The 114,249-nt window shown below is 68.5% G+C and carries 70 protein-coding genes and 2 pseudogenes; 41 read left to right on the plus strand and 31 right to left on the minus strand.

All coding sequences use genetic code 11. From position 1 onward, the window contains the following. Together RJ1_RS18625 and RJ1_RS18630 are read left to right on the plus strand one after the other, a co-directional pair. Positions 1 to 18,135 (plus strand): non-ribosomal peptide synthase/polyketide synthase (locus RJ1_RS18625; protein ID WP_073362403.1); only part of this gene is annotated, 18,135 nt, incomplete at its 5' end. Between the two features lie 194 nt (positions 18,136 to 18,329). Beyond that, entirely contained in the window at positions 18,330 to 45,005 is a 26,676-nt protein-coding gene (locus RJ1_RS18630; RefSeq protein WP_073362406.1) for a non-ribosomal peptide synthase/polyketide synthase, read from the plus strand. Between the two features lie 6 nt (positions 45,006 to 45,011). Here the strand turns inward: RJ1_RS18630 and RJ1_RS18635 are convergent, their stop codons facing one another. Then, positions 45,012 to 45,707 (minus strand): 3'-5' exonuclease, encoded by a 696-nt coding sequence (locus RJ1_RS18635; RefSeq protein ID WP_073362409.1) that lies wholly within the window; start codon positions 45,705 to 45,707, stop codon positions 45,012 to 45,014. Positions 45,708 to 46,013: 306 nt separating this feature from the next. Between RJ1_RS18635 and RJ1_RS18640 the strand changes: the two genes are divergently transcribed. Continuing rightward, a complete protein-coding gene (locus tag RJ1_RS18640) occupies positions 46,014 to 47,144 on the plus strand; it encodes a magnesium and cobalt transport protein CorA (protein ID WP_073362412.1) in 1,131 nt (376 codons plus the stop codon). A 45-nt stretch (positions 47,145 to 47,189) separates the two neighbouring features. Here RJ1_RS18640 and lppU read toward each other — a convergent pair whose 3' ends face one another. Next, on the minus strand, positions 47,190 to 47,786 hold the full coding sequence (gene lppU, locus RJ1_RS18645) for an LppU family putative lipoprotein (protein WP_073362559.1): 597 nt from the start codon (positions 47,784 to 47,786) through the stop codon (positions 47,190 to 47,192). A 148-nt stretch (positions 47,787 to 47,934) separates the two neighbouring features. Between lppU and RJ1_RS18650 the strand changes: the two genes are divergently transcribed. The 11 genes from RJ1_RS18650 to RJ1_RS18700 all read left to right on the plus strand — a co-directional run bounded on the left by RJ1_RS18650 (position 47,935) and on the right by RJ1_RS18700 (position 59,318). Then, on the plus strand, positions 47,935 to 48,978 hold the full coding sequence (locus tag RJ1_RS18650) for an ATP-dependent DNA ligase (RefSeq protein WP_073362414.1): 1,044 nt from the start codon (positions 47,935 to 47,937) through the stop codon (positions 48,976 to 48,978). After that, a complete protein-coding gene (locus tag RJ1_RS18655; RefSeq protein ID WP_073362416.1) occupies positions 48,979 to 50,007 on the plus strand; it encodes a DNA polymerase domain-containing protein in 1,029 nt (342 codons plus the stop codon). Between the two features lie 53 nt (positions 50,008 to 50,060). After that, a complete protein-coding gene (locus RJ1_RS18660; RefSeq protein ID WP_073362419.1) occupies positions 50,061 to 50,576 on the plus strand; it encodes a DUF6764 family protein in 516 nt (171 codons plus the stop codon). A gap of 93 nt (positions 50,577 to 50,669) precedes the next feature. Beyond that, a complete protein-coding gene (locus RJ1_RS18665) occupies positions 50,670 to 51,878 on the plus strand; it encodes a serine hydrolase domain-containing protein (RefSeq protein ID WP_073362422.1) in 1,209 nt (402 codons plus the stop codon). A 17-nt stretch (positions 51,879 to 51,895) separates the two neighbouring features. Then, on the plus strand, positions 51,896 to 52,117 hold the full coding sequence (locus RJ1_RS18670; RefSeq protein ID WP_073362425.1) for a dodecin: 222 nt from the start codon (positions 51,896 to 51,898) through the stop codon (positions 52,115 to 52,117). A gap of 83 nt (positions 52,118 to 52,200) precedes the next feature. Continuing rightward, positions 52,201 to 53,880, plus strand: coding sequence for an FAD-dependent oxidoreductase (locus tag RJ1_RS18675; protein WP_073362428.1), 1,680 nt, complete (start codon positions 52,201 to 52,203; stop codon positions 53,878 to 53,880). Positions 53,881 to 54,049: 169 nt separating this feature from the next. After that, positions 54,050 to 54,970 carry a L,D-transpeptidase gene (locus tag RJ1_RS18680; RefSeq protein ID WP_073362430.1) on the plus strand — a complete coding sequence of 307 codons (921 nt, stop codon included), beginning with the start codon at positions 54,050 to 54,052 and terminating at the stop codon, positions 54,968 to 54,970. Positions 54,971 to 55,115: 145 nt separating this feature from the next. Continuing rightward, complete coding sequence (locus tag RJ1_RS18685; RefSeq protein WP_205415415.1) at positions 55,116 to 56,000, plus strand: carbohydrate ABC transporter permease; 885 nt, start codon at positions 55,116 to 55,118, stop codon at positions 55,998 to 56,000. Beyond that, positions 55,997 to 56,899, plus strand: a complete 903-nt coding sequence (locus tag RJ1_RS18690; protein WP_073362436.1) for a carbohydrate ABC transporter permease — start codon at positions 55,997 to 55,999, stop codon at positions 56,897 to 56,899. Before RJ1_RS18685 ends, RJ1_RS18690 begins: the two co-directional genes overlap by 4 nt. A 17-nt stretch (positions 56,900 to 56,916) precedes the next feature. Then, positions 56,917 to 58,236 carry an ABC transporter substrate-binding protein gene (locus RJ1_RS18695; RefSeq protein WP_073362438.1) on the plus strand — a complete coding sequence of 440 codons (1,320 nt, stop codon included), beginning with the start codon at positions 56,917 to 56,919 and terminating at the stop codon, positions 58,234 to 58,236. 17 nt (positions 58,237 to 58,253) lie between these two features. Continuing rightward, entirely contained in the window at positions 58,254 to 59,318 is a 1,065-nt protein-coding gene (locus RJ1_RS18700) for an ABC transporter ATP-binding protein (RefSeq protein ID WP_073362441.1), read from the plus strand. Here the strand turns inward: RJ1_RS18700 and RJ1_RS18705 are convergent, their stop codons facing one another. The 3 genes from RJ1_RS18705 to RJ1_RS18715 all read right to left on the minus strand — a co-directional run bounded on the left by RJ1_RS18705 (position 59,319) and on the right by RJ1_RS18715 (position 63,193). Beyond that, positions 59,319 to 61,268: a M13 family metallopeptidase gene (locus tag RJ1_RS18705; protein ID WP_073362561.1), complete on the minus strand. Its 1,950-nt coding sequence runs from the start codon at positions 61,266 to 61,268 to the stop codon at positions 59,319 to 59,321. Positions 61,269 to 61,344: 76 nt separating this feature from the next. Further along, positions 61,345 to 62,337, minus strand: coding sequence for an intradiol ring-cleavage dioxygenase (locus RJ1_RS47235; RefSeq protein WP_073362444.1), 993 nt, complete (start codon positions 62,335 to 62,337; stop codon positions 61,345 to 61,347). Between the two features lie 91 nt (positions 62,338 to 62,428). Beyond that, positions 62,429 to 63,193, minus strand: coding sequence for a pirin family protein (locus RJ1_RS18715; RefSeq protein ID WP_073362446.1), 765 nt, complete (start codon positions 63,191 to 63,193; stop codon positions 62,429 to 62,431). Positions 63,194 to 63,536: 343 nt separating this feature from the next. Here RJ1_RS18715 and RJ1_RS18720 point away from each other — a divergent pair, with 343 nt between their 5' ends. After that, positions 63,537 to 63,716, plus strand: coding sequence for a hypothetical protein (locus tag RJ1_RS18720; protein WP_073362564.1), 180 nt, complete (start codon positions 63,537 to 63,539; stop codon positions 63,714 to 63,716). A gap of 63 nt (positions 63,717 to 63,779) precedes the next feature. On the opposite strand, the gene couM is transcribed toward RJ1_RS18720, so the two are convergent. Genes couM through couN form a run of 3 tightly spaced genes read right to left on the minus strand, consistent with a single transcriptional unit; the run spans position 63,780 to position 66,085 of the window. Then, positions 63,780 to 64,253, minus strand: coding sequence for a p-hydroxycinnamoyl-CoA hydratase (gene couM, locus RJ1_RS18725; protein WP_073362448.1), 474 nt, complete (start codon positions 64,251 to 64,253; stop codon positions 63,780 to 63,782). 33 nt (positions 64,254 to 64,286) lie between these two features. After that, a complete protein-coding gene (couO, locus tag RJ1_RS18730) occupies positions 64,287 to 65,177 on the minus strand; it encodes a 4-hydroxyphenyl-beta-ketoacyl-CoA hydrolase (protein ID WP_073362451.1) in 891 nt (296 codons plus the stop codon). After that, positions 65,174 to 66,085 carry a 4-hydroxyphenyl-beta-hydroxyacyl-CoA dehydrogenase gene (couN, locus tag RJ1_RS18735; protein WP_073362453.1) on the minus strand — a complete coding sequence of 304 codons (912 nt, stop codon included), beginning with the start codon at positions 66,083 to 66,085 and terminating at the stop codon, positions 65,174 to 65,176. Before couN ends, couO begins: the two co-directional genes overlap by 4 nt. 114 nt (positions 66,086 to 66,199) lie before the next feature. On the opposite strand from couN, the gene couR reads away from it, so the two are divergent. From couR to RJ1_RS18760, 5 genes are all read left to right on the plus strand, one after another. After that, the gene (couR, locus tag RJ1_RS18740; protein ID WP_073362456.1) at positions 66,200 to 66,640 is read left to right on the plus strand and encodes a MarR family transcriptional repressor CouR; all 441 of its coding nucleotides are present in this window, start codon (positions 66,200 to 66,202) and stop codon (positions 66,638 to 66,640) included. Positions 66,641 to 66,644: 4 nt separating this feature from the next. Continuing rightward, on the plus strand, positions 66,645 to 67,121 hold the full coding sequence (locus RJ1_RS18745) for a DUF3237 domain-containing protein (RefSeq protein ID WP_073362459.1): 477 nt from the start codon (positions 66,645 to 66,647) through the stop codon (positions 67,119 to 67,121). A gap of 6 nt (positions 67,122 to 67,127) precedes the next feature. Continuing rightward, positions 67,128 to 68,036, plus strand: coding sequence for a LysR family transcriptional regulator (locus RJ1_RS18750; protein ID WP_073362462.1), 909 nt, complete (start codon positions 67,128 to 67,130; stop codon positions 68,034 to 68,036). Between the two features lie 173 nt (positions 68,037 to 68,209). Continuing rightward, positions 68,210 to 69,535: an MFS transporter gene (locus tag RJ1_RS18755; RefSeq protein ID WP_073362464.1), complete on the plus strand. Its 1,326-nt coding sequence runs from the start codon at positions 68,210 to 68,212 to the stop codon at positions 69,533 to 69,535. Beyond that, positions 69,532 to 71,301, plus strand: a complete 1,770-nt coding sequence (locus tag RJ1_RS18760) for a CocE/NonD family hydrolase (protein WP_073362566.1) — start codon at positions 69,532 to 69,534, stop codon at positions 71,299 to 71,301. The genes RJ1_RS18755 and RJ1_RS18760 overlap by 4 nt, the downstream gene beginning before the upstream one ends. Positions 71,302 to 71,344: 43 nt before the next feature. Here the strand turns inward: RJ1_RS18760 and RJ1_RS18765 are convergent, their stop codons facing one another. The 7 genes from RJ1_RS18765 to RJ1_RS18790 form a co-directional block, all read right to left on the minus strand. Beyond that, a complete protein-coding gene (locus RJ1_RS18765) occupies positions 71,345 to 71,929 on the minus strand; it encodes a DJ-1/PfpI family protein (RefSeq protein WP_073362465.1) in 585 nt (194 codons plus the stop codon). Between the two features lie 31 nt (positions 71,930 to 71,960). Next, on the minus strand, positions 71,961 to 73,499 hold the full coding sequence (gene couL / locus RJ1_RS18770) for a p-hydroxycinnamoyl-CoA synthetase (RefSeq protein ID WP_073362468.1): 1,539 nt from the start codon (positions 73,497 to 73,499) through the stop codon (positions 71,961 to 71,963). 54 nt (positions 73,500 to 73,553) lie between these two features. Continuing rightward, positions 73,554 to 74,882, minus strand: a complete 1,329-nt coding sequence (gene couT / locus RJ1_RS18775) for a p-hydroxycinnamate MFS transporter (protein ID WP_073362470.1) — start codon at positions 74,880 to 74,882, stop codon at positions 73,554 to 73,556. A 139-nt stretch (positions 74,883 to 75,021) separates the two neighbouring features. Next, positions 75,022 to 76,188 carry a dihydro-p-hydroxycinnamoy-CoA dehydrogenase gene (gene couH / locus RJ1_RS18780; RefSeq protein ID WP_073362472.1) on the minus strand — a complete coding sequence of 389 codons (1,167 nt, stop codon included), beginning with the start codon at positions 76,186 to 76,188 and terminating at the stop codon, positions 75,022 to 75,024. Positions 76,189 to 76,329: 141 nt separating this feature from the next. Continuing rightward, positions 76,330 to 76,485, minus strand: coding sequence for a DUF6131 family protein (locus RJ1_RS46785; protein ID WP_005263616.1), 156 nt, complete (start codon positions 76,483 to 76,485; stop codon positions 76,330 to 76,332). Between the two features lie 33 nt (positions 76,486 to 76,518). Beyond that, a complete protein-coding gene (locus tag RJ1_RS18785) occupies positions 76,519 to 76,725 on the minus strand; it encodes a hypothetical protein (RefSeq protein ID WP_073362474.1) in 207 nt (68 codons plus the stop codon). Between the two features lie 57 nt (positions 76,726 to 76,782). Further along, positions 76,783 to 77,298, minus strand: a complete 516-nt coding sequence (locus tag RJ1_RS18790; protein WP_073362476.1) for a hypothetical protein — start codon at positions 77,296 to 77,298, stop codon at positions 76,783 to 76,785. A gap of 165 nt (positions 77,299 to 77,463) precedes the next feature. Here RJ1_RS18790 and RJ1_RS18795 point away from each other — a divergent pair, with 165 nt between their 5' ends. Together RJ1_RS18795 and RJ1_RS18800 are read left to right on the plus strand one after the other, a co-directional pair. After that, complete coding sequence (locus tag RJ1_RS18795) at positions 77,464 to 78,093, plus strand: alpha/beta hydrolase family protein (protein WP_378380433.1); 630 nt, start codon at positions 77,464 to 77,466, stop codon at positions 78,091 to 78,093. Between the two features lie 41 nt (positions 78,094 to 78,134). Further along, on the plus strand, positions 78,135 to 79,031 hold the full coding sequence (locus tag RJ1_RS18800; protein ID WP_073362481.1) for an alpha/beta fold hydrolase: 897 nt from the start codon (positions 78,135 to 78,137) through the stop codon (positions 79,029 to 79,031). A gap of 1 nt (position 79,032) precedes the next feature. On the opposite strand, the gene RJ1_RS18805 is transcribed toward RJ1_RS18800, so the two are convergent. Then, positions 79,033 to 79,620, minus strand: coding sequence for a phosphoribosylanthranilate isomerase (locus RJ1_RS18805; protein ID WP_073362484.1), 588 nt, complete (start codon positions 79,618 to 79,620; stop codon positions 79,033 to 79,035). Between the two features lie 66 nt (positions 79,621 to 79,686). On the opposite strand from RJ1_RS18805, the gene RJ1_RS18810 reads away from it, so the two are divergent. The 4 genes from RJ1_RS18810 to RJ1_RS18825 all read left to right on the plus strand — a co-directional run bounded on the left by RJ1_RS18810 (position 79,687) and on the right by RJ1_RS18825 (position 83,509). Continuing rightward, positions 79,687 to 80,991, plus strand: coding sequence for an alpha/beta hydrolase (locus tag RJ1_RS18810; protein ID WP_073362486.1), 1,305 nt, complete (start codon positions 79,687 to 79,689; stop codon positions 80,989 to 80,991). A 27-nt stretch (positions 80,992 to 81,018) separates the two neighbouring features. Then, positions 81,019 to 81,744: an ABC transporter substrate-binding protein gene (locus RJ1_RS18815; protein ID WP_073362489.1), complete on the plus strand. Its 726-nt coding sequence runs from the start codon at positions 81,019 to 81,021 to the stop codon at positions 81,742 to 81,744. Between the two features lie 79 nt (positions 81,745 to 81,823). Further along, entirely contained in the window at positions 81,824 to 83,062 is a 1,239-nt protein-coding gene (locus RJ1_RS18820) for an acyl-CoA dehydrogenase family protein (RefSeq protein ID WP_073362491.1), read from the plus strand. Between the two features lie 69 nt (positions 83,063 to 83,131). Further along, entirely contained in the window at positions 83,132 to 83,509 is a 378-nt protein-coding gene (locus tag RJ1_RS18825) for a VOC family protein (protein WP_073362493.1), read from the plus strand. A 3-nt stretch (positions 83,510 to 83,512) separates the two neighbouring features. On the opposite strand, the gene RJ1_RS18830 is transcribed toward RJ1_RS18825, so the two are convergent. The 3 genes from RJ1_RS18830 to RJ1_RS18840 are packed head-to-tail and all read right to left on the minus strand — an operon-like array spanning position 83,513 to position 85,761. Beyond that, positions 83,513 to 84,316 (minus strand): alpha/beta fold hydrolase, encoded by an 804-nt coding sequence (locus tag RJ1_RS18830; RefSeq protein ID WP_073362568.1) that lies wholly within the window; start codon positions 84,314 to 84,316, stop codon positions 83,513 to 83,515. Between the two features lie 3 nt (positions 84,317 to 84,319). Next, positions 84,320 to 85,333 carry an aldo/keto reductase gene (locus RJ1_RS18835; protein ID WP_073362495.1) on the minus strand — a complete coding sequence of 338 codons (1,014 nt, stop codon included), beginning with the start codon at positions 85,331 to 85,333 and terminating at the stop codon, positions 84,320 to 84,322. Beyond that, positions 85,330 to 85,761, minus strand: coding sequence for a MerR family transcriptional regulator (locus RJ1_RS18840; RefSeq protein WP_073362497.1), 432 nt, complete (start codon positions 85,759 to 85,761; stop codon positions 85,330 to 85,332). The genes RJ1_RS18835 and RJ1_RS18840 overlap by 4 nt, the downstream gene beginning before the upstream one ends. A gap of 235 nt (positions 85,762 to 85,996) precedes the next feature. Here RJ1_RS18840 and RJ1_RS18845 point away from each other — a divergent pair, with 235 nt between their 5' ends. Then, a complete protein-coding gene (locus tag RJ1_RS18845) occupies positions 85,997 to 86,230 on the plus strand; it encodes a hypothetical protein (protein ID WP_143048933.1) in 234 nt (77 codons plus the stop codon). A 32-nt stretch (positions 86,231 to 86,262) separates the two neighbouring features. Here RJ1_RS18845 and RJ1_RS18850 read toward each other — a convergent pair whose 3' ends face one another. The 3 genes from RJ1_RS18850 to RJ1_RS18860 are packed head-to-tail and all read right to left on the minus strand — an operon-like array spanning position 86,263 to position 90,239. Continuing rightward, positions 86,263 to 87,690 (minus strand): amidase, encoded by a 1,428-nt coding sequence (locus RJ1_RS18850; RefSeq protein ID WP_073362503.1) that lies wholly within the window; start codon positions 87,688 to 87,690, stop codon positions 86,263 to 86,265. Positions 87,691 to 87,742: 52 nt separating this feature from the next. Beyond that, complete coding sequence (locus RJ1_RS18855) at positions 87,743 to 88,999, minus strand: amidohydrolase (protein WP_073362506.1); 1,257 nt, start codon at positions 88,997 to 88,999, stop codon at positions 87,743 to 87,745. Further along, a complete protein-coding gene (locus tag RJ1_RS18860) occupies positions 88,977 to 90,239 on the minus strand; it encodes an MFS transporter (RefSeq protein ID WP_073362508.1) in 1,263 nt (420 codons plus the stop codon). The genes RJ1_RS18855 and RJ1_RS18860 overlap by 23 nt, the downstream gene beginning before the upstream one ends. Positions 90,240 to 90,294: 55 nt before the next feature. Here RJ1_RS18860 and RJ1_RS18865 point away from each other — a divergent pair, with 55 nt between their 5' ends. Together RJ1_RS18865 and RJ1_RS18870 are read left to right on the plus strand one after the other, a co-directional pair. After that, entirely contained in the window at positions 90,295 to 91,368 is a 1,074-nt protein-coding gene (locus RJ1_RS18865; RefSeq protein WP_162850364.1) for an Lrp/AsnC family transcriptional regulator, read from the plus strand. Positions 91,369 to 91,501: 133 nt separating this feature from the next. Further along, positions 91,502 to 91,981, plus strand: coding sequence for a nucleoside deaminase (locus RJ1_RS18870; RefSeq protein WP_073362511.1), 480 nt, complete (start codon positions 91,502 to 91,504; stop codon positions 91,979 to 91,981). A 41-nt stretch (positions 91,982 to 92,022) separates the two neighbouring features. Here RJ1_RS18870 and RJ1_RS18875 read toward each other — a convergent pair whose 3' ends face one another. Both RJ1_RS18875 and abmR read right to left on the minus strand, forming a co-directional pair. Further along, the gene (locus tag RJ1_RS18875) at positions 92,023 to 93,621 is read right to left on the minus strand and encodes an ABC-F family ATP-binding cassette domain-containing protein (RefSeq protein WP_073362513.1); all 1,599 of its coding nucleotides are present in this window, start codon (positions 93,619 to 93,621) and stop codon (positions 92,023 to 92,025) included. Between the two features lie 141 nt (positions 93,622 to 93,762). After that, on the minus strand, positions 93,763 to 94,329 hold the full coding sequence (gene abmR, locus RJ1_RS18880; protein WP_073362573.1) for an ATP-binding transcription factor AbmR: 567 nt from the start codon (positions 94,327 to 94,329) through the stop codon (positions 93,763 to 93,765). Positions 94,330 to 94,423: 94 nt separating this feature from the next. On the opposite strand from abmR, the gene RJ1_RS18885 reads away from it, so the two are divergent. The 3 genes from RJ1_RS18885 (at position 94,424) to RJ1_RS18895 (ending at position 98,830) form a co-directional block, all read left to right on the plus strand. Next, complete coding sequence (locus tag RJ1_RS18885) at positions 94,424 to 96,232, plus strand: penicillin-binding transpeptidase domain-containing protein (RefSeq protein WP_073362516.1); 1,809 nt, start codon at positions 94,424 to 94,426, stop codon at positions 96,230 to 96,232. 96 nt (positions 96,233 to 96,328) lie between these two features. After that, on the plus strand, positions 96,329 to 98,008 hold the full coding sequence (locus tag RJ1_RS18890; protein WP_073362519.1) for an NTF2-like N-terminal transpeptidase domain-containing protein: 1,680 nt from the start codon (positions 96,329 to 96,331) through the stop codon (positions 98,006 to 98,008). A gap of 84 nt (positions 98,009 to 98,092) precedes the next feature. Then, the gene (locus RJ1_RS18895) at positions 98,093 to 98,830 is read left to right on the plus strand and encodes a sulfite exporter TauE/SafE family protein (protein ID WP_073362522.1); all 738 of its coding nucleotides are present in this window, start codon (positions 98,093 to 98,095) and stop codon (positions 98,828 to 98,830) included. A 67-nt stretch (positions 98,831 to 98,897) separates the two neighbouring features. Here RJ1_RS18895 and RJ1_RS18900 read toward each other — a convergent pair whose 3' ends face one another. Then, on the minus strand, positions 98,898 to 100,370 hold the full coding sequence (locus tag RJ1_RS18900; RefSeq protein ID WP_073362524.1) for a peptide MFS transporter: 1,473 nt from the start codon (positions 100,368 to 100,370) through the stop codon (positions 98,898 to 98,900). Between the two features lie 59 nt (positions 100,371 to 100,429). Then, positions 100,430 to 100,807, minus strand: coding sequence for a DUF3054 domain-containing protein (locus tag RJ1_RS18905; RefSeq protein ID WP_073362527.1), 378 nt, complete (start codon positions 100,805 to 100,807; stop codon positions 100,430 to 100,432). Positions 100,808 to 100,912: 105 nt separating this feature from the next. Here RJ1_RS18905 and RJ1_RS18910 point away from each other — a divergent pair, with 105 nt between their 5' ends. Together RJ1_RS18910 and RJ1_RS18915 are read left to right on the plus strand one after the other, a co-directional pair. Then, a complete protein-coding gene (locus RJ1_RS18910) occupies positions 100,913 to 101,530 on the plus strand; it encodes a TetR/AcrR family transcriptional regulator (protein WP_143048934.1) in 618 nt (205 codons plus the stop codon). 169 nt (positions 101,531 to 101,699) lie between these two features. Further along, a pseudogene (locus tag RJ1_RS18915) lies at positions 101,700 to 102,425 on the plus strand (lysylphosphatidylglycerol synthase transmembrane domain-containing protein); the annotation flags it as partial. 153 nt (positions 102,426 to 102,578) lie between these two features. On the opposite strand, the gene RJ1_RS18920 reads toward RJ1_RS18915, so the two are convergent. Together RJ1_RS18920 and RJ1_RS18925 are read right to left on the minus strand one after the other, a co-directional pair. Further along, the gene (locus tag RJ1_RS18920) at positions 102,579 to 103,133 is read right to left on the minus strand and encodes a YceI family protein (RefSeq protein ID WP_073362530.1); all 555 of its coding nucleotides are present in this window, start codon (positions 103,131 to 103,133) and stop codon (positions 102,579 to 102,581) included. Between the two features lie 57 nt (positions 103,134 to 103,190). After that, positions 103,191 to 103,862, minus strand: a complete 672-nt coding sequence (locus RJ1_RS18925) for a TetR/AcrR family transcriptional regulator (protein WP_240319916.1) — start codon at positions 103,860 to 103,862, stop codon at positions 103,191 to 103,193. 84 nt (positions 103,863 to 103,946) lie between these two features. Between RJ1_RS18925 and RJ1_RS18930 the strand changes: the two genes are divergently transcribed. Continuing rightward, complete coding sequence (locus RJ1_RS18930; RefSeq protein ID WP_073362532.1) at positions 103,947 to 104,780, plus strand: alpha/beta fold hydrolase; 834 nt, start codon at positions 103,947 to 103,949, stop codon at positions 104,778 to 104,780. A gap of 21 nt (positions 104,781 to 104,801) precedes the next feature. Here RJ1_RS18930 and RJ1_RS18935 read toward each other — a convergent pair whose 3' ends face one another. After that, on the minus strand, positions 104,802 to 106,508 hold the full coding sequence (locus tag RJ1_RS18935; protein ID WP_073362535.1) for a 2-isopropylmalate synthase: 1,707 nt from the start codon (positions 106,506 to 106,508) through the stop codon (positions 104,802 to 104,804). A 165-nt stretch (positions 106,509 to 106,673) separates the two neighbouring features. Between RJ1_RS18935 and RJ1_RS18940 the strand changes: the two genes are divergently transcribed. After that, entirely contained in the window at positions 106,674 to 107,357 is a 684-nt protein-coding gene (locus RJ1_RS18940) for a FadR/GntR family transcriptional regulator (protein ID WP_073362537.1), read from the plus strand. A 40-nt stretch (positions 107,358 to 107,397) separates the two neighbouring features. Here the strand turns inward: RJ1_RS18940 and RJ1_RS18945 are convergent, their stop codons facing one another. Next, the gene (locus tag RJ1_RS18945) at positions 107,398 to 108,525 is read right to left on the minus strand and encodes a lysylphosphatidylglycerol synthase transmembrane domain-containing protein (RefSeq protein WP_073362539.1); all 1,128 of its coding nucleotides are present in this window, start codon (positions 108,523 to 108,525) and stop codon (positions 107,398 to 107,400) included. A gap of 28 nt (positions 108,526 to 108,553) precedes the next feature. Continuing rightward, positions 108,554 to 110,011 (minus strand): adenylate/guanylate cyclase domain-containing protein, encoded by a 1,458-nt coding sequence (locus RJ1_RS18950; protein ID WP_073362546.1) that lies wholly within the window; start codon positions 110,009 to 110,011, stop codon positions 108,554 to 108,556. A gap of 187 nt (positions 110,012 to 110,198) precedes the next feature. Here RJ1_RS18950 and RJ1_RS18955 point away from each other — a divergent pair, with 187 nt between their 5' ends. The 5 genes and pseudogenes from RJ1_RS18955 to RJ1_RS18975 form a co-directional block, all read left to right on the plus strand. Beyond that, positions 110,199 to 111,413, plus strand: coding sequence for an AI-2E family transporter (locus RJ1_RS18955; protein ID WP_073362548.1), 1,215 nt, complete (start codon positions 110,199 to 110,201; stop codon positions 111,411 to 111,413). Next, the gene (gene macS / locus RJ1_RS18960; RefSeq protein WP_073362550.1) at positions 111,397 to 112,599 is read left to right on the plus strand and encodes a MacS family sensor histidine kinase; all 1,203 of its coding nucleotides are present in this window, start codon (positions 111,397 to 111,399) and stop codon (positions 112,597 to 112,599) included. The genes RJ1_RS18955 and macS overlap by 17 nt, the downstream gene beginning before the upstream one ends. Then, positions 112,592 to 113,260: a response regulator gene (locus tag RJ1_RS18965; RefSeq protein WP_073362553.1), complete on the plus strand. Its 669-nt coding sequence runs from the start codon at positions 112,592 to 112,594 to the stop codon at positions 113,258 to 113,260. Before macS ends, RJ1_RS18965 begins: the two co-directional genes overlap by 8 nt. A gap of 78 nt (positions 113,261 to 113,338) precedes the next feature. After that, positions 113,339 to 113,989, plus strand: a complete 651-nt coding sequence (locus tag RJ1_RS18970) for a DUF1707 SHOCT-like domain-containing protein (protein ID WP_073362556.1) — start codon at positions 113,339 to 113,341, stop codon at positions 113,987 to 113,989. A gap of 66 nt (positions 113,990 to 114,055) precedes the next feature. Continuing rightward, a pseudogene (locus tag RJ1_RS18975) lies at positions 114,056 to 114,249 on the plus strand (DUF2339 domain-containing protein); the annotation flags it as partial.

The raw sequence follows: 114,249 nt of genomic DNA on the forward strand, positions 1-114,249 counted from the left end.
GCACGCACGCTGCCGCACTTGCTGGCGGCGGCCGCCGCGGCGGACCCGGAAGCGGCGGCGCTGTCCTTCGAGGGCCGCCAGGTGTCCTACCGGGACCTCGACGAGTGGTCGAACCGGCTCGCCCGGCTGCTGATCGACCACGGCGCCGGACCGGAACACGTGGTGGCGCTGTGTTTGTCGCGGTCGATCGAGTCCGTGCTGGCCGTGTGGTCGGTCGCCAAGACCGGGGCCGCGTTCCTGCCGGTCGACCCCGGCCATCCCGCCGAGCGCATCGAGTACATGCTCACCGACTCGGGCGCCGTCACCGGCATCACCACGGCCGCGCTGCGACCCGGCCTGCCGGCGTCGATCCCGTGGCTGGTGCCGGGCGACCCCGCGACCCAGGCCGAACTGTCGTTGTTCCCGGCGTCGGCGGTGACCGACACCGACCGCACGTCGGCGCTGCACGTCGACCACCCGGCGTACGTGATCTACACGTCGGGATCCACGGGCAGACCGAAGGGCGTGGTGACCACCCACCGCGGTCTGTCGAATTTCGCTGCGACGGAACAGGACACGTTCGGTACGACAGCAGAATCCCGGACCCTGCACTTCGCGTCGCCGAGCTTCGACGCGTCCGTGCTCGAGCTGATGCTCGCGGTCGGTCCGGGCGCGACGATGGTGATCGCGTCCCCGTCCGTGTACGGCGGCGACGAACTGGCGGAGTTGCTGAGGCGCGAACGGGTCACGCACTGCTTCGTCACACCTGCGGCCCTCGCGTCGGTCGATCCCGCCGGCCTCGAGAGCGTCGAGTGCGTCGTGACCGGCGGTGAGTCCTGCCCGCCCGAACTGGTGGCCCGCTGGGCACCGGGCCGAAGGATGTTCGACGCGTACGGGCCGACGGAGGCGACGGTGGTGTCGAGCATCAGCACCGCGCTGGCGCCGGGCGAACCCGTCACGATCGGCGCTCCGACGCTCGGCTTCACCGAAGCGGTGCTGGACGCGCGGCTGTATCCCGTGCCGGCCGGCGTCGCGGGGGAGCTGTACCTCGCCGGTCCTGCGCTCGCGCGCGGGTATCACGGGCGGCACGCCCTCACCGCGGAACGCTTCGTGGCCAATCCCTTCGGGCCACCGGGAAGCCGGATGTACCGGACCGGCGACCTGGTGCGCTGGACGGCGGACGGGCAACTGGAGTACCTCGGGCGCACCGATTTCCAGGTGAAGATCCGCGGGTTCCGGATCGAACTCGGCGAGGTGGAATCCGCACTCCTCGCGCACGAGGACGTGGCGGCGGCGGTCGCGGACGTGCGCCGGGACGGCCACGCGGGTCATCGGCTGATCGGGTACGTGGTGCCCGAACCCGGCGCGGACGTGGATCCGGCAGCGCTGCTGGAGTTCGCGGGTGAGCGGCTCGCGTCGTACATGGTGCCCGCCGCCGTGGTGGTCATCGCCGCGCTCCCGGTGACGGTTCACGGCAAACTCGACCGGAAGGCGCTGCCGGAACCGGACTTCGGTGTCGCCGTCATCGACAGCCGGCCGCCCCGCACCGAGACGGAGACGCTGCTCGCCGACCTGTTCCGGGACGTGCTGGGACTCGAATTCGTGGGGGTGGACGATTCGTTCTTCGCGTTGGGCGGCGACAGCATCATGTCGATCCAGTTGGTGGCTCGCGCGAAGGCCGCCGGTCTGCTCCTGTCGCCGCGAGACGTGTTCGAGCGCAGGACCGTGGCCGGTCTCGCCGAGGTGGCCCACTACGAGCGCGCGGATGCCGTGGTGCTGGAGGAACTGCCCGGCGGTGGCGTCGGCCCGGTCCCGCTGACACCGGTCGTCGCGTGGATGCTGGGGCGCTCCGGCGGCCGGCTGGGCCGGTTCTCCCAGGCGGTGCTGGTGACCGCGCCGCCCCGGTTGCGCCGTGACGATCTCGTCGCGGCCGTCGACGCGGTGCTGGACCGCCACGACATGCTCCGCGCGCGACTCGACGTCGACGGGGACGGGCAGTGGCGGATGACGGTGCTGCCCACCAGGTCGGTGTCGGCCGACGCGCTGATCCATCACGTGCCCGTGCCGTCGTTCGACGCCGGCGATTTCGATGCCGTCGCCGCAGCCGAACTGAACGCGGCGGCCGACCGTCTGGATCCGGTGTCGGCCAGCATGCTGCAGGTGCTCTGGTTCGACGGCCCGGGCGGGCAGGGACGTCTGCTGCTGGTCGCGCATCATCTCGTCGTCGACGGCGTGTCCTGGCGGATCCTGATTGCGGACCTGGCGTCGGCGCACGCCCGGGTCGCCGAGGGGCTGCTCGCCGCGCTGCCGGCCGTCGGAACGTCGATGCGACGGTGGGCGAACGGACTCACCGACACCGTGCGGGACCGGCTCGCCGAGGGTGAACGGTGGCGGTCGATCCTGGACGGCCCCGATCCACTCCTCGGCTCCCGGCCGCTGGATCCGGCGGTCGACGTCGACGCCACCACGGGGCGTGTCACCGTCGACGTGCCGGCGGACGTCACCGAGGCACTGCTCACCACCCTGCCCGCGGCGTTCCACGGCGCCGTCGGCGACGGCCTCCTCACCGCGCTCACGCTGGCGTCGATCCGGTGGCGGCGGCAACGCGGAGTGGAGACGGCCGGAGCGCTGATCAACCTCGAGGGCCACGGCCGCGAAGACCACGTCGTTCCCGGCGCCGACCTGTCCCGCACCGTCGGCTGGTTCACCACCCTGTTCCCGGTTCGCCTCGACCTCACGGGCATCGACGTCGACGCCGCCCTCGCCGGGGCAGCCCCGGCCGGCGCCGCGATCAAGGCGATCAAGGAACAACTCCTCGCGATCCCCGATCACGGCATCGGCTACGGCATGCTGCGGTACCTGGACCCGGGCACGTCGGCAGCACTGAGCCGATTCCGGCCGCCGCAGATCAGTTTCAACTACCTCGGCCGGGTGGCGACGAGCGCGGGCGACGTGCCCTGGCTGCCCGTCGAGGGACGCACGGACCTCGGCGGCACCCAGAACCACGACATGCCCGCAGCCTGGGTCGTGGACGTCAACGCCGCGACCACGGTCCGCGGCGGCGAACCGGTGCTGACGGCGACGTGGTCGTACCCGACCGGAGTGCTGGCGGCCGAGGACGTGGACGAGCTTGCCGCACTGTGGGTTCGGGGACTCACATCGCTGGCCGAGCACGCGCGCAGGCCGGACGCGGGCGGGCTGACACCGTCCGATCTCGACCTGGTGTCCGTCGGGCAGGCAGACATCGACCGGCTCGAGCACGCCTATCCGGACCTCGCCGACATCTGGTCGCTGTCACCACTGCAGGCGGGTCTGCTGTTCCACGCGCAACTGTCCGAACACCGGCTCGACGCGTATCAGGTGCAGTTGGTCCTCGACCTCCGCGGCAGCGTCGACTCGGCGAGGCTGCAACGCGCTGCACAGGGTTTGCTCGACCGGCACGCGAATCTCCGCGTGGCCTTCGCCGACACGGGCGGCGGCCCGGTGCAGGTGGTCGTGGATGCGGTGACCGCACCGTGGACCGACGTCGATCTCACCCACTTCGACGAGACCCGGGTCGCCACCGAACTGGCCGCGCTCATGGCCGCCGACCGGGCGGTTCCGTTCGACATGTCCGAGGCTCCGCTGCTCCGGTTCTCGTTGCTGCGCACCGCACCCGACCGGTACCGGCTGGTCCTCACTCACCACCACATCCTCCTCGACGGTTGGTCGACGCCGCTGGTGATCAAGGATCTGCTGATCCTCTACGCCACCGGTGGCGACCCCGCGGCCCTGCCCCGCGTCCCGTCTTACCGCGACTACCTGCAGTGGATCGGCGGGCAGGACCACGAGCGGTCCACGGCCGCCTGGGTAGCCGCCCTGGCGGGCGCGGACGAGCCGACGTTCGTGGCACCCGCGACACGCGGTGAGCACAGCTTCGCCGAACCCGAGGACGTGCGCCTCGACGTGAGCGAGGAGAAGACCCGCGCGCTGGAGGCGCTCGCCCGCGAGCGGGGGCTCACGACGAACACCCTCGTGCAGGTGGCGTGGGGGCTGGTGCTGACCACGCTCGGCACCCGCGAGGACGTGACGTTCGGGGCCACCGTGTCCGGGCGCCCACCGGGCGTCACCGGGATCGAGTCCATGGTCGGGCTGTTCATCAACACGGTGCCCGTCCGGCTGCGCCTGCGCCGCGACGAGACGCTCGCGGAACTGCTGCAGCGCTTCCAGGCCGAACAGTCGGCCCTGCTCGACCACCACTACGTGGGCCTCACTGAGATCCAGCACGCAGTCGGGGAGGGCGCCGCATTCGACACGCTGACCGTGTTCGAGTCGTATCCGGTGGACCGCATGGGGCTGTCCGAGGACACCGACATCGACGGCATGCGCGTCGCCGGGATCGACGGGATCGATTCCACCCACTATCCGTTCACCCTGATGGCGCACGTCGACACCGGACTGCACCTACGACTGCGGTATCAGCCGACCGTCTTCGACAGCGATTTCGCGGAGTCGGTGACGGCCCGGGTCGCGCGCGTGCTGCAGATCCTGCTGTCGGACATCGACACCCCCGTCGCACACCTCACGCTGCTGTCGGAGGCCGAACTCCAGGAATTCACCGCGGTCCCCGGCGCCCCCGCCGGGCCACCGAGAACGCTGCCCGAGATCCTCACCGCGGCGGCCGGTGACCGGCCGGACGCGCCCGCGATCGTCTTCGACGGGCGGGAGACGAGCTACCGCGACCTCGACGCGCGGTCGAACGCGCTGGCCCGCGTGCTCATCGAACAGGGTGCCGGACCGGAGACGTTCGTCGCGCTCGGACTCCCGCGATCTGCGGAATCGGTGCTCGCCGTGTGGGCGGTCGCGAAGGCGGGTGCGGCGTTCGTGCCCGTCGACCCGAACTATCCCCCCGACCGCATCGAGCACATGCTGGCCGATTCCGGTGCGGCACTGGGCGTGACGACCTCGGCTCACCGGAACCGGTTGCCCGGTACGGTGCCGTGGCTGGTGCTGGACGAACCGTCCTTCGCCGGCACCTGGTCCGCCGCCCGCGTCACCGACGTCGACCGCCGGTCGGTGCTCGACGTCGACCACGCCGCCTACGCGATCTACACGTCAGGGTCCACCGGCCGGCCGAAGGGCGTCGTCGTGACCCATCGCGGGCTGGCGAACCTACTCACCGAGCAGACGGAGCACTACACCGTGTTGCCCGAATCTCGGTGTCTCCACATCTGTTCCCCCAGTTTCGACGTGGCGATCCTCGAACTCGTCCAGTCGTGTGCGGCCGGTGCGGCACTCGTGATCGCGCCGCCCGACGTCTACGGCGGCGCGGAACTCGCGGAATTGCTGCGGCGCGAACGCGTCACCCACGCCTGCATCACCCCGGCCGTGCTCGCCACCGTCGAATCCGACGGGATCGAGCATCTCGAGGCGCTCGTCGTGGCCGGCGACGCCGTCGGCGACGAACTGGTGGCCACGTGGGGTACCGATCGGGGAATGTTCAACGGCTACGGTCCCACCGAGGCCACGATCCTCACCACGTTCAGCCGGCCGCTGACCCCGGGTGAGCCGGTCACGATCGGCGGCCCCGTCCGCGGCGTCGCGCTGTCCGTCCTCGACTCGCGGTTGCAGCCGGTTCCGGCCGGGGTGCCCGGCGAACTGTACATTGCGGGACCGGCACTGGCCCGCGGCTACCACCGGCGGCCGGCGCTCACCGCGGAACGGTTCGTCGCCAACCCCTACGGCGGCGGCCGCATGTACCGCACGGGGGACGTCGTGCGGTGGCGCCGCGACCACACGCTCGAGTACCTCGGGCGCAGCGACTTCCAGGTGAAGATCCGCGGTCAGCGCGTCGAACTCGGGGAGATCGATTCGGTTCTCACCACCCACCCGCATCTCGACTTCGCCGCTACCCTCGGCAGGCCGGGACCGCTGGGGGACACGGCGCTCGTGTCCTACGTCCTGCCGCACGACGGCGAGGAGGTGGCGGCGCCCGACATCCTCGCGTTCGCGGGCCGGATCCTGCCGAAGTACATGGTGCCCGCCGCTGTGGTGGTGCTCGACGAGATCCCCCTGACACCCGTCGGCAAGCTGGACCGGAAGGCGCTGCCCGCACCGGAATTCGTCTCGGCGACGATCGGCTACCGGGCGCCCACCACACCTGTCGAGGAGGCCGTCGCACAAGTGTTCGCGGACGTGCTCGGGGCCCCGCGGGTCGGCGCGGACGACAGCTTCTTCGAGCTCGGAGGAGACTCGCTCAGTGCCACCCGGGCGGTCGCGCGCATCAACTCCGCCCTCGACGCCGGGATCGGCGTGGCCGCACTGTTCGACGCACCGGTGGTCGCCGATCTGGCGGTGCGGATCGACTCGGCGTCGCCGGCGTACACCCGGCCGGCGGCGCTCGCGGTGCGACCGCGTCCCGACCGGATACCGCTGTCGCTGGCGCAGCAACGCATGTGGTTCGTGAACCAGTTCGACACGTCCTCGCCCGCCTACAACATTCCGATCGCCCTGCGACTGACCGGCGCCCTCGACCACGACGCGTTGCTCGGGGCGGTCGGCGACGTGGTGGAGCGGCACGAATCGCTGCGCACCGTGTTCCCCGGCTCGGCCGACGGACCGCACCAGGTGATCGTCGACCCCGGGCGGGCCACCCCGAGCCTCGACCCGGTGGCGGTGTCCGGCGGCCGCGACCTGCGGGACGCCCTCGCGGCCCTCGTCGACACCGGCTTCGACGTGAGCGACGAGATACCCTTCCGCGCGGCCCTGTTCGAGCTGGACGCCGAGCAGCACGTCCTGGCCATCGTGGTGCACCACATCGCCGCCGACGGGTTCTCGATGAGGCCGCTCGCCCGCGACGTCATGCTGGCCTACACCGCCCGCACCGTCGGGGAGACACCCGGCTGGACACCGCTGCCGGTGCAGTACGCCGACTACAGCGTCTGGCAGCGCGACGTTCTCGGCGCGGAGGACGAACCGGATTCGGTGATGTCGCGGCAACTCGGGTACTGGACCGACGCTTTGTCCGGTGTGCCCGAGGTACTGCAGATCCCGGTCGACCGGCCGCGGCCCGCCCAGCGTTCGTACCGTGGGTCCGTCGTCGAATTCGACGTGCCCGCGCGACTGCACCGGTCGCTGAGTGCGATCGCCGCCCGGCACAATGCCACCCTGTTCATGGCCGTCCACGCGGCGTTCGCGGTGCTGCTGTCCCGGCTGTCGGGCACCGACGACATCACGATGGGCACTCCGGTCGCGGGCCGGGGTCAGGCCGTGCTCGACGACGTGGTGGGCATGTTCGTCAACACGCTCGTCCTGCGGACGGTCGTCGACCCGGGGGCGTCGTTCGGTGACGTGCTGACGTCGGTCCGGGCGGCGGACCTCGGTGCGTTCGAGCACGCGGACATCCCGTTCGAGCGGCTGGTCGACCACCTCGCCCCCGAACGATCCACGTCGCACGCCCCGCTGTTCCAGGTGCTCATCGAGTTCCGGAACGCGGAAGGCACCCACCTCGAGCTGCCCGGACTCACCGTCGACTCGCTCGACGTGGACCTCGGGGTCGCGAAGTTCGACCTGGAACTCGGCCTGGCCGAACAGATCGACGAGCACGGTGCGCCCGCCGGACTCGCCGCCGGACTACGGTTCGCGACGGACGTGTTCGATCGCGACACCGTGATCCGGTTCGGGGAGCGTTTTCTGCGGTTGCTCGAATCGATCGCGGCGACCGCGGATCTGCCGGTGGGCGACATCGAGATACTGGACCCGGTGGAGCGGGCGCTGGTGCTGCCGCCGCGCGCCGGGTCCGCCGCACCGGACGCGACGCTTCCGGAACTCTTCGAGCGGGCCGCGGAGCTGTCCCGCGGCGCGACGGCCGTCGTGTGCGAAGGTGAGTCGCTCACGTACGAGGAGCTGGACACGCGGTCGAATCGCCTGGCACGGTTGCTGATCGACCGGGGTGCGGGCCCCGAGACCCTGGTGGCCGTGGCCGCCGCGCGATCCGTGGATCTGGTGGTGGCACTCCTCGCGGTGGTGAAGTCGGGGGCCGGGTACGTGCCCGTCGACGTCACGTATCCGGCGGAGCGGCTCGCGTACGTCTTCGCCGACGCGTGGCCCGTGTGCGTGCTGACCACCGGGGACGAGGCCGGGACGGTCGAGGCGAGCGGGGTCCCGGTCCTCCTCGTCGACAGCTCGGACACGGCCGCCGAACTGGACCGTACGTCGCCGCTGCCGGTGACCGACGGAGACCGGACGGGGCCGCTCCACCCGGACGCGGTGGCGTACGTCATCTACACCTCCGGGTCGACCGGCAGGCCGAAAGGCGTTCAGGTGTCGCACCGCAACGTCGCCGCCCTGTTCGCGAACACACAGCCGCTGTTCCGATTCGACTCCTCCGACGTGTGGACCATGTTCCATTCGGCGGCGTTCGACTTCTCCGTCTGGGAGTTGTGGGGTGCGCTGCTCCACGGCGGCCGGCTGGTGGTGGTCGACTACTTCACGACCCGCTCACCCGACGCCTTCCTGAACCTGCTGAAGGACGAGAAGGTCACCGTCCTGAACCAGACCCCCACCGCCTTCTACCAGTTGGCGGAGGCGGACCGGGTGGCCGGCGGCGCCGACCTCGCCCTCCGCGTCGTGGTGTTCGGCGGCGAGGCGCTCGACCTGGGTCAGCTCACCCGCTGGTATGCGCGGCACGCAGATGCCGCCCCGGTGCTGGTCAACATGTACGGCATCACGGAGACCACCGTGCACGTCAGTCACCTGCCGCTGGACGAGAAACTCGCGGCCCGCGCGTCCGCGTCGGTGATCGGCCGGGGACTGCCGGGGCTGCGCGTGTACGTCCTCGACCCCCGCCTGCATCCGGTGCCGCCCGGGGTGGTCGGCGAACTCTATGTGTCGGGGGCGCAGGTGTCGCGCGGCTATCTCGGTCGGTACGCGCTCACCGCGACCCGGTTCGTGGCCGACCCGCACACACCCGGCTCCCGGATGTACCGGTCCGGCGACCTCGGCCGGTGGAACACGAACGGACAACTGGAATATCTGGGCCGCAACGACTTCCAGGTGCAGGTGAAGGGATTCCGTATCGAGCTCGGCGAGGTGGAGTCGGCGTTGCTCGCCTGCGACGGCGTGGCGCAGTCGGTGGTACTGTCGCGGCGGGAGCGTCTGGTGGGCTACGTGGTGCCCGAGGCGGGCCGGGTGCTGGACCCGGCCGGGCTCGTCGACGCTGTCGCCGGCCGGCTGGCGGCGCACATGGTGCCCGCGGCCGTGGTGATCCTCGATGCCCTGCCGCTCACCGTGAACGGCAAACTCGACCGTCGCGCGCTCCCCGAACCGGACTTCGGACAGCGGGTGTCGCTGGGCCGCGCCCCGGCGACCGAGACGGAGCGGATCCTCGCCGGCCTGTTCGCCGAGGTGCTCGGTCTCGAATCGGTGGGCGTCGACGATTCGTTCTTCGCGGTGGGCGGCGACTCCATCATGTCCATTCAGCTCGTCACCCGGGCGAAGGCGTCGGGGGTCGTGATCACCCCGCGGGACGTGTTCGAGCGCAAGACCGTTGCCGCACTCGCGGAGGTCGCGACCACGGGGGAGGAGACCGTCGCGCTCGCGGAGCTTCCGGGTGGCGGCGTCGGCGAAATCCCCCTGACCCCGATCGTGCGCTGGATGCTGGGCCGGGAAGGCGACTTCCGGCGGTACTCCCAGGCCGCGCTGTTCAGCACCCCCGCCGAACTCGACGAGGGCACACTGACCGCGGCGATGCAGGCGGTGCTGGACCGGCACGACGTCCTGCGCGCCCGGCTGTACCCGAGCGACCGGGCGGAGCACGGCTGGACCATGGCGGCCGCACCGCCCGGCTGGGTGCGGGCGACCTCCATGGTGCGTGCGGTGCCACTCGACGCCGAGGCCTCGTTCACCGACGCCGCGGCCCGGGAACTGGACGCCGCCGCAGGCCGGCTCGACCCGGAGTCGGGGGTGATGGTGCAGGCGGTGTGGTTCGAGAGCAGCGCGACCCCGGCCGCCCGCGGACGGTTGCTGATCGTCGCCCATCACGTGGTGGTCGACGGGGTGTCGTGGCGCATTCTCATCCCCGATCTCGCCCTCGCCTGCGCCCAGGTGCTGTCGGGTGACACGCCGACCCTGCCCGCCACGGGAACGTCGATGCGCCGGTGGGCGCACGCACTCACCGACGTGGCGCAGGAATCGTCCCGCACAGCCGAACTCGGCCTGTGGCGGCGGATGCTCGACACCCCCGACCCGCCCCTCGGGTCGCGACCGCTCACCGCATCCGACATCGAGATCTCCGCCACCGACGTCCAGCTTCCCAACGCCGTCACCGAGGCGCTGCTGACGTCGCTCCCGCGGGCGTTCCACGGGAATGTGGGCGACGGGTTGCTGACGGCGCTGGCGTTGGCGCTGGTCCGCTGGCGCCGCGGCCGGGGAATCGAATCCTCCGGCGCTCTCGTGAACCTCGAGGGACACGGTCGTGAGGAACAGGTGGTCCCCGGCGCCGATCTGTCCCGCACGGTCGGCTGGTTCACCACGATCTTCCCGGTCGGCCTCGACCTGGGCGGCGTGGACGTCGAAGACGCGTTCGCCGCGGGCCCCGCCGCGGGTGCCGCGATCAAGGGGGTGAAGGAGCGGTTGCGCGCGATCCCCGACCACGGCATCGGGTTCGGGCTCCTCCGGTACCTCGACGACCGCACGGCTCCGGAACTGTCGGCCCGGGCGAACCCGCAGGTGAGTTTCAACTACCTCGGCAGGCTGGGTGCGGGTGCCGCCCCGGACGGCGACTGGACGCCGCTCTCCGACACCGGACTGGCCGCCGCCGCGCACTCGGGGCTGCCCGCGGCGGCCGTCGTCGACGTGAACGCCAGGACCACCGACACCGCCGCCGGTCCGGCACTCACCGCGACGTGGTCGTTCCCGGTCGGGGTGATCGCCGCGGAGGACGTCGACGAACTCGCGCGACTGTGGGCGAGGGCGCTCGAGGCCCTCGCCGAGCACGCCCGGTCGGGCGGCGGCGGTTTCACACCCTCCGACCTGAACCTGGTCCCCCTCGGCCAGAGCGCGATCGACGACCTCGAGCGCCGCTACCCGGCCATGGCCGACGTCTGGCCGCTGTCGCCGCTGCAGGCCGGCATGCTGTTCCACGCCGAACTGGCCGACGAGTCGGTGGACGCCTACCTCGTCCAGCTGATCCTCGAACTCGGCGGCGACGTCGACGCGGCCCGGCTGCACCGGGCCGCCGGCGCCCTCGTCGAGCGGCATCCCAACCTGCGCAGTGCGTTCCTCCACGACACCGACGGCGGCGCCGTGCAGGTCGTCTCGGACCGGGTCGACGTTCCCTGGCGGGAGATCGACCTCGGCGGATCGGACGACGACGCGGCGGCGGCGGCGATCGAGCGACTGCTGGCCGCCGACCGGACCACTCCCTTCGACATGGCCACCGCGCCGCTGATCCGCTTCCTCCTGATCCGGACCGCCGGGGGTCGCTGCCGGCTGGTGTCGACCAACCATCACATCCTCCTCGACGGCTGGTCGATGCCCCTGCTGATCCGCGAACTGCTCACGCTGTACGCCACGGACGGCGACCCGTCACCGCTGCCGCGTGTGCGGGACTACCGCGACTACCTGACGTGGCTGAGGGGACGCGACACCGACGTGTCGGCGCGAGCATGGGCGGACGCCCTGGCCGGGGTGGAGGAACCGACGCTGCTGGTGCCCGCCGACCGGGCGCGGCAGCTGTCCACCGTCTCGCGGGAGTGGGTGTTCGACCTCGACGAGGACCGGACCGGCCGGCTGCGCGAATTCGCGCGCACGCGCGGGCTCACGCTCAACACCATCCTGCAGACGGCGTGGGGCGTCGTGCTCGGGATGCTCACCGGCCGCGACGACGTCGTGTTCGGCGCCACCGTATCCGGGCGTCCGCCCGAGCTTTCCGGCATCGAGACGATGGTCGGGCTGTTCATCAACACCGTGCCGGTGCGGATCACGCTGCGCCCGGACGAGACGCTGGGTGCGTTGCTCGAGAGGGTGCAGGCGGAGCAGGCGGCGATGCTCGATTACCACTACACCGGGCTCGCGCAGATCCAGGACGCCGCGGGACCCGGCGTCGGGTTCGACACCCTCACGGTGTTCGAGTCGTATCCGGTGGATCGCGCCGGGCTGTCCGAAGACACCGACATCGCAGGGCTGCGCGTGACCGGGGTGGATGCCCGCGACGCCGCCCACTACCCGCTGAGCCTCGTCGCGTCCGCGGAGGCGAGCCTGCACCTGAAGTTCGAGTACGTGCCCGACCTGTTCGCGCCCGGCGCGATCGAGGACATCGCCGTGCGGGTGGTCCGGGTGCTCGGTGCCTGCACGAACCCCGAAGTGCCGCTGGCCCGGCTGTCGCTGCTCACCGAACGCGAACAGGAGGAGCTGGTGCCGGTCCGCGGCGGCGCGGGCGGCTCCACCCGTACACTCGCCCGGATCTTCACGGACGCCGCCGCAGTCGACCCGGATGCGGTCGCCCTGTCGTCCGGCGACGTCGAGGTGTCCTACCGGGAGCTGGATGAGCGATCGAACCGCCTGGCGCGGGTCCTGATCGCGCGGGGCGCCGGTCCGGAAATCTCGGTGGCCGTGGGTGTCCCACGGTCGATCGACTCGATGCTGTGCATCTGGGCGGTGGCGAAGACCGGGGCCGCGTTCGTGCCCGTCGACCCGAACTATCCCGACGAGCGCATCATCCACATGCTCACCGACTCGGGCTGCGCCCTCGGACTCACGACCGCCGGCCACCGGGACCGACTGCCCGAGACCACGACCTGGCTGGTGCTCGACGACCCCGCGTTCGCCGCCGACTGCGCGACCGGGTCCGCGGCACCGGTCGACGACGGCGACCGCACGGCACCGGTCACACTCGACACCGCCGCCTACCTCGTCTACACCTCCGGATCCACCGGCACCCCGAAGGGCGTGACCGTCACCCACCGCGGCCTCGACAACTTCGCTCGCGACCAACTCGCCCGCTTCGGAGCGGGCGCGGAGTCCCGGACGCTGCACTTCTCGACGCCGAGTTTCGACGGATCGCTGTTCGAGTACCTGCAGGCGTTCGGTGCCGCGGCGACGATGGTGATCGTGCCGCCCACCGTGTTCGGTGGTGACGAACTCGCCCAGCTGATCCGCGACCGGCGTGTCACGCACGCGTTCGTCACCACCGCCGCGCTGGCATCCCTCGACCCCACAGGACTGGATCACTTCACCGACGTCGCCGTCGGCGGGGAGGCCTGCCCACCCGAACTCGTGGCCCGCTGGGCGCCGGGGCGCCGGCTGTACAACGCCTACGGTCCGACCGAGACCACGATCATGTCCAACATCAGCGACCCGATGACTGCCGGGGAGCGGATCACCATCGGCGGACCCATCCGCGGCGTCACCGAACTGGTGCTCGATTCCCGGTTGCAGCCGGTTCCGGTGGGAGTTCCGGGCGAGTTGTACCTCGCCGGAGCGGGTCTGGCCCGCGGCTACCACCGCCGTCCTTCACTCACCGCCGAACGGTTCGTGGCGAACCCGGCCCAGTCGGGCGACCGGATGTACCGGACCGGCGACGTCGTGCGCTGGACCGCCGAACACACCGTCGAGTACCTGCGACGCAGCGACTTCCAGGTGAAGGTCCGCGGGTTCCGCATCGAACTCGGCGAGATCGACGCGACCCTTACCGCGGACCCCGACGTGCGGTTCGCGGTCACGGTCGCCTACCGCGGTCCGGCCGGAGACACCCTCCTCGCGTCCTACGTCGTGCCCGCGCCCGGGCGTGCCCTCGACACCGGTCGGATCACCCGTCGTCTCGCCGACCGGCTGCCCGCCCACATGGTTCCGTCGTCGATCACCGTGCTGGCGGAGATCCCGCTCACCGCCGTCGGGAAATTCGACCGCACAGCGCTGCCTGCGCCCGAATTCGCCGTCGGCCCCGGGGAATACCGGGCACCCGCCGATCCGGTGGAGGAGACGGTGGCCGAGGTCTTCGCGGAGGTGCTCGGACTCGACCGCGTGAGTGCGGACGCGAGCTTCTTCGACCTCGGCGGCAATTCGCTGAGCGCCACCCGCGCGGTGGCCCGCCTGCGCGCCGCACTCGGCACCGACGTCGGCGTGCGGGCGTTGTTCGAGGCGCCCACGGTCGCGGCGTTCGCCGCGCGCATCGAGCACGCGGGAGCGGGCACATCGGGTCGTCCCGCCCTGACCGCCGGGAAACGCCCCGACCGGATCCCGCTGTCCTACGCCCAGCAGCGGATGTGGTTCATCAACCAGTTCGACACGAGTTCGCCCGCCTACAACATCCCGATGATCGTCCGGCTCACCGGGCACCTGGATGTCGATGCGCTGACGTCCGCGGTCGCCGACGTGGTGTCGAGGCACGAGTCGTTGCGTACCCGGTTCCCGCTCCGCGACGGCGAACCCGTCCAGGAGGTCCTCGAACCCGACCCGCCGGCGCTCGCGCCGATCCCGATCGCGGACGAACACCAACTCCGGGACGAGTTGACTCGCCTCGTGTCGGCCGGCTTCGACGTCACCGCCGAGGTGCCGCTGCGCATCGCCCTGTACTCCCTCGACCTGTACTCCCTCGAGGTCGATACCCACGTGCTGGCCGTGGTCGTGCACCACATCTCGGCCGACGGCTTCTCGATGGCGCCGCTGGTGCGGGATGTGATGATCGCGTACGAATCCCGCGTCCACGGCCGTGCCCCCGGGTGGACCCCGCTGCCCGTCCAGTACGCCGACTACGCGCTGTGGCAGCGTCGGTTGCTGGGTTCGGAGGACGACCCCGGGTCGCTGCTCTCGCGTCAACTGTCGTACTGGCAGTCGGCGTTGTCCGGGCTGCCCGAACTCCTCGAACTGCCCACCGACCATCGGCGTCCCGCCCAGCAGTCGTTCCACGGCGACCGGGTGCGCTTCGCGATCGACGCGGGCCTGCACGAGCGGATCCGGACCGCGGCACGTGAGCACGGGTCCACCGAGTTCATGGTCGTGCACGCGGCGCTCGCCGTCCTGCTCGGCCGGCTGGGCAGCACCGACGACGTGGCGATCGGCACCCCGATCGCCGGCCGCGGCGAGGCGGCGCTCGACGACCTCGTCGGCATGTTCGTCGGCACCCTCGCGCTGCGGACCCCGATCGAGGCGGGACAGCCGTTCCGCGACCTGCTCGCGCGGGTCCGCGACGTCGATCTCGGGGCGTTCGCGCACGCCGACCTACCCTTCGAACGCGTGGTGGACGCCGTCGGCCCGGTGCGGTCGACCGCGCACTCGCCCCTCTTCCAGGTGTCCCTCGAATTCCAGAACACCGAGAACCCCGCCCTGCGACTGCCCGGGCTGACCGTCCAGGGACTCGATCCGGCCCTCGACGTCGTGAAGGTGGACCTCGAGGTCATCCTCGACGAGCGATTCGACGCGGACGGCGCACCTCCGGGATGGAATTGCGCGGGCATGGTGGGCGCGATCGACTACGCGACCGACCTGTTCGAGGCCGGCACGGTGCAGGGCTTCGCGGACCGCTTCGTCCGGATCCTCGAGATTGTGACCGCCGACCCCGACGTCGTGATCGGCGACGTCGAGATCCTCGGCACCGACGAAGTCGCGGCGCTGACTCCCGCGCGCGGAGCCGCCGACGCGCCGAACCTCCTGCTGCCCGCACTGTTGGCGGCAGCGGCATCGCGCCCGGACGCCGAGGCGGTGTCGTACGATGGCCGCGCGGTCACCTACCGCGAACTGGACGAGGCCTCGAACCGGCTGGCGCGCAGGCTGATCGATGCCGGTGCGGGACCCGGGACGTTCGTGGCGCTGAGCTTGCCGCGGTCGATCGAATCGGTGCTGTCGGTCTGGGCCGTCACGAGAAGCGGTGCGGCGTTCCTGCCCGTAGATCCCGGCTACCCGGAAGAGCGGATCGAGCACATGCTCACCGATTCCGGAGCGGTGTCCGGCGTGACCGTCCGCGCGCACCGCGACCGGCTGCCAGACACCGTCACCTGGATCGTGCTCGACGACGCCGAGGACGAGGAACTGATCCGGGTGCAGTCGGCGGCCCCCGTCACCGACGCGGACCGGACCGTGCCGCTGCACGACACGCACCCCGCGTATCTCATCTACACGTCCGGATCCACCGGCACACCCAAGGGCGTGGCCGTCACGCACCGCGGCCTGGCGAACCTCGCCGCCGAGGAACGCGACCGCCTCGCGGTCACCCCCGACTCCCGGGTCCTGCACTTCGCGTCGCCGAGCTTCGACGCGTCCGTGTTCGAACTCGTCATGGCGTTGTGCGCGGGCGCGACGCTGGTGATCGCGCCGCCCACGATCTACGGCGGCACCGAGCTGGCCGCGCTGTTGAGCGAGGAGCGGGTGTCCCACGGGTTCGTCACCCCGACGGCCCTGGCGTCGATGGACCCCCTCGGGTTCGAGTCGCTGCGGACGCTGGTCGTGGCCGGTGAAGCGTGTCCACCCGAACTCGTCGCCCGGTGGGCACCCGGCCGCCGGATGTTCAACGCGTACGGGCCCACGGAGACCACGATCATGTCGAACATCAGCGAGGCGCTGGTACCGGGCGAACCGGTCACGCTGGGCGCACCCACCCGCGGCGTGTCCGAGGTCGTGCTGGATTCCCGGCTGCGCCCGGTGCCCGTCGGGGTCGTCGGCGAGCTGTACGTGTCGGGACGCGCCCTCGCCGCCGGATACCACCGCCGGCCCGGCCTGACGGCGTCGCGTTTCGTGGCCGCGCCCTGGGGCTCGCCCTGTGAACGGATGTACCGCACCGGAGACGTGGTGCGCTGGCGCCGCGACGGCACTCTCGAATACGTCGGGCGCAGCGACTTCCAGGTGAAGATCCGCGGGTTCCGGATCGAACCCGGCGAGATCGACGCCGCACTCACCGATCACCCCGACGTCGGGTTCGCCGTCACGATCGCCCGTGCCGGGCCGGTGGGGGAACCGTTGCTCGTCTCCTACGTCCGCCCGGTCGGCGGCGCGCACGTCGACACCGCGGAGCTCACCCGTCTCATCGGTGAGCGGCTGCCCGCCCACATGGTGCCCGCCGCGATCGTCGTGCTCGAGCAGATTCCGCTGACACCGGTCGGCAAGCTGGATCGCGCCGCACTGCCCGCCCCCGCGTTCCTGTCCGGCACCGGGTTCCGGCTGCCCGCGAACGCCCTGGAGGAAGCGATCGTCGACGTGTTCGCCGACATCCTCGGTCTCGATCGGGTGGGCGCGGACGACAACTTCTTCGAGATGAGCGGCAACTCCCTGCTCGCCACCAAGGTGGTGGCCGCTCTCCAGGAGAGACTCGACCGGAAGATTCCCCTGCAATGGATGTTCCTGGACCCCACACCGTCCGGGCTCGCCCGCAGAATCGTGCTGCCGTCGGCCGAGGGGGGAGTCCAGGAGGCTCTCGCCGTCGTGATCCCGCTGCGCACGGAGGGCACCGGGCGACCGCTGTTCTGCGTGCACCCCGGAATCGGGTTGTCCTGGGGGTATGCGGGCCTCGTCCGGTACCTGCCCGCCGACCGCCGCGCATACGGTCTGCAGTTGCCCACGATCAGCGGCGACGGCGAATACCAGTCGATCGAACAACTCGCCCACCGCTACGTCGAGGAGATGAAGGCGATCCAGCCGGAGGGGCCGTACGACCTGCTGGGCTGGTCGCTCGGTGGGGTCATCGCCCACGCGATGGCCGTCGAACTGCAGAGGTCGGGTGACGACGTCGCCACACTCGCGCTCATGGACAGCTACCCCGACGACGGCTCGGATCAGCTGTTCGGGAAGCTCGACATGCACGACCTGCTGCGTGGACTCGGCCTGGTCGTCGAGACGGACGGCGAGCTCACCTACGAGGAGGCTGCGCGGCTGCTCGACGAGTCGTGGGGCAGCGAATCCGGGCTCCGCGGCGACGACCTCGAGCGGATCAACGCCGGTTATGAGAACTCACGAGACCTGGTCCACCGGTTCGTGCCGCAGGTCTACGACGGCGACCTGCTCATCTTCCCTGCCGTCGGCGCGGACGACACCGACACGAGGCCGCGGTCGGCGCAGGAGTGGCGGCGGCTCGTCCGCGGCCGCATCGACGAGCACCCGGTGGACTGCGGGCACAACGACATGATCGAGCCTCGGTCCCTCGCCGCCATCGGGCCGGTGCTCGCGAGGTACCTCGACACTCGAATGTGAACCCGGGGTCGCGGCGGGCGAATACCCGAAAACGGGGCCGCCCGCTGTGCAACGATGAACTCTGTGTGCCCTGATGATGGCAAACGAATGATCACGGGGGCGGGGAGAAGAGTCCGCCTCTCGCATTTGCGAGTGCCGATTCGGACGCGGACACACCTTCGCCGGTCGGGGACACCCTATGGGGAGGAACCGCCGTGAAGCCCGTCGACACGCGGAAACCGGCTACACCGACCAACGATGCGGCGCCATTCCCGCTGTCCGCGGCCCAGCGAGCGACGTGGTTCGCGCAGCAACTCGACCCCGCGGTGCCGATCTCGGTAGCGCATTACGTCGAGTTGCACGGCGACCTCGACGTCGACCTGCTGCGACGGGAGACCGTCGCGACCGGTCGCGAGTTCCAGTCGCCCTACCTCCGGGTCGTCGAGGTCGACGGCCGGCCGATGCAGTACGTGGACGAGTCGATCGACATTCCGGTCACCTTCGTCGACCTTCGTGATGCGGACGACCCGATCGCCGCTGCGCACGACTGGATGGACCGGGACTACCGGACGCCACTCGATCTCGGTGCGGACCGACTGGTCGAGACCTCCGTGCTGTGCGTGGGCGAAGCACATTACCTGTGGTACAGCCGCATTCATCACGTCGCGCTCGACGGGTACGGCGCCATGACGCTGATCAACCGGATCGCGCACCGGTATTCGGCCTCCGTGGCCGGTCGCGAACCGGATCGGAGCCGGGCGGCAAGCCTGCGGGAGCTGTACGACGTCGACACCCGCTATCGCTCCTCCGATCGGTTCGCCGCGGATCGGGAGTACTGGGCGGCGCGGATCGAGGCCGCGGAGGGATCGACTCTGGCCGAGAAGACCGCGCCCGCCGTCGCCAGGAGCACGCTCGAGAGCGCCTCACTGTCCGAGGCGGCGCTCACCGGTCTTCAGAATTCCGACAGTAAGGCCACCGCCACCGCGGCCGCCACGATCATCGCCGCCTTCGCCTGCTACCTCTCGCGCGCCACGGCGAAAGACACTGTTCTCGTCCAGGTTCCGATGTCCGGTCGGACGACGTCACTGCTTCGCAATTCCGGGGGGATGACGGTCAACGTCGCGCCGCTGTCGATCTCGGTCGACGAGGGCGGCACGGTCGCGGAACTCGTGTCGCGGGTTCAGCGCGAACTGATGGGAGCGTTGCGGCATCAACGGTGCAGTCTCGACGACATCCGTCGCGACCTGCGCCCGAGCCGAGGCGCCGGGCTCGATGGGCCCATGGTCAACGTCATGCTGTTCCACCAGGAGGTTCAACTGGGCTCCCTGACCGGTGACTACCACATCGTCACGTCCGGTCCGGTGGACGATCTCCTGGTCAACGTGTACCCGAGCGGCAGTCCCGCGGGACTCTTCGTCGACTTCCGGGCGAATCCGAACCGGTACGAGGATGCGGTGCTCCGCCGGCACCACCAGGAATTCGTCGAACTCCTGCAGGAATTCATCGCAGCAGACCCACAGGCCGGGCTCGCCACCCTTCACCCGTCGACCGCACGGAAGGGGCAGCGACTCCGACGCGAGGCGCGGCAGATCGCATACTGGAAGGCACGACTCGCGGGTCTTCCCGAACTGCTGACCCTGCCGTCCGATCGGGCTCGACCCGCCGTGCGATCCCTGAGGGCGGACCGTGTCGACGTCCCGATCGGTGCCGACACCCATCGCGGAGTGGTCGCGCTGGCACGGGAACACGGCACGACCCCCTTCCACGTCCTGCACGCGGCCCTGACCGTTCTGCTGAGCCGGCTCGCCGGCACTTCGGATGTGCCGATCGGAACGCCGGCCGCGGTGGACGAGGGCCGGAACACCGTGGTGCTGCGGAGCCGCGTCCAACCGGGCATGTCCTTCACGGACCTGGTCGGACGCGTCCGGGAGGCCCACGACGAGGCATTCGAGCACCGCGAGGTGCCGTTCGAGCGAGTGGTGCGGGCCCTCGAGGTCGGTGAGTCCCCCGCCTACGCGCCGATCGTCCAGGTGCTGTTCGAACACCGCGGTGGGGCGGAGCCGTCCGGGATCGGCCGCTTCGACCTCCAGGTGACGGCGGAGGAGAACTTCGACGCCGACGACGTCCCGTCCGGCATCACGGCGACCCTCGAGTTCGCCGCCGATCTGTTCGACCACCACACGGTCCTGACGCTCGGCGAACGGTTCCGTCGAATCCTGGAGACGGCCACGATCGACCCGGGGATCGTGATCGGCGACATCGACATCCTGTCCGCACGCGAACGGGCCACCCTCGTTCCGGTCCGGGGCGTGCCGGGCAGCGCGGGGCGCACCCTGCCCGAATTGTTCGCAGCAGCAGTCGTAGTCGACCCGGACGGTGTCGCACTCTCGTACCGCGGTGTCGACGTGACGTACCGCGAGTTGGACGAGCGCTCGAACCAGTTGGCCCGCGTCCTGGCCGCACGAGGAATCGGACCGGAAGACACTGTGGCCCTGGGCCTGACGCGCTCGATCGAATCGGTGCTGTCGATGCTGGCCGTCGCGAAGGCGGGCGCAGCCTTCCTGCCGGTGGATCCGAGTTATCCGGCCGAGCGCATCGAGCACATGCTGGGCGATTCGGGATCCGTCGTGGGGGTCACGGTGTCCGACAGTCGTTCCCGGCTGCCGGACTCCGTTCCCTGGCTGGTGCTCGACGACGAGGAATTCCGCACTCTCTGTGCGGCTCAGACGGCGTCCGCCATGACCGATGCCGACCGGGCACGGCCACTCCACCTGGAGAATCCGGCCTACCTGATCTATACGTCCGGTTCGACGGGCCGGCCCAAAGGAGTCGTGGTCACCCACAGCGGCCTGGACGACTTCGCGGCCGAGCAGCACTCACGTTCCGGGGCGACGCAGGCGTCCCGGATCCTGCACTTCTCCACCCCGAGTTTCGATGCGTCCGTGTCCGAGTATCTGCACGTGTTCGCCGCCGCGGCAACCATGGTGATCGTTCCGTCCACGGTCTACGGTGGTGCCGAGTTGTTCGCGCTTCTGGAGGCGGAGCGGGTCACTCACGGGTTCGTCACCACTGCCGCGCTCGGGTCGGTGGAGCCGACAGGGCTTTCCGCCTTCCGGGACGTGGTGTGCGGCGGCGAGGCGTGCCCGCCGGAACTGGTGACCCGGTGGGCGCCCGGCCGCAGGCTGCGCAACGCGTACGGGCCGACCGAGGCCACGGTCATGTCGAACATCAGTGAACCGATGTCATCGGCGGGAGCGATCACGGTGGGGGGTCCGCTCCGCGGATTCCACGAGGTCGTCCTCGATGCGCGGTTGACACCGGTGCCGGTCGGGGTGGCCGGGGAGCTGTACATCTCGGGTGACGCCCTGGCGCGCGGGTATCACGGAAAGCCGGGGTTGACGGCGGAACGGTTCGTGGCCGATCCCTTCGGCGGTCCGGGCGAACGGATGTATCGCACCGGGGACCTGGTGCGGTGGCGCGCCGACCGCACACTCGAGTATGTGGGCCGCAGCGATTTTCAGGTGAAGGTGCGCGGTTTCCGCATCGAGCCCGGGGAGATCGACACCGTCCTCCAGTCCCATCCACACGTGCGGACCGCGGTGACGATCCCGCGGGCGGCGCCGTCGGGAGACACGCTGCTCGTGTCGTACGTCCTGCCCGCCGCCGGCCGGCGGCTCGCGACCGCCGAAGTGTTGCGCCACGTGGGCGGGCAGCTGCCGCCGCACATGGTGCCCTCCGCGATCGTGGTCCTGGACGAGATGCCGATGACCCCGGCGGGGAAGATCGATCGGCGGGCGTTACCTGCGCCCGAATTCCTCTCGACGGCAGACGAGTTCCGTGCCCCGTCGAATCCGGTGCAGCGCGCGGTGGCGCGGGTGTATGCCGATGTTCTGGGGGTGGAGCGAATCGGTCTCGGCGACAGCTTCTTCGACCTCGGCGGGAACTCGCTGGCTGCGACCAGGGTGGTCGCGCGTGTCAATGCCGCGCTCGGCGTCGCTCTCACGGTGCGCACCCTGTTCGAGGTGCCGACGGTGGAGGCGCTGGCGGAGTGGGTCGCGCGCGCCGACGCCAGGGGAGCCGACCGCCCGAATCTCGTGGCGCAGGAGCGCCCGGAACGAATTCCGCTGTCGCTCGCGCAGCAGCGGCTGTGGTTCATCAACCAGTTCGACACCTCCTCGCCGGCCTACAACATTCCGATGGTCGTCCGCCTGTCCGGGACGCTCGACATCGAGGCGCTCCGGGCGGCGGTGGGGGACGTCCTCGAACGACACGAATCGCTGCGCACCGTGTACCCGGCATCGACCGACGGACCGCATCAGGTGATCGTGCCGCCGGAACAGGTGATTCCGGACCTGGCGCCGAGGACAGTCGGGGGCGAGGAGGCGTTGCACGCGCAGATCACCGCGCTGACCGCCCGGGGCTTCGACGTGAGCGCAGAGGTGCCTCTGCGTGGTGCCGTGCTGCGGACCGGCCCCGACGAGCACGTTCTCATGCTGGTGGTGCACCACATTTCGGCGGACGGGGCGTCGCTGGCACCGCTCGCCCACGACCTGACGGTGGCGTATGCGGCGCGGGTACGGGCACAGGCACCGGACTGGCTGCCACTGCCGGTGCAGTACGCCGACTACAGCCTGTGGCAGCGGGCAGTCCTCGGCAGTGACCGGGATCCCGCCAGCATCATGTCGGCGCAGTTGGTGTTCTGGAAGACGGCGTTGTCCGGGCTCCCCGACGTGATGGACCTTCCCCTGGATCAGCCGAGACCTGCCGAGCGATCACTGCGGGGCGGGACGGTCCCGTTCTCCGTGCCTGCGGACGTCCATCGGGACCTTCTCCTGCTCGCGCGTCGCCACGACGCGACGATGTTCATGGTGATGCACGCCGCGCTGGCCGTGTTGGCGGCCAGGTTGAGCGCGTCCACGGACATCGCGATCGGAACGCCGATCGCCGGGCGCGGTGAGGAGGCCCTCGACGATCTGGTGGGGATGCTCGTCAACACGCTGGTACTGCGGACCACCGTGGAGCCCGCCGCGACGTTCGCCCAGGTGCTGTCCCGCGCGCGGGAGGCAGACCTCGCCGCGTTCGGTCATACGGAAGTGCCCTTCGAGAGCGTCGTGGACGCCGTCGCACCGAGTCGTTCGAGCGCGTACTCCCCGTTGTTCCAGGTCATGTTGGAGTTCCAGAACACAGTTCCGGCCCAGGTGGAGTTGCCGGGTCTGACCGTCGAGACCGTCGAGGTCGACACCGCTGTCTGCAAATTCGATCTGCAAGTGACGCTGGCGGAACACTACGACGAGTCGGGGACCGCAGCCGGCATCTCGGGCGGGTTCACCTTCGCGTCGGATGTGTTCGACCGGGCGACGGTGGTGGGGTTCGGCCAGCGGTTCGTCCGGATTCTGGAGGCGGTTGCGGGGGAGGTGGGGTCTGCGGTCGGGGATGTGGAGGTGTTGGGTCCGGGTGAGCGGTCGTTGGTGGTCGAGGCGTGGAATGCGACGGGGCGTGGGGTGCCGCGGGCGACGTTGGTGGAGTTGTTCGATGCGCAGGTGGTGCGTACTCCGGATGCGCCGGCGGTGGTGTTCGAGGGTGTGGTGTTGTCGTATGGGGAGTTCGATGTTCGGGTGAATCGGTTGGCGCGGTTTCTGATCGGTGCGGGGGTGGGTCCGGAGTCGTTGGTGGGTGTCGCGGTGCGGCGTTCTCTGGATTTGTTGGTGGGGATGTATGCGGTGGTGAAGGCGGGTGGGGCGTATGTGCCGATCGACCCGGATCAGCCTGCCGAGCGGGTGGGGTATGTGGTGGCGACGGCGGATCCGGTGTTGGTTCTGACCACGTCGGGGGATCGGGTGGCACTGCCCGCGGACGTGGCGGTCGTCGAACTCGACGGGCTCGATGTGTCGGGGTTCTCGGGGGAGTCGGTGCGGGATGGGGAGCGGTTGGGGCGGCTGCGTGTGGAGAATTCGGCGTATGTGATGTTCACGTCCGGTTCGACGGGGCGGCCGAAGGGGGTTGCGGTGCCGCATGTGGGCATCGTGAATCGGTTGGTGTGGATGCAGGGGGAGTATGGGCTCGGCTCCGTTGATGTGGTGTTGCAGAAGACGCCGGTGGCGTTCGATGTGTCGGTGTGGGAGTTGTTCTGGCCGTTGCAGGTGGGTGCGCGGTTGGTGATTGCGCGGCCGGACGGGCACCGCGACCCGAGGTATCTGGCAGACACCATCGTCGAGTACGCGGTGACGGCAGTGCATTTCGTGCCGTCGATGCTGGCGGTGTTCACCGCCGAGCCGGCGGCGGCGGAGTGCACGAGCCTGCGGTGGGTGTTCGCCTCGGGCGAGGCGTTACCCGCGCCGACGGCGGCGAGGATGCGGGCGCTGGTGCCCGGTGCCCGGGTGCACAACCTGTACGGCCCGACCGAGGCGTCGGTGGACGTGACCTTCCACGAGGTCACCGATGCGGACGTGACGAGTGTGCCGATCGGTGCGCCGGTGTGGAATACGCAGGCGTTGGTGCTGGACGCGCGGTTGCGGCCGGTGCCGGTGGGGGTGGCGGGGGAGTTGTACCTCGGCGGTGTGCAGTTGGCCCGGGGTTATCAGGGCCGGCCGGATCTGACGGCGGAGCGGTTCGTGGCGAATCCGTTCGGTGCCGGGCGTTTGTATCGGACCGGGGATCGGGTGCGGTGGTTGCCGGGTGGGCAGCTGGAGTATCTGGGGCGTACCGATTTTCAGGTGAAGCTGCGGGGTCAGCGGATCGAGTTGGGGGAGATCGAGGCGGTGCTGTCGCGCCGTGAGGACATCGCGCAGGCGGTGGTGGTGCTGCGCGGTGACGGGGCCACGGGTGACTATCTTGCCGCGTATGCGGTGCCGGTGGGCGGTGCGGTGGTCGACGAGCGGGCGGTGCTCGCCACTGCGGCGGCGTCGCTTCCCGGTTTCATGGTGCCGGCCACGGTGACGGTGCTGCGGGAACTGCCGGTGAACGCGAACGGCAAACTCGACCGAAAAGCACTGCCCGAGCCAGACTTCGGAGCGGCTGCAGTCGGATTCGTTGCACCCCGCACTCCGATCGAACAGATCGTCGCCGCCGTGTGCGCCGACCTGCTCGGGCTCCCACGGGTGGGCGCCGCCGACAACTTCTTCGCCCTCGGCGGCAACTCCCTGATCGCCACCCGGTTGGTGGCACGGATCAATGCTGCGGTCGGCGACCGGATCGGTCTGCGCGACGTGTTCGACGCCCCCACGGTGGCGGGCCTGGCAGCGCGAGCCGAGTCACAGGAAGGGCGGGAATCGCGTCCGCCGCTGAAGCCGCGGGAAGGCACCGCGGAAGTCCCGGTGTCGCCAGCCCAGCAGCGGATGTGGTTCGTCAACCAGTTCGACACCTCGTCGTCCGCCTACAACGTGGCGTTCGTGTTGCGGCTCGAGGGACGGCTCGACGTGCGTGCGCTCCAGGCGGCAGTGGCCGACGTCATCGAACGACACGAGGCCGTGCGCACTGTCTTCCCGCTCACCGAGGACGGACCGCGCCAGGTGATCCTGCCTGCGACGCGCGCGGTGCCGGACCTCCATCCGATCGACGTGTCGGGGGAAGCCGAACTCCGAGAACGTTCTCTGCGTGTGCTGTCCGAAGGTTTCGACGTGACGGAGCAGGTCCCGTTGCGCGCGAAGCTGTTCACTCTCGACGAGGACGTGCACGTGCTCGCGGTGGTGGTGCATCACATCGCGGCCGACGGTTTCTCGATGGCGCCGCTGGCCAGGGACGTCATGACCGCGTATGGGTCGAGGGCGAACGGGAACGCACCGGACTGGGCACCCCTCCCGGTGCAGTACGGCGACTACGCGCTGTGGCAGCGGGAGTGGCTGGGCTCGGAATCCGACGACGAGTCGACCGTGTCGAGGCAGCTGGCCTACTGGACCGTCACGCTGTCGGACCTGCCCGACGTGCTGGAACTCCCCGCCGACCGTTCCCGCCCCGCGGTCCGAACTCTTCGCGGCGGCCGCGTCGACTTCGTGATCGACCCGGAGATTCATGCCGGTGTGGTGAGGATGGCCCGGCAACACAATTCGACGGTGTTCATGACCGTGCACGCCGCGCTGGCGATCATGCTGGCACGACTGAGCGGCTCCGACGACATCGCCGTCGGAACGCCGATCGCCGGTCGCGGTGAGCGCGAACTCGACGACGTGGTGGGCATGTTCGTGAACACCCTCGTCCTGCGGACCCGCGTCGACGGCGGCGCCACGTTCTCGGAATTCCTCGGCAGCGTTCGGGAAGCCGACCTGGGCGCCTTCACCCACGCGGAAGTCCCGTTCGAACGGGTGGTGGAGGTCCTGAGTCCGTCCCGGTCGACGGCGCATTCACCGCTCTTCCAGGTGATGCTGGAGTTCCAGGACATCGAGCGCCCCACGCTGGAACTGCCGGATCTGCGGGTTCGGCGCGTCGACGTGGACATCGACACGACCAACTTCGACCTGCAGTTGACGGTGTCCGAGAACACGGACGTCGACGGCAACCCGGCGGGAATCACCGCGGCACTCGGCTACGCGACCGACCTCTTCGACGAGGAGACCGCCGCCGGGTTCGCGACACGACTCCAGCGCATCCTCGCGGCGGTCACCGCCGACCCCGGCGCGAGCGTGGGAGACATCGACCTGCTCGGCGCCCGGGAGCGCGCCGAACTGGTGCCGGTGCCGGGTGGGGCCGCGGTCGGACCGCGGACACTGCCGGACCTGCTGGCGGACGCAGCCGCGAGGAATCCGGATGCCGTCGCAGTGGTCTCCGAGGGACGCGAGGTGCGCTACGGCGAGCTCGACAGGCGCTCGAATCAGCTGGCTCACATGTTGATCGAGCGCGGCATCGGACCGGAGAGCGTGGTCGCACTGTGTGTGCCGCGGTCGATGGAGTCCGTGCTGGCTGTGTGGGGCGTGGCGAAGTCGGGGGCCGCCTTCCTCCCGGTGGATCCGCATCATCCCGCTGCCCGGATCGAGTACATGCTCACCGACTCCGATGCCGTGTCGGGTGTGACGACGTCGGCCGCGTGTGCCGCACTCCCCGAGGTGGTGCCGTGGCTGGTCCTCGACCAACCCGAAGTCGACGACCGGCTGTCGGCGTACCCGACGTCGCCGGTGACCGACGACGAGCGGATTTCGCCCGTACGGGTCGACAATCCGGCGTACCTGATCTACACCTCGGGGTCGACCGGCAGGCCCAAAGGTGTGGTGACCACGCATCGTGGGCTGTCGAACTTCGTGACGCAGGAACGGGAGACGTTCGGGACGACGGCCGACTCGAGGACACTGCACTTCGCGTCGCCGAGCTTCGATGCCTCCGTCCTCGAACTGCTGCTCGCGATCGGCGCGGCGGCCACGATGGTGCTCGCACCGCCGTCCGTCTACGGCGGTGCCGAATTGGCGGACCTGCTGGCGGCCGAGCGGATCACGCATTGCTTCGTCACCCCGGTGGCGCTGGCGTCGGTCGACCCCACCGGACTCACCGGCCTCGAGTGCGTCGTCACGGGCGGGGAGGCGTGTTCCCCCGATCTTATCGCGCGATGGGCGCCCGGCCGGCGAATGTTCAACGCGTACGGGCCGACCGAGGCGACGGTCGTGGCGAGTGTCAGCGCGGCACTGGTCCCGGCGGCTCCGGTCACCATCGGCAGGCCCACGCTCGGTTTCGCGGAGGTCGTGCTGGACTCGCGACTGCAGCCGGTGCCGGCGGGGGTCGCGGGCGAGTTGTACCTGGCAGGTCCCGCCCTCGCGCGCGGGTACCACCGGCGATTCCCGCTGACGGCCGAGCGGTTCGTCGCGGATCCCTTCGGGCCGGCCGGAAGCCGGATGTATCGCACCGGCGATCGGGCGCGCTGGATGCCCGACGGGCAGTTGGAGTACCTCGGGCGCACCGACTCCCAGGTGAAGATCCGGGGCTTCCGGATCGAACTCGGTGAGGTCGAGTCGGCTCTGCTCACGCACGACGACGTGGCGCAGGCCGTGGCGAGTGTGTGGAACGAGGACGGCGGCGGGGATCGGCTGATCGGCTACCTGGTGCCCGAACCCGGCGCGGCGGTCGATTCGAGGACTGTCCTCGACTTCGTCGGCGGCCGGCTGGCGTCGTACATGGTGCCTGCGGCGCTGGTGGTCCTCGACGCGCTGCCCATGACCGTTCACGGAAAGCTGCACCGCGCAGCGCTTCCCGCGCCCGACTTCGCGGCCGCCCTGCCGGAGACCCGGCCGCCGCGAACCGAGACCGAGGCACTGCTCGCCCGACTGTTCGCCGACGTGCTCGGACTGGATGCGGTGGGTGCGACCGCTGACTTCTTCACCCTCGGCGGTGACAGCATCATGTCGATCCAGCTGGTGGCCCGGGCGAAGGCTGCCGGTGTGATTCTCTCTCCCCGAGACGTATTCGACCACCGGACGGTCGCCGGACTCGCCGAGGCGGCGCGGTTCGACGACGGCACGATCGCTCTCGACGAGTTGCCGGGTGGTGGCGTCGGACCGCTGCCGCTGACGCCCGTGGCGCGCTGGCTGGTCGAGCGGAGCGGCGGTCGGCTCGACCGGTTCTCTCAGGCACTGTTGCTGGCAGCCCCCGCCGGACTCACCCACGAGGTTCTCCTCGGAGCCGTCGAGGCGGTGCTGGATCGGCACGACATGCTCCGCGCGCGCCTGGCCGCGGACCGCGACGGGCACTGGGGCCTGGACGTGCTGCCGACGGCCTCGGTGCCGGCGGAAGTACTGGTCCGGCGGGTGCCCGTCGACACGGTCGACGGAGACGGCTTCGCCGCGCTCGCGGCCACCGAACTCGACGCCGCCGCCGACCATCTGGATCCGGCAGCCGGTCGCGTGGTGCACGTGGTCTGGTTCGACGTCCCGGGCGACGTCGGGCGACTGCTCGTGGTGGTGCATCACCTCGTGGTCGACGGCGTCTCGTGGCGCATTCTCGTCGCGGATCTCGCGTCGGCGTGCAGTCGGCTCGCGGCCGGAACGGCTCCCGCTCTGCCGGCGGTCGGAACGTCGATGCGGCGGTGGGCGCACGGCGTGGCCGACGCGGTGCAGGACCGGACGAGCGAACTCGCACTGTGGGAGACAGTCCTCGACGGTCCCGATCCGCTGATCGGCTCGCGTCCACTCGATCCCGCGGTCGACGTCGACGCGACCGTCGGGACCGTCACCGTCGATGTGTCGGCGGAGGTCACCGGGGCCCTGCTCACCACACTGCCGGAAGCGTTCCACGGACGCGTGGGAGACGGATTGCTCACCGCGGTGGCCCTGGCCCTGATCGCCTGGCGACGAGAACAGGGCGTCTCCGTGTCGGACGCCGTGGTCACCCTCGAGGGACATGGCCGCGAGGAGCAGGTCGTCGCCGGTGCGGATCTCTCCCGCACCGTCGGCTGGTTCACCACGCTGTATCCGGTGCGGATGGATCTTACGGGAGTCGACGTCGACGACGCCTTGGCCGGGGGCCGCGCGGCAGGTCAGGCTGTGAAAGCCGTCAAGGAGCAGTTGCTCGCGATCCCGGATCACGGAATCGGCTTCGGAATGCTGCGCTACCTGGACGACCAGACCTCGGCGTCGCTGCGCCGATTCCGCAGCCCGCAGGTGAGTTTCAACTATCTGGGCCGGGTCACCACCACCGGGGGAACGGACGATTGGCACCCGGTGCAGGGCAGCGGTCAGCTCGGTGGAACCCGGAATCCGGACATGCCGGTCGCGTCGGCGATCGACATCAACGCCGTCGTCGACGACAGTCCCGAAGGCCCCCGTCTGAGGGCCTCCTTCACCTTCCCTCGCGGGGTTCTCCACGACGCCGAGGTCGCGTCGTTCGCGGCCGTGTGGCGCCGCGCCCTCGGTGCACTCGCCACGCATACGTCCCTGCCGGAAGCCGGTGGGCTGACGCCGTCCGATATTCCGCTGATGCCGGCGAGCCAGCAGCAGATCGAGCGGTGGGAGGAGCGGTTCCCGGCCCTGCAGGACGTGTGGTCGCTGTCGCCGCTGCAGTCGGGGTTGCTGTTCCACGCTTCGCTCGCCGCGGAGTCGATGGACGTCTACACGGCGCAACTGCGCATCGACCTCGAGGGCGCGGTCGACGCCCCGCGGCTGCGCGCCGCCGCGGCCGGCCTACTGGCCCGGCACCCCAACCTGCGGACCGCGTTCGTCTACGACGACGGTGTGCCCGCTCAGTTGGTGGTCGACACAGTGGAGGTGCCGTGGCGAGAGGTGGACCTCACGATCGACAGGCCGGCCACCGAGACGGAACTCGGGCGGCTCCTCGACGAAGACCGCAGCGCCCGATTCGACCTCGCCCGGCCGCCCCTGCTCCGGCTGACGTTGTTCCGCACCGCAGCAGAACATTTCGTCCTGTCGATCACGAATCATCACATCATCCTCGACGGGTGGTCGATGCCGTTGCTGGTGCGGGAGTTGCTCCTGCGTTATGCCGCCGACGGCGAACCGGCCGATCTGCCGGAGCCGCCCGTCTACCGCACCTACCTCGAATGGGTGGCGCTGCAGGACACGGACGCGTCGGTCCGGGCCTGGGAACGGGCGCTGGACGGCGTCGAGGAGCCGACGCTGGTCGCGCCGCAGGCGTCCGCGGCGCTCCACGGGGTACCCCATAACATCGACGTGGCGCTGCCCGCCCCCGTGCTCGACGCGCTCGCCGTGATGGCGGACCGCACCGGCGTCACCCTCAACACGGTGATCCAGGCGGCGTGGGGGGTGCTGTTGTCCCGGTTGCTCTCCCGCGACGACGTGGTCTTCGGGGCCACCGTCTCGGGACGTCCGCCGGAACTCGCCGGCGTCGAGAACATGCTGGGGCTGTTCATCAACACCCTGCCGGTGCGGGTGCGGGTCGACCCGGACGAGTCGTTCGCTGGGCTGCTCGTCCGACTGCAGCACGAGCAGGCGTCACTGCTCGACCACCATCACCTCGGGCTCGGTGAGATCCAGTCGGGGGTCGGTGTGGGCAACCTGTTCGACACGCTGTCCGTGTTCGAGTCGTACCCCATCGACTCGACCGGGTTGGACGAGAACACCGACATCCTTGGGATGCGGGTGACCGGACTCGACGCCCGCGACGCCACGCACTATCCGCTCACGCTGCTGTCGATCCTCGAACCACGACTGCGGCTGAGCCTGCGCTACCAGCCGGGGGTCTTCGACCGGGGCGCTGTCACCGCATTCGCCGACCGCCTCGTCCGGATTCTGGAGGCGGTGGCGGGGGAGGTGGACATCGCGGTCGGGGATGTGGAGGTGTTGGGTCCGGGTGAGCGGTCGTTGGTGGTCGAGGCGTGGAATGCGACGGGGCGTGGGGTGCCGCGGGCGACGTTGGTGGAGTTGTTCGATGCGCAGGTGGTGCGTACTCCGGATGCGCCGGCGGTGGTGTTCGAGGGTGTGGTGTTGTCGTATGGGGAGTTCGATGTTCGGGTGAATCGGTTGGCGCGGTTTCTGATCGGTGCGGGGGTGGGTCCGGAGTCGTTGGTGGGTGTCGCGGTGCGGCGTTCTCTGGATTTGTTGGTGGGGATGTATGCGGTGGTGAAGGCGGGTGGGGCGTATGTGCCGATCGACCCGGATCAGCCTGCCGAGCGGGTGGGGTATGTGGTGGCGACGGCGGATCCGGTGTTGGTTCTGACCACGTCGGGGGATCGGGTGGCACTGCCCGCGGACGTGGCGGTCGTCGAACTCGACGGGCTCGATGTGTCGGGGTTCTCGGGGGAGCCGGTGCGGGATGGGGAGCGGTTGGGGCGGCTGCGTGTGGAGAATTCGGCGTATGTGATGTTCACGTCGGGTTCGACGGGGCGGCCGAAGGGTGTTGCGGTGCCGCATGCGGGCATCGTGAATCGGTTGGTGTGGATGCAGGGGGAGTATGGGCTCGGCTCCGTTGATGTGGTGTTGCAGAAGACGCCGGTGGCGTTCGATGTGTCGGTGTGGGAGTTGTTCTGGCCGTTGCAGGTGGGTGCGCGGTTGGTGATTGCGCGGCCGGACGGGCACCGCGACCCCGGATATCTCGAGCAGGTGATCCGCGAGGAGTCGGTCACCACCGTGCATTTCGTGCCGTCGATGCTCGAAGTGTTTCTGACCGGGGCGACCATGGCGGGATGCGGTTCGCTGCGCCGGGTGTTCGCCAGCGGTGAGGCGCTGCCGCCGGCAACGGTCGCGCGGCTGCACCGGGCCGGTGGTGCGGAGTTGCACAACCTGTACGGGCCGACCGAGGCGTCGGTGGACGTGACCTTCTACGAGACCGGGCCGGACGACGGCGGCGCGGACAGGACCAGTGTGCCGATCGGTGCGCCGGTGTGGAACACGCAGGCGTTGGTGCTGGACGCGCGGTTGCGGCCGGTGCCGGTGGGGGTGGCGGGGGAGTTGTACCTCGGCGGTGTGCAGTTGGCCCGGGGTTATCAGGGCCGGCCGGATCTGACGGCGGAGCGGTTCGTGGCGAATCCGTTCGGTGCCGGGCGTTTGTATCGGACCGGGGATCGGGTGCGGTGGTTGCCGGGTGGGCAGCTGGAGTATCTGGGGCGTACCGATTTTCAGGTGAAGCTGCGGGGTCAGCGGATCGAGTTGGGGGAGATCGAGGCGGTGCTGTCGCGCCGTGAGGATGTGGCGCAGGCGGTGGTGGTGCTGCGCGGTGACGGGGCCACGGGTGACTATCTTGCCGGGTATGTGGTGCCGGTGGGCGGTGCGGTCGTCTATGAGCGGGCGGTGCTCGCGACTGCGGCGGCGTCGCTTCCCGGTTTCATGGTGCCGGCCACGGTGACGGTGCTGCGGGAACTGCCGGTGAACGCGAACGGCAAACTCGACCGGAAACGGCTCCCGAAACCTGACTTCGGCACCACCACGGTCGGATACCGTGCTCCGGCCACTCCCGCGGAGGAAGCGGTCGCGACGGCCTTCGCCGCCGTCCTCGGTGTCGATCGCGTCGGGGCCGACGACAGCTTCTTCGCTCTCGGCGGCGACTCGCTCAGCGCCACCCGGGCGGTGGGACGCATCGATAGCGCACTGGACACGAACTTGGGTGTCGCAGCGTTGTTCGACGCACCCGTCGTGTCGGAGCTGGCCGCCCGGATCGACTCGACCGTGATGACGAGTTCCGACTCCCCGGTTCTGGAAGCGAGGTTGCGGCCCGATCGTGTTCCGCTTTCGCTTGCGCAGCAGCGTATGTGGTTCGTCAACCAGTTCGACACCTCGTCACCGGCCTACAACCTCCCGGTGGCCCTGCAGTTGGACGGTGCGCTGGACCTGGCAGCACTGCGCGCGGCGCTCGGTGACGTCCTCGAGCGGCACGAGTCGCTCCGGACCGTGTTCCCCGGCTCCCCCGACGGACCCTGCCAGGTGATCGTCGACTCGGCACTCGCCACTCCCTGCCTCGATCCGGTTCCGGTCGCCGACGCGGATCTCCGAGACACACTCGCCCAGTTCTTCGGCGCGGGATTCGATGTGGTCGAGGAACTTCCGCTGCGGGTGCGGCTGCTGAGACTCGATGCCGGGCGGCACGTCCTCGCCCTCGTCGTGCACCACATCGCGGCCGACGGCTTCTCCATGACGCCGTTGGCGCGGGACGTGATGCTCGCCTACACGGCCCGCGCGCACCAGCAGGCACCCGGCTGGGCGCCGCTGCCCGTGCAGTACGCCGACTACAGCCTGTGGCAGCGGGAGGTCCTGGGCGCCGAGGAGCAACCCGGGTCGGTGATCTCCGGTCAACTCGACTACTGGACCCGCGCGCTGGCGGGCATCCCGGAGGTGCTGCCCCTGCCCCTGGACCGGCCGCGCCCCCTGCAGCGGTCGTTCCACGGTGCCGTCGTCACCGTCGACATCGCGCCGGACGCGCATCAGGCCCTGATCGATCTTGCACGCCAGAGCAATTCGACGCTGTTCATGGCGGTGCACGCGGCATGGGCAGTGCTGCTGGAAAGGGTATCGGGATCGGACGACGTGGTGGTGGGGACGCCGATCGCGGGCCGGGGCCACGCGGCGCTCGACGACGTCGTGGGGATGTTCGTCAACACGTTGGTACTCCGCACACCGGTGGCGGCCGGATCGTCGTTCGCGGACGTGCTCACGGCGGTGCGGTCGGTGGACCTCGGTGCGTTCGAGCACGCGGACATTCCCTTCGAGCGACTGGTGGACGAACTCGCACCCGAGCGATCCACTGCGCACACCTCCCTTTTCCAGGTGTTGCTCGAGTTCCAGACCGCCACCCGAACGCACCTGGAACTGCCCGGGCTCGCCGCCCGGTCCCTCGACGTCGATCTGGACGTGGCGAAATTCGATCTCCAGCTGAGCGTGGCCGAGCGGATCGACGAGGACGGGATGCCGGCCGGGATCAGTGCCGGTTTCCGCTACGCGACCGACGTGCTCGATCGGGAGTCGGTGGCGGGTCTGGCAGAGCGCTTCGTGCGCGTGGTCGAGGCCGTCACCGCGGACCCGGCCGTGCCGGTGGGAGACATCGACATCCTGCACGAGGCGGAACGCGAACTCGTGCTCACCTCCGTGCATCGGCCGGGAGTCGATATCGCACCGATGTCGTTGGCGGACTTGTTCGATCGGGCCGTGGAAGCCCGCGGCGATGCCGTCGCGGTGCGCTGCGAAGACTCGTCGGTGACGTACCGGGAACTCGACGAGCAGGCGAACCGGCTCGCGAGACTGCTGGTGGCGCGGGGTGTGGGCCCGGAAGCGCTGGTGGCCGTGGGGATGGCACGGTCGATCGATCTCGTGGTGGCGCTGCTGGCGGTGATGAAATCGGGCGCCGGGTACCTCCCCGTGGACGTCGCGTCGCCGACCGAGCGGTTGACGTTCCTGCTGGACGATGCCCGGCCGAGTTGCGTGCTCACCACCACCGCCGACGCGCGGGCAGTCGATTTCGCCGATGTCCCGGTGATCGTCGTGGACGGCCCCGAGACCCGCGACGCGGTGCAGCGGTTCTCGTCCCGTCCGATGACCGACGAAGACCGCCGTCTTCCCCTTCACCCGGACTCGGTGGCGTACGTGATCTACACGTCGGGCTCCACCGGACGACCGAAGGGTGTGCAGGTCTCGCACCGCAACGTGGTCACCCTGCTGGCGAACACCCAGGCGCTGTTCGGGTTCGGGCCGGACGATGTGTGGACCATGTTCCATTCCGCCGCATTCGACTTCTCGGTGTGGGAGATGTGGGGTGCGCTCGCACACGGCGGCCGACTGGTTCTGGTCGACTATTTCACGGCGCGTTCACCCGAGAAGTTCCTCGAACTGCTGCGCGACGAACGTGTCACGGTCGTCAACCAGACGCCCACGGCCTTCTCCCAATTGGCCGAAGCGGATCGGCTCGCCGGCGGTCCCGGGCTGTCTCTGCGGTACGTGATCTTCGGCGGCGAGGCCCTCGAATTCGGGCAATTGGCGCGCTGGTACGCGCGCCGCGGCGACACCGTGCCGGTCCTGGTCAACATGTACGGCATCACGGAAACGACGGTGCACGTCAGCCACCTGCCGATCGACCGGGGCCTCGTGCAGGAGGAGTCCGCGTCGGTGATCGGCCGCGGCCTGCCGGGGCTTCGCGTCCACGTGCTCGACCGACGACTGCATCCGGTGCCGCCGGGCGTGGTCGGGGAGGTCTACGTCTCCGGCGCGCAGGTCTCGCGCGGCTACCTCGGCCGGCCCGCCCTCACGTCGGCACGGTTCGTGGCCGACCCCTCCGCGCCCGGGTCGCGGATGTACCGGTCCGGCGATCTGGGCAGGTGGAACGGGCACGGGCAGTTGGAATACCTCGGCCGCAACGACTTCCAGGTGCAGGTGAAGGGCTACCGGATCGAACTCGGTGAGGTGGAGTCGGCCCTGCTCGCGTGCGAGGGGGTGGCGCAGTCGGTGGTGACCGCAATCGGAGATCGGTTGGTGGCGTACGTGGTGCCGGAGACCGGTGCCGCGATCGATGCGGCAACGATCACCGACACGGCCGCGGCGCGATTGGCGTCGCACATGGTGCCGGCGGCGGTCGTGGTGCTGGGTGAATTGCCGCTGACGGGGAACGGCAAACTCGATCGGAAAGCGCTGCCCGCACCGGACTTCGGGCAGCGGGTGACGGTGAGCCGCGGTCCGGTCACCGCAGCGGAGCGCATTCTGGCCGACCTGTTCGCCGAGGTTCTGGGGCTCGACGCGGTGGGCGTCGACGACTCGTTCTTCACCCTCGGCGGGGATTCGATCATGTCCATCCAGTTGGTCACCCGCGCCAAGGCTGCCGGTGTCCTGATTTCGCCCCGGGACGTGTTCGAGCGCAGAACCGTGTCCGGGCTGGCCGAGATCGCCGGATCGGGTGACGGCACGGTGGTTCTCGAGGAACTGCCCGGCGGTGGGGTCGGGGAGATCCCGTTGACCCCGATCGTGCGGTGGATGCTCGGCCGCGGCGGCGATTTCCGCCGCTACTCGCAGTCGGCACTGTTCACGGTTCCCGCGACGCTGGACGAAGAGACCCTGGCGGCTGCCCTGCAGGCGGTGCTGGACCGGCACGACCTGCTGCGGGCTCGGCTGTATCGCACCTCGGGTACCGACGAGGGATGGTCGATGGAGGTGCCGGCCGAAGGGTCGGTGCGGGCGGCCGCGATTCTCCGCCGGGGCCGGGCGGAGGAGGTCGGCGCCGAACTCGACGCGGCCCTCGATCGGCTCGACCCGGAGTCGGGCGTGATGATGCAGGCGGTATGGCTGGACGCGGGCGAACGTCCGGGTCGTGTGCTGATCACCGTCCATCATCTGGCGATCGACGGGGTGTCCTGGCGGATCCTGATCCCGGACCTGGCGATGGCGTGCGCTCAGGTGCAGTCCGGTGCCACACCGACACCGGCGCCGGCGGGCACGTCGATGCGCCGGTGGGCACATGTACTGGTCGACGCCGCGCGCGAACCCCACCGCACCGCCGAACTGGAATTGTGGCGCGGGATGCTGAACGCACCCGACCCGTTGCTGGGGTCACGCCGGGTTGCCGCGTCGGACACCGCCGACACCACCGCGGACATCGAGGCACGAGTTCCCGCGCCGTTGACCGACATGCTCCTCACCACCCTGCCGCAGGCATTCCACGGCAGCGTCGGAGACGCATTGTCGACGGCACTGACGATGGCGCTGATCCGATGGCGGCAACGGCGGGAGATCGACCTTCCCGAGGCGCTGGTGAGTCTGGAGGGCCACGGCCGCGAGGAGCAGGTGGTGCCGGGGGCGGATCTCGCCCGCACGATCGGCTGGTTCACCACGATCTTCCCGGTGCGACTCGACCTGTTCGGGGTGGACCTCGACGACGCATTCGCCGGCGGCCCGGCCGCGGGGGCCGCGATCAAGACGGTGAAGGAGCAACTCCTCGCCGTTCCCGACCACGGCATCGGCTTCGGGCTTCTCCGGTACCTGAACAGTGAGACGGCCACGGTTCTCGAGCCGCTGCCGTCGCCGCAGGTCAGCTTCAACTATCTCGGCAGAATGGGCCGGACGGCAGCGGCGTCTTCGGACGGGTGGGTGCCGGTCGACGAGCCCGGACTGCGCGAGATCTCGACTGCGGGCATGCCCGTCGCGTCGGTCGTCGACGTCAACGCGATGACCGTCGACTCGGGCGCGGGCCCCGAACTGCACTCCACGTGGACCTATCCTCCGGGCGTCCTCACCCACGAGGACGCCCAGGAACTCGCGGGGCTGTGGATACAGGCACTCGCCGCTCTCGGCACGCACGCGGAGTCGGGCGGCGGCGGATTCACGCCCTCGGATTTCGATCTGGTCGCACTCCGGCAGGAGGCGATCGAGTCCCTCGAATACGTCTGTCCGGATCTGACCGACGTGTGGCCGCTGTCGCCGTTGCAGTCCGGCATGCTCTTCCACGCCGAACTCGCCGACGAGTCCGTCGACGCCTACCTGGTGCAGGTGAGCCTCGATCTCGTCGGCGCCGTGGATGCGCGGCGGCTGCGCCGTGCGGTCGACGCCCTGCCCGCCCGGCACGCGAACCTGCGCACCGCCTTCCTGCACGACGCCGACGGTCACGCCGTCCAGGTCGTGCGGGAACGGGTGGAGATCCCGTGGCGGGAGGTCGATCTGACCGCCCTCGATTCGGGTGCGCAGTCGTCGGAGGTCGAGCGACTGCTGGCCGAGGACCGGGTCCGGCCGTTCGACATGGCGAGCGCGCCGCTGATCCGGTTCATGCTGATCGCGACCGCGCCGAACCGGTACCGGCTTGTGTCGACCAACCATCACATCCTGCTCGACGGCTGGTCTATGCCGTTGCTGGTCAAGGAGTTGCTGACCCTCTACGCCTCCGACGCAGACCCCTCGTCGCTGCCCCGGGTGCGCGGGTATCGCGACTATCTGGCGTGGATGCAGAAGCGGGATCACCGCGCCTCCCGGGAGGTGTGGGCTCGGGTTCTCGCCGGGGTGGAGGGGCCCACATTGCTCGCCGGGGCGAGCGGAGCGACGGGGAATGTAACCGGGGCGAGCGGAGCGACGGGGAATGTAACCGGGGCGAGCGGAGCGACGGGGAATGTCATCGCGCGGGAGTGGGTGTTCGATCTGGACGAGGAGGGCACCAGCCGCCTGCGGGAGGTCGCGCGTGCGCGGGGGTTGACGCTCAACACGCTCGTTCAGGTGTCGTGGGGGATCGTCCTCGGTACGTTGACCGGCCGCGACGACGTGGTGTTCGGTGCCACCGTCTCGGGGCGGCCTCCGGAGCTGGCGGGCATCGAGACGATGATCGGCCTGTTCATCAATACTCTGCCCGTCCGGATCAGGCTGCGTCCCGCCGAAACGGTGGGTGCTCTGCTGGACCGGGTCCAGTCCGAGCAGGCGGCGTTGCTGGATCATCACTACCTGGGCCTGGCCGAAATTCCCGGCGCCGCGGGAGTATTCGATACGTTGACCGTGTTCGAGTCGTATCCGGTCGATCGCGCCGGACTGTCGACGGCCACCGATGTCGCCGGACTGCGCGTCGACGGGGTGGACGCGCGCGACGCGGCCCACTACCCGCTGAGCCTGGTGGCGTCCGTCGACGCGCGCCTGCACCTGAAGTTCGAGTACCTCCCCGACGTCTTCGATGAGGACACGGTCGCCGACATTGCCGGACGCGTGCTGGCGGTGCTCGACGCCTGCACAGTTCCGGACCAGCCGGTGGCCGCACTGTCGCTGCTGACCGACCGGGAGCGCGCCGAACTGGCGCCGGTCCGCGGCCGCCCGGGTGGGTCGACCCGCACGCTGCCGCAGATCCTCGGCGAGGCGGCGGCGCTCGACCCGCACGCGATCGCACTCTCCTACGAGGGTGACAACGTGAGCTACGGAGACCTGGACGAGCGGTCGAATCGTCTCGCCCGCGCTCTCGTCACGCGCGGTGCGGGTCCGGAGACGTTCGTGGCCATCGGGATACCGCGGTCCCTCGACTCGATGCTCGCGGTGTGGGCGGTAGCGAAGACCGGTGCGGCGTTCGTGCCGATCGACCCGAACTACCCTTCCGAGCGGATCACCCATATGCTCGGCGATTCCGGCGTCACGCTCGGAGTGACCACGACCGAACACCGAGACCGCCTCCCCGGCGCTGCGCACTGGCTGGCCCTGGACGAACCGGACTTCGCGAGCGAGTGTGCACAGCAGTCGGTGGCACCGGTGACCGACGCCGATCGAACCGGCCCGGTCACGCTCGACACCGCCGCGTACGTCGTCTACACGTCGGGCTCCACGGGCCTGCCCAAGGGTGTGGTGGTCACCCACCACGGACTGGACAACTTCGCGCTCGACCAACTCGAACGTTTCGGGGCGACAACACAATCCCGCACCCTGCATTTTTCCACGCCGAGTTTCGACGGCTCGGTGTTCGAGTACCTGCAGGCCTTCGGGGCCGGCGCGACGATGGTGATCGCGCCGCCCACCGTGTTCGGTGGTGACGAACTCGCGCGGCTACTGGCCGACCGAAAGGTCACCCACGCGTTCATCACCACCGCTGCGCTGGCGTCACTCGATCCCACCGGGCTGGTGCATCTCACCGACCTGGTGTTCGGCGGTGAGGCGTGCCCGCCCGAACTGGTCGCCCGCTGGGCGCCGGGCCGCCGGTTGTACAACGCGTACGGACCGACCGAGACGACGATCATGTCCAACATCAGCGAACCGATGGTCGCCGGGGCGCCGATCACCATCGGCGGGCCCATCCGCGGCGTCACGGAACTGGTGCTGGACTCCCGGTTGCAGCCGGTTCCGGTGGGGGTTCCGGGCGAGTTGTATCTCGCGGGGCCCGGTCTGGCCCGCGGCTATCACCGCCGGCCGGGCCTCACCGCCGAGCGCTTCGTGGCCGACCCCTTCCGTCCCGGCGAGCGGATGTATCGCACCGGCGACATCGTGCGCTGGACGGCCGGCCACAGCATCGAGTACGTGGGCCGCACCGACTTCCAGGTCAAGATACGGGGTTTCCGCATCGAACTCGGCGAGATCGACGCCGCGCTCATGTCGGAGCCGAACGTCCGGTTCGCGGCCACGATCACGCACCGTGGTCCCACGGGCGACGTCCAGTTGGCGTCCTATGTCGTGGCGGCGTCGGGTCGCGCCCTCGACACCGCCGACCTCACCCGGCATCTGGCCGACCGCCTGCCGCCCCACATGGTGCCCTCCTCGATCACGCTGCTGGAACGCATCCCCCTGACGGCGGTCGGCAAACTCGACCGCGCGGCACTGCCCGAGCCCGACGTGCATTCCGGGACAGGGGAGTACCGGCCGCCGGTCGGGCTGATCGAGGAAGCGGTGGCCGACGTGTTCGCGGAGGTGCTGGGCCGGGAGCGGGTCGGTGCCGACGCCGGTTTCTTCGAGATCGGCGGCAACTCCCTGAGCGCGACCCGGGTGATGGCGCGGCTGAGGGTGTTGCTCGGAACCGGCACCGGGGTGCGTGATCTGTTCGAGTCGCCGACGGTGACCGGGCTGGCGGCCCGGATCGAGCATGCCGCGGCCGAGCCGTCCGGACGTCCGGTGCTCGCGGCCCGCACCCGGCCCGAGGACATACCGCTGTCGTTCGCCCAGCAGCGGATGTGGTTCGTCAACCAGTTCGACACCGCCTCGGCCGCCTATAACATCCCGATCGTAGTGCGGCTCAGCGGAGAACTCGACGTGAACGCGTTGAACTCGGCGATCACCGACGTCGTCGTCCGGCACGAGTCGCTGCGAACGGTGTTCCCGGTCCGCGGTGCCGGGCCGGTTCAGCAGATCCTGCCCGCCGAGGATGCGGCGCCTTCCCTCGCCGCCGTCACCGTCGGGGACGAGCACCGCCTCCGCGAGGAACTCGCCCGGCTGGTCTCGGCGGGTTTCGATGTCGCGGAGCGGCTTCCGCTGCGAGTCGGGCTGTTCGCCCTCACCGCCACCGAGCACGTCCTCGCGGTGGTGGTGCATCACATCTCGGCCGACGGATTCTCGATGGTCCCCCTCGTGCGTGACGTGATGACCGCCTACGGGGCCCGCGTCCGTGGCGGTCCGCCCGAGTGGGCGCCGCTGCCGGTGCAGTACGCCGATTACACCGTGTGGCAACGGGAAGTGCTGGGCTCGGACGACGACCCCGGGTCGCTGCTCGGGACGCAACTCGCCTACTGGAGCACGGCCCTCGCGGGGGTGCCCGATCTCCTGGAACTCCCCACCGACCGCGACCGGCCCTCCCAGCAATCGTTCCGCGGAGCGCGCATCCACTTCTCCGTCGACGGTGACCTTCACCGGCGCATCAGGGAACTGTCGCGACGCCTTCGCGCCACCGAGTTCATGACGGTGCACGCCGCGCTCGCCGTCGTGCTGGCGCGGCTCGGCAGCACCGACGACGTCGTGATCGGGACGCCGATCGCCGGCCGGGGCGAGCCCGCGCTCGACGATCTTGTCGGCATGTTCGTCGGCTCGCTCGCCCTGCGCACGCAGGTGGACGCGGCTGCGTCGTTCACCGATCTGGCGGCGCACTGCCGGGACGTGGACCTCGGTGCGTTCGGGCATGCGGATGTGCCCTTCGAGCGTGTGGTGGAGGCGGTCGGGCCGACACGATCGACGGCGTATTCGCCGATCGTCCAGGTCTCGCTGGAGTTTCAGAACAACGAGCGACCGGTCCTGACCCTGCCGGGACTGGAAGTCCGCGGAGTCGACCCCGAACTGGGCGTCGTCAAGATGGATCTCGAATTCCTCCTCGCCGAGGAGTTCGACGCGAACGGGGAGCCCTCAGGGATGACCGGCGCCGTCGACTTCGCCACCGATCTCTTCGACCCCGACACCGTCCGCGGTGTCGCCGACCGGTTCGTGCGGATCCTGGGTGCCGTCACCGAGAATCCCGACCTGCCGATCGGCGACCTCCCCCTTCTCGACGAGTCGGAGATGCGGAACCTGGTGCCGGCCCGGGGTGGACCGGACGTGCGCCCGCAGCTGTGGCCCGACCTGCTGACGGCTGCGGCCGCGCTCGATCCCGACTCCGTGGCCCTGTCGTACGAGGACCGGCGGATCAGTTACCGCGAACTCGACGAGTGGTCGAACCGGCTGGCCCGGGTCCTGCGGGGCCGTGGGGTGGGGCCGGAGACGTTCGTGGCGCTCGGGATGCCCCGCTCGATCGAGGCCGTGGTCTCGATCTGGGCGGTCACCAAGGCAGGCGCGGCCTTCGTGCCCATCGATCCCACCTACCCGCGCGAGCGTATCGACTACATGCTCACCGATTGCCGGGCCCCGCTCGGCCTCACCGTGCGAGACCGCCGGAATCATCTGCCCGACACGGTTCCGTGGCTGGTGCTGGGTGACGGCGACTTCGCCGAGCAGGTGGCAGGGGTGTCCTCGGCACCGGTCGCCGACGAGGACCGGACGAGCCGGTTGTCGCTCGCGCACCCGGCGTACCTCATCTACACGTCGGGCTCGACCGGAAAACCGAAGGGGGTGGTCGTCACCCACGGGGGCATGGCCAACTTCACCGCGGAAACGCACGAGCGGTTCGAGGTCACGCACGAGTCCCGGGTGTCGCATCTCGCGTCCCCGAGTTTCGATGCCTCGGTGTTCGAACTGATGATGGCGTTCAGCGCGTCGGCGCGGGTCGTGATCGTTCCACCCGGCATCGTCGGTGGCAGCGAGCTGGCGGACCTGTTCCGGTGCGAGCAGGTCACCCATGCGACCATCACGCCGACGGCCCTGGCGGCCCTCGACAACGACGGCCACGATTCGCTCCGTGTCCTCGATCTGGTGGGGGAGGCGTGCCCGCCGGAGGTGGTCGCGCAATGGGCTCCGGGGCGGAGCCTGCACAGCGGGTACGGGCCCACGGAGACCACCGTCCAGGCGAGTGTCAGTGCCGCCATGCGTCCCGGGGAGGGCGTGAACATCGGGTCGCCGGCGTTGGGATTTTCGTTCCTGGTCCTCGACGGGCGACTGCAGCCCGTTCCGGCCGGGGTGCCCGGCGAGCTGTACATCGCCGGGCCGGGTATGGCACGCGGGTACCACAACCGGACGTCGCTCACCTCGGAACGATTCGTGGCCTGCCCCGTCGGGGAGCCGGGACGCCGGATGTACCGGACCGGCGACGTGGTCCGGTGGCGGCAGGCGCGCGGAGCGGCGGGGAATGCCGAACGCAGCACCCTGGAGTATCTGGGCCGCAGTGACTTCCAGGTCAAGGTACGTGGTTTCCGGATCGAACTCGGGGAGATCGACGCCGTGCTCGCCCGCCATCCTGCGGTCGCCTTCGCTGCCACCGTCGGTCACACCGGCCCGTCCGGCGACACCGTGCTCGCGTCGTACGTGCGGGTACTGGACGGACAGGACGTGGACCCTGCGGAACTGCGCGCGTACGCGTCCGAGCGCCTGCCCGCGCACACGGTGCCGTCCGCGGTGGTCGTGCTCGACGAGATTCCGATGACCCCGGTGGGCAAGCTCGACCGGAAGGCGTTGCCCGCCCCGGAGTTCGGCTCGACGGCAGCGGCGTTCCGGGCGCCGGCCACGGAGACCGAGCGCATCGTCGTGGACGCGTTCGCGGAGGTGCTCGGGGTGGACCGGGTGGGCACCGCGGACAGCTTCTTCGACCTCGGCGGAAACTCCCTCCTCGCCACCCGGATCGTCAGTGCCCTGCAGGCCGCACTGGACCGGAAGGTCCCGCTGCAGTGGATGTTCCTCGACCCCACCCCGGCGGGCATCGCGCACCGTCTCGACATTCCGGCCCGCAGTGCCGACGTGGAAGAGGCACTCGCCGTGGTGATCCCGCTGCGCGCACAGGGCAGCGGCAGGCCTCTGTTCTGCGTCCATCCCGGGATCGGGCTGTCCTGGGGTTACGCCGGGCTCGTGCAGCATCTGCCTCCCGACCGGCCCGTGTACGGGCTGCAACTGCCCACGATCAGCGGTGACGGCGAATACCGGTCCATCGAGCAGTTGGCCCACCGCTACGTCGAGGAGATGAAGGCCATCGCGCCCGACGGCCCGTACGATCTGCTCGGGTGGTCGCTCGGTGGGGTGCTCGCCCACGCCATGGCCGTCGAACTGCAGTACGGCGGCGACGAGGTGGCGACGCTCGCGGTCATGGACAGCTATCCCGACGACGGCGACGACGTGCCGCCCGGCGAACTCGACCCGCGGGACCTGCTGCGCGGGCTGGGACTCGAGATCGACGAGACCGATCAGTTGAGCTACGACCAGGCGGCACGGTTGATCGACGAGTCGTTCGGGGCCGAGACCGGAGTGCGCGGGCGAGACCTCGAACGGATCGCGGTGGGATACGAGAACTCCCGGCGGATCGGGCACCAGTTCGTACCTCAGGTCTACGACGGCGACCTGCTGATCTTCCCCGCCGCGCACGACGGGGACGGCACCCGTGCGCGGTCGGCGCAGGAGTGGCGGCCCCTCGTCACCGGCCGCATCGACGAGCACGCCGTGGACTGCGGGCACAACGACATGATCGAGCCGGAGTCCCTCGCCGTCATCGGGCCGGTGCTGTCGCGCGTGCTCACCGAACGACCGTGAACCCGGTCAGGCGATGCGGAACTGTGTGAGACCGCGGATCGGCCACTCGCCGTTGACATCCGATGCGTCACGCCCCTGCCGGACGAGGTAGTCGGCGAAGTCGCGCTGACGTTCGGCATGCCAGTCGGCCTGGTGGGTCATGATGTCGAGGGCCCGCAGATTCGGGTACTCCTGCGCGAGGGTCCGGGCGAGGTGCGCGGCGGCGACCGCATCGGCCTCGGCCTCGTGGGCGTCCTCCAGCGCGATGCCGTAGTGCGCGCACACCGCGCCCAGCGTTCGCCGGCCCTTCCGGTACCTGTCCATCTCGCGGTCGATGACGTACGGGTCGACGACGACGCCGGTGACGAGTTCCGGAAGCCCGAGGCGCAGGCCCTCGGCGTGCATGACGGTCAGGTCGTACGAGGCGTTGAACGCGACGACGGCGAAGTCCCGGGTCCAGGCGTCGTACAGCGCGTCGCGGATCTCCCCGTACCCGGTGGCGTAGTCCTGGCCGTGGGCCCGGGCGTACTCCGTGGAGATGCCGTGCACGGCCGACGCGGCCTCCGGGATCGCGACCTGGGGGTCGAGCAGCCAGGTTCGCGACTCGAAGTGGTGAGCGCCGACGAGGGCGATACACGCGGAGACGATGCGGGCATCGGTGGGGTCGGGCCCCGTCGTCTCGAGATCGAACGCGCAGATCGGTCTGTCCGACCAGCTGGTCATCGGGGGGCCTCTCGGTGGTGATTCGGTGCGCGCCCAGTATCTGCCGCGGAACGCCTCCGATCCGGGACCGACACGGCCGGGATCCCAGGTTGTCGCCGCCGGTCGCCGGGGGTATCGTGTCCTGCGGTCTGCAGTTCGCCCAGGTCGCGAATCGCATTTTTCGAGAGAAGAGGAGGTGTGGCATCCGATGAGAAGCCGACCTCCGAGTACCAACTGAAACCGTTCCACCGGTAGGTGCACGGTTTCACGGTCCGTGTTCCTCAGCGCAGTTCCGCGCTGCCCACTTTTCCTCGAAAGCCCCGTGCCATGCCTCAGCTGCGCCCGATCCGTTCCCTCCTGCCCAGCCGCTCCGCCGGTCTGTCCGACACCGACGCCGGTCATGCGGCCCCTCGCCGTCCCGTCGAACCGACACCGGCCGAGGAAACCGTCGTCAACAGCGCCGTCTACCGCGACGGCCGGAAGACGGCCACGCCGGCCACACTGTCGGAGGCCCTCGGGAGTCTCCCGGACTCGTCCTCGATGGCGTGGATCGGGATGTACCGGCCGAACGACGCCCAGTTGTACGCGGCGGCAAAGCAATTCGATCTGCACGAGCTGGCCGTCGAGGACGCGATCGTCGCCCATCAGCGACCCAAGCTCGAGCGGTACGGCAAGACACTGTTCGTGGTCCTGCGCGCCGCGCGGTACTGCGACGAGACCGAACGCGTCGAATTCGGTGAGCTGCACGTCTTCTGCGGTCCGACGTTCGTGCTCACCGTCCGGCACAGTGAGTCTCCCGACCTGTCGGCGGTCCGCAGGCGGATGGAGAGCAATCCGGACCTGCTCCGGCTCGGACCCGAGGCCGTCCTCTACGCCATCCTCGACGCGGTGGTCGACGGGTACGCGCCGGTCGTCGCCGGGCTGCAGAACGACATCGACGAGATCGAGACAGAGGTGTTCAGCGGAGCGCCGGGCGTGTCGCGGCGCATCTACGAGCTGACCCGTGAGGTCATCGAATTCCAGAGGGCCACAAGGCCGCTGCTCGGGATGCTGCGGGGGTTGTCGGACGGATTCGAGAAGTACAACACCGACGAGGAACTGCAGCGCTATCTGCGTGACGTCACCGACCACGCGACCGTCGTCGTCGAGCGCGCGGACGGGTTCCGGCAGTTGCTCGGGAACATCCTGACCGTCAACGCCACCCTGGTGTCGCAGGAACAGAACGAGGAGATGCGCAACCTGACGCAGGCCAGCTATGCGCAGAACGAGGAGATCAAGAAGGTGTCGGCGTGGGCGGCGATCCTCTTCGCGCCCACCCTGATCGGGACCGTCTACGGCATGAACTTCGACCACATGCCCGAACTGCACTGGGCGGGTGGGTATCCGTTCGCCCTGTCGCTGATGATGCTCACCTGTGCCGGGCTGTACACGATCTTCAAACGCCGGGGCTGGTTGTGAGCGGGGCCGGCTGCGGGTGAACCCGCAGCCGGCCGGCGCCTGCCGTCAGAGTTCGTCTACACAGACGACGAATTTGCGCTCCGTGTACTCGTACCCGTTGGACGACGTGCCGCACGAGTCCACGGACGTGGCGCCCTGCACGATCTCCGTCACCTTCACACCGTCGACCGCCGTGGTGTCGCCGCAGTCGATGCGCGCGGGATCCTCGCCGCCGACGTCCATGCACCCGCCGACGACCCAGTCCACGTCGAGGCAGATCGCGCCCTGCTCGACGCCGCCGAGGGTTTCGTAATAGTACGAGTCGGCGTCGCTGATGCACTGGCTGTTCTTCGCGGCCTTGGCGATCACCTTGTAGTTCGAGTCGGCGCTGCCGCACACCGCCTTGTCGATCTCGGCGTCGGTGACGGTGCCGCCGAGCTTCACGCACTCACCGATCGCGACCTCGAAGTCGACGTCCCCGCCGGCGTCCTCGCCTTCCTGGCCGTCGATCACGGTGGTCGATTCGCTGGACGAGGTGGCCGCGGAGGCCCCCGACTCCGGCACCGCGGTGGGCGTCGTGTCCGAACCGCACCCTGCGACCAGAAGTGCCGTCGCCGACACCGCGACGACTGCGGTACACACCCGCCGAACTAACCCTGTCATGTCTGACCCCTCCGTCAGGTGACGGCCCGCCACCCGTTCCTCTGAGATGACCGTTGCCACCTCGACCGTGTCCACCGCAATTGCCGTGTCGCGCATTATTTGATTACATCGCTGTCCGATTTACCAATCGTGGTGACAGTATGGACGGGTGGATCTCCCCGTGATGCCTCCGTTACAGCCGATGCTCGCGAAGGCTGCGTCGTCGGTTCCGGTGCAACCGGAGTCCGGGCTCGTCTGGTCGTACGAACCGAAATGGGACGGTTTCCGCACCCTCGTGTTCCGCGACGGCGACGAGGTGGTACTCGGCTCCCGTGGCGGAAAAGATCTGGCCAGGTACTTTCCCGAGCTGGTGCGCGCGGTGCGGGAGGAGCTGCCGGAGCGGTGCGTGGTCGACGGCGAACTCGTCGTCCCCCGCGACATCGACGGCCGCACCCGGCTGGACTGGGAGTCGTTGTCGGAGCGCATTCATCCCGCGGAGAGCCGCGTGACGATGCTGTCGGAGAAGACTCCGGCCCAGTTCGTCGCCTTCGATCTGCTCGCCCTGGGCGACCGCGACCTCAGCCGGGAAGACTTCTCCGTCCGCCGCGCACAACTCGTCGACACCATCGGCGGCGGCCCGAGCTGCCACGTCACGGCGGCCACCGAATCCAGCGACGTCGCCACCGAATGGTTCGAGGCGTTCGAGGGGGCCGGCCTCGACGGGGTGGTGGCGAAGAAACTGGTGGGCCCGTACCTGCCGAACAAGCGGGAGATGGTGAAGGTGAAGCACGCCCGCACCGCCGACTGCGTCGTCATCGGATACCGGCCGCACAAGAGTCAACCGGGTATCGGGTCGATGCTGCTCGGCCTCTACGACGGCGACGACATGGCGATGGTCGGCGGCGCGTCGGCGTTCACGGCGGCGCGGCGGATCGAACTGCTCGCCGAACTCGACGAGCTGCGGGTCGGCGAGGACGTCGTCGCCGACGGGGCACCGACGCGGTGGCAGTCGGGCAACGACCGCACCTGGGTGCCGTTGCGCCCCGAACGGGTGGTCGAGGTGGCGTACGACCAGATGGAGGGCGCACGATTCCGGCATGCCGCGCGGTTCCTGCGCTGGCGTCCGGACAGGACGCCCGACGAGTGCACGTTCCAACAATTGGAGGTCCCGGTGCGATACGACCTTGCCGACGTCCTGGCCGGAGGTTCCTAGATGGCGAGTCCCGCCGAAGAACTCGACGTCGACGGCGTCGCCGTGCGGCTGTCGAGTCCCGACAAGATCTACTACCCGAAACTCGGCGCCGAGGGCGGCACGAAACGGCACCTGGTGGAGTACTACCGCACCGTGGCGCTGAACGGTGCGCTGCTCGGTGCACTGCTCGATCGGCCGACACACCTGCAACGGTTCCCGGACGGGGTCGAGGGTGAGGAGATCTACCAGAAGCGGGTTCCCGCGAAGCGCCCCGACCACGTCGAGTCGTGTGAGGTCACGTTCCCGTCCGGCCGCACGGCCGACGTGCTCCGGGTGCGCAGCGCCGCGAACATCGTGTGGGCGGCGAACCTCGGCAACATCACGTTCCACCCGTGGGCGGTGCGGTGCCCCGACGTCGATCACCCCGACGAACTGCGCATCGACCTGGACCCGCAGCCGGGCACCGGATTCGACGACGCCCGCGCGGTCGCGCTGGACGTGCTCCAGCCACTATTGGACGAACTCGGACTGGTCGGCTACCCCAAGACGTCGGGTGGCCGCGGGCTGCACGTGTATCTGCGCATCGAGCCGCGCTGGGATTTCATCGAGGTGCGCCGCGCCGGCATCGCCCTCGCGCGGGAGATCGAGCGGCGCAGCGGCGACCGGGCCACCACGTCCTGGTGGAAGGAGGAACGCGGCGAACGCATCTTCCTCGACTTCAACCAGAACGCGCGCGACAAGACCATCGCGTCCGCATACTCGGCCCGCAAGACCCCGATCGCGACCGTGTCGACGCCCGTCACGTGGGAGGAACTCGTCGACGTCGACCCCGACGACTTCACCATCGCGACCGTGCCCGCCCTGCTCGAGAAGCGTGGCGACCCCATGGCCACCATGGGTGACGTGGTGCAGTCGCTGGACGGGCTGCTGGAGATGGCCGAACGCGACGCCGCGAACGGACTCGGCGATCTCCCGTACCCGCCCAATTACCCCAAGATGCCGGGAGAACCCAAGCGGGTACAACCGAGTCGGGACCGAGACCGCAAATAGCCGGCACTCACGTAGGCTCTGGACGGTCGGGTCGGGAACAATGTGAGGTCGCCATGGAACGTACGACAGTCGGTACTGCCGGACTCGCCCTCGGTGTCGTCGCGACGGCACTGGGGACCCTGATGATCGCGCCGGCCACCGCGTCGGCGGTGTCCCTCTCCTGCGTGTCCCCGCCGGGCCGGGGCGACACCACGGTCGTCGATCGCACCGCGTGCGGGGCCAACGCCGATCCGAGCAGCAATTCGGCGGCCTTCGGCACCGACGGTGTCGGTTTCGCCGACGCGGCGCACGCGGGTGCGGCGCTCGGGGCCGGACTGGGCGGCGGCGTCGGTGCAGCAGAGGCGCACCGGGGTGTCGTCGCCGCGGTCGCCGTCGGGCCCGAGAGTGTCGCGATCGGAACGGTCGACGGTGCCGGTCCCGCGCTGGTACTGAGCGGTCCGGGAGGGCAGGCGCTCGTCGCGGATCCGGCCAAGGGCGTGGTGTGCGCCGCGGGACCGTCGCTCGCGGTCAATTTCCTTGCAGGTCAAGCGTGTCTCAGCGACGGCATAACAGTGTGGCGGCTTCCCTGAACGGCACCCCGGTCCGCGTCGTATGGTGACGGTAGTCACAATGGGCTGACGCAACTGCCGTAGGACATACGGCAGCGAGATCGGAGGTGGTCGATGACGACCAGCGTTCGAGTTCCCCGGCCCGCGTCCGTGCCACGGACGGAGCTGCACGTCGATCCGCGGTTCCTGCCGCTCGCCGACCGGTTCTTCGCGATGTACCGGCAACCTCAGCACGGTGGCGGGGCGCTCACCGCGTACTTCCGGGGTGAGAAAGTCCTCGACATCTGGGCGGGCTGGGCAGACCGCGACCGCCGGTGGGACCGCGACACGATGGCCCTGTCGTTCTCGACGGGAAAGGGTGTGGCCAGCACCGTCGTCCACAGGCTCGCCGAGCGTCGGCTGATCGACTACGACGCTCCGGTGGCGCGCTACTGGCCCGAATTCGGCGCGGCAGGCAAGGACGACATCACCGTCCGGGATCTGCTCACGCACCGCGCCGGGCTGCACAAGGTGCGGGGGCTGATGCGGAGCCCACTCGATCTCCTCGAATACGACGCCGTCGTGCAGGCCCTCGCGGCCACCCGGGCGGATCCGCGCCGCCTGCGCGGTCCCGGATATCACGCCGTCACCTACGGCTGGTTGGTGGCCGAACTGATCGCCCGTGTCACCGGAAAACCGTTCGTGCAGGTCGTGCACGACGAGATCGCCGGTCCGCTCGGCGTCGACGACTTCTGGTATCAGGTTCCCGGACACCACCGTCCGCGAATCGCGAAACTGTTTCCGCACATCAACCCGGCCGGACTCAACTGGGAACTCACTTCGAACGTGCTGTCTCTCGTCGGGCCCACCCGCGGACTCGCCGAGGCGGCGATGCCGCAGGGGTTCGACGTGCTGGTCCGGAATCCCGCGGTGCACGACGCGGTGATGCCCGGCTGGAACGGCGTGTTCAGCGCGCGGGCCCTCGCCCGGATGTACGGGGCCATCGCCAACGGCGGCAAGATCGACGGCCGCCGGTTCCTGCGCAAGTCCACCATCGCGCAGATGTCGGAGGTGCAGACCCGCGACCGCGACTACGTCCTCGGCATCCGGCCACACTGGTCGCTCGGCTACCACCGGCCGCTCCTCGCGACGACGCGGGAACAACCGCGGAACGCGATCGGGCACTACGGCGTCGGCGGGTCCGGCGCCTACGCCGACCTCGACAGCGGACTGTCGCTGGGTTTCGTCACCAACCGGCTCGGCAGTTCTCTCACGGCTCTCGGTGATCTTCGTCTGGCCCGGCTCGGTGTCGAGGCGCAGGCGATCGTCCGGAACGGCAAGTAACCACGAAAGGAATCCTGATGAGTGATCACGTGTACCGGGTCGTCGAGGTCGTCGGTTCGTCGAGCGACAGCACCGACGCGGCCATCAAGAACGCCATCGCGCGGACCAACGAGACCGTGCGCAACGTCGAATGGTTCGAAGTGGTCGAGACCAGGGGCCACGTCGAGAACGGCGCCGTCGCGCACTACCAGGTCACCCTGAAGGTCGGATTCCGCGTGGAGCCGGGCGATGCGGTCTGACCTTCTCGCACAAAAGTGGAACACGTTATAGTCTGGTGTCACATTTCGACGACTGACTGCGCGTACCCAGGTAGGGGAGAACCGTGGCTTATGTGATCACGCAGCCGTGCTGCAACGACGCCTCGTGCGTCGATGTCTGTCCGGTCAACTGCATCCATCCCACACCGGACGAGAAACCGTTCGCGACCACGGAAATGCTGTACATCGACCCGGACACCTGCATCGACTGCGGGGCCTGCGTCGAGGAGTGCCCGGTGGAGGCGATCTACGCGGAGAACGACCTCGACGAGGTCGACGAGCCGTACCTCGACATCAACGCGCAGTACTACACCAAGCACCCCATCGGCCCCGACTGGCCGGAGCCGCTCACGCTGCCGCAGATCGACGCCGCGCTCGGCACCCTCCACGTCGCGGTGGTGGGGTCCGGGCCGGCCGCCTGTTACGCCGCGATGGAACTGACCGCTAAGCCGCGCGTCGAGGTCGACATCTTCGACCGCCTGCCCACCCCGTACGGTCTGGTGCGCGCCGGTGTCGCGCCGGACCATCCGGGCACCAAGGGCGTCACCGACCAGTTCCGCTCGGTCGTCGGCAAGCGCACGGTGCACTGCCACTTCAACGTGGAGGTGGGCCGCGACGTGAGCCACGAGGAACTGCTCGCGCACCACCACGCCGTGATCTACGCGGTCGGTGCGGCCGGCGACCGTGCGCTGGGCATACCCGGTGAGGATCTCGTCGGCAGCCACGCCGCCACCGAATTCGTCGCCTGGTACAACGGTCATCCCGACTACGCCGACCGCACGTTCGACCTGTCGGGGGAGCGGGCCGTCATCGTCGGCAACGGCAACGTGGCCCTCGACGTGGCCCGCATCCTCGTCACCGACCCGGAGGTCCTGGCCAAGACGGATCTCGCGGACCACGCACTCGAGGCGCTGCGGGCCAGCAAGATCCGTGAAGTCGTGATTCTCGGCCGCCGTGGGCCCGCCCAGGCCGCGTACACCAACCCCGAACTCCTGGCACTCGGGCGCATGCCGAACGTGGACATCGTCGTCGACCCGGACGAAGCGGTACTCGACCCCGCGAGCCGCGCGTTCATCGACGGCGACGAGGCCGAGCCGTGGCAGCGCCACAAGGTGAAGCAGGTCGAGGACTTCGCCCGCCGCACCGCCGACCCGGCGAAGAAGCGGATCGTGCTGAGCTTCCTGGCATCGCCCGTCGAGATTCTCGGCACCGGCGCCGTCGAATCGGTGCGCATCGCCCGGAACGAGATGGTCGCGGACGCGTCCGGCACGCTCAGCGCCAAACCCTCCGACGACACCACAACGCTCGACACCGGCCTGGTGCTGCGCTCGATCGGCTACCGCGGTCAGCCGGTGGCCGGCATCCCCTTCGACGACCGGCGCGGCGTCATCCCCAACGAGAACGGCCGGGTGATCGATCCGGAGACCGGCACGCCGGTGCCCGGCGTGTACGTCGCGGGCTGGATCAAGCGGGGGCCGACGGGTGTGATCGGCACCAACAAGTACTGCTCCGCGGAGACCGTCACGATGGTGATCGACGACTTCGCCGCCGGGCGGCTCGACGCGCCCGCCGACCGTGAGGGCCTCGACCGGCTGATCGCCGAGCGCGCGCCGGACGCCGTCGACTACCAGGGCTGGCAGCGCATCGACAAGACGGAGCGCGCCGGCGGCAAGGCCACAGGCCGCACCCGCGCCAAACTGATCACCATCGAGAGCATGCTGGCCGCTGCCCGTGCCGATACCTGATCGTGAGCTCTTCTTGACCGCTCGGTGACTCCGCGTGCCCGCAGGCCGCGGAGCGGCAACGATTGCGGGCAAATTGCTCGTGGCCGGATGATGTGTGTTAATGGCAGTGCGCGATTGATAGGTCCGTCGGGGACGCGCGTTGTACACGTCGTCGAACGAGAGTGGTCATATGGGCAAGTCAGGAATCGGTTTTTCCAGGAACAAGCACTGGTCTTCGCGCGTCGCTGTCGCACTGACCGGCGCTGTGGTGTCGGGAACGGCACTGGTGGGGGCCGCGCAGGCCGCACCGCTGTTTCCCGGTGGACCCGAGATCCCGGCCCTTCCCGCGCTGCCGGGTCTGCCCGGCGCGCCGCAACTCCCGCTTCCGGAACCGGCACCCGCGCCGGCGAACTTCTCGGCTCCCTCCCTCAACCCGGGTGCGGGCGAGGTCGTGGGTGTCGCACAGCCGGTGATCATCCGGTTCAACGAGGCGATCGGCGACCGCGCCGCCGCCGAGCGCGCTATCAAGGTCACCACCAGCCAGCCGGTCGAGGGTGGCTTCTACTGGATCAACGACAGCCAGGTGCGGTGGAAGCCCACCGAGTTCTGGCCCGCGAACACCGAGGTCACCGTGGACGCCGGCGATTCGCACTCCACGTTCACCATCGGTGACGCGTTCGTGGCGACCGCGGACGACAACACCAAGCAGATCACGGTCACCCGCAACGGCGAGGTGGTCAAGACCATGCCGACGTCGATGGGCAAGACCGACCACGAGACACCGAACGGCACGTACATCATCGGCGACAAGTTCCGGGACATGTACATGGACTCCTCCACGTACGGTGTGCCGGTCGACTCCGCGGAGGGGTACCGCACCTACGTCGAGTACGCCACCCGCATGTCGTACAGCGGCATCTTCGTCCATGCCGCACCGTGGTCGGTGGACGCCCAGGGCAACACCGACGTCAGCCATGGCTGCCTCAACGTCAGCACCGAGGACGCCAAGTGGTTCTACGAGAACTCGAAGAAGGGCGATGCCGTCGTCGTGCAGAACACCGCCGGCGGCGTGCTGAACGGCTCCGACGGTCTCGGCGACTGGAACCGCTGAACCTGATCTGATCACGCACGTTCCGTAGCCCGCACAGTTCAATGTGCGGGCTACGGCAATTTACCGGCTATTCGTTATCGGTCGTCAGACTGCCGCAGTGAGATCTGGTCCGGAACGAACCCTGCCGTCGCCGGGAAAGCAGGGAATGCTCGGGCGTCCGTGGCGGGACTACGCGCTGTTCGTGGCGCTGGTGGGCCCCAATCTGGTTCTGCTCGTTCTGTTCACCTACCGCCCGCTGGTCGACAACATCCGGCTGTCGTTCTTCGACTGGAACATCGCCGACCCCGTCGCCACCTTCGTCGGCTGGGGCAACTACCGCGAGTGGTGGAGCCGTCCTGACACTTGGCAGATCGTCGGGAACACCGTCGTGTTCACCGTTGCCACCGTGGCGGGGTCGATGGTCGCGGGTCTCGCACTCGCCCTGCTGCTGGACCGTAAGCTGCACGGCCGCAACCTTGTTCGGTCGGCGATCTTCGCGCCGTTCGTCATCTCGGGCGCCGCGATCGGAGTGGCCTTCCAATTCGTGTTCGATCCCCGGTTCGGGCTGATCCAGGACCTCCTGCACCGCGTGGGTGTCGACTCCGTTCCCGACTTCTATCAGGATCCGCACTGGGCGCTGTTCATGGTGACGGTCACCTATATGTGGAAGAACCTCGGCTACACGTTCGTGATCTACCTTGCGGCACTGCAGGGTACGCGGCGCGAGCTGACGGAGGCCGCGGAGATCGACGGGGCGAGCACGTGGACGACGTTCCGCCGGGTCGTGCTCCCGCAGCTGCGTCCCACCACCTACTTCCTCTCGATCACGGTGATGCTGGGCTCCCTTCAGGTGTTCGACATCATCAACGTGATGACCCGGGGTGGTCCGCTCGGCACCGGAACCACCACGATGGTCTACCAGGTCTACAACGAGTCGTTCCGCAACTTCCGCGCCGGTTACGGCGCCACGGTCGCGACGATCATGTTCCTGGTCCTGCTCGGAATCACCGTCTACCAGGTGCGGATCATGGATCGCGGTGACGGCCGGTGACCGCGGACACCGTGCGTGACCAGCGCAGCACGGATGTGCCGGTGACGGCGGAGGACGCGATCCGTGACCATCGCCGGCGGGAAGCGGTCGTGACGGCCCTCGGGTACGCCGCGATGGTGGCCGTGCTGGTGATGGTGGCACTGCCGCTGTACTGGATCGTGATGACGTCGTTCAAGGATCGCCCGGACGTATACACCATCCCGGTCACGTGGTGGCCCGGCACCTTTCATCCCGAGAACTACTCCGAGGCCACCACGGCGGTGCCGTTCTGGACGTTCCTGCGCAACTCGGTGATCATCACCGGGGTGCTGGCCGTCGTGAAGTTCACGCTCGGCGTGTTCAGCGCCTATGGGCTGGTGTTCCTGCGGTTCCCGGGCAAGAACCTCGTGTTCCTCGGCATCATCGCCGCGTTGATGGTGCCCAACCAGATCACGGTCATCTCCAACTACGCACTCGTCGCCGAATGGGGCTGGCGGAACAGCTTTCACGGCATCATCGTTCCGCTCGCCGGGGTCGCGTTCGGCACGTTCCTGATGCGCAACCACTTCCTGTCGATACCCACCGAAATCATCGAGGCGGCGCGGATGGACGGCGCCGGCCACGTCCGGCTGCTGTGGCGGGTGGTCCTGCCGGTGTCCGGCCCCACCATGGTCGCGTTCGCGATCATCACCGTCGTCACCGAGTGGAACGAATACCTGTGGCCGTTCCTGATGGCCGACGACGCGTCCGTGGCGCCGTTGCCGATCGGGCTGACCCAGCTCCAGAACAACGACGGGCTCACCAACTGGGGTCCGGTGATGGCGGGGACGGTGCTCACCATGCTTCCGATCCTTGCGGTTTTCCTTGTGCTGCAACGGCACATGATCAAGGGCCTCACATCGGGTGCGGTCAAGGGATAGCGGACACGAGGAGAGACATGAATCGGATGAATCGTCGGGGATTCCTCGGGCTGGCCGGTGCGGTGGCGGCCGGCGCCGCGCTGACGGCGTGCGCGGGATCCGGGTCGGGTTCGTCTGCGACCTCCGGTGCGGCCGGTGACGCGAACACCATCACGTTCTGGTCCAACCACCCCGGCAAGTCCCAGGACGTCGAACGCGAGCTGATCAACCGGTTCCAGGCCAGGTACCCCGAACTCACGGTGAATCTCGTCGACGGCGGCAAGAACTACGAGGAGGTGTCGCAGAAGTTCAACGCCGCACTGTCGGGCGGCGAACTCCCCGACGTCGTCGTCCTGTCGGACGTCTGGTGGTTCAACTACGCCCTCACCGGTGCCATCGAGCCCCTCGACGGGCTGTTCGGGGAGGTCGGCGTCGACTCCGCCGACTACGTCGACTCATTGCTCGCCGACTACCTGTTCCAGGGCATGCACTACGCGCTCCCGTACGCCCGGTCGACGCCGCTGTTCTACTACAACAAGCAGGTGTGGGCGCAGGCCGGCCTGCCCGACCGCGGTCCCGCCACCTGGCAGGAGTTCGACCAGTGGGGTCCCGAACTGCAGAAGGTGATGGGCGGCGGCAAGCTGGCCCACGGCTGGGGCGACGCCAAGAACTACCTCGGCTGGACGTTCGAGGGACCGGTCTGGACGTTCGGCGGCGCCTACTCCGATCAGTGGGATCTGAAGTTCGGCGACGAGAAGACGATCGCCGCGGGGACGTTCCTGAAGGACATGATCCACACGAAGAAGTACGCGGCCGTGTCCAGTGACATCGCCAACGAGTTCGGCGCCGGCATCGTCGCCTCGACCATCGCCTCGACCGGGGACCTGTCGGGGATCACCAAGTCCGCCGCCTTCGACTTCGGCACCGCCTTCCTGCCGGCGTCGGGTGCGCCGGGCTGCCCGACGGGTGGCGCGGGCCTCGCCGTTCCGGCGCGAATCTCCGACGAGCGGAAGAAGAACGCGCTGAAGTTCATCGACTTCGTGACGAACGGCGAGAACACCGCATACTTCTCCCAGAACGTCGGATACATGCCCGTCCGCAAATCCGCTGTCGAGGACCCGAGCATGAAGGCGTACCTCGACGCCAATCCCAACGCGCGCACCGCCGTCGACCAGCTCGCGAAGACCCGGTCGCAGGACTACGCCCGTGTGTTCGTGCCCGGCGGCGACCAGATCATCGGCACCGGACTCGAACAGATCGCCCTCCAGAACGCGGATGTGGCAGCGACGTTCGCCGGTGTCGGGGCGCAACTGCAGCAGATCATCGACCGCCAGATCACACCCAAGCTGCCCCAGTAGGAGGAGAAGGAACTTTCATGGCCAACGTGCAGTTCGCAGGCGTCACCCACCGCTATCCCGGAGCCGATCGACCCGCGGTCGATCGCCTGGACCTCGACATCGCGGACGGTGAGTTCCTCGTCCTGGTCGGTCCGTCGGGGTGCGGCAAGTCGACCAGCCTGCGGATGCTGGCCGGCCTCGAAGCCGTCGAGGCCGGCCGGATCGAGATCGGCGGCAGCGACGTCACCGCGCTGCCGCCCCGGGCACGCGACGTGGCCATGGTGTTCCAGAGTTACGCGTTGTATCCGAACATGACCGTCGCCGACAACATGGGTTTCGCGCTCCGCAACGCCGGCGTCGGGAAGGTGGAACGCACCGCGCGAGTGCTGGAGGCGGCGCGGATGCTCGAACTGGAACCCCTGCTGGATCGTAAACCCGCCAAACTGTCCGGCGGGCAGCGTCAGCGGGTGGCGATGGGCCGGGCCATCGTGCGGCACCCCAAGGTGTTCTGCATGGACGAACCGCTGAGCAACCTCGACGCGAAGCTGCGGGTGAGTACCCGGTCGCAGATCGCGGGGCTGCAGCGCAGGCTCGGCACGACCACCGTCTACGTCACGCACGACCAGGTGGAGGCCATGACGATGGGCGACCGGGTGGCGGTCATGCAGGGTGGGCGACTCCAGCAGGTCGCTCGCCCGCGTGAGCTGTACGACAACCCGGTCAACACATTCGTCGCCGGATTCATCGGTTCGCCCGGAATGAACCTCATGGACACCCCGGTCCGGGACGGCGCCGCCGAATTGGGCGACCTGCGGATTCCGGTGCCGCACTCGGCGATCGGGGACGAGTCCGTCATCGTCGGCGTGCGCCCGGAGTCGTGGACGCTGGTGGGGTCGTGGCGGAAGGACTCCTACACGGTGGAGGCGGACCTCCTCGAGGAACTCGGTGCGGAGTCGTTCGTGTACGCGTCCGGCACGACCGGAAGGGTGGTGGTGCGGGTAGACCGCACCCGCACCGTCGCCGCGGGGGAGCGGGTGCACCTGCAGCCCACACCGGGTGAGGTGTACTTCTTCTCCGCGGCGACGGGTGACCGCCTGCGCTAGCTACCAGATCTTCACGCGCTCGTCCGGGTCGAGGTACAGTGCGTCGCCGGGCTGGACGTCGAACGCATCGTGGAACGTGTCGAGGTTGCGGACCACACCGTTGCAGCGGAACTCCGGCGGCGAGTGCGGGTCGACGGCGAGGCGGCGGAGCGCCTCCGCGTCCCGTGCCTTGGTGCGCCACACCTGAGCCCAGCCGAAGAACACCCGCTGGAGACCGCTGAGGCCGTCGAGGACCTCGGTGTCGGACCCCTCCGTGGCGATCCGGTACGCCGCGATGGCGATGGACAGGCCACCGAGGTCGCCGATGTTCTCACCGATGGTGAACTCGCCGTTCACGGTGTGGCCGGGCAGCGCTTTCGGCTCGAACGCGTTGTACTGCTCGATCAGCGCCTTCGTCCGCTTGCCGAACTCGGTGCGGTCGTCGTCGGTCCACCAGTCGATCATGTTGCCGTCGCCGTCGTACTTCGCACCCTGATCGTCGAAACCGTGCCCGATCTCGTGCCCGATGACGGCACCGATGCCACCGTAGTTGGCGGCGTCGTCGGCCGCGGCGTCGAAGAACGGCGGCTGCAGAATGGCTGCGGGAAAGACGATTTCGTTCATGCCCGGGTTGTAGTACGCGTTGACCGTCTGCGGTGTCATGAACCACTCGTCGCGGTCCACGGGGCCACCGAGCTTCGCGAGATCGCGGTCGTACTCCGCGGCGTAACCGCTGCGGTAGTTGCCGACCAGGTCGTCGTGGGAGATGGTGACGGCCGAGTAGTCACGCCACTTGTCGGGGTAGCCGATCTTCGGCGTGAACTTCTCGAGCTTGCGCAGTGCGGCCTGCCGGGTCTCCGGGCTCATCCAGTCGAGATCGGAGATGTTGCGCCGGTACGCCTCCTGCAGATTCGCGACGAGTTCCTGCATGCGGGCCTTCGCGTCCGCCGGGAAGTGCCGCTCGACGTACAGCTTGCCGACGGCCTCGCCCAGCAGGTCCTGCACCAGGGACACGCCACGCTTCCAGCGTTCGCGAATCTCCTCGGCGCCGGTCAGCGTCTTCCCGTAGAACGCGAAATTCTCCTCCACCAGGGCCTGCGTCAGGTACGGTGCGCGGGACCGGATGACGTTCCACGTGGCCCACGCCTTCCAGTCGTCGAGGGCTTCGGATGTCCACAGCCCGGTGAGGGTGGTGAGGAAGTCGGGCTGGCGGACCACGATCTCGGCGAACTGCTCGGCGCTGCCACCGAGCGCGTCGATCCACGACGACCAGTCGAACCCGGCGGGGAGCTGCTCGAGGGTGAGCAGGTTGTAGCTCAGCTCCGCATCGCGACGCTTGACGACGTCCCAATGACCTGCCGCGATCTTCGTTTCCAGGTCGAACACCCGCTGCGCGTCGTAGTCGACGCCGGCGAGGGCGAACATCTTCGCGATGTGCGCCACATACGCCTCGCGGATCTCCGCATAGTCGTCCTGGCGGTAGTACGACTCGTCGGGCAGGCCGATCCCCGACTGGCTGAAGTGGACGAGGTAACGCTCGGAGTTCTTGGCATCCGTGTCGACGTAGTGTCCGACGGCCCCGCCGACCCCGGTGCGCTGCTGGCGGCCGAGGACGGCGGCGAGCGCAGACAGGTCGGCGGCCGCAGCCACGTCGGCGAGTTCCCCCGCGATCGGTGCGAGACCCGCGGCCTCGACGACGCCCGCATCCATGAAGCTGCCGTACAGGTCGCCGATGCGCTGCGCATCGGTCGTCGGCGCGGCGCCGGAGCCCGCCGCTTCCTCGATGATGTTCTGGACGTCGACCTCGGCCTTGTCATACAGCGTGCGGAACGCGCCGTCGATAGCCCTGTCCGCGGGAATCTCGTAGTCGTCGATCCACTTGCCGTTCACGTGGACGAACAGGTCGTCCTGGGCGCGGGTGTCGTTGTCGAGGTGAGTGAGGTCGATGCCGGAGCGCTGAGCCGTGGTCATGCGTTCCATCCTTACACCGTTCCGCGGGGAGCGGTCCACCACTGCGCTCAGGGCGAAACAGACGACCGGTGACCGATCAGACGTCGATGCCGAGGTTGATCGCCGCGAGATAGCCGTCCGACTGCTCGGCGACGGTCAGCATGCCGGCGTCGTCGTAGATGCCATCGGTGGCGTTGGTGACGTTGTTCTCGCGTCCGGTGTGGTCGGAGTACGGCGCGGTCGCGTACACCTCGTCGAGCAGTGCCTCGTCGAAGAACAGCTGCGTGGTGAGCACCGTCTTCTTGTCGATGTGCACCTTGAGATGGATATGCGTGGTCCGGCCGGTGTACCAACCGGGGAAGATGGTGGTGAACTGGGCGATGCCGTTCGCGTCCGTGGTCTGGGCTCCGCGCAGGTAGGTGCCGTCGTCCGTGGTGGTGGCCTCGCTGTCGCCGGAGCTGTAGGACCCGTCGGACGTCTCGCCCGAACCGCCGGACATGTCGCCACCGGGGCCGCCACCGGGGCCGCCTGCCGGGGGCTGGCCACCGCCGCCCGGGCCGCCGCCACCCGGTCCACCCGCCGGCGGCGCACCGGCGGGCGCTCCGTTGCCGCCGAGGTCCGCGGCCTTGGACCCCGACTCGAAGCCGGAGTACACACCGCCGGCGTCGCAGTGCCAGATCTCCACGACGGCGTTGCTCACCACCGCGGCGGTGCCGTCGGTGGAGCAGTTCGTCAGGTCCTGCACCCGCAGTGCGAGCTGCAGCTTCGTGCCGGGCCGATCTTCCCGGATGTCGCCGCGGATGGAGTCGACGTCGAACCAGTACGGTCCCTGCGTCTCCTCGACGGCCATGACGCACTGCGGTGCCTGGTCGAGCAGGGCGGTGACGGCGGCCGTGCCTGTGGTGGTGCCTGCGGCGGCCGTGCCCGTGGTGGTGCCTGCGGCGGCCGTCGAGGTGGCCGACGACGATGTGTTGCCGCTCCCGTTGCCGGTGCAGGCGGCGATGAGCCCACCCAGACTCACCGTGCCGCCGACGGCCAGCGCTCGGCGGCGGCTGATGCGTAGGCGGCTCTTCTCGACGTCTTTGTTCACAATCGGTACCTCTCCATGATCGGGCTGTGACCCGATCGTGGCGCACGAACCTGCGCGCAGCGTGCCGTCACGCTGTGAACTTGCTGGGAACTCACCCGCCGATGCGGGCGTGCATCTCCCAGACGAGGACCTCCGCACCGGAGTGCGAGGAGATCTGCTGGCCGCCGGAGGCGCTCAGCCGGACGGCGTCGCCCTCGTACACGGTGCCGACACCCTCCATCTCTGCGGTGCCCTGGGCGACGAAGACGTGGAGGAACGGTGCCTCGGGAAGCGTGACCGGCGTGCCGGGGAAGACCCGTGCGACGTGCAGGGCCGCGTGCTTGTTGTTGATCCGAATCGCCGAATTGGCCTTGTATTCGGGCATTCCGGACGCTACGGGCACCAGACCGCCCTTGAGGATCTCGTCCTCGATCTCGAGTTGTTCGTAACTCGGTGTGAGGCCGGCTTCGTCGGGTACCACCCACATCTGGACGAAATGCACCGGCTCGTGGTGCTGCTCACCGCTCAGACGCCAGCTGTCGTTCTTCTCGGAATGCATGATGCCCTTGCCTGCGCTCATGCGTTGCGCAAGGCCGGGATAGATGATGCCGGAGTGGCCGATCGAGTCCTGATGGACGAGCGAGCCGCGGAGCACCCACGTGACGATCTCCATGTCCTTGTGCGGGTGCGTCTCGAATCCCTGACCCGGGAGCACGGTGTCGTCGTTGTTCACGAGGAGTAGCCCGTGGTGCGTGTTGTCGGGGTCGTAGTGCTGGCCGAAGGAGAACGAGTGCTTCGAATCCAACCAGGAAATCTTGGTTTTCAGCCGATCGCCGGCGCGATGAACATAGACGTGAGGTGTGGTGACTGCTGGCATATCGGTCCTCCTTCGGGTGGTACCCGGTCCAGAGTACGAGGTGCCGGCTGCGTGTACTCGCAAGACGGTGTCGATTGTGCATCGAATTCATCGCCCGCTCGATGCGGTGGAAGGGTCCGCTTCGACGGCGAAAAGAGGTTGCGCAGTGTGACATTGGCGCACGGCGCGCGTGTAAGGCGGTGTTCGGCAAAGGGTTTCGGCAACACCGGAAATTGCATGGAAGACGAGCGTCCAGTTCGCCGCGTCGGGAATGCCCGCTTCGACCGAACCCGCGGCGTACAGTTCGAATTGTGCGTCCGGAATCGCAGGATTCCGGCACGTCGCACACAGCGGAAGGAGCGTGATGAAGGCGAATTCGGATCGACACGATCAGCACCTCCCCGAGCATCAGCGGATCGCAGATCTCGTCGACGACATGGAAGACCGTCTGGCCGCCGAACGCGAGGCGAAGGGAGTCGCGGGCAACGCGTCCGAGCGCAAGCAGGCGGAACAGGTCGAGCCTGACGACCAGGCTCCCGAGTAGTGCGCCTCCGGCGCCTGTGAGTACTTATTAACCGCGGGCGGTTAATAAGTACTCACGGGGCGGTCACTCGAAGAAGCGGTACACGGCCTCGAGGACCACGGCGGGACGCTCGCTGCCCTCGAGTTCGATCTGCCCGGCGACCGTCACCTGGACACCGCCCTTGGGCAGTTCCTCGACGGACGCCAGCGTGGCGTTGAGCCGGACCCGACCCTCGGCGGGCACGGGGTTGGTGAACCGGACCTTGTTCAGTCCGTAGTTGACGGCCATGGTCACGCTGTCGACGGTCAGGACCTCGTCCCACATGGGGATGATCAGCGACAATGTCAGGTAGCCGTGGGCGATGGGTCCGCCGAACGGGCTCTCAGCCTTGGCGCGTTCGGGGTCGACGTGAATCCACTGGTGGTCGTCGGTGGCGTCGGCGAACGTGTTGATCCGCTGCTGGGGGATGTCGATCCACGAGCTGGTGCCCAGCGGCTTGCCCTCGAGTGCGGCGAGGTCGGCCAGAGTGGCGACCCGGGTGGTGGTTGCGGTGGTCATGAGGTCTCCTGTCAGTGCTTGATAGCGAGAACGTCAGTGCTTGATGTCGAGAACGCGGAGGGCGTTCTGCTTGAAGATCAGGGGTGCGACCTCGGGTTTGATGTCGAGGCCCGCGAAGTCCTTCATCCAGCGGTCGACCTGGATGACGGGGAAGTCGGAGCCGAACAGCACCTTGCCGCGGAGCATGCTGTTGGCGGCCTTGACCAGCTGCGGCGGGAAGTACTTGGGTGACCACCCGGACAGGTCGATGTACACGTTGGCCTTGTGGGTGGCGATGGAGATCTGCGCGTCGACCCACGGCACGGCCGGGTGGGCCATGACGATGGTGAGGTCGGGGAAGTCGGCGGCGACGTCGTCGAGCAGCATCGGGTCGGAGTAGCGCAGTTTGATGCCGTGCCCGCCGGGTAGTCCGGCGCCGATCCCGGTCTGACCGGTGTGGAACAGAGCCGGGACGCCGGCCTCGGTGATGGCCTCGTAGAGCGGGTAGAAGCGGCGGTCGTTCGGTTCGAAGCCCTGCATGCTGGGGTGGAACTTGAACCCCTTCACGCCGTATTCGTCGACGAGGCGGTGCACGCGCCGGACGGCGGCCTTGCCCTGCCAGGGGTCGACGGATCCGAAGGGGATGAGGACGTCGTTGTGGCGGGCGGCGCCCTCGGCGATCTCCTCGACGGAGTTGGCGGCGTGGCCGGTGGCGGCGCCGGCGTCGACGGTGAACACGACGGCGGCCATGTTCCGGGCCCGGTAGTGGTCGGCGATCGCGTCGATGGTCGGGGTGCGTTCCTCGCCGGATTTGAAGTACTTCTCCGACGCGGCCATCAGTTCGTCGTCGAGGGACCGGTGCCCGCACCCGTCGATCTCGACGTGGGTGTGGATGTCGATGGCGTCGATCTTGTCGAAGTCGATGCCGTACTCGTAGCGGCTCACTTCGCCATCAGCTCCTCGGGGAATTCCTCGCCGACGGACTGGACGGCGTCGCCGAATGTGCCAGTCCATTCGGCGGCGATGTCGTCGGCGGACCAGCCGCTGTCGTGGTACTCGACCGCGGTGAGTTCGGGGTGCGACCACAGCGCGAGGCGGTCCCCGCCGACTGCGAAGGCCTGCCCGGTGATCTCCGCGGCGGCGTCGGAGGCGAGGAACGAGATGATGCCGGCGGCGTCCTCGGGGGTGCCCATCCCGACCTCGCGACGGATGATCGCGGGCAGCGGCTCGCCGTTCTTCATGCCCTCGATGTAGGGGGCGAGGAAGGGGACGGTCTCGGTCATCGCGGTCGCGGCGACGGGGCAGACGGCGTTGGCGGTGATTCCGGCGCGCTGCAGTTCCATCGCCCAGGTGCGGACCATGCCGACGATGCCCGACTTGGCGCCGGAGTAGTTGGTCTGCCCGAAGTTTCCGCGCTGGCCTGCGGGGGAGCCGATGCAGATGATCCGACCTCCGTCGCCCTGCTCACGGAACTTCAGGACGGCTTCACGGACGCAGGTGAACGTGCCGCGCAGGTGCACGCCCACGACGGCATCGAAGTCGTCGTCGGTCATCTTCCACAGCACCTTGTCGCGGAGGATGCCGGCGTTGGTGACCATGATGTCGAGGCGACCGAACGCCTCGACCGCACCGGCGACCAGCTTCTGGGCCGTCTCGGTGCTGCCGACCGGGGCGACGACGGCGACGGCGCGTCCGCCTGCGGCCGTGATCTCGGCGACGGCGGCGTCGGCAGTGGCCTGGTTGACGTCGTTGATCACGACCGCGGCGCCGTGGCGCACCAGGTCCTTGGCGTAGGCGAGCCCGAGGCCCTGCCCGCTGCCGGTGACGACGGCGACTTTGTTACTGAGGTCCATGTCGTGATTCTCCTAAGCTCGTGTTCGCTGAATCACACGTAATCATTGATGATTGAGAATGTCAATGATTAAGATCTGCTACTCTACCGACAATCATCAGAAGGGGGTCGTCGCATGGCGGACTCGCAGGCGTTATCGGACGACATCGGGTTCCTGCTCTCGCGCGTCGGCGGAATGGTGCTGGGCTCGGTCAACAAGGCCCTCGTTCCCACGGGTCTGCGGGTGCGCTCCTACTCGGTCCTGGTTCTCGCCTGCGAACAGGCCGAGGGCGTCAACCAGCGCGGGGTGGCCGCCACGATGGGGCTCGACCCCAGCCAAATCGTCGGCCTCGTCGACGAACTCGAGGAACGCGGACTCGTCGTGCGCACCCTCGACCCCTCGGATCGCCGCAACAAGCTGATCGCCGCCACCGAGGAGGGGCATCGGCTCCGCGACGACGCGAAGGCGCGGGTCGACGCCGCGCACGGACGCTACTTCGAGGGCATCCCCGAAGCGGTCGTGAATCAGATGCGGGATACGTTGCAGGGCATCGCCTTTCCTGCATCCGCCGAGTAGCGCGATGGCGGACGTGCTCGCTCCGGTCGCGCCCGGCCTGTCGTTCCTGGCGACGTTCGTCGTGGAGGTGGCCGATCCGGTGGAGATCGGGTCCACACCCGAGGGCGTGCGTCGCATCATTCCTATCGTCGGTGGACGCGTCGAAGGCCCCGAGTTACGCGGCACCGTGCTCCCGGCCGGAGCGGATTTCCAGTTGCTCAGCTCGGCCACGCTCACCGAACTCGAGGCCAAGTACGCCATCGAGACCGACGACGGCGACCGGATCTACGTCACCAACTTCGGGCTGCGCTCGGGCACCGCCGAAGACATCGCCAAACTCGTCGGCGGCGAGCCGGTCCCGCCCGAGCGCATCTACTTCCGCTGCACGCCGCGGCTCACCGCCGCCGAGGGCCGATGGGCCTGGTTGCGGTCGCGGATCCTCGTCGGCACCGGGGAGCGCCTTCCCGGCGAGGTGCGGCTCACGGTGTTCGTGGTGGACTGACCGACCGTGGAAATCCGCTGGATGAAGTCGTTCGTCGCGGTCGCCGAAGAACTCAACTACGGCCGGGCGGCCGAGGTGCTGCACATCGCGCAGCCGGCGGTCAGCCAGCAGGTGCAGCAACTCGAGAAGCGGCTCGGCGTCAAACTCTTCGACCGCACCACGCGATCGGTCCGGCTCACCGCGGCGGGCGAACGACTCCTCCAGCCGTGCAAGGACGCGCTCGCCGCGGTCGATCGGGCCGTCGATGCCGCGGTGATCGCGGATCCGGCGGTCGAAGGCCGTGTCCGGGTCGGTTTCAGCGGTGCGTACGGGCAGACCGAATTGTCCTCTCTGGCACGGTCGGTGCGCCGTCGTTACCCCCTGATCGATCTCGTTCTCGAGGGGGCCACGGTCAGTGGGCAGATCCTCGACGAAATCTGGGAGGGGCGCCTGGATCTGGGGATCGTCTCGGATTCGGTGTCCCACCCCCACGTGCTCAACCGGCAGATCTCGGTGGAGCACCTCAGCGCTCTACTCCCGAGTGATCACCCTCTCGCCGAACGGAAGTCGATCGACCTCGTGGAACTCCGGGATGAAACGTTCGTCGCGAATCCCGCCGCCACCGGATCCACGCTTCGGCGGGATCTGCTCGCCGCCTGCCGGGACGCCGGGTTCGCGCCGAACATCGTGCAGGAGACCACCGACGGCATCGTGCTGACCGCACTCGTCGCGGCGGGTGTGGGGGTGGCGCTCGTACCCGGTGACGTGCAGACGTATCCCAACCGGGTGGTGCTCGTTCCCCTCGATGCCGGCCGCTTCGAAGTCCGGGCGGCGCTGGCCTGGTCGGACCGGCCCGTGTCGCCCGTCGTGCAGACGGTCCTCGACCTCGCCGCCGAGGTGCTGCCCACGCCGACCGTGGTCGCGGACAATCGATAACGATCGCTTATCAATCACCGCCGATACTGCTCTTGGACGGTGATCGGTTTCTTTGGCAGAGTCTCCCTCGGCAGCAACGGATGTGACCTGGACAACTCCCGGCCCCCGATGTCGCACCCACCTCGAGGCCTCTCCGAACTCCCGGACGCCCTTCACCTTCAGGTAGGAACCACATGACTTCCACATTCGACGGCCGCGCCTTACGCGCCGATGCCGGTGTCCGGTCGCCCCACGCGCGCCGCGCAGCCCTGGCCTCCTTCGTGGGCAGCACACTCGAGTACTACGACTTCTTCATCTACGCCTCCTTCTCCGCGCTCGCGTTCAACACCCTGTTCTTCCCGGATCTCGGGTCGTTCTGGGGGACCATCGTGTCGATGGCGACCATCGGGATCGGTTACGTCGTCCGACCGCTCGCCGCACTCGTCTTCGGGCACTTCGGGGACACGCTCGGGCGCAAGCGGATGCTGGTGGTGACGCTCGTGATGATGGGGGTGGCCACGTCGCTCATCGGCTGCCTGCCGACGTACGGGGCGATCGGCGTCGCGGCGCCGATCCTTCTGGTGCTGCTTCGTGCGGCCCAGGGTGCGTCCGCGGCGGGCGAGTCGGCGGGAGCGGCGTCCCTCGCGCTCGAACACGCACCCGCCCACCGACGGGCACTGGCGGCGAGCTGGGTGAACACCGGTGCCGCCGCCGGAATGCTGCTGGCGTCGCTGGTGGTTCTCGTCTTCTCCGGCCTGCCCGAGGACGCCTTCCTCAGCTGGGGATGGCGTATCCCGTTCCTGCTCAGCATCATCGTCGCTCTCGCCGGGCTCGTGATCCGTCGGATGCTGCCCGAGAGCGAGGTGTTCGAGGAGGCCGTGTCGAGCGACGGGCCGAAGGAGATGCCGGCGAAGGTGATCTTCCGCGACCACTGGCCGAGCGTGCTGCGGGTCGTGGGTTGTGGGCTGTTCGCGGTGGTGTCCACCATCTTCAGTGCCTTCGCCCTGTCGTGGGGCACCCACGAGGCCGGGGTGTCACGGACCGTCATGGTGGGCGCCACCGTGCTCACCGCCGCGCTCGCGCTCGTGGCCCAGCCCGCCGCGGGGATTCTCGCCGATCGGATCGGGCGCAAGCCGATCTTCATCACGGGCAATCTCGTCTGCGCCGTCTCCATCTCCGGATTCTTCTGGGCGGTCAGCCAGCGTTCGACGGCCCTGGTCCTGATCACGGCGTGCGTCGTGATGGTGGTCGGCTACTCGCTCGTCAACGCCGTCGGTCCCGCCCTGTACGCCGAGATGTTCGAGACGCGCATCCGGTACTCGGGCATGGCGATCTCCGGGCAGCTGGCGCTGGTGGCCACCGGTTTCGCGCCCACCATCGCCGCGGCCCTCGCCCGGCCCGGACCGAACGGCTGGATCCCGGTGGCGGTGTTCACGGCTTGCTGCTGCCTGGTCAGCGCCCTCACCACGCTCACGGTCCGCGAAACCTACCGGACCAGCACCACCGACCTCGGCAAATAGCCGCTCCCCCGTCGAAAGTGAATGAACCTGTGACACACGATGTGCTGATCGAGAACGACGTCGAGGCGACGATGCGGGACGGGGTGGTGCTGCGCTCGACCGTGTACCGCCCGTCGGTATCCGGACGCTTTCCGGTACTGCTCACCCGCACCCCGTACGGCCGCGACCTGGCCGTCAACTCGGGCTACCTCAACCCGACCACGGTCGCGGCCGCCGGATTCGTGGTGATCATGCAGGACGTCCGCGGCAGATTCGGCTCGGACGGCGAGTTCGTGCCGTCGGAGAACGAAGGTCCGGACGGGTACGACACGGTGCAGTGGGCGGCCGAACTCCCGTATTCGACCGGCGCCGTGGGCATGTGGGGGCGATCGTACTTCGCCGAAACCCAGTGGCGCGCCGCCCAGGAGAAGCCGGCGGCCCTGCGCGGCATCGCCCCGGGGATCTCGGCGGGCGGCAACGCCCGGTCCGGGGGCCTCGTGCGGGGCGGGGCGGTGGAATTCGGTACCCGGATCGGGTGGGGACATCTGTCGGCCGGACCCGCCGAGATCGCGAAACTGTCCCGGACGGACCCCGCCCGCGCAGAAGCCGAGTGGGGGTCGTGGGCGAGGATTGATCGCGGCCTGGCGGAGGGCACCTTCCTCGACGTGCTGCCCCTGCGGGACCTGGCAACCGGCGCCCCCGCGTTCTTTGCGTCGCCGATCGTCGAATCGCTGGGATTCCCGATCGACCACCCCACCCGCGATCTGTGGGACAGCGCGAGCGACCGGGCCGTCGACCTCCCCTCGCTGCACATCGGGGGGTGGTACGACATCTTCGTGAACAGCACCCTCGACCAGTACTTCGGTCAACTGGCGCACAGTGATTCCGGGGCGGCCCCGATGCCGTACCTGATCGTGGGGCCGTGGAGTCACACCAACTTCTCCGGACTCGGTGGCTCGGTGGTGTTCGGCAGTCCCGCGAACCAGGCGGTGCTCGACTCGGGGCAGGACCTGTCGTCGGTGCACGCGCAGTGGTACGCATCGGTACTGAGCGACACGGAAGCGGACATGCCCCGGGTCCGGATCTTCGTGATGGGGGAGAACCGGTGGCGGACGTACGACCGCTTTCCGGAACCCGCGCGCACGGCCGAACTCTTCCTGGCTCCCGGCGGAACTCTCGTCGCGGAAGCCGAGCGGAGCGACGGGTGCGTCGACTACGACTACGACCCGGCGGATCCGGTGCCGACGGTCGGTGGGGCGACGATGATGCCGGGGACGTTCGCACCCGGCGCACTGGAACAGAGCCGCGTCGAATCCCGGGACGACGTCCTGGTGTTCACCAGCGAGGCGCTCACCGAGCCGTTGACGGTGATCGGCCGGGTGTCCGCGACCCTCTTTGCGTCTTCGAGCGCGGTCGACACCGACTTCGTCGTGAGGCTGTGCCGGGTGACCGCGGACGGCACCTCGATCACCCTCACCGACGGCATGGTGCGGGCCCGCTACCGCGACTCCTACCGGACCGCCGGAACCTACACGCCGGCCGAACCGAGCCTGCTCCTCCCGGGCGAGGTGTACGAGTACACGCTCGATCTGTGGTCCACCGCCGTCACCTTCCTGCCGGGTGAGCGCATCCGGGTACAGGTGACGTCCAGCAACCATCCCCGCTGGGATCGCAACCTCAACACGGGCGAATCTGCCTACGAATCCGCAGAATTCGTCGTCGCCCACCAGACCGTGCACACCGGGATGCATTACCCGAGCCGGGTGTCGCTCTCCGTGGTGCGCTGACGCGCCCGTGAGTACTTGTTAACCGCCCGCGGTTAACAAGTACTCACGGGGGCTGCGGGTCGTACTGGATATAGCGACGCACCTCGCGCGCCCGCTCCGCTCCGGCGAAGCGGGCGACGAGGTGCAGTGCCATGTCGATACCCGCGGAGACACCCGCCGAAGTGATCACGTCACCGTCGTCGACGAACCGATCGTCCGGCCGCACGTCGATGGTGGGATCGATCTCCGCCAGCAATGCCAGTGACGCCCAATGCGTCGTAGCCGGCCTGCCCTTCAGCAGGCCGGCTTTCGCGTAGACCAGGGAACCCGTGCACACACTGGCCATCAACGGAACTTCGGCGCGCTGCCGACGCACCCAGTCGAGATGGGCGTCGTCGAGCAGCTGTGGCCGCGTGCCCTGACCGCCGGGATGGATCAGCACGTCGAGTGGCGGCGCGTCGGCATGGGAATGATGAGCGCCCAGGACGAGGCCCTTGGCGCACTGCACACTCCCTCCCGACGCGGAGAGGCAGGACACCGCGTATCCGTCGTCGGGGTACATGCGCGTCCACGCGGACAGCACCTCCCACGGTCCGACCGCGTCCAGCTCTTCGACGTCGTCGAACAACACGATCCCGATGTGCTTCACTCCTCAATGCAAGCACAGTCGTGAGTACTTGTTAACCGCCCGAGGTTAAGAAGTACTCACGGGCGGAGGTTCGCAGATCGGGTTTGCGGATCTTGCCGGTCGCGGTGCGGGGGAGGGCCTCGGCGATCTGGACGAACGTGGGAATCTTGAACCCCGCGAGCTTTTCTCGCAGCCGGGCACGTACCGTCTCCGCGTCGAGCGATGTGCCGTCGGCGGCGACGACGAACGCCATGCCGGTCTCGCCCCATTTGTCGTGGGGGACGCCGATGACCGCAGCCTCCCGGATGCCGTCCAGCTTCAGCAGCGCGGCCTCGACCTCGGCGGGGTAGACGTTCTCGCCGCCGGAGATGTACATGTCTTTGTAGCGGTCGCAGATGAAGAGGAAGCCTTCGTCGTCGAAGTAGCCGGCGTCGCCGGTGTGCAGCCAGCCGTCCACGATGGTGCGGGCGGTTGCCTCGGGCTGATTCAGGTAGCCGAGCATCACGTTCGGGCCCTGGGCGACGATCTCACCGATCTCGTGGGGTTCGGTGCTCGACCCGTCGGGGCGTACGACGTCGACGTCGGTGAAGAACGTCCGCTTGCCGGCGGAACCGATCTTGGTGCGCACGTCGGCGCTGGACAGCATGGTCACCGACGGCGCGGTTTCCGTCAGACCGTAGGCCTGGGTGATCGCGACGTCACGTTCCTGCCACGGTGAGATCAACGCTTCGGGCAGTGGAGCCCCGGCGACGCAGATGCCCCGCAGACTGGACAGGTCGGCGTCCTCGAACCGGGGGTGGTGCCAGAGTTCCTGAATCATGGTGGGGACCGCGAAGAATGTGGTGATGCGTTCCTTCTCGATCGTGTCGAGGACGACGCCGGCATCAAATTTGCGCAACAGCACCACGGTGCCTCCGTTGAGCAAGGTCGGTGTGACGGCGCCGCCGATGCCGCCGATGTGGAACAGCGGCGCCACCGACAGTGTGCGTTCCTTCGACGTCATGTCCTGGGCGAGAAGCTGGTTCAGTGCATTCCACAGCATGTTGCCGTGGCTGAGCATGACGCCCTTCGGTGCGCCGGTGGTGCCCGACGAGTACATCAGCACCGACAGGTCGTCGAGACCCACCTGCTCGTCGATGCGGGTGTCCGGCTGTCCCGCACGCACTGCCTCGTACGTGTGGGTGGACCACGAGTCGTTCAGGCCGATCCAGGTGGTGACGGGCGTGTCCGACTGCGCCAGTTGCTGCGCGACGTCGGACTGCTGATCACCGAAGATCACTGTGGTGCAGCGTGAATCGCCCAGGAGGTAGCGTGCCTCTTCGGCGGTGAGGCGTGCGTTGAGCGGGAGATACGTGGCGCCGAGCAGACCGGCCGCGAACATCACTTCGAGCGCCGCAGGGTCGTTGAATCCGAAGAAGCCGACGCAGTGGCCCTTTTCGACCCCGAGGGCGCGCAGGCCGTGGGCGAGCCGGCGTGTCCGCAGGGCCAGCTCCTCGTAGGTGACGGCTTTTCCGTCGAAGACGAGTGCCTCGTTCTTCGGCGTCATCGTGATGCGGCGCTCGAGCCACGAGCCGATGCCTTCGTTGTTCATGGTGACTCCTCGTTCTCTTCGAAACTACTCTCGAGCGTGTGGTCGGGGAATTCGTCAGGCCGACGGGGTGTCGGCGCTCAGGTCGTTGTCCTTGCTCTCCTTCGTCGCGACGAGGAAGACGGCGCTGACCACGCACAGCGCGATGATGAACAGTCCGACCGGGAGAATCGATTTGCCGGACGACGCGAACAGCGACGCCAGGATGACGGGTGTGAAGCCGGCGCCGATGAGGGTGGCCAGCTGATATCCGAGTGACGCTCCCGTGTAGCGCGCCCGGGTGCCGAACTGTTCGGAGATGAACGCGGCCATCGGCCCGTAGGTTGCCGAGTGGCAGATGGTGTAGCCGACGAAGGCGAGCGCGATGAACAGGAACTGTCCCGTGCTCAGCAGCAGGAACAGCGGGTAGACGCTGACGATCATCGCGGCGAGTCCCGCGAGCATGACCGGTCGGCGGCCGATCCGGTCGGACAGTCGCGCCGACCCGAGTACCAGGAAGATCGCGCAGAACTGGCAGAAGGAGAACGCGAGTAGCGCGTCGGATCGCTGGGCGCCGTTCGACACGGCGAAGGTGATGGCGAACGTGGTGAACGCGGTCTGCATTCCGAAGCTCGCGATGCAGCTCATCGAGGCTACGACCACCGCGCGGGGACGCTTCAGGATCGTGACGATCGGCGGGGCGGTCTCCTTCTTCGCGGACTCCTCCAGCGCCGCGGTGAACAGCGGGCTCTCCGACACCTTGGACCGGATGAACAGGCCGAGGGCCAGCATGAATGCCGAGATCAGAAAGGGGATGCGCCAGCCCCACGTGAGGAACTGCTCGTCGGGGAGAAGGGACACGGCCGCCAGGGCGAGGGTGCCGAGCAACGCGCCGGTCGGGGCGCCCGCGTTGGTGAAGGCCGCGGCGAATCCGCGCTTGCCGGGCTCGGCGTGTTCGAGCGACATCAGCGCCGCGCCACCCCATTCGCCGCCGACGGCGAGGCCCTGGCAGACCCGCAGGAGAACGAGGATCACTGCCGCCCAGGACCCGATCATCTCCGGCGGAGGAATGAGCCCGATCGCGAACGAGGCGAGGCCCATGACTGTCATCGAGATCAGCAGCATGGCCTTGCGGCCGACGGTGTCGCCGAAGTGGCCGAAGACGATGCCGCCCAGGGGGCGCGCGACGTAGCCGGCGGCGAACGTTCCCATCGAGGCGATGCTCGCGGCCAGGGGATCCAGGTCGGCGAAGAAGACCGGGCCGAAGACGAGGGATGCTGCGGTGGCGTAGAGCAGGAAGTCGTAGAACTCGATGGTGCTGCCCAGGTAGCTCGACAGGATCACCCTGCGAACTTCCTTCTTGCGTCGGGTGGCCGACATGGTGCCTGCGGTGGCGGTGACCGTCATCGATACTCCTTGGCCGAGCGGGGACATCAGAGCGGATCGCGTGTGTAGCGCGGATCACAATTAAACATTAATCATTGAAGATGTCAATGGAAGAGATCGCCAACGCTTCCGCCAGGGTGGTGATCCCCGTCGAGCGCGGTCAGGCCCGGGTGAGCTTGCGCCCGATGATGTCCTTCATGATCTCGGTGGTGCCCGCGTAGATCGGCCCGCCGCGGCAGTCGAGGTAGTCCTGCGCGACGTCGTACTCACGCATGTACCCGTAGCCGCCGTGCAGCTGGACCGAGCGCTGGACGACGCGCTGCTGCAACTCGGTGATCCACCACTTGGCCATCGCCGCCGTCACCTCGTCGAGCGTGCCGTGTGCCGCGTCGAGGATGCATCGGTCGGTGAAGCACTGCGCGATCTCGATCTCGGTGGCGAGTTCTGCGAGGTAGAAGCGGTTGGCCTGGAAGTCGGCCACCCGCTGACCGAATGCCGTGCGGTCGCAGCTGTACGTCAGGGCCTGGTCGAAGGTGCGTCGCATCGACGCCATCGACGTCACCGCCACGCTCAGGCGTTCCTGGGGCAGATTGTGACGCAGGTAGTTGAAACCGTCGTTCAGTTCGCCCAGGATGTTCCCGAGAGGTACGCGGACGTCGTCGAACACGAGTTCCGCGGTGTCCTGCGCGCTCAGGCCCACCTTGTGGAGCGGTCCGTTGCGGGTGAACCCGGCCATCCCGTCTTCGACCACCAGCAGGCTCACGCCCTTCTTGCCCGCCGCCGGATCCGTCTTGGCCACCACGATCACGAAATCGGCGAGCATCCCGTTGCTGATGAAGATCTTGGTGCCGTTCAGGACCAGATCGTTGCCGTCGCGGAGGGCGGTGGTGGAGATCGCGGCCAGGTCGCTGCCCGCGCCCGGCTCGGTCATGGCGATGGCGCCGATCTTCTCGCCGGTGCACAGCGGGGTCAGAAATCGATGCTTCTGCTCGTCGTTCGCCCGCGATACGAGGTAGGGCGTGACGAGATCGTTGATTCCCGCCAGGCCCATCACCACGGCCGGCGCGCCGACGCGGCACAACTCCTCGATGACGATCGCGTTGAATCGGAAGTCGTCCGTGCCGCCGCCGGCGAAGCGTTCCTCGACGTTGATCCCGAGAAGTCCGAGTTTGCCGGCCTGGCGGTAGATGTCCCGGTCGACCTGCCCCGCATCCGCCCATTCGCGAAGTCGTGGCGCGACTTCACGTTCGGCGAACCGGCGCACCGTCTCCCGGAACGCATCGTGGTCGGCGTCGAAGATGTTCCGCTGCAGTGCAACCGAGGTCATGCAATGTTCCTTTCGCCGGCACGCGTGCAACGCACGCATGCATAGTCGAAAGAAACCTATCCATCAATCATTGAGAATGTCAATGATTGATGGATGCAGGCTGATGCTCAGTCGGCGAATGAGGACGCCGACGTCGATACGTCAATACCAGTACTTCCGTCCACCCACCGCGCGGCCGGTCGTGCCCAGTAGCAGTAGGACGAGGCCGATGACAAGGAGGATGATGCCGATCGTCGTGAGGATCGAGATCCCCGCGACGAGGCCGATGACCAGCAAGATGATTCCGAGAACGATCACGGTGTTCCCTCTTTCCAGTTGGACGGGCTGGAGCTACTGACTCGGTTGCGGCACTTCACAATCGATCTTCGGATTGACGCCCGCATAATTGAGTGGGCCGGCGAGGACGGTGACGGCGATCGTTCCGGCACTGGCGCAATCGGCCGTCGCGTCCTTGAAATAGCCGCGCTGCCACACGGCCACCGCACCGATGATCAGCCAGATGATCACGATGAGCGTCACGAGCCGTCCGATACGCATTTCCGACCTCCCGTGTGGGCGCCGGCTCCGGGCCGGCGCACGTGTCGTACTCGAACGCTAGGTCGACGTGGTGTCGGTCGGCTTCGCGTGCGCTCCATGGCTGTTCGTGGAGTCGGTGCCGGTGGGCCGACCGTTGGCAGGCCCCGCGCCGGTGGTCCGGGCGTCGGTGGCTCGGCCGTTCGCGGGTCCCGCGGCGGTGGTCCGGGCGTCGGTCGACGGGGTGTCCGTCGTCTTCACGGCGGGGTCGAGTTCGTCGGCCCGCTTCCACTCGTTCTTCAGATCGTCACGGGACGTGGTCGCCGTGTTCTGGTGCGTTTGCGCATCGACCTGCAGTCTCTTGGCTTCGGCAGCCTTGGCGTCGGCTTCCGCCTGCGTCTTCCGTGCGTTGGCGGCAGTCTCCTCCGCCAGCGCCTCGCGCTTCTCGACGACCGACGTCTGCTCCTGCGCCTTCGCGCGGATGTTGTCGGCCTCCTGGTGGCGGCGCTCGTTTCGCTTGCGTGATGCCGCAACGGCCAGCGCGATCACGACGAGAACCACGACGATCGCAATGATGATCCAGATGGTGGTATTCATGAGCTACTCCCAGCGGTTGTAGATTTAAGGTACCCCGCGCAATAACTCGGCAAACAGACCGAGAGTCAATCGCAATCAACCGGTCGCCGGCTGTGGAGTTCCGGTGTGCCCGCGACCCGGAACGTATGCCGCGCCTTACCTCACATCTCCACTACCGTGAACCGCATGAGCGAGTTGCTGGAGCGTGACGGTGTGCGGGGACATCTGCATCGCCCGACGGGGGATGCGGTGGCGGGGCTGGTTCTGACGCACGGGGCGGGAAGTGATTGCGACACAAAGCTGTTGCGGGCGGTGGCCGAAGGGTTCGCGGACCGGGGGGTCGCCGTTCTGCGGTTCGATCTGCCGTTCCGGCAGCGCCGCGCGTCGGGTCCGCCGCATCCGTCGAAGGCGGCGGAGGATCGAGAGGGAGTCTCGGCAGCGGTGGCCGTGATGCGGGAGCTGGTGTCGGTTCCGGTCTGGGCCGGCGGGCACTCGTACGGTGGGCGTCAGGCGTCCATGCTCGCCGCCGAGCACGCCGGCCTCGTCGACGCCCTGCTGTTGCTGTCGTATCCGCTGCATCCGCCGGCCAAGCCGGAGAAGCTCCGCACCGAGCACCTGCCCGGTCTCCGCACCCCGGCGGTCGTGGTGCACGGTTCGAAGGACCCGTTCGCGACCCCCGACGAAATGCGATCGGCACTCGAACTGATCCCGGCACCGACGACGCTCGTCGAACTCGAGGGCGCCCGCCACGATCTGGCACCGGAGAAGTTCCCGGTGGTCGAACGCGCGGTCACGGCCATGCTCGACCTTCTGTAGGGCGGGCGAAGACGTCGGCGAGTGATCGGTATGTTCGGTGAATGAGCAACGTGCAGACCGACGCGCCCCACTGGTTCACCGCGGCGTTGGCGTCCGCGGTCGACGTCGGCCGGGTCGATGTCGCCGGTGCGCAGGTTCACTACCGCGCGTGGGGTCCGGCGGGCTCGCCCGGAATCGTGCTCGTTCACGGCGGCGCGGCCCACAGCCGGTGGTGGGACCATGTGGCACCGTTGCTGGCCACGGACCGTCGCGTCGTCGCACTCGACCTGACCGGACACGGTGACAGCGACCGGCGTGAGGACTACGGCCTGGAGCGGTGGGCGGAGGAAGCGCTGGCCGTGGCGAAACCTGCGGGAATCTCCGGTCCGCCGGTGTTCGTCGGCCACAGTATGGGCGGAATGGTGTCCTACGTGGCAGCGCAGCTGTTCGGTGAGGATCTGGCCGGTGTCCAGCTCATCGATTCGCCCGTCCTCGCCCGCACCCCGGAAGAGGAGGAGGCGCGGAAGCAGCGTGCGTTCGGGCCCAAGAAGATCTACCCGTCCAGGGCGGAGGCGCTCGAGCGGTTCCGTTTCGTCCCGCCCCAGGACTCGGCGGTGCCCGCGGTTCTGCGGCACGTGGCGGAGAACTCGATGGAGGAGGTGGAGGGCGGCTGGTCGTGGAAGTTCGACTCCACCTTCTTCGCCCGCCGCACCAGCGGCCATCTGGGCGCGTCGGACCCGCGGTGCCGCCTCGCGTATTTCCGCGCCGAGAACGGCATCGTCACCGACGACATGATGGACGACATGCGCCGCCGGTTCGGACCCACCGCCCTGGTGGTCGAGATCCCCGACGCCGGGCACCATGTGATGATCGATCAGCCGCTCGCGCTGGTCGTGGGCATTCGGACCGTCCTCGCCTCGTGGGACGTGGAAGACTCCGTCGCCGGGATGCCGGGCTGAATCAGGCCCCGGATCGGACCGCGGCGACGAACTGCTCGATCAGCGCCGCATCCTTCACACCCCGCGAGGACTCGACCCCGCTGGACACGTCGACGCCCCAGGCGCCGGTCGCGTCGACCGCGCTCCGCACGTTGCCCGGGTGCAGTCCGCCCGCGAGGATCCACTCGCCCTCCGGCCGGCTCTGGTTCGCCCAGTCCCAGGGCACGCCGGCGCCGGCGGTCGCCCCGTCGACGAGGACACGGTCGGCGCCGAAATCGCCCGAACCGTCACCGGCGACCACGGCACGGATCACCCGCAGGCCCGCGTCCTGCAACCGGGACACGTCGGCGACGGACTTCAGGTCGTGCACCTGGACCGTTCCGAGACCGGCCGCGGCGGCCACCTCGATCACCTCCGCCACCGAACTGCCCTTGAACACACCCACCGCGACCGTCGGAGCGGTGACGCGGCGGACCAGCGGTGCGGCGTCCTCGGGGGAGATCCGGCGGACGCTGTCGGCGAAGACGAAACCCACGGCGTCGACGCCGAGGCGCACCGCCAGATCGACGGAGGCTTCGTCTCGTAGGCCGCAGACCTTGATGAATGTCACCCGGCAATTTTACCGGTCGCTGCGAGTCGCCGACGCAGTGCCGGTTCGCGCTCTAGGCTTCGTGACGTGGAATGGCTCAGCGACCTCAGCGTGATCTCAGGGCCTCTGCCCTGGATCCTCACGGTGATCGGCGCGCTCGGCGGCGTGTGGCTGCTCGCCGCCCGCGCCCCCTGGTACCGCAGGAAAGCGATTCCGATCTGCCTGGCCGTGGCGGTCGTCGTCACCGTCGTCCTCTACGTGATGGTCGAGAAGGTTCTCCGGCCGTTTCCCGATCCGATCGAGACGTCCATCTACGTGTGGATCGGTCTGGGGCTCTTCGCGATCGTCCTGCTCGTGCCGAGAATCCGCGCCGGCCGGACGGTGGGATCCGCCGTCGTGTCGGTGCTCGCGGTCCTCGCGGTGATTCTCGCGTCGGCGACGCAGATCAACCTGGTGTTCGACGCCTATCCCACGGTGGGCACGGCTTTCGGGGCGGAACCGTTCGACCGGGTGCAGATGAACGACCTCGGCAGCACCACCGAGAACGTCGTGACGGGAACACCTCTCGACGCGTCGTGGACGGCCCCGCCCGGAATGCCCAGCGAGGGGCGGGTCCTGACGGCCTCCGTTCCCGGAACCGCGTCCGGGTTCGCCGCCCGCGACGCCGAGATCTACCTCCCGCCCGCCTACTTCGCCAACCCGCGTCCGCTGCTGCCCGTGCTGGTGATGCTGGCCGGTCAGCCCGGTGCGCCGGAAGACTGGTTCGCCGGAGGCAAGCTCGCCACCACCATGAACGAGTTCGCCGCGAAACACGACGGACTCGCCCCGATCGTGGTGGTGGCCGACGGCACCGGCTCGCAGATCGCGAATCCCCTGTGCGTCGATTCGAAGCTGGGCAACGTGGCCACGTATCTCGCGAAGGACGTTCCGGCGTGGGTGAAGTCGAACCTGCAGGTGAATCCGGACCCGAAGGCGTGGGCCATCGGCGGTCTCTCCTACGGCGGCACCTGTTCGCTGCAGATGGCCACCAACTACCCCGACGTGTACCCGACGTTCCTCGACATCTCGGGTCAGGAAGAACCCACACTCGGCGATCACCAGCGCACCCTCGACGAGGGATTCGGCGGTGACGAGGCCGCGTTCAAGAAGGTCAACCCACTCGATCTGATGGCGTCGAACAAGTACCCGGACTCGGCGGGGGTCTTCGTGATCGGCTCCGACGACGACGCCTACAAACCGGGCGCGCAGAAGGTGTATCAGGCGGCGAAGGCCGCGGGTATGGACGTGCAGTACGTGGAGGTCCCCGGCGGGCACAGCTTCGCGGTGTGGTCGGCGGGGCTGGAGAAGGAAATGCCCTGGCTGGCACAGCGGCTGGGGTTGATCGGTTCGTAGGCGCTCATCAGGGCGGAGAGAGGCGACATGACGGCGGCCGCGCGGGTACTGCGGGTGGGTTCGGCGCTGCCCGACCCACCGTTCGAGTTTCGGGACGGCGGCGCCCCCGCGGGTTTCGACGTCGACTACACCCGGGCCGTCGCGCGGGTACTCGGTGTCGAATGGTCGCTGGTCCCGTACCGGGGCACCGACTTCAACGGGATCTTCGATGCACTCGCCGACGGCGAATTCGACTGCATCGCGTCGGGTACCACCGTGACGGCGGAGCGCCGGGCCCGCGCGGATTTCTGCGCTCCGTATCTCGTGTCGGGTCAGTCCCTCGCCGTCGACACGTCCCGGCATCCCGGGGTGCGGGGAGTGGGCGACCTCGAGGGTCTGACGGTCGGGGTTCAACACGGCAACACCAGCCAGCCGATCGTGGAGAAGCTGGTCGCGGAGGGCCGGGCAGGCGCGATCCGGGTGTACGCGTACGACCGGATCGGACAGGCCCTCGACGACCTGTCCTCGGGCGGTTGCGACGCCGTCATGAAGCTTGCGCCCGTCCTCACCTGGCTCGTCCGGGACCGTCCGCACGTGGAGGTGGTCGAGCGGGGCATCTCCCGGGAGGAGATCGCCGTCGCCGTCCGCACGGGCGACGACGCGCTGCGGGAACGGATCGAGAGCGCGCAGCGCACCCTCGCCGCGGACGGAACCCTCGACCGGCTGCGGTCGCAGTGGCTCGAGATCGGTGAAACGAGAGGTGGCTCGGCATGATTCCGGGACACCTGTCCAAGAATAGGAACGTGTTCTATATTTGCGGCAACCCTTTCTCTCGGCGACTGGAGTGCCCGGCATGTATGAGTGGTCAGATACCGACCTGATGTTCCGCGACGCGATCCGCGGTTTCATCGACAAGGAGATTCGACCGCACGTCGACAAGCTCGAGACCGGCGAGCTGCCTCCGTTCGACATCATCCGCAAGCTCTTCGCCACGTTCGGCCTGGACGAGATGGCCCGTGACGCGCTGACGAAGTCCCTCGAGCGGGAGCGCAGCGGTGACTCCGCGTCCGACGCGAAGGGGGAGAAGTCCGGCGGCCTCGGCGGTGCAGGCAGCATGGGCGTCATCATGAATGCCGAACTGGCGGGCGTGAGCCTCGGGCTCGTCGCGTCGCTCGGTGTCAGCCTCGGGCTGGCGGCGGGCACCATCCGCAGTCGCGGGACGCTGGCGCAGAAGGAGCGCTGGCTGCCCGGTCTGGTCACGTTCGAGAAGGTCGGCGCCTGGGCCATTACCGAGCCCGACTCCGGCTCGGATGCGTTCGGCGGCATGAAGTCGTACGTGCGCCGCGACGGCGACGACTACATCCTCAACGGGCAGAAGACGTTCATCACCAACGGCCCGTACGCCGACGTCATCATCGGGTACGCGAAGCTCGACGAGGGGGATTCGTCCGTCGACCGTCGCGACCGCAAGGTTCTCGCGTTCGTGCTCGATGCGGGCATGGAAGGCCTCACCCAGGGCGCCCCGTTCAAGAAGATGGGCATGAACTCCTCGCCCACCGGCGAGCTGTTCTTCGACAACGTGCGCCTCACCCGCGACCGGCTGCTCGGCGAGACCGAGGACGGCGGAAAGTCCGACGGAAAGTCCAGCGCCAAGGAGAGCTTCGCGGCCGAGCGCATCGGCATCGCGTCGCTGTCGCTCGGCATCATCAACGAGTGTCACCGGCTCTGCATCGACTACGCCAAGTCCCGCACGCTGTGGGGCAAGGAGATCGCCCAGTTCCAGCTCATCCAGCTCAAGCTCGCCGAGATGGAGATCGCGCGCATCAACGTGCAGAACATGGTGTTCAATGCGATCGAGCGCACCGCGGCGGGGGATCAGGTGAGTCTCGCGGAGGCGTCGGCGATGAAGCTCTACTCCTCGCGCGCGGCCACCGAGGTGGCGATGGAGGCGGTGCAGTTGTTCGGCGGCAACGGCTACATGGCCGAGTACCGGGTGGAGCAGCTCGCGCGCGACGCGAAGTCGCTGATGATCTACGCCGGCAGCAACGAGATCCAGGTGACGCACATCGCGAAGGGACTGCTGGCGATGTAGTACGCCGCGCCCCGGAACCATTATCGTACGTCGTACGTTAGTGGGGTGTCGTCAACGAAAGGACACACCGTGAAGGTCACCGCGAGCGCACTGTCGCTGAACGTCGCAGACCCCGTAGCGTCGGCCGAGTTCGCCAAGTCCCACCTCGGCTTCGAGGAGGAGATGGCGGCCGAAGGCTTCGTGTCACTGAAGCGTGCGGACGTCGGTTTCAATCTGATCTTCCTGAAGACCGGACTGGAGACGTTCAAACCCGCCCGGATCGCGGGTGACGCCGGCCAGGGGTTGCTGGTCGCGCTCGTCGTCGAGGGAATCGACGGCGAATACGAGCGGCTGCAGGCGGAGGGCGTCCCGATCGTGACGCCCATCGAAACCGAGCCGTGGGGCGAACGCTACTTCCAGATGAGCGACCCCAACGGGGTGATCATCCAGCTGGTCGAGTGGACGTAGCGGTCACACCGACGCGAGGAACGGCTCGACGGCCGCGAGCACCTCGGTGCTCGCGGCCACGGCCGTCGAATGGTCGAAACCGGGCAGGATCGTGAGCGACGCACCGGGAATCAGCGCCGCCACCCGCTCAGTGTCGCCGATCCGCTCGGCGTCGTTCGAGCCGACGAACAACAGGGTGGGGACGGCGATTCCACGCAGGACGTCGTCGTCCACCCCCGGCTCCACACCGGACCGCCGCATGTAGGCGGCGAGGGCCTTCGCGTCGTTCGCCGTGAACGCGGCCCGCGTGCCGGCGTCGATCGGCCACGAACGCCGGGCATTCCACCCTTCGAGGAACGCATCCATCCCGTCCCGATCGAGGACGTCGATGCAGCCCGGGAAGAACAATCGGTCGAACGCCCCGGACTGCGGTCGGCTGCTGCCGCCGCCGATGATCAGGCTCTCCAGTCGCTCGGGCGCCCCGACCGCCAACGCCAGCGCCACCCGCCCGCCGAGCGAGTACCCCAGCACGTGTGCGCTGGGAAGCTCCAGGTGGTCGAGGACCGCCAGGATGTCACCGCTGACCAAGTCCATGGCGTACGCGTCCTCGTCGTACGGCTTGTCGCTGCGCCCGTGGCCCCGCAGATCGACCAGGATCAGCCGGTACCGGTCCCGCAGCGCGGCGACGTAACCGAATCCGCGCCAGATCGCGTGGGACAGAGCCGTGCCGTGAAGGAGAACCAGGGGCTCCCCGTCGCCGACGGTCTTGTACGCGATCCGGACGCCGTCGACGGGATTGGTAGCGTGCTGCACCCGCACAGTGTGCATCACTCAGACGTCGCGGCCCTCCGATACCCACTGCAGATCCTCCGAACGCGCACCCTCCACGTGGTCCCGGGCCGAATTCAGCACAGCCAGTTGCGCCGCATCGAGTTCGATACCGAGAGCACCGGCGTTCTCCGTCACCCGTTCCGCACTACGGGTTCCGGGGATGGGCACGACCGGCAGTCCGAACGCGCGGCCCTGCGCGTAGAGCCACGCCAGCGCAACCTGTGCGGGGGTGGCACCCAGTTCGCCTGCGACCGAATTCACCGCGTCGACCACCCTGAGGTTCCGCTGCAGCGCGCCCTCCGCGAACCGGGGAAGAGTCCGTCGGAAGTCGTTGGGCGCCAGAGTGTCGACGTCGGTGACGGTCCCGGTGAGGAACCCCCGGCCGAGCGGCGAGTAGGGGACGAACCCGACACCGAGCGCGGCCGCGGCCGGCACGATTCGCGCCTCGACGTCGCGGCTCCAGACGCTCCATTCCGACTGGATCGCCGTGATGGGATGCACCGTGTGCGCGGCCGCCAGTTCCCCGGCCGTCACCTCCGACAGCCCGAGATGCCGCACCTTGCCCGCCGTCACCAGTTCGGCCATTGCCGCGACGGTGTCCTCGATCGGAACCGACGGGTCGGGGCGGTGCAGGTAGTACAGGTCGATGGTGTCGATACCGAGCCGGCGCAGGCTCGCGTCCACCGCCTCGTGGACGTAGGCGCGGTCGCCGCGCGTCGAGGCGCCACCCTCACTCCGCTTCCTCGGATCCCCCAGAATCCCGAACTTGGTTGCCAGCGTGACTTCCCCCCGCCGGTCCTTCAGCAACTGCGCGATCAACCGCTCGTTGTCGCCCGCCCCGTACACGTCGGCGGTGTCGAGGAAACTCACTCCGAGATCCACCGCGTGATGCAGTGTCGCGAGCGCCTTTTCCGGCTCGATCCCGCCGTAGACGGGTGTGAGAGCCATTCCTCCGAAACCCATGTCGGAGACGGTGAGCGAGTCACCCAGGGTTGTCGTACCGATGGCGGTCATTCTTCTCCTCGTCGTTGTCGGGCACGGTCTTCGTCGGTCCCTGCGATGAGGGCCCGGTAGTGATCCACCTTGGTGTCGAGGGCCGCCAGAGCGTCGTCGAGCCTCGCCTGCTGGGCGAGGATGCGTTCGCGATGCGCGAGCAGCAACGACAACCGCCGCTCGTGGGTCTCGGCGCCCCCGGCCAGCAGCACCGCGAAACGCTGCATGTCACTGGTCGGCATGCCTGTGGTCCGCAGTTTCACCAGCAGTTCGATCAGCCGCACGTCCCGCTCGCTGTAGCGGCGGCGACGGTCCGAACCCCGCGCGATCCGGGGGATCATCCCCTCACGCTCGTACCAGCGCAGGGTGTCCTGCGTGAGGCCCGTGATCGCCGCGACCTCCGAGATGCTCACGAACGCTCCGAGCGACTGCTCCAACTGGGTGGCCATGACTGAACCGTACGACCTGGAGTGCACTCCAACGCAAGAGCCAGGCGACTCCGCACCCTTCCTGCGTCGCAGAGAGGTCGCAGCTGACCGGCTTTCCTTTCGAGTGCTGCGCGGGTTGCCCGTGTCTTTGAACACCGAGGTGACGTGACGGGGATCGTGCGGTCACGAAGTACCGAATTCACGTCCGGTCCCTCGGCGGGCCAGGCGAGTCGTGGGCGTGGTGGGCGTGGTGGGCGTGAGCAACGGGTCGGACGGCTCGAACATGCACGCGTTGATCGCCGCCACCTGTCTCGGCTACGGAATCTTCCGCGACACCAACGCCAGGGACCCGGGCATCACGGTCGACGAACTCGACGAACTCGACGAACTCGACGAACTCGACGAACGCGCCGGAGCTGTGTCCGGCCAGATCCTCGACGGACTGCAGAACGCTGACACCCCGGCACACGCCTACCGGTCCGGCGAATGATGTCGAGTGATCGGGCAAGTCACCTGTTTCCCTCACACTCCGGGACGATGCTCTCGCGTGTAGTCCCACGGTCGCAGCTGTTCGACGGCCTTGCCGACCCGGAAGACGGTGGCGTCGTCGTAGGTGTGCCCGACGATCTGCACCCCGGTGGGAACACCGGACGACGCGTGACCGCTGGGGACGGCCAGGACCGGACACCGGTTGTTGATGTTGAACGGGAGGGTGAGTAACGCCTCCGCGGCGTGATCGAGCCGCTGACCGGCGACGACGATCCCGTCGAGCATGTCGTCCTCCGCAGGATAGGCCGATACACCGGAGGTGGGGCACAGCAGGGCATCGAACCCGGACATCGCCTCGGCGAGCTGTCGGTGCATCCGGGTCTCGATCCGCAACCCGTCGACGAAGGTGACCCCCGTGCGGGCGCTCGCGGCTCGGGTCGCGAAGGCGCGGGTGTAGGGGGCGAGAAGGTCCTCGTGTCCGGCGGCGATCTGCGCAACGATCGCACCCATGATAGTGCCGAAATGGGTTGTCACTGCCAGTCGGATTTCCTCGGCGGTCCAGGGCAGCTCGATTTCCTCGACGATCGCGCCGGCGTTCTCGAGCGCACGTGCCACCGCGCGGGTGTTGGCCTCGATCTCCGGTTCCACCACGAAGCAGCCCAGCCGGATGCTCAATGCCAAGCGCATGCCCTCGACCGAGGGGTACTCGGTGGGCAACGTTATCGCAGGACGTAGTGACGTGTGGTCACGGACGTCCGGCCCGATGAGCGTGTTCGCCAACAGGATCGTGTCGTCGACGGTACGTGCCATGGGACCGTCGCCTCGATAGAAGTCCATGCTCATCGGGGGCACCCCGGGGATACGTCCGTACGGGGCTTTGTATCCGACGGTCCCGGTGAACGCTGCCGGAGCCCGGGTCGAGCCGCCGATGTCCGACGCGGTCGCCAGAGGGGTAGTTCCGGCGGCCAGCGCAGCGGCGGAGCCGCCGGAGGATCCGCCTGGGCTGTAGGCGAGGTTCCAGGGGTTGCGGGTCACGCCCCACATCGGGGTGTGGGTGAACCCTGCGACGCTGAATTCGGGGGTGGTGGTGCGGGCGTGGATGATGCCGCCGGCGGCGTGGATTCGTTCGATCACCGGCGCGCTCTCGGTCGCGACAACATCCTTGTTCACCAGCGAGCCCTCGGTGAGGGATCGTCCGGCGATGGCGTGCTTCTCCTTGGCCGCCACCGGAATGCCCTCCAGCGCACGCGGCGCCGGGCCGCGTCCGAGATAGCGCTGCTCGGCTTCCTTGGCTTGTACGAGTGCCTCGTCGAAGAGTTGCTCACAGAACGCGTTCACCTGGGGTTCGACCTGCTCGGCACGGTCGACGAGGGCGTGCATCAGCTCGACCGGGGACAGTTCGCGCGTCTCGAACAGTGTGCGCGCTGCGGTGGCGCTGAGGTACGGGAGATCGGTGGTCATGGTTTCTCGCCTTTCCTGAAAGGAGGGGTTGTCGAAGCTGTGTGGCGCAGCATCAGCGGGACGCAGCGTGCGGTGAACGCTCCGTGGCGAGCACGTGCGTCGCCGCCGCGTGCATGGCTGTGGCCGCGGCAGGCAGCACGGACTCCGGGTCGGGCGCGAACCGTGGTGAGTGGTTCGGTGGGATTCCGGCCGGCAGTTGCCCCGCTGCCAGGGCCGCGAGATCCGCTTCACCGAAGCGCTCGTGTTCGATCCCGCCGATGTGCCAGAACACCGAAGGACACCGCGCCGCGGTCCCGAGTGCGCCGAAGTCCTCGCTGCCGGTCAGCGGATTGGGCAGGCGATGCACGGGCATCCCGGCCTCGGCGATTGTCCGCAGCACGGCCCCGGTCGCCTCCGGCGTGTTGACGGTCAACGGAAAGCTGTTGAACTCCTCGATTTCCGGAGAATTCGGTGCATCGGCAGCGGCCGCCTCCGCTTCGGCCAGTCGCCTGATCGCCGTCAGCATCCGCTCGCGCGACGCCGGTGTGAACGTCCTGAGGCTGAGGAGCAACTCTGCATCGTCGGCGATGATGTTCGCGGCTGTGCCCGCATGCAATGCACCGGTGGTGAGCACCGGCGCCGGCCGAGCGGAGGCCTCACGGGCGGCGAGCGTCTGGAAACGCAGTGCCAGTGAGGCGGCCATCAGCAACGGGTCGACCGCCGTGTGTGGCGTCGACGCGTGCCCACCGCGCCCGAACAGTTTCACTCGGATGCTGTCAGACGCGGCCATCACAGCACCCTCGCGGGAGACGACGACGCCCGCGGGCAACGGCGCTACGTGCTGGCCCAGGCAGATCGCCGGCGTCGGAAACCGTTCGAACAGGCCGTCGTCCAGCATGGCCCGCGCACCCTGCCCCGTCTCCTCTGCGGGCTGGAACACTGCCAGAACCGTGCCGTCGATCGCCGGGGCGCCGGCGAGTTGCGCGCACACCGCCAGGAGCGCAGCGACGTGCACGTCGTGTCCGCATGCATGCATGACCCCGGGCACCGTCGACGCGTAGTCCATGCCCGTGTCTTCCTGCACGGGTAGGGCGTCCATATCTGCGCGCAGGAGAACCACCGGCCCGGGGCCTCCCCGCAGAACACCGACGACGCCGGTGCCACCGACGCGCTCGGTCACCTCCCAGCCGCCGAGGCCGCGCATCTCATGTGCCACGAGATCCGCGGTGCGGTACTCGCACGCTGAAAGCTCGGGGTGCGCATGGAGTTCGGTGTAGACATCCCGCCAATGGGCGCGCTGTGCTACATCAGTCGACAGTGGAGTGTGCATGGGTTTCCTCTCGGTCGGCGGTGCGGTCGAGCCGGACGGCGGCGAGCATGCGCTCGGTGGTTTGGGGTGCGGCGAGAACGGCGAGGATCGCGATGAGCGGGCCGACGGCCAGCGCACCGAAAGCGGTGGTCCAGGACGCGGCGTCGACGATCGCGCCGAAGGCCAAGGGTGCCGCGATGCCGGCGACCATGCCGCCGAACAAGATCATCGACGACGCGGCCCCGGAAACCGAAGCTGGGAGGCTGCGCAGCGGCACCGCGAACGCGGGCATGTAGCACAGTGCACTGATGCCGCTGAGCAGGGTCCCGACGATGACGAACATGGTTACCGAGTTCGTGTGGGGCAGGACGATCACGAGTGCGGCACTGACGATCATCGCGGGGACGATGATGCGGCGGGGTCTTCCTTCCCACCGGTCCGACAAACGGCCGCCGACGATCACGGCGACGGCGGCCACGAGGGTGGGGGCGATCGAGAGCAGGCCCGCGGTGCCGATCGAAACGCCCCGCTCCTCGTTGAGATACGAGACGGTCCAGGAGCCGATGCCCCACACGATCACGTCGTATCCGAAGAACACCAGCGCGAAACACCACATCGCGGGCGCTCGGAGCACGATCCCCACGCCAATCGAACTGCTGCTTCGGTGTGCCGTGGCAGCGTCGAGTGCGGACACGTCCGCGGGCAGTGCCTCGGGCATCCAACGCTTGATCGCGACTACGACCACGACCCCTAGGACGGCGATGACGGCGAACATCGGCCGCCATCCCCACAGCGGCAACAGAATCGACGCGATGATCGCGGCGGCGAACGAGCCGAAGGCGTTCGAACTCAGCATCCACCCGTTGGCTGTCATCCGCTGCTCGGGCACGCTGCGTTCCGACAACAGCTTGATCGCGGCTGCGGGAAAGACGCCTTGCGCGAAGCCGAACAGCAGCCGGATCGCCAGCAGTGCGCCGAACGACCAGGCGATCGCCGTGAGCCCGGTGAACAGGGACCACGCGATGAGACCCGCGAGGGCGATACGCACAGCGCCGAAACGATCGGCGAGCAGCCCCCCCGGGATCTGCGACAGTGCGTAGGCGACGAAGAACGCCGACACGATCAGGCCGCGCTCCCCGTAGTCGAGTGCGAATTCCGCACCGATCCCGGGCAACGCGAGATTGATGACGAGTCGGTCGATGTAGTCGACCGCCCACGCCGCGAAGAGCAGTAGCACGGTGATGCGAGTGGAACGCAGCACGATAAATCTCCTCACAAGACGAGCTCGATGGGTGGGATGACTCACAATGGACGGTGTGGCACTCGAAACCCCTCTCGCGCAGCATTCCGGCGCAGAACACCCCTTCTTGCTGGATTCCGGCGGCGCATCGTTCAGTGAGTTCGACCTGGCACTGCTCAACGCGCTCCAGATCAGCCCGCGCGGGTCCTGGTCCCAGATCGGCACCGCCCTCGGTGTGGACGCCACCACCGCCTCACGGCGCTGGCGCCAACTATCCGACGACGGACGTGCGTGGATCACCGCCTACCCGGTCGGCCAACGCCACACGAACGCGTACGTGACGCTCGCGTGCACTCCCGAGGCCGTTCACCGCGTCGGTTCCACACTGTGCGGGCTGAACTGCGCTTATCAGGTCGAACGCACCGACGGCACTGCGCAATACTTCGCCGCCGTCGCCACCGCCGGCCCCCAGGCCCTGGACGATCTGATTCACGACCATCTGAGCCGGATACCTGGCGTGGACTCGATTCGGGCAGAGCTGTGCCTGCACGTCTACCACGAAGGCAGCGGATGGCAGCCGCGGACGCTGGACAGTTCCCAACGCGCCCAGCTCACGACGCCATCCAGTGATCCGTCCCCGGTACCGTTCAAGCCGTCCGACCGTCCGTTGCTGGACGCATTGAGCGCCGACGGCCGGTGCAGCTATGCAGAATTGGCGGACCGGTGCAGGGTCAGCGAGACGACCGTCAGGCGCAGGCTCGGCAAGCTCACGCGATCAGGTCAACTGGCCTTCCGATGTGACATGACCCAGCAGGCAGCAGGCTGGCCGCTCAATGCGATATTCGACGTCGATGCGGGTGCCGATCTCGACCGTGTGGGACGTGCTGTGTCCACCTGGCCCGAAATCAGGCTGTGCGCCGCGACCAGCGGACGATACAACCTGATCGTGTACCTGTGGCTGCGCTCGGCGCAGGACTGTCGCCGCATCGAGGAACGGCTCGTCGCTCTGTCGGATCGCGTTCGAATCGACAGTCGTCGTGTGACACTCCGACCGCTCAAACGGATGGGGCGGTTGCTCGGCCCGCACGGCGCCGCAGTCGGCCACGTTCCCCTGGATGTGTGGCGCGGCAGTCTGCCGAGCTCGACATAGACGAACAAGTCGCCCACCGCTCGCACGCGATTTCCCCGCCAGGACTTGCGATTTCCCCGCCAGGACTTGCGGTTGACCAACGGGCCATAGCGCGTCCGTTGCGGTGGCTGCGTCCCGGATGGAAGGTAGTGGCATGTCGATTCCCCTGAACACCACGCGGACGGCGCTCGACCCCGACGAACTGCTGGCCGTGGCGATCGCCGAAGCCGAACTCGGCAAGCGCGAGGGCGGAATACCGATCGGGGCCGCACTCTTCGCCGGCAACGGAACCCTGCTCGGCAGCGGCCGCAACCGACGGGTCCAGCACGGCGACCCGTCCGTGCACGGTGAAACGGACGCATTCCGGGCGGCCGGGCGCCAGCGCGACTACCGCTCGACGACCATGGTGACGACCCTGTCACCCTGCTGGTACTGCAGCGGCCTCGTGCGGCAATTCAACATCGGCGCGATCATCGTGGGGGAGAGCGTCACGTTCACCGGCGGCCACGAATGGCTGCGCGCGAACGGCGTGGACGTGACCGTCCTGCGCGACCAGCACTGCATCGACCTCATGGCCGAATTCATCGAGAACCAACCCGAACTCTGGAACGAGGACATCGGAGTAGCCGAATGATCGGCGCCTCCGGCGCTCGTGCGCCTTTCTGGTAGCCGGGACTACCCGAATGGCGCACAGGCGCGAAGCGCCTCGTCGGTCAGTTCCAGCCACCGGGTGACGCCGATGTCGTGGAGGAACTGCCGGTCGTGGCTGACCACGATGAGGGCGCCCCGATAGCTGCGGAGCGCCTGCGTCAGGTGCGCGAGGCTCGGCAGGTCGAGGTTGTTGGTCGGCTCGTCCATCAGCAGCAGACGGGGGGCGGGTTCGGCGAGCAGGATCGTCGCGAGCGCCGCCCGCAACCGCTCCCCACCCGACAGTGCGGACGCGAGCACGTCGGAGTCGTTGCCCCGGAACAGGAACCGGGCCAGCTGGGCGCGGATCTGTTCCGGCGACGCGTGCGGCGCCGCCGCGGCCACGTTCTCGGCCACCGTCAGCGACTCGTCGAACACGTCGAGCCGCTGCGGCAGCGCCTTGAACGGCACCCGCGGTCCCGCGGCCACGACGGCATCGAGCAGGGTCGTCTTCCCGACCCCGTTGCGTCCGACGAGGGCGATCCGCTCGGGACCGACGACGTCCAGCGACACCCGCTGCCCGGAGGCGAGGCCGACGTCGCGGACGGCGACCACCTCCTGACCCGAGTGCACCTCTGTCGCCGGGAGGTCGATCCGCACCTCGCGGTCGTCCCGCAGGGCACTCTCCGCCTGCGTCAACGATTCCCGGGCTTCGTCAACCTTCGCGATGTGGTTGTTCCGCAACTTTCCCGCGGATTCCTGCGCCTGCCGCTTCCGCAACCCCATCACGATCTTCGGTTCGCGCTTGTTCTCGAACATCTTCTGCCCGTATCGCTTACGACGGTCGATCTTGACGCGGGCCTCGACGAGTTCCCGCTTCTGCTTCTGCACGTCGCTGCGGGCGTCACGCACCGCGGCCCGCGCGGCCTCCTGCTCCGCCTCGACGATCTCCTGATAGGTGCTGAAGTTTCCGCCGAACATGCGGATCTCGCCTGCCCGCAGTTCCGCGGTGGAATCCATCAGATCGAGCAGGTCGCGGTCGTGGCTGACCACCAGCAGGGTTCCCGAGAACTGTCGCACCACGTCGTAGAGCCTGCCGCGGGAGTCGCTGTCGAGGTTGTTGGTCGGTTCGTCGAGCAGCAGAACCTCAGGCTCCCTCAGAAGTTCCGCGGTGAGACCGAGCAACACGGTCTCACCGCCCGACAGGGTGCCGACGGTGCGGTCGAGGTCCGACGTGCTTCCCAGCACCCGGTCGAGGCCGAGCCGGTGCAGCGTCGACACCGCGCGTTCCTCGATGTCCCAGCGGCCCTGCGCCGCATCGAAGTCGTCGGGCGTGCCCTCACCGGACTCGATGCGGTGCAACGACGCCCGAAGGTCGGCGATGCCCAGGATCCGGTCGACCCGCACGCTGGGGTCGAGCGTGATGTCCTGCGGCAGGTACGCCACCTCGCCGTGCGCCGTCACCGACCCGCGGTCGGGGTGCAGGCGCCCGGCGATCAGCCGGAGGAGGGTGGATTTGCCGGCGCCGTTGAGGCCGACCACGCCGGTGCGTCCGGGACCGAAGACGGCATCGAGTCCCTCGAAGACGGGTTCGCCGTCGGGCCAGGTGAACGTGAGGTCGGACAGGGACAGATACGACTGGGCCATGGGGTACTCCCGAGGTGTGTGCGGATGACGACTCGCGTGACTACCTCGTCAGGAGCAATGGACCGTTCCCCTCTGTCTGACGCGCCCGGTGCGCATCGATGACGTTCACGATAGGACGCCACCGATGCCCGTGCAATCGAATTAAATCTGGGGACCGTCGGACCGGAGTTCGTCCACCTTGGCCATGGCTTCGCGAAGCTCGGCGAGCCATTGTTCGCTGTGCTGACCGGCGAGGCGGACCGTCCACATCAGGGCGTCCGACCGCGACCTCGCCACCCCGGCGTCGACGAGTGTGTCGAGAACCTTGCGTTCGGGTTGGCGGAGCCGCGTCATCACCGGAACGGCGAGGTGTGTGAACAGCGTCTGGTGGCCGTCGAGGCTGACGCCCCACGCGACCTTGCGCCCGTATCTCATCTCGGCCTCGTCGGCGATGCGCATCCGATCGCCGCGCGTCGTTTCCCGGAATCGCGAGATACGTCCGTCGATCGCCGCGTCGGAACCGGAGTCGGCGGACTCGACGGGCGGCAATTCGCCGACCACGACGATCTCCTCGCGGTCGACCTCTACAGACGCGGGACCGGTGAACCAGTCGTCGGGAAGGCGGCCTGCGAACCAGTCGGTTGCATCGCTCGTGTCGGGGACGTCCGCCTGTTGCCATCCACCGGGCCGGCCGAAGCGGCGACCACCCGGACCGTGTGCGTTCTTCATGGCGTCCTCCTGGGTGCCGGGTGCCCCGATCACTGTGATGAAGCACTAATTACATGATTACACCCATTATTCGAAGCGCGCCACGACGTCAGGCATGATCGAGTCCGTGCGCACCTCAACCGTTCGTCACAGCCCCATCCGTCCCACCCCCACCCGCAAGGCAGTGGCCGGAATCGCCGTTCTCGCCACAGTGCTCTCCGCCTGCGGACTGTTCGGCCCCGATCAACCCGACACCGTGTCGCAGCAATTCGCCGACGCGCTGAACAGCGACGACGTGCAGGCCGCCGCCGACCTCACCACCGATCCGGCCGCGGCCGCCGCCGCGATCACGGCTATGTACGACGGCCTCGGAAACAAGGACGGGACGTTCACTCGCACGGAGGCGCAGGAGTCCGGCGACAACGGCGGCACGTTCACGATGGACGTCGCGTGGCCGTTCGCCCCGGGGCAGGAATGGAAGTACAGCACCACCGGCAACGCCACCAAGGAAGGCGACGACTGGAAGATCGCCTGGGACCCCGCCGTCCTCGCGCCCGGTCTCACCGACGACACCACCGTCCGATACACCACCACGACCGGGACGCCGCCGAAGGTCCTCGCCGCGGGCGGCGCACCGATCCTCGAGCAACAGGTGGTCACGCTCGTCAATGTGGAACCGGGCGCCGACACCGCGGCGGTGGCCGGGCTGCTGTCGCCCATCGCCCCCACGATCACCGCGGCCTCGCTCCAGCAGGATCTGGCCGGCGCCCAGGGCAAGCCGGTCACCGCCATCGCGTTGCGAGCCGAGGACCTGGCGCCGATCGAACCGCAACTGCAGCAACTGGCGGGTGTCACGCTGGCCCCGCAGACCAGGCTGCTGAGCACCGACAAGGCGCTGGCCTCGCCCACCCTGGCCGGCCTCGGTGACCTGTGGCAGGAGGGGCAGGACGCCTCGGCCGGCTGGGCGGTGCAGGTCGTCGGACAGGACGGCGCGGCGAAGACCGTCGCCGGGGAGGCGGGCCCCGACGCGCCCGACATCGCGACGACCCTCGACCTCCCGATGCAGATGGCCGCCGAGCGCGCGCTCGCCGACGTGCCGCAGCAGGCCGCGATCGTCGCCCTGCGACCCTCCACCGGGGAGGTGCTCGCGGTGGCGCAGAACGCCCCGGCCGACGCGCTCGGCCCCATCGCCCTCACCGGCCTCTACCCGCCTGGGTCGACGTTCAAGACGGTGACCACATCGGCGGCGCTGCAGGCCGGCGCCGTCACCCCGGACACGGTCCTGCCCTGCCCCGGCACCGAGAACATCGAGGGCAGGCAGATCCCCAACGACGACGAGTTCGACCTCGGCGCCGTCCCGTTGCACACCGCGTTCGCCCGCTCGTGCAACACCACGATGGGACGGCTGGCGGTCGGGTTGCCGCCCGACGCCCTGCAGAAGGCCGCGCAGCAGTTCGGGCTCGGCGTCGACTACGTGACGCCCGGCCTGACGACGGTGACCGGCAACGTGCCGATCGCCGACAGTCCGGCGGCCCGCGTCGAGTCCGGGATCGGGCAGGGGCAGGTGACCGCGACGCCGTTCGGGATGGCCATGGTGGCCGCCTCGATCGCGAACGGTTCGACGCCGTCGCCTATGATCGTGCAGGGCAAGCCGGGAACCGCCGACAAGACGGCGCCCGCCGTGCCCGCGAACATCACCTCGGACCTCCGGACGATGATGCGTGAAACTGTGACGGGTGGTACCGCTACTGCGCTGCAGGACATTCCGGGACTGCTCGGCAAAACGGGCACGGCCGAGTCCGGAAGTGGGCCCGCTCACGGCTGGTTCGTCGGAATCAAGGACGACCTAGCATTTGCCGTCTTTATAGCAACAGGTGACAGTTCGGCCCCTGCTGTGCAGGCTGCGGGGCGTTTTCTTCGATAAACCCGTTCGCGCGTTGCTGTTCGGGGATAAGTTGTGGCTCAACCGTAACTCCTTCGTAGGCAAATGGTGCTTGTTACGCATGTGACTGAAAGCAAGATGGTGGACATGGGGAATGGACGATCGCTTGGCCGCCGGAACAAATATGTGATCGCCCTGACGTCGGCTGTCGTCTTGGCAGTGATTCTGGCGTCGTGCGTGCTCTCGAAAGAGGAGGAAACCGCTCAGTCGGTCGTAGACAACTTCGTCAACGCACTGAACGAGGGCGACGCCGCTGCCGCCGCAGCGCAGACCTCCTATCCCAACGCCGCGGAGACGGCGATTCAACAGATGTTCGACGGATTGAAGCCCCAGGACGCCAAGTTCGACGTGACCCAGTTCATGGATCTCGGCTCGGACTCCGGCTTCTTCACCGTCGGTGCCGCTTGGCATTTCGGTGAAGGCAAGGACTGGAGCTACCAGGTTCAGGGCGGCGTGCGGAACCTGTCCGTCGGCTGGCGCATCTCCTGGGATCCGTCGATCCTCGCGCCCGACCTGGGCAACGGGCGTACCGTCCGCTACGACCGGACCGACGCCGCTCCGCCGCGGATCTTCGACGCCTTCGGCGGGCTGCTCATGAACGAGCAGACCATCAACTCGATCACCCTCGACCCCGCCACCATGCCCGATCCCGTCGCCACCACCCGGCGTCTCGCAGAGGTCCTCGAGCCGGTTGCTCCCCTCGTGACGGCCGACACGATGATGGCGGACATGGCAGCGAAGCCCGGCGAGCAGGTCACCGCCGTCCTGCTGCGCGACCAGGACTACCAGTTCCTCGAGCAGGATCTCGCGATCCCCGGTGTCGTCACCATCAAGACGCCGAAGCTCATCACGTCGGATCGCCGCATCACGACGCCGCTGCTGGATCCGCTCCGGAAGGTGTGGCAGGCCAACCGGGACGCCACGGCCGGATGGGCCGTCCACCTCGTGGACCCTGACGGCACGCTCATTCCCCAGGCCGGGTTCCAGGGCCCGCCCGGACCGGACATCGCCGCAACCCTCGACTCCCACCTGCAGCTGGCGGCCGAGGAAGCCGTGGTCAGCGTCGGCACCCCCGCGACGATCGTCGCGATCCAGCCGTCCACCGGCGCCGTGCTCGCCGCAGCGCAGAACAACCAGGCAATGGAGCAGGGGCCCATCGCGTTCCAGGGCCTCTATCCCGCCGGATCGAACCTCGACCTGGTGAAGAAGGCCGCCGGACTGCAGAAGGGTGTCGACCCGTCCTCGCTGTCGATCGAAGACATCGAGAAGGCGGGCAACCAACTCGGGCTCGGCATGAACTACAAGATCCCCGGACTCGACCAGCAGACCGCCGTCTTCACGGCCGACCAGTCGGGCATGAACCAGGTCATGAACCGCAAGGACAGCGACCTGCCCGCCGTGACACCGTTCGGGATGGCCATGCTGGCCGCGTCGATCGCGCGGGGCAGTGCGCCGGCGCCGATGATCGTCCAGGGGCAACCGGGCACCACCGACGTGGCCGCTCAGCCGCTCCCTGCGAACGTCAACGACCAACTCCGGGGAATGATGCGCGACAACGTGGTGCGCGGCGGAGCGTCGTTCCTGAACGGCTACCCGGACCTCATGGGCATGAACGGTGCGAGCGGCGACGACCGCTGGTTTTACGGTTCACGCGGCGACCTCGCCTTCGCGGTCTTCGTCGCCGACGCCGACGGTGGTGACCGGGCCGTGAAGATGACCGACATGCTGTTCCGTGAGATGGCGAAGCCGGCGAACTGAGGACACGACGATGGCGAAGCCGGCGAACTGACGGGACTGCCTCCGCGCTGAGGGAGTAAGTACGCAAGGGTAAGTTTCTACCTTGTGTCCCTGCTTGATATCGGTCTTCTCGTCGTAGCGGGGTTCTTCGCCGGACTGGTCGGCTTCGTTACCGGCCTGGCGTCCATCGTGTCGTATCCGGCACTGCTCGCGGTCGGTCTGCCGCCCGTCACCGCCAACGTCACCAACACGGTCGCGATGGTCGCGGTCGGCGTCGGCGCCCTGTCCAACTCGACGCGGGAGGTCGCCGACACCGGTCCCCGGCTGTGGCGCTGGGCGCTGTACTCGGCCGCGGGCGGCCTGGTCGGGGCGGGAATCCTGCTGGTGGCCCCGGCCGGATCGTTCGAGGCGATCGTCCCGTTGATGGTGGCGTTCGCCGCGCTCGCGCTGCTGCTGCAACCGCGACTCCGCGCGCTGGCGGGCGGGCGGGACATGCCCCGCACCTACTCCGTGTCGCTGTTCGTCGTCGCCATCTACGGCGGATACTTCGGCGCGGGAGCGGGCGTGATCTTCCTCGCGATCGCGTTGATCCTCACCTCCGAGAAGATCTGGCGCGCGACCATCCTGAAGAGCTTCCTCCTGGGCGTCGCCAACCTGGTGGCGGCGATCGGGTTCGCCCTCTTCGGCCCCGTCCATTGGGGCGCCGCCGCCGCGATGGCGGTCGGCGCCCTGGCCGGTGGCTGGTGCGGCCCGCCCGTCGTCAAGCGGATCCCGCCGTCCGTCCTGCGTGTGGTGATCTCGATCGCCGGTTTCGGGCTGGCCGTGTGGTTGTGGACCCGCTGAGTCCGCCCTCGGACCGGCGTCAGTGCAGATGTGACGCTCGGCGTCAGTGCAGATGTGACGCTCGGCGTCAGTGCACGCCCTTCATCAGGCGCCGGATCCACGGCGACCCGATAGCGAGGAGCACGCCGACGACGATCGACCCCAGCCCGACCGCGGTGAAGTACGGGATCTCGTTGTTCTCGTCGTAGTAGCCGGCGAGTGTGCCCGCCATGGCGGTGCCCAGGGCGACGGACAGGAAGAACAACGCCACCATCTGGGTGTGGAACGCCTCCGGCGCCAGCTTGGTCGACAACGACAGACCGACCGGCGACAGCAGCAGTTCCGCGAACGTGAACAGCAGCAGGATGCCGGCCAGACCCAGCAGCGGTGCGCTGTTGGCGCCGCCGCCCGACATCGGGATGAACGCCAGGAACGCGATGCCCATGATGACGGTGCCCGCCGCGAACTTGATCGGCGACGACGGCTGACGGGGGCCGAGCTTGGTCCACGCGGCCGCGAAGACACCCGCGAAGATGATGATGAACACCGGATTGATCGACTGCACCCAGGACGGCGGGAAGTCCCAGCCGAACAGGTTGCGGTCGAGGCGCTTGTCCGAATACACGGCGACGGTGGTGAACTGCTGCTGGAACAGCGACCAGAACACCGCGCTCGCGATGAACATCGGGATGAACGCGTAGACGCGACTGCGTTCGATGGCCGTGATGCGCCGGCTCGACAACATGATCGCGAAGTAGCCGATCGCGGCGACGATGGTGAGGCCGACCACGATGTCCGACATGTTGGCTGCGGTGATCACCCCGGTGAGGGACAGGGCCGCGATCACCACGACCGCCGCGGCCGCGATCGCTATCCACTTGGGACGCTGGCTGCGGGGGAGCGGGTTGGGCGGTTCGGCGCCGATACCGCGCAGGCGCTTGCGTCCGATCGTGTACTGGATGAGTCCGAGCGCCATGCCGATCGCGGCGAGCGCGAACCCCGCGTGGAAGCCGATGGAATCCTGGGCCCATCCGGTGAGGAGCGGTCCGACGAGCGCGCCGAGGTTGATGCCCATGTAGAAGATGGAGAATCCGGCGTCGCGGCGCTCGTCGTCCGCGTCGTAGAGGTCGCCGACGAGGGAGGTGGCGTTGGCCTTGAGCCCGCCACTGCCGAACGCGACACACACGAGGCCGATCCCGACTCCCCAGAGGCCGGGGAACACGGCCAGCGCGATGTGGCCGAGCATGACGAGGATGGCGCTGTAGAACAGGGTGCGTTCGGAGCCGAGGAGCCGGTCGGCGATCCAGGCGCCCAGGATGGTGGAGAGGTACACCGTGCCGCCGTAGGCTCCGACGATGCTGGTGGCGGACGATTCGGCGATTCCGAGGCCACCCTCGGCCGCCGAATAGTAGAGGTAGTAGATCAGGATGCCCTGCATCCCGTAGAAGGAGAATCTCTCCCACATCTCGACGCCGAACAGGTTCGCGAGGGCGAACGGCTGGCCGAAGAAGCCGCGGTCGGACCTCTTCTCGTCCCGGGCCGGATCGATGGTGTCACTCATGGGGAAACTGTCTCACCTCGAGCGGCAGTTCGTGTGCCGTCGGGGCGGATTCGCCGTGATCAGGTGGTCGCGCGGGCCTTCGTGACGATCTTCGCGACGGCACGCCAGCCGAGGAGGAACACGGCGAGGACGGTGCCCGCCACGATGACGAAGCTCAGCGCCGTTCCCTGGCCGCTGACGACGCGCAACAGCATCCCCACCACCAGCGTCGACAGCCACACGACGATGCCTGTCGGGACGATGAGGAACGCGTCGAACTTGTCGCGGTAGAGGGCGACGGTGGCGAGCCACCCGCCGGCCAGACCGGTCAGAAACGGCCACGCCGTGGTGGCCAGACCCGTCAGGGCGTTGGCTTCGTCGTGGCTGCGGCGGCCGATCGCGCAGAACACGATCACGAGGACGACGTCGATGGCGAGCGCGGGGAGGAACTTCTTCACACCGTCAGCCTAGAGGTGGCGCTGTCTCGTCAGGTTTTGGACTCGTGCGAACAGTGGACCGAGAAGAAAATTGTACTGAGTCCAAGTTCGGGCTAGGGTCGATTCATGGCGCTGCGTGAGTCGAAGAAGCACGAAACCTGGCGCACCCTGCACGCCTGCGCGCTCGAACTGGTGGACACGCGCGGCTACGACGACGTCAGCGTCGAAGAGATCGCGGCGGCGGCCCGGGTGTCCAAGAGCACCCTGTTCAATTACTTCGACTCCAAGGAAGCGCTGATCTTCGACCCCGGGCCGGGAGATCGTGAACGGTGGCAGAAGCTGGCGGACGAGCGTCCGGACGGCGAACCGTTGTGGGTCTCGGTCCGCGAGATCATCCGCGCACGCATCGCCCACAACGCCGCCACCCTCGTGGTGCAACGTCGGATCCTGGGCGCGGCACCCCAACTCGCGCAGTCGACGAGGGCGGCCGGCGAGCGGTTCCAGCAGTTCGTCCAGGACTGGGTCGACGCTCGGGCTCAGTCCGACCGGATCGACCCGCTCTGCAGTGCCCTTCTCGTCAACACGGCGTTCGCCGTGTTGCGGACCGCCTATCTGCAGTGGCAGCCCGGCGACGACGCGGAGCGGTTCCTCGAGTTGCTGGATTCGGCATTCGCCGAGATCGAGGCCGGCGTCCTCGACCTTCCCCGATCACGAACCGGAACCGCGTGCGATGACCGTCGCTGACGTGAGGCGCGGGTGGTCGGTACCCAGAACCGCATTGGCGATCGCCGCCGTGGCCGCACTGATGGTCGAGGTTCTGGTGCTGAGTCCGTACATCGCGCGAGCGTCGGGCGCGTTGCTGCACCCACGGTGGCGGTGGCTGGTGCTGGCGGTGTTCGCCGAGATCGCGTCGATGACGACGTTCGCCCGACTGCAGCGGCAACTGCTCGCGGCCGGCGGTCTCCGAGTGGCGCTCCATCGGTCGATCGCATTGACTTTCGCGTCCAACGCGCTGTCCGTCACCCTCCCCGCCGGGCACCTCGTGTCCGCGGGATTCACGTTTCGCAGGTTGCGCACGTGGGGCGCCAGCACGCCGCTGGTCGCCTGGACGATGCTCGCGTCGGGGATCATCAGCTCCGTGGCGCTCGGCGCCCTCGGGATTCTCGGGGCGACGGTCGGCGTTCGGGCGCATGCCGATCCGATCACCGTCGTCGGTGAGATCGCCGGTGTCCTCGGACTCGCCCTCGGGCTCCGGGAGCTGATTCGCCGACCCGAACTGCTCGTGCGCGCCGGCGAACGGGTTCTCGGCTGGGCCAACGCGTTCCTGCGGCGTCCCGCGGCGTCGGGTGCCGAGCGCGTCCGCACCCTCGTCGAGCAACTGGCTCTCGTCCGGCCCCGCCCCAGAGACTGGATTCTCGGGGGCATGTTCGCGGGACTGAACTGGATCGGCGACCTGCTGTGCCTGGTCGCGGCGTGCCGGGCGGTGGGCGTCACCGAAGTCGGGATCGGGCTCGCGATGACGGCCTACGTCGCAGGCATGGCCGCGTCGAGCATTCCGCTGATTCCCGGCGGCATCGGCGTCGTCGACGGCGCCCTGATCGTGGCGTTCGTCGCCGGCGGACTGGGCACGGACGAGGCCACCGCGGCCGTGATGCTGTACCGATTGATCAGTTTCGCGTTGATCGGGGCCATCGGGTGGGGAGTCCTGTTCGCTGCCAGGTATGCCGGCGCCACGAAGAACGCGCGCCCCGCCATCCGGGTGGATGACGGGGCGCGCGCTGCGAGGAAAGGGTCAGGCCTGGAGGCCGGCCTCGATCTCGAGGGTGATGGTGATCTTGTCGCCGACGACGGCGCCGCCGCCTTCGAGGGGCATGTCGATGGTGATGCCGAAGTCCTTGCGGTTGAGGACGGTGGTGGCTTCGAAGCCGGCGACCGGGCCGTTGCCCATGCCGGGGTTGACGCCGCCGAATTCGAGGGCGAGCTCGACGGGGCGGGTGACACCGTGGAGGGTGAATTCGCCCTCGACCACGTAGTCGTCGCCCTTGGCGCGGACGGCGGTGGAGGTGAAGGTGGCGGTGGGGTACTGCTCGGCGTCGAAGAAATCGGCCGACTTGATGTGGGCGTCGCGGTCGGTGTTCTTGGTGTCGATGGACGCGACCTGGATGTCGGCGGTGACGGTGGCGGTGCCGTCCTCGGCGACGGTGATCGCGCCGGTGAAGTCGTTGAACGTGCCGCGGACCTTGCTGACCATCAGGTGGCGGACGGAGAAGCCGACGGTGGAGTGGACCGAGTCGATGGTCCAGGTTCCGGCGGTGAGGTTGGGCAGGGTGGCGGTGGCGGTGGTCATGAAAACTCCTCGGGTCGTCGACAACTAAATTAGTTGAATATTCAAGTTCTTGTAGCTTCAACTATGAACGCCGGGGATTTCTTCCGCAACCGTAGTGTGATGTCGGTCACATGCCCTATGTGAGTGCCGCGGTGTGCCCGGGGACGCATTCTCACTCACGTGGGTGAGGCAGGCACGCGCGGCGGCAAGGACTGTGGCGCCGGCCGCATCGAGCGGTTCGGTGCTGCGGAGCGCCCGGGCGAGGACGAAGGCGCCCTCCAGGCTGGTGATGAAGCCCAGGATCAGACGCCGCGCGTCGGCCTCCTCGAAGCCGCGGTCGCGCAGCAGCGCGCTGCCCGCGTCGATCCAGCTCGTGAACACGTCCGCGGTGGCCACGCGGAGCACCTCGTTGGTGCTCGCGACTTCGAGGGCGACCGTCGCGATGGGGCACGCGTCCGCGTAATCGGTGGCCACCAGCGTCTCGCCCGCCAGCCGGAACCCGACCTCGATCCCCTCGAGGATGTCGGGGTGGGCGTCGAGGATCGCGAACACCAGCCGGGCGTACTCCTCGCCCGACGACCGGATGACTTCTTCCCCGAGCTGCTGCTTTCCGCCCGGGAAGAAGTGGTAGATGGAACCGAACGGGGCCCGCGCCTCGGCGGCGACCTGCTTGAGACCTGTCCCGGTGTAGCCGTTGCGACGGAAGAGTTCGCCGCTCGTGCCGAGAATCCGGGCCTTCGTGTCGTTCATTCCTGCCTCCGACCGTTGCGCTCGGTGCGTACCCCATCGTAACCTGAGATTCAGTAGAACGATCTATCAAATGGAGTGAGTGCCATGAAGCAGATCGAACTCTCCGCAGGCACCGTCGAGTACCGCGACACCGGGGGCGAAGGTCCGGTGCTCGTGTTCATCTCCGGGCTGACGATCGACGGCACCGTCTGGCGGCACGTCGTCGAACGACTCACCCCCGACTACCGCTGCATCCTCCCGACGCTTCCACTCGGCGCGCACCGCATTCCGATGCGCGAGGACGCCGACCTCTCGTTGCGCGGACTCGGACTGCTCATCGGCGAATTCCTCGACCGACTCGACCTCACCGACGTCACGCTCGTGCAGAACGACTGGGGCGGCGCCCAGGTCCTCATCGCCCTCGGCGACACCGGCCGCGTCGCCGCTCTCGTACTCACGCCGTGCGAGGCGTTCGACAACTACCCGCCCGGAATACCCGGTCGCGCGATAGGTGTCGCTGCCGCGATACCCGGCGGATTGGCCCTCGCCATGCGGGCCCTGCGATTCACGGCGATGCGGCGGGCGCCGGCGTCGTGGGGGTGGATGAGCAAGCGCCCCGTGCCGAAACCGGTGATGGACGAGTGGTTCCGGCCCGCGACCACCGACCGTCGGGTGCGGCGGGACCTGCGCAAGTACGCGAGGTCACTGCCACCGAAGGCGACCCTGCTGCACTGGGCGGAATCGAACCGCGCCTTCGACCGGCCGGTCCTCGTGCTCTGGGCGGTCGAGGACAAGGTGATGCCCCGCGACCACGGTCGGCGACTGGCCGAGCTCTACCCGAACGCCGAACTGCAAGAGGTCGACGACAGTTACACGTTGATGCCCGAGGACCGACCGGACGTGGTGGCGGACGCGATCGTGCGGCTCCGCCCCCCGTGAGTACTTATTAACCGCCCGTGGTTAACAAGTACTCACAGGCGCAGTAGCCGCCGTGTACACCGCGCGGATGGCGGACGCCGTCACCGACTGGTGGGAGCCCATTCCCCACACCGTCCGATCGCCGACACGGCATTCCGCCAACGTGATCGCCGTGCTGTCGCTACCCGACCGCTGCGAGTGCTGGGTGAGGGACAGGACGTCGACAGCCACTCCTTTCGAGGTGAGGACGTGGGTCATCGCCTCGACAGGGCCGGTGGCTACCGCCTCACCGGACACTTCGGTGCCGTCGACGTCGAAGACGACGAACAGCCGGTCGCCGTCGGTTCCGTGCTCGACGGACCAGCGGCCGACGCCGCCCCGGTACCCGTACTCGGCGCAGAACAGCGTCCACAGTTCTTCGGCGGTGATCTCGAGTCCCGACGAGTCCGCTGCTGCCTGAACCTTCGCGGCGAAGTCGATCTGGAGCCGGCGCGGCAGCGTGATGCCGTATTCGCTCTGCAGCAGATGCGCGATTCCGCCCTTGCCGGATTGGCTGTTGATGCGGATGACGGCCTGGTAGTCGCGACCGACGTCGGCGGGGTCGATCGGCAGGTAGGGCACCGACCACGGCGCGATTCCCGGGTCCAGTCCCGCGGCCTCCGCGGATGTCCGATGCTCCGCGAACCCCTTCTTGATCGCATCCTGGTGGGTGCCGGAGAACGCCGTGTACACGAGGTCCCCGCCGTACGGATGCCGCTCATGGACGGGAATCCTGTTGCAGTACTCCACGGTTCGACGAACCGCGTCGATGTCCGAGAGGTCGATCATCGGGTCGACGCCCTGCGCGTGCAGATTCAGGGCCAGCGTCACGAGATCGACGTTGCCGGTCCGCTCGCCGTTGCCGAAAAGGCAGCCCTCGACACGCTGGGCTCCCGCCAGCACCGCCAGCTCGGCGCACGCGACGCCGGTGCCGCGGTCGTTGTGCGGGTGCACCGACAGGATGACCGAATCCCTCCGCTCCAGATGGCGGTGCATGTACTCGATCTGGTCGGCATACACGTTGGGCGTCGAGACCTCCACCGTGGCAGGCAGATTGTGGATCACCGGACGTTCGGGGCTCGCATCCCACAGTCGGGTCAGGCTGTTGCAGACGTCGAGCACGAAGTCCGGCTCGGTCAGGTTGAACACCTCGGGTGAGAACTCGAATCGCCGGCCCGGGTGGTCGCCAGCGCCGCGTGCCACCACCTGTGCTGCATCGAAGATCAACCGGTGCAGCGCTTTCCGGTCCTTACCGAGGACGACGGAGCGCCACGTGGGCGCCGTCGCGATGTACATGTGCACCACGACGTTCGGCAGCCCCTCGACCGATTCGTACGTCCGGGCGATCAGATCGTCGCGGGCCGCGGTGAAGACGACGATCGTCACGTCGTCGGGCACGAGGTCCAGGCGGACGAGGTCGCGGACGAAGTCGAAGTCGGTCTGGCTCGCGGACGGGTAGCCGACCTCGATCTCCTTGTAGCCGAGCGAGATCAGCAGTTCGAAGAACCTGCGTTTGCGCTCGGGGTCCATCGGTTCGGCGAGGGACTGGTTGCCGTCGCGCAGATCGACGGGCACCCACAGCGGTGCGGTGGTGGTGCGTCGCGTCGGCCACGTGCGGTCGACATCGGGGACGGGAACGCGGTCCCAGATCGCGCGATAGCGATCGGAGGGCATCGGTGAAGGCAGCTGGTTGTTCCACGTGATGGTCATGACGGTCTTCTCCTCGGAAGGGTGAACGAGACGACCGACGCGGCGAAACCCCGCGGCAGGGTGCCGGCCTTCAGGCCCCGCCGCGGCAGTGGAGGAGAAGTCCACGGAATGCCACGGGGCTAGACTAGGAGAAATTCACTCATCAGACAACCTGAGGAGCTCTTCTTGACCGCGCCGATACGACGCCACCTGTTGACGGACCAGGCCGCCGACCTGCTGCGCTCGCGCATCGAGAGCGGCGAATGGGAGGTCGGCGCGAAGCTCCCGGGCGAGACCACGCTCGCGGCCGAGCTGGGTGTCGGACGGTCGACGGTCCGCGAGGCGGTCCGGATGCTCGCCGGGTTCGGCATGCTCGAGTCGAGGCAGGGTGCCGGGGTGTTCCTCCGCAGGTCGTTGCCTCGTCAGGACTGGGATCGGGTACTGCGCACCGAGGAGATCCTGCACGTCGTCGAGGTACGCAACACCGTCGAGATCGACGCCGCCCGGCTCGCCGCCTCCCGGCGCGACGACCACGATCTCGCGGAGCTCCGCCGGACGCTGGACGCGCGGTCCGCGGCGTCCGGGGCCGGCGCCGCCGAGTTCGTCGACGCCGACATCGCACTGCATCGCGCGGTCGTGGTCGCGGCGCACAATCCGGTGCTGACCGAGCTGTTCGAGACGTTCGTTCCTCGGCTGCGCGACGCGATGCGCGACCTGATGGCGGTGCTGGACCTGACCGCACACAGCGCGCCCGACGCGGACGACCACCGACTGCTGGTGGAGGCGATCGCCGACGGCGACGCCGAGGCGGCGGTCCGGGTCAGCGCCGGGCACCTCGGCGGAATGCTGGTGCGGCTTCGCCGCCTGTGAGTACTTATTAACCGCCCGCGGTTAACAAGTACTCACAGGCCTAGGCATCGGGCTCGGGCTCCGCGCGGCGCTGCGGGTGGTTGGTGGTGGGTGCGGACTGCTCGCGGCGCTCGAATTCGAGGTCCATCTCCAGGTCCTCGTGCTGGTTGTGCCGGAACAGGATGAGGAAGACGACCCAGCCGACGAGTGCGACGAGGATGTAGCTGACGGCGCGGTAGACGAACACGGCGGCGAGGGCCTGCGAGGCGGTGGTTCCTGCGGCCGTCAGGGTGGCGATCAGCGTGCCGTCGACGAATCCCAGTCCGCCGGGGGCGAGCGGAATGCTGCCCACGGCCTTGGCGGCGGCGAACGCGATCAGCAGGCCCGCCAGCGACGGTTCGGCACCCACCGCCCAGCACGCGAAACCGAGGCACGCGACGTCGGCGAGCCGGTGCACGGCCGACCACCCGAACGTGATGACGGTGTCCTTGCGGCTGAGCTCGACCGAGTCGAGCTGGCCCAGGATCTCCTTCCACCGTTCGATGCCGGTGTCGGGAGGGTTCTTGCGGAACTTGTTGTACCGGGTCAGTACCCAGTGGCCGATCGACTCGATCGAGTCGGGATTACGTGAGATGTATCGCAGTCCGTAGAACAGCGCGAACGCGGCGACCAGCGACAGCACCAGCGTGACCGGGCTCACCTTGGTGCCCACCGCGAACGCGCCGGCGGCGCCGAGGAGCGTGAGGCTGCCCGCGGCGATGACCCCCGAGATCGCCAGCTGCCACGACGCCACGATGGGGGTGGCTCCCCACTTGCGGGTCTGCTTGTAGGTGAAGGCGGTCGAGAACACCTGCCCGGCGGGCAGGCTCACGGCCATCGCGGTGCTCGCGTAGATCACCGACACCGACTTCAGCTGGCTGACGACGACACCGCCCGCCTGCAGCAGTCGCTGCTGGACAGCGCCGTATCCGCTGAGGGAGACGGCCTGGGCGGCGATGCACGCGGCGACCCACCCCCAGTGGATTTCGGTGAGTGCTTTCCACGAGTCGCTGAGCGTGGGCCACAGGTAGATGCCCTCGACGGTCAGCAGGGCCAGGAGCCCGGCGCCGAGGAGCCATTTGATCCACCAGTATCGGCTTCGCTGCCGAGGAGGCTCGGCAGTGGGCGGGTCGGATCGAGGCTGGGCCACCTGGCCAGCGTAACCAACGGGTAGCGGATTACTCCGGATAGTCCTCCGGCCAAGCCAGATGGGTGTTGCGGCGACGGCCCCGCAACTGCACCTGTTCACCGAGTTCCCAGTGCGCCTGTTCTTCGTCGTCGGCGAAATACAGCGCACTGGTCGATGCCAGCACTCGGCTGGGGTGGAGCTTGGCGAGTTCGGTGAGCCGCGAGGCCTCGTTGACCGGGTCGCCGATCACCGTGTACTCGAAGCGTTCGGCGGCGCCGATGTTGCCGGCGACGGCGAGGCCTGCGGAGACGCCGATGCCGACGTCGAGGCCGGTGATCTCGTTGAGCGCGAACCGCAGCTCCCGGGCCGCGGCCAGCGCAGCCGTCGGTGCGTCGGGGCGGTCGAGCGGGGCCCCGAAGATCGCGAGCGCTGCGTCACCCATGAACTTGTTGACGAAGCCGTGGTGCCGGTCGATCACGTCGACGACGACGCGGAAGAACTCGTTCAGCAGGTTCACGACCTCCCCGGGGGGACGCTCCGCGGCGGCGCCGGTGGAGCCGACCATGTCGACGAAGAGCACCGCGACGAACCTGGTCTCGCCGCCGAGTTCGGTACCGAACTGCAGTGCCCGCCGCGCGACGTCCTCGCCGACGTGCTGGCCGAACAACTCGCGCAGGAGTCGCCGCTCGTCGGACTCGCGCATCATCCGGTTGAACCCGACCTGCAGTCGCCCGATCTCGCTGCCGTCGAACACCTCTACCCGGACGTCGGTGGCGCCGCGCTGGACGCGTTCGATCGCGCGTCGCAGTTGCTTGATCGGGTCGGAGATCTGGCTGGCCGTCAGCATCGACAGCGCGAACGCCTGCGCGATCGCGATGATCGATAGCAGCATGATCGCCCACGCGAGCGCGTCGGGGGAGAACACGAGGTCGGTGGTGATCTGCGTCACGCACAGCAGGATGATGCCGATGACAGGCATCAGCGTTCCGAGTCCCCACGTCATGGCCATCCGGGTGCCGACACCGGGCGCCATGGTCCGGTCGAACTCGCCCTCGCTGAGCGCGCGGGCGGCTACCGGACGCAGAATCCGCTCGCCGAGCATGTACGTGAAGCCGAACGTCGTGGTCGCGGCCATGCACACGGTGACGATCACCGCGACCGCGAGTTCCGGCATCTCGGTGATCGTGAGCAGCACGAAGATGATGCCGCCGAGGATCCACAGCACCAGGTGCACGATCGCCTGGCGCAGCGGCGCGTGCAGCGCCGACATCTGCTCGCTGCGCGTCGGCGGACCCCCACGCAACTGCCAGCGGACGACGGACCTCAGCATCATCGCGGCGGCGGTGAGACTCACCACGGCGGCGAATGCCAGGTAGCCGCCGAAGATCGCGACGTTACGCACCCGGTCGGCGATGATTTCCTGCGATTCGGGGATCGGCACGCCGTAACGCACGAAGGCGAACACGAGGATGGCGCCGATGAAATTGGCGAGGAGCATCGAAACCATATAGAGCGGCCATCTGCTGCGGACCGTTGCCGCGATCGCTCTATAGGATTTCCGCACGACGTTCAATTTAGCGGTGGGTGTACCGGGTGGCGTAGGACACGTCCCCTTAACGGCGCGCACAGGTCCCTGCGCGCGTGTTTCCCGCGCGAATCGCCCGGCGCTCCCCGAACCTCGATACGCTCCGCAGGTGAACGCGAACGAGCAGCGCTCGGAAACAGCCGCGGTAACACAGGGCGGGGGCCATCCGTCGGCGGCGGTGCACCCGGTGGTGCGGGTGGCGGCCGAATGGACGTGGCGTCTTCTCGTCATCTTCGCGGGTCTGCTGACGCTCGGCTACATCGTGACCAGGCTCGACACCGTCCTCATCCCGGTGGGTCTGGCGCTCCTCGCGTCGGCGCTGCTGGTGCCTCTCGTCGACTGGTTGCAGGGCAAGGGGGTGCCGCGGTCGGCGGCCGTCCTGGTGGTCCTCATCGGTTCGATCGGCATCGTCGCCGGGATCATGACGTTCGTCGTCGAGCAGTTCATCGAAGGACTTCCCGGTCTCACCGAACAATTCGAGGCGTCCGTCACACAGATCCAGGGGTGGCTCACCGACGGACCGTTCCACTTCAGCGAGGACCAGATCCGGCAGGCCGGCGACTCGGTGGTGAAGTCCATCCAGGACAACCGCCAGCAGCTGACCAGTGGCGCCTTGACCACGGCCACGGTCGTCGGCGAGATCTTCACCGGCGCCCTGCTGACACTGTTCACCCTCATCTTCTTCCTGTACGGCGGAACTCAGATCTGGGATTTCGTCACCCGCCTCGTTCCCACCGCGTCACGGCGGCGGGTCCGGTTGGCGGGGAGCCAGGGGTTCGGCTCGCTGGTCGGGTACGTCCGGGCGACAGTGGCGGTGGCTGCGGCGGACGCCATCGGGATCGGCGCGGGACTCGCGATTCTCGGGGTCCCGCTCGCTCTGCCGCTGGCGTCGCTCGTGTTCATCGGTGCGTTCATCCCGATCGTCGGTGCGTTCCTCACCGGGTTCCTCGCGGTGCTCGTGGCGCTGGTCACCAAGGGATTCCTGACCGCGCTGATCGTGCTCGGCATCATCATCGGGGTGATGCAGCTCGAGGCCCACGTCCTGCAACCACTGCTCCTGGGCCGCGCGGTCCGGCTGCACCCGCTCGCGGTGGTGCTGGCCATCACCACCGGCATCGTCCTCGCCGGGATCGTCGGCGGCCTCCTCGCCGTGCCGATCGTCGCGCTGCTGAACACGGCGGTGCGATCGCTGCTGTCCACGGACCCCGACGCCACCTACGATGCGCTCGAGGTCGACGACCCGGCAGTCCCGCTCTACCCGGCCGAGGCCGACGCACCGTCCCACCTCGACGACACTGCGCAGACCCATGACCGACGAGAGTGAGCGACGCACCCGACTGCACTACCGGCCGCGAACCACGACCGAGCTCGACACCCAGCCCGACGCCCCACTGTGGCGGGCCGCGCAGGCGTTCCGCCTCGTCACGCTGGTCTATGCGATCAGCTACCAGTTCGTGTCGGTGCAGTACTACACCCACCAGCGGCTGAGCTGGTTCCTCGTCGCCCTGATGGCGGTGTGGTCCGGCCTCTCCGCGGTCCTGCTCTCCCACGGGAAGGTCCCGCGCTACCAGATCGTGATCGCCGACCAGCTGGTGGTCATCGCGCTGATGGCGTCGACTCGCCTTGTCTCCGATCATGATTGGTACAACAACCATCAGACCCTGCCGACCACCCTGTGGGTCACCAACGCCGTCATCTCCGCCGCCGTCTACGGTGGACCGTGGCTCGGCATGGCGTCGGGGGTGCTGATGGCGACGGTGAGCGCGGTGGTGCGCGACCAGGTCAACCTCGACCTGTGGCGGGACGCGACGGCGCCCGTCCTGGTGTCGGTGGGGCTCGCGCTCGGTCTCGCCACCACCACCGCGAGGCGCGCGCAGGCCCAGTTGGAGCAGGCCGTGCGGTTGGCTGCCGCGACCGAGGAACGGGAACGCCTCGCCCGCGAGGTGCACGACGGCGTCCTGCAGGTGCTCGCGCTCGTCCGTCGCCGCGGCAACGAGATCGGCGGGCCGGCAGCCGAACTCGCCGACCTCGCCGGGGAGCAGGAGGTGGCGCTGCGCATGCTCATCTCCGAACAGGGCGCGGGCGTGGCGTCGGATCTGGGTGGGAGCGCGATAGACCTGCGACTGCTGCTGGGCACCCGGGCCAGCACCACCGTGTCGGTGTCGACCCCCGCGGCACCCGTGACGATCGAGCGACGACGGGCGACGGAACTCGCCGCGGTCGTCGACACGGCGCTGTCCAACGTCGCACTGCACGCCGGTGCGGGTGCCAAGGCGTACGTGCTGCTGGAGGATCTCGGCGACGAGATCATCGTCAGCGTCCGCGACGACGGCAGCGGAATCGCGCCGGGCCGGCTCGCCGAAGCGGAGGCCGAGGGACGCATGGGAGTATCGAAATCCATTCTGGGCCGCGTCGGTGCGCTCGGCGGCACCGCCGAACTCGACACCGAACCCGGTCAGGGCACCGAATGGGAGATCCGCGTGCCGAAGGGAGACGAAACAGATGGGTGACGAGGACACCGGCGAACAGATCACGGTGATGGTCGTCGACGATCATCCGATGTGGCGGGACGCCGTCGCCCGCGACCTCGAGGACGCCGGGTTCGGCGTGGTCGCCACGGCGGACGGCGTCGCCACCGCGGCACGTCGGGCGGCGGCGACGCGTCCCGCGGTCGTGCTCATGGACATGCAACTGCCCGACGGCAACGGCGCCGCGGCCACCGCCGCCGTCCTCGAGGTGTCGCCCGACAGCCGGGTACTGGTGCTGTCGGCGTCGTCCGAGCGCGACGACGTACTCGACGCCGTCAAGGCCGGGGCGTCCGGCTACCTGGTGAAGAGCGCGTCCGTGGAGGAACTGCTCGACGCGGTCCGGGCCACCGCAGCGGGGCAGGCCGTGTTCACTCCGGGGCTTGCCGGACTCGTGCTGGGGGAGTACCGCCGAATGTCGAGCGCGCCCGCCGCCGAGCAGGGGCCCGCGGTCCCGAAGCTCACGGAACGGGAGACCGAGGTCCTGCGGTTCGTCGCGAAAGGGCTGAGCGCCAAGCAGATCGCGACCAAGCTGTCGCTGAGTCACCGCACCGTCGAGAACCACGTCCAGGCCACCCTCCGCAAGCTGCAGCTGGCCAACCGCGTCGAGCTGACCCGGTACGCCATCGAGCAGGGCCTCGAGTAGCCGTGAGTACTTGTTAACCGCGGGCGGTTACTAAGTACTCACGGGCGCCGGAGGCGCACGAACATTAGCCTTGTCGGTATGGAGGCACGGGACCTACGCGTATCGGATGCGGAGCGGGAACACGTCGGCGAATTGTTGCAGCGGGCGGTGGGCCAGGGGATGCTCTCGCTCGGCGAGTTCACCGAACGGATGGACACGGCTCTCGCCGCGAAGACACGGGCGGAGCTGAACGTCGTCCTGGTGGATCTGCCGGGAATCCAGCTGATCTCCGAGTTCACGCCGCCGCCGTACCCCGATCAGCCGTACGTGTCACGCCCGGCGCCCCCGGTTCCGCCGGTCGCACACCGGTCGCCGCCGCCGCCGCCGGGGGACGTCATCCGCGGTCGCATGTCGTCGGTGAGCCGGACCGGCTCCTGGAACGTGCCCCCGGCCCTCGAGGTGAACACCCGGCTGTCGACGGTGACGCTCGACTTCACGCGGGCCGTCATGTCCACACAGGTGGTGCATGTGACGATCGACGACTACGCGAGCACGATCTCGCTGGTCGTGCCGGAAGAGGCGACCGTCGACCTCAACGGTGTGGAAACGGTCGGCGGTTCCGCGAACAACAAGGTGCGCACCGGACCACCGATCGGTCCGCTGCACGTCGTGGTCCGGGGCAAGGTCCGGTTCGGGAACGTGACCGCGAAGCACCCGTTCGGCACCTCGATCCGCCGAATGTTCGGGTAGCACGACCCAGACCGCTCGAGTAGGGCTACTCATGTGTGGGCGCCGTCGCCGCCGGACGATGGATCCATGTCCACACCTGGTACTCCTTCCGTCGATCCACGGCTGGTCGCGCAGCTCTCCGGCGAGTTCTCGGCGCTCGGGCAGCAGATGCGGCACGTGGGTGAGAACCTCGCCGTCCTGCAGGCGCAACTCGCGGCCGGCCCGCGGCCCGCACCACAGCCGGCGCCGCAGCCGATGTACCGACCCCCGGTGCCGCAGGC

Source organism: Rhodococcus jostii NBRC 16295 (genome assembly GCF_001894825.1).
Lineage (GTDB): Bacteria > Actinomycetota > Actinomycetes > Mycobacteriales > Mycobacteriaceae > Rhodococcus_F > Rhodococcus_F jostii.

Bases quoted from the DNA above. Each gene is read 5' to 3' on its own strand.
- RJ1_RS18680 (WP_073362430.1), top strand. From the start codon at position 54,050: ATGGGCAAGTCAGGAATCGGTTTTTCCAGGAACAAGCACTGGTCTTCG.
- RJ1_RS18875 (WP_073362513.1), bottom strand. From the start codon at position 93,621: ATGGCCCAGTCGTATCTGTCCCTGTCCGACCTCACGTTCACCTGGCCC.
- RJ1_RS18655 (WP_073362416.1), top strand. From the start codon at position 48,979: ATGGCGAGTCCCGCCGAAGAACTCGACGTCGACGGCGTCGCCGTGCGG.
- RJ1_RS18715 (WP_073362446.1), bottom strand. From the start codon at position 63,193: ATGCCAGCAGTCACCACACCTCACGTCTATGTTCATCGCGCCGGCGAT.
- RJ1_RS18885 (WP_073362516.1), top strand. From the start codon at position 94,424: ATGATCGAGTCCGTGCGCACCTCAACCGTTCGTCACAGCCCCATCCGT.
- RJ1_RS18870 (WP_073362511.1), top strand. From the start codon at position 91,502: ATGTCGATTCCCCTGAACACCACGCGGACGGCGCTCGACCCCGACGAA.
- RJ1_RS18635 (WP_073362409.1), bottom strand. From the start codon at position 45,707: ATGACCAGCTGGTCGGACAGACCGATCTGCGCGTTCGATCTCGAGACG.
- RJ1_RS18920 (WP_073362530.1), bottom strand. From the start codon at position 103,133: ATGACCACCGCCACCGCCACCCTGCCCAACCTCACCGCCGGAACCTGG.
- macS (WP_073362550.1), top strand. From the start codon at position 111,397: ATGACCGACGAGAGTGAGCGACGCACCCGACTGCACTACCGGCCGCGA.
- RJ1_RS18850 (WP_073362503.1), bottom strand. From the start codon at position 87,690: ATGACCACCGATCTCCCGTACCTCAGCGCCACCGCAGCGCGCACACTG.
- RJ1_RS18720 (WP_073362564.1), top strand. From the start codon at position 63,537: ATGAAGGCGAATTCGGATCGACACGATCAGCACCTCCCCGAGCATCAG.
- RJ1_RS18700 (WP_073362441.1), top strand. From the start codon at position 58,254: ATGGCCAACGTGCAGTTCGCAGGCGTCACCCACCGCTATCCCGGAGCC.
- abmR (WP_073362573.1), bottom strand. From the start codon at position 94,329: ATGAAGAACGCACACGGTCCGGGTGGTCGCCGCTTCGGCCGGCCCGGT.
- couM (WP_073362448.1), bottom strand. From the start codon at position 64,253: ATGACCACCGCAACCACCACCCGGGTCGCCACTCTGGCCGACCTCGCC.
- RJ1_RS18835 (WP_073362495.1), bottom strand. From the start codon at position 85,333: ATGACCGCCATCGGTACGACAACCCTGGGTGACTCGCTCACCGTCTCC.
- RJ1_RS18840 (WP_073362497.1), bottom strand. From the start codon at position 85,761: ATGGCCACCCAGTTGGAGCAGTCGCTCGGAGCGTTCGTGAGCATCTCG.
- RJ1_RS18815 (WP_073362489.1), top strand. From the start codon at position 81,019: ATGACGGCGGCCGCGCGGGTACTGCGGGTGGGTTCGGCGCTGCCCGAC.
- RJ1_RS18925 (WP_240319916.1), bottom strand. From the start codon at position 103,862: ATGAACGACACGAAGGCCCGGATTCTCGGCACGAGCGGCGAACTCTTC.
- RJ1_RS18820 (WP_073362491.1), top strand. From the start codon at position 81,824: ATGTATGAGTGGTCAGATACCGACCTGATGTTCCGCGACGCGATCCGC.
- RJ1_RS18790 (WP_073362476.1), bottom strand. From the start codon at position 77,298: ATGAATACCACCATCTGGATCATCATTGCGATCGTCGTGGTTCTCGTC.
- RJ1_RS18685 (WP_205415415.1), top strand. From the start codon at position 55,116: ATGCTCGGGCGTCCGTGGCGGGACTACGCGCTGTTCGTGGCGCTGGTG.
- couH (WP_073362472.1), bottom strand. From the start codon at position 76,188: ATGACCTCGGTTGCACTGCAGCGGAACATCTTCGACGCCGACCACGAT.
- couT (WP_073362470.1), bottom strand. From the start codon at position 74,882: ATGACGGTCACCGCCACCGCAGGCACCATGTCGGCCACCCGACGCAAG.
- RJ1_RS18785 (WP_073362474.1), bottom strand. From the start codon at position 76,725: ATGCGTATCGGACGGCTCGTGACGCTCATCGTGATCATCTGGCTGATC.
- lppU (WP_073362559.1), bottom strand. From the start codon at position 47,786: ATGACAGGGTTAGTTCGGCGGGTGTGTACCGCAGTCGTCGCGGTGTCG.
- RJ1_RS18800 (WP_073362481.1), top strand. From the start codon at position 78,135: ATGAGCAACGTGCAGACCGACGCGCCCCACTGGTTCACCGCGGCGTTG.
- couR (WP_073362456.1), top strand. From the start codon at position 66,200: ATGGCGGACTCGCAGGCGTTATCGGACGACATCGGGTTCCTGCTCTCG.
- RJ1_RS18910 (WP_143048934.1), top strand. From the start codon at position 100,913: ATGGCGCTGCGTGAGTCGAAGAAGCACGAAACCTGGCGCACCCTGCAC.
- RJ1_RS18640 (WP_073362412.1), top strand. From the start codon at position 46,014: ATGCCTCAGCTGCGCCCGATCCGTTCCCTCCTGCCCAGCCGCTCCGCC.
- RJ1_RS18705 (WP_073362561.1), bottom strand. From the start codon at position 61,268: ATGACCACGGCTCAGCGCTCCGGCATCGACCTCACTCACCTCGACAAC.
- RJ1_RS18855 (WP_073362506.1), bottom strand. From the start codon at position 88,999: ATGCACACTCCACTGTCGACTGATGTAGCACAGCGCGCCCATTGGCGG.
- RJ1_RS18900 (WP_073362524.1), bottom strand. From the start codon at position 100,370: ATGAGTGACACCATCGATCCGGCCCGGGACGAGAAGAGGTCCGACCGC.
- RJ1_RS18795 (WP_378380433.1), top strand. From the start codon at position 77,464: ATGAGCGAGTTGCTGGAGCGTGACGGTGTGCGGGGACATCTGCATCGC.
- RJ1_RS18935 (WP_073362535.1), bottom strand. From the start codon at position 106,508: ATGACCATCACGTGGAACAACCAGCTGCCTTCACCGATGCCCTCCGAT.
- RJ1_RS18970 (WP_073362556.1), top strand. From the start codon at position 113,339: ATGGAGGCACGGGACCTACGCGTATCGGATGCGGAGCGGGAACACGTC.
- RJ1_RS18830 (WP_073362568.1), bottom strand. From the start codon at position 84,316: ATGCACACTGTGCGGGTGCAGCACGCTACCAATCCCGTCGACGGCGTC.
- RJ1_RS18745 (WP_073362459.1), top strand. From the start codon at position 66,645: ATGGCGGACGTGCTCGCTCCGGTCGCGCCCGGCCTGTCGTTCCTGGCG.
- RJ1_RS18695 (WP_073362438.1), top strand. From the start codon at position 56,917: ATGAATCGGATGAATCGTCGGGGATTCCTCGGGCTGGCCGGTGCGGTG.
- RJ1_RS18670 (WP_073362425.1), top strand. From the start codon at position 51,896: ATGAGTGATCACGTGTACCGGGTCGTCGAGGTCGTCGGTTCGTCGAGC.
- couN (WP_073362453.1), bottom strand. From the start codon at position 66,085: ATGGACCTCAGTAACAAAGTCGCCGTCGTCACCGGCAGCGGGCAGGGC.
- RJ1_RS18890 (WP_073362519.1), top strand. From the start codon at position 96,329: ATGGTGGACATGGGGAATGGACGATCGCTTGGCCGCCGGAACAAATAT.
- RJ1_RS18950 (WP_073362546.1), bottom strand. From the start codon at position 110,011: ATGGTTTCGATGCTCCTCGCCAATTTCATCGGCGCCATCCTCGTGTTC.
- couL (WP_073362468.1), bottom strand. From the start codon at position 73,499: ATGAACAACGAAGGCATCGGCTCGTGGCTCGAGCGCCGCATCACGATG.
- RJ1_RS18965 (WP_073362553.1), top strand. From the start codon at position 112,592: ATGGGTGACGAGGACACCGGCGAACAGATCACGGTGATGGTCGTCGAC.
- RJ1_RS18660 (WP_073362419.1), top strand. From the start codon at position 50,061: ATGGAACGTACGACAGTCGGTACTGCCGGACTCGCCCTCGGTGTCGTC.
- RJ1_RS18930 (WP_073362532.1), top strand. From the start codon at position 103,947: ATGAAGCAGATCGAACTCTCCGCAGGCACCGTCGAGTACCGCGACACC.
- RJ1_RS18665 (WP_073362422.1), top strand. From the start codon at position 50,670: ATGACGACCAGCGTTCGAGTTCCCCGGCCCGCGTCCGTGCCACGGACG.
- RJ1_RS18755 (WP_073362464.1), top strand. From the start codon at position 68,210: ATGACTTCCACATTCGACGGCCGCGCCTTACGCGCCGATGCCGGTGTC.